This is a genomic window from Mycolicibacter longobardus (assembly GCF_002102265.1).
Taxonomy (GTDB): domain Bacteria; phylum Actinomycetota; class Actinomycetes; order Mycobacteriales; family Mycobacteriaceae; genus Mycobacterium; species Mycobacterium longobardum.
Genome location: NZ_LQPG01000030.1, coordinates 1 through 112,894, shown reverse-complemented (window position 1 = coordinate 112,894; position 112,894 = coordinate 1). Strand labels below are relative to the sequence as shown.

Genomic DNA, 112,894 nt, shown 5'->3' with positions numbered 1-112,894 from the left:
CGAAGAGACCATCGGCGCCCCCTACGGCCTGGTGCACAACGCCGGAATCTCCGCTGCGGGAATGGTGGAGGAGGCCGACACCGACCTGTGGCAGCGCATGTTCGCCACTCATGTGTTCGGCCCGGTCGCCCTCACCAAGGCGCTGCTTCCCGGCATGCGGGCAGCGGGCCGCGGCCGCATCGTGATGGTGTCCAGCGCCGGTGGCGTGCGCGGGCAGCCGGGAATCGCAGCCTATTCGGCGGCCAAGGGTGCTCTCGAGCGGTGGGGTGAGTCGATGGCCGGCGAGATCGGTCCGTTCGGTCTGGGGGTCAGTGTTCTGGTCACCGGCACCTACGACACCGATATCATCACCGATGCGGGCACCACGGACGGCCGCGATTTCGACGGGCCGTATGCGCGGTTGCACACCACGATGGACCGTCGTGGGCGATTCGCGGTGAGTTTTGCCCGGCCGCCGGAGAAGTTCACCGACGGATTGCTGGGGGCGCTGGCGGACCGGGGCGCGTTCCGCCGCCGCGGGGTCGGTCCGGATGCCTCGATGTTGTTGGCATCGAATCGCCTGCTTCCGGCAAGCGGAATGCATCACATGTCCCGGATCGTCATGGGCATACCGCGATACGGCGCCATGCGTGGCGGGGCGGTGCCGCTCACCGCTTCACAGCGGGCGATGACGGTGGCGGCCCGTGTGCTCCCACAACCGCTGCTGGCTCGTCTTGCCGCGATCGGCACCCGAACAAGGAAGTGAGCAGGATGGCTGAGGTATCGGTGGCCACGTTCGAGGCCAGGATGTTGATCGACGGCAAGCTGGTCGACGGCGAGTCCGGAACGTTCGCCAACATCAATCCGGCCAATGAAGAGGTCCTCGGCGAAGTCGCCGATGCCTCCAAGGCGGATATGAACCGGGCGATCGACGCGGCGCGCCGAACATTCGACGAGACCGATTGGTCGACGAATCGTCAACTGCGCAAACGGTGTTTGGAGCAGCTGCACGAGGCGATCGTGGGTGAGGTCGAAGATCTGCGTGATGAGCTGATCAGGGAGGCGGGCGCCCCGCGTGCGGTCACGCACGGTCCGCAGTTGGACGCCCCGCTCGCGGACGGGCTGAGATACCCGGCCCGGCTGATCGAGACCTTCCCGTGGGAGACCGATCTCGGCGACACCGTGGTATCGGTCACCGGCGTGAACACCACCCGCAAGGTGTGGCACGAACCCGTCGGTGTGGTGGGCGCGATCACCCCGTGGAACTTCCCGTTCGAAGTGACCATCAACAAGCTGGGTCAGGCGTTGGCGACCGGTAACACGGTGGTACTCAAACCGGCACCCGACACCCCGTTCAACGCCACTCGGCTGGGCCGTCTGATCGCCGAGAAGACCGATATCCCGCCGGGCGTCGTCAATGTCGTGACGGCGTCGGATCACCTGGTGGGCGAGGAGCTCACCCTGTCGCCGAAGGTGGACATGATCTCCTTCACCGGCTCGACGGTGGTGGGCAAACGGATCATGGAGAAGGGCGCCGCCACCATGAAGCGGCTTTTCCTCGAGCTCGGCGGCAAGTCGGCCACGATCGTGTTGGAAGATGCCGACTTCAACACGGCCTGCCTGATCGGCATCGGCCCACTGATGCACGCGGGACAGGGATGCGCCGCCCCGACCCGGATGCTGCTGCCGCGATCCCGCTATGACGAGGGCGTCGCCATCCTGCGGGCGATCTACGAGAACATCAAACCCGGCGACCCACAGGACCCGAGTACTCTCTGCGGGCCCGTCATCTCGGCGAAGCAGCGTGACCGCATCTTCGGCTACATCCGAAAGGGAGTCGATGAGGGGGCCACGATGCTGGTCGGAAGCACCGAGCCGCCAACCGAATTCGACAAGGGATTCTGGGTGAGCCCGACCCTTTTCACCGATGTCGACAATGCGATGACGATCGCACAGGAAGAGATCTTCGGGCCGGTGTTGGTTGTCATCCCCTACGAAGACGAGGACGACGCGGTGCGCATCGCCAATGACAGCGTGTACGGCCTTGCCGGAAACGTCATGTCGAGCTCGCTGGACCGGTCGCTTGCGGTAGCCCGCCGGCTGCGGGCAGGGTTCATCGGCCTCAACGGCACTGCCGGCTACGGCGCGGACACGCCGTTCGGCGGCTACAAGGACAGCGGCGTGGGCCGCCAGAACGGCTTGGTGGGATTCAGCCAGTACACCGAGGTCAAATCCGTCGCCTACCCGGCGCAGTAGACATGACTGCGCTGAACTTTGACGGCAGAGTCGTCATCGTCACGGGCGCGGGCCGCGGCCTCGGGCGCGCGCACGCGTTGCTGCTTGCCGCGAAGGGCGCGCAGGTCGTGGTCGCCGACAGCGGCGGCGGCATCGATGGAGGCGGAACCTCACACACGCCGGCCGACGCCGTGGCAGGCGAGATCACCGACGCCGGCGGGCGGGCCGTTGCGTGCCACGCGTCGGTCGCCGACGAGCGAGGGGCCGCTTCGATCGTGGAGGCCGCCCTCGACGCCTACGGCCGGGTGGACGCGGTGGTCAACAACGCAGGCATTCACGATCCGGGACTGTTCGAGGACCTGACCGCTGACCAGTTCCGCGCCATGCTCGACGTGCACTACCTGGGGACCGTGTTCGTGACGAAGGCGGCGTGGCCTCATCTGGTCGAGTCGGGGAGCGGGCGTGTGGTGAACACCATCTCGGAGGCCATGCTCGGCGGCATCCCCGAGCTGAGCAGCTACGGCGCTGCCAAGGGCGCGGTGTTCGGCCTCACGCGCAACCTCGCGACCGAAGGCCCGAAGTACGGCATCGGAGTCAATGCGATTGCACCGCGGGCTCTTACCCGTCTGTCCGCGGCGCACTCCGACAAGGTTGCGGCGGTCATGTCGATGACGTCAGAAGTGATGGATCAGATCAACGCCAGCATGCCGCCCGAGTTGTGCGCGCCGGCGGCTGCGTTCCTGGCGCACCCCTCGTGCCTGCTCAACGGCGAAGTGCTCCAGATCGGCATGGGCGCCGTGTCACGTATCGCCGTGGTGTGCAGCCGCGGCTTCTTCAAGGAGGGGATCACCGCTGAAGACATCGCGGGCAACCTCGACGCGATCATGGACACCCGTGACCCGACGCTGACCACCGTGACGGCGCCGACGATGTGACCACGGGGGGAGGCGCTTCATCAACCAAGACCACTGGATAACCAAATATTTGTCCCAAGCTATTGACTCGCAAAAGAAGAGGTCTTAGCTTCGACACAAGGTTCGCTACGGCATTCGCGGACAATGCTTTTAACTCTGGAGGGTTGTATGGCGGGAAGGCTGGACGGCAAGGTCGCCTTCATCACGGGTGCGGCGCGCGGGCAGGGCCGCGCTCATGCCGTCGCGATGGCCAAAGAGGGCGCCGACATCATCGCGGTCGACATCTGCCGGCAGATCGAATCCAACCCCTATCCACTTGCCACACCCGACGACCTCACCGAAACGGAGCGGGCGGTCAAGGAACTGGGCCGTCGAGTGGTCGCGCGAATAGCCGACGTCCGGGAACGCAACGAGTTGCGCGATGCGGTCGAAGCCGGGGTGGCCGACCTCGGCAAGATCGACATCGTCGTGGCCAACGCGGGCATCCTGCCGATGTCCATGGGCCGCCCGCACGACGCCATGGCCTTTGTCGATGCCAGCGACGTGGACCTGCTCGGCGTGATGAACACCCTGGCCGTCACCATTCCCCACCTGCCAGACGGCTCGTCGATCATCGTCACCGGCTCGACGGCGGGCATGATCCGCGGCACCACCGACAACCCGAACATGGGACCCGGAGGGCGCGGGTACGGATGGAGCAAGCGAACCATCATCGAATATGTCGAAGAGATGTGTATGCACCTGGCGCCGCGGATGATTCGGGTCAACGCCATTCACCCCACCAACTGCAACACCCACCTGCTTCAGAACGACGGGATGTACAGCATGTTCCGCCCGGACCTGACGCAACAGGGCAAACAGGCCACCCGCGAAGACGCCGAGCCGCTGTTCACCCTCTTCCAGGCCATGCCGATTCCCTACGTGGAGCCGGTGGACATCGCCAACCTCGGGGTGTTCCTCGCCAGCGACGAGAGTCGCTACATCACCGGACAGCAGATCCGCGTCGACGGTGGCTCGCTGCTCAAATGGCCCAATGGTCCGGGCGGTTAGACGGAACCGGCCGGCCTCGTGACCGGTACGTACGAGCGGCCGCCGTTCCGACTGGTCGCGCCGCCCGCACCGGGATCGGAAGCATTCTGGACCGGGGGCAGATCCGGCGAGCTACTGATCATGCGGTGCCACACGTGTGCCCGCTTCTTCCACCCGCCCGCCCCGGTGTGCTGGCGCTGCCGGAGCCGCGACGTGGCACCCGAGGCGGTCTCCGGCAAGGGCCGGATCGCGGCGTTCACCGTCAACCGGCAGGCGTGGATACCCGGCTTCGACCCGCCCTACATCGTCGTGATGGTCGAGCTGGCCGACGAACCGGATGTGCGGCTGATCTCCAATCTCGTCGGCGTTTCCATCGGAGACACAGGCGTGGCTGCGCAGATCGGCATGCCGGTCGAGGTGTGCTTCGAAGAGTGGACGCCGCTGGGGGGCGAGGAGACGGTGTGGGTGCCGCTGTTCCGTCCGGCGGAGGCGGCGCCGTGAGGGGTGGACCGTTCGACGGGAAGGCAGTGCTCACCGGAGCGGGCAAGTCGGCGGTGGGTCGCCGGCTGGGGCGCACCGGCCTCGATCTCACGCTTGAGGCAGTGGACCGCGCGGTGTCCCACGCCGGCTTGTCCTACGACGACATCGACGGAATCGCCAGTTACCCCGGTGCCGCAGGTGGCGCCATGGCCGGCTTCTCGGGTGCGGACGTCACCGATGTCCGCAATGCGTTGGGGCTTCGCTCCCGTTGGTTCATGTCCGGGCTCGAGACCGCCGGTCAGATCGGGCCCGTCATCGAGGCGTGCATGGCGGTGACCCTCGGGCTGGCCAACCACGTCATCGTGTTCCGGTCGGTGTGGGAGTCCACCGCCGCCCAGCAGGCCGGCGGCGGCAGGGCGTCGACTGTGCTCGGTGCCGGGGGCGCGCTGCCACCTCAGATCGCGGCGTTGGCTCCCTACGGCGCGGTGTCGGCGGTGAATTGGCTGGCGATGCCCGCGATGCGCTACATGCACGACTACGGAATGACCAGGACCCAGCTGGCGGCGATCGCACTCAACGCGCGTGCCAACGCCGGGCGCAATCCTGATGCGGTATACCGGGATCCGCTCTCGCTGGACGGCTACCTCACGGCACGAATGATCTCCGAGCCGCTGTGCCTCTACGACTGCGATGTGCCGTGTGACGGTGCGACGGCCGTGATCGTCTCGAACCGGGCGGCGGCCAAGGGATTGCCGCGCCACCCGCTGACCGTGGAATCCGTCGGGCCGGCCTGCTACGAGCGCGCGACCTGGGAGCAGCGCGGTTCCATCACCACCATGGCGGCGCACGACTCCGCGGCCAGCCTGTGGGACAACACGGCGCTCACCGTCGGCGACGTTGACATGGCGCAGCTCTACGACGGTTTCAGCTTCCTGACGATCATGTGGTTGGAAGCTCTCGGGTTCTGCGGGCCTGGAAAGGCCGGTCAGTTCATCGAAGGGGGAGCGGCGATCGCGCCGGACGGCCCGCTGCCGCTGAACACCAGCGGCGGGCAACTGTCCGGAGGACGGCTGCACGGCATGGGCTTTCTGCACGAGGCCTGCGTCCAGCTCTGGGAGGAAGGCGGTGATCGCCAGGTCCCGAAGACACCGGAGGTGGTCGCGGTCGGAGTCGGTGGCGGCCCAATCGCGGGTTCGCTGCTGTTGAGTTCGCGCTAGGTCGGCAGTTTGGCGGCCAGATCGAGCACCGTGATGGTGTCGGTGCCGGTCTTCTTCAGCCGCTCCGAGGACCGGTAGCCGAGATCGACGTCGGTGGCCTGCGCACGCAGCGCGCCCACCGTGAGCTGCTCACGCGGTATGTGCTTGAACATGTCGAAGTTGTACAGCCGCATGGCATTCAAGTGGGTGATCTTGTCGATCTCGGCATCCGGGACGCCGTCGAAGTAGATTGCGAGAGTCTCTGGAGACAGCGGCCAGGTGGAGTCGGAATGCGGGTAGTCGCACTCCCACATCACCATGTCGAGATTGAGCTTGTGCCGGTTCTCCACGCCGAACTCGTCGTCGATGAAACACAGTCCAATCCGGTCGAGGAACACCTCGCTGGGCAGTTTGTCGCCGAAATCCTGGTGCGTCCAGGCCCGGTGCATCTTGTAGGTGCGGTCGATGCGTTCCAGGAAGTAGGGCACCCACCCGATGCCGCCCTCGGACAGCGCGAACTTGAGATCGGGGAACTTGCGCAGCATGGGCGACCAGATGAGATCGGCGGCGGCCTGCACGATACTCATGGGCTGCAGGGTGATCATCGTGTCCACCGGCGCGTCGATCGAGGTGATGACCACGCTCGACGACGAGCCGATGTGCAGGTTGACGATGGTGCCTTCATCGCTGCATGCGGTCCAGAAGGGATCCCAATGGGGGTCGTGCAGCGACGGATAATTGAGCTTGGTCGGGTTCTCCGAGAATGAGATTGCGTGACAGCCCTTCTTGGCAACTCGGCGCACCTCGTCCGCCATCAGTTCGGGATCCCAGATAGGCGGCAGCGCCTGGGGAATCATGCGGCCCGGGTAGGTGCCGCACCACTCATCGATGCTCCAGTCGTTGTAGGCGCGCAGGACGGCCAGCCCCAGGTCTTTGTCTTTGGCGCGTGCGAAGTACTGGCCGCAGAACTGGGGATAGGACGGAAAACACAGTGCGGCGGCGACGCCGTTGGCGTTCATGTCGCGGATGCGCTCATGGATGTCGTAGCAGCCTTCGCGAATTTCGGAGAGCTTAGTGGGCTCCGCGCCGTACTCGTCCGGGGGACGGCCGGCGACCGCGTTGAGTCCGACATTGGTGGCTTCCTGCCCCTCGAAATCCCAGGCGTTCGTACCGTCCTCGCGCTCGATCAGCTTGGGGGTGAGGTCGCGATACTTCTCGGGAATGTGGTTGTCGTACATGTCCGGTGGCTCGACCATGTGGTCGTCCACCGACACCAGAACGAAGTCGTTCATGTCCATGCCGGGCTCCTCGTGACTCGACGTCATCGGTACGTCCCGCGTCCTCGTCGCCGGAGTGTCCAGCGGTGGGTGCACGCGCGGGCGGGCATCTCCGACAATAGACCGGAACAAGTATTTGGTGCAATAGTCGGGGTGAACCGATCGGCCAAGGTCAACTACCGACGTCAGAGACCCTTACTGCTGAGCCATCGGCGGATCCGCTCGGCCACGTCGCGCCAGCCCGGTTCCACCATCATGTTGTGCCCCATCCGGGCAAACAGCTCAGCCTCGGTGCCGTAGGCGCGTGCGGTCGCGCGGATCTCGCCGGCGCTGATCATGCCGTCATCTTCGGCGCCCAGGACCAGAAGTGGCGTCGTAATCCGTTTCGGATCAGGCAGATTGAACAGTTGATTGAGGAACACGGCGCGCATGCTGTCCGGCTCCACGCGGGCAGCGCACGATTCGACGATGTCGTCGGGGGTGTGCGGGCTGAACAGATGTTCACGGGCTAAGCGCGGGGTGTTGAACATCTCGTGCGACTGGCCGATCGTGTTGGCCCGCATCGCGGCCCACGGATGGCTCACCCATATCCGCATCGAGGCACGCAGGATTCCCCGCGGCGGCGTCGACGCCAGCAGCACCCCGGCGGGCGCGCTGCGTTGCTCGAGGTACTTCTGCACCAGAAAGCCGCCCGCGGAGTGTCCGATCAGCACCGGCCGTGGATCCAGGCGGTCGGCCACCGAACAGACATCTTCCAGATAGTCGCCCATGGAACACTTCGCCAGCGGCTTCGACAGGGAACTGCCGCCGTGGCCGCGCCAGCTCACGGCTACGGCCCGGAAGCCGTGCCCGGCAAAGTAATCGAGGAAGTGCACATCCCAACACCACGCCGCATGGCAGCCGCCGTGAACGAATAAGAGGGGAACTCCGTGCTCGGGTGTGCTCCGGCCCTTGTCGATAACCTCAAGCACCGGATCCCCGACCCAGCTACCAGATGACGGCGAGCCCCGCGGCGGTCAGGGCCAACGCCCCGGCGGCGTAGAACAGCGGTCGGGGCGCAGCCCCGGAACGGCGCTGCCTGGCCCGGCCGATCCCCAGCACGGCGCCCAGGGCGATCAGAAGAACCAGCTTGATTCCAATCTTGGGGTAGTTGAGCACCACCCCGGCCGGCCAGGGTGCCGCCAGTGCAAGGCCGGTCGCCAAGGACAGTGCCACGCCGTAGTCCATCAGCGGGGTGAGTTGAAAGCGCCGAGCCGCAGCTTCGGTGGTCAGGGCCCCAAACGTGACTGCGAACCCGACGATGTGCAGCAGAACTATTACGTGCCGTAGTACCTCCACGTCGCTCAGGCTAGCCCCTGGCGGTGGCAAATGGTATTCGATCCGGCGGACTGGCTGTCGGCACTTGCAAACCGGTGGGGGCGAGTCACTACTCTTGGCCGCCATGACCTCCTCGACAACCCGCCTGGCTGCCGTCGTCGCGGCCACCAGTGACCCGGCTGCCGCCGACCCGGCCGGCTCCCAAGTGGTCTTCCGGGCTTCGGCCGTCGCCCACGACGCGGTCGCCAGCACGATCACTCTGGGCCAGTACAGCGTCGAAGTCGACGAACCGCCAACGCTCGGCGGTGAGAACACCGCGCCCAACCCGGTCGAGTACTACCTGGGATCGCTGCTGTCCTGCCAGATCGTCACGTGGCGGTACTGGGCCGAGAAGCTCGGCATCGCGGTTGACGAGATCACCGGCCGCGCCGAGGGGGATCTGGACGTGCGCGGGTTCTTCGGCCTGGACGACTCGGTTCGCCCTGGCTTCAGTGAGGTGCGGGTGGTCGTCACGGTCACCGGCCCGGAGACCGAAGAACGGTACCGGGAATTGCATCAAGTGGTCGAAAAGCACTGCCCGGTACTGGATTTGACCACCAACGTCACACCGGTGCGCAGCACCCTGGAGATCGGGTAGCCGAGATCAGGCCAGGTCGATCCGCACGGTCAACAGATCGGTGCCGAACGTCCGGACCAGGCTGCTGTTGAAGCGCGGCAATGTCGCGAGTCGCGCCCGCGCGTCGTCGTCGGGCAGCAGGTGTGCGGTTCCGCTGTGCCAGCGGCCGCGGATACGAACCCGAACGGCGTTGTCGGCCTTGATATTACGGATATAGTTGGCCGTCTGGCCGTGCTCGGAGACCAGCCAGAACTGATCGCCGTCGCGTCGGCCGCCGATCGGGGTGCGGCGGGGCTGCCCGCTGACTCGGCCGGTGGTCTCCAACAGCACCTGGGTTGGCAGGCGCCGGGTGATCGGGTTGGCGATATGGCGCTGGAAGAAATCGATCACGTCTCGCTTGCGCAGTGGCGTCTTGGACATGTAGACCAATTCTGGTCGGCCCCGGGCGCGCTGTCAGCCGATCCTCGTTAGTCACAGTGCCAGCACATCAATAAGGAGCAGCGGTGATCTTCATCGTGGTCAAGTTCCAGACCAAACCGGAGTGGGCGGAGCGCTGGCCGCAGCTGGTGGCGGAGTTCACCGAGGCCACCCGTGCCGAACCGGGCAACCTGTGGTTCGAGTGGTCGCGCAGCCTGGACGACCCATGCGAGTACGTGCTGGTCGAAGCGTTCCGTGACGGCGAGGCCGGCAGTGCGCATGTCAACAGCGACCACTTCGGCAAGGCCATGGCCGAGATGCCGCAGGCGCTGGTGTCGACGCCGAAGATCATCAGCCAACAGCTCGACGCGACGGACTGGTCGCTGATGGGGGAGCTGACGGTCGACTGAGGCGATTTCGGCGCGATCCTGCCCGCTGGGCGGGCAGAACCGCGCCGAAATCGCAATCAGGACACCACGCTGATCTCCCGGCCCAGCTGATAGCCGGGGGCCAACGGCAGGATGTCGCCGCTCCAGAACTTGCCGGGGTCGAACCAGTTCGAATCCTTGTCCGTCGACAGCAAACCCATCTCCTCATAGGTGATGGCCACCGTCTCGGCGCAGTAGGCGGTCTGCAGTGCGACCCTGCTGTTGCGGGCTTTGCGGCGCTGGGTGACCTCGCGGGCCTTGCGGTCCAGAAACGGGATACCGCGGGTCCAATCGGCCAGGGTGGGCATCCGGCCTCGCAACCACCGGCCGGTGAGCCGCGCCGTGGTGGGAAACGCGGTGCCGTCCATCCGCGCGATCGCCTGCAACAGGTGGTTCTCCTGTCTGCGGGTGACGGTTCCACTGAGCTGGCGGAACCAGCAGCGCTGGTCGTAGCGGCCCATCCACTGCTCGACCGCGGCGCGGGCGTCGTTGAGCTGCACGCCGCGGTGGTTGGTGCCGGTCCAGAAGTCGAGCAGTTTGTCGCCGAGCTCGGCATGCCAGATCAACGGCGGCAGGTCGTCGAGGGCCACCGTCATCCCGACGTGGTTCACCGGGGCGTTGGACAGGGTCTGGATGGCGCGGTCCGGACCGGAACGGCCACGGAACAGCCAGATGTCGCCGGTGCGGGTTTCGGCCAGCGCACGTTCCAACGTAACGGTGTGTTCTTCCACGAACAGCACCATAAGGTGTGATCGTGCGCAGCATCTGGAAATGGATCGGCCTGGCGGGTGTGGTCGGGGTTGCCGCCGGGGGAGTGCTGGTGGCGCGGGACCAGCGACGGCGGCGTGCCTACACGCCCGAAGAAATCCGTGCCCGGCTGCATGAGCGGCTGGCCGAAGCCGGCGGCGAAGACTAGCCCGTCTGCACCGCGTAGAGGCGGTGCGTGCCGGCGAAGCCCTTGAGTTCGGCGTCACGCCCGGCGCCGACGGCGATGTCGTCGCAGTCCTTGACGGCGTCGCGCACCGGTCCGCTGATCAGGATCTGACCGCCCTCGGCCGCGGAGGCCACCCGTGCGGCCATCGCGACATTGCGTCCGAACAGATCGTCGCCGCGGCGCACGGAGCGGCCCATATGAATCCCGATCCGGACCCGGATCGGGTGCGCTGCCTTGCGGCCACGCCCCGACTGCAGCGAATGTTGGATGTCGATGGCGCAGCGCACCGCCTGCTCGGGTTCGGCGAACGCGATCATGAAACCGTCGCCCTGGCTCTTGACCACATGCCCGGAGTGCTCGGCGACCAGACGGTGCACCATGTCGTCGTGCCGGGCGATCAGCTTCACCCACGCGCGGTCGCCGATCCGCTCGTTGAGCGCGGTGGACTCCTCGATGTCGGTGAACAGCACCACCACATGGCCGTCCGGTGTCAGGCGGGCCAGGTCGGGCCGTTCCACCTCCGCCCAGTCCGCGAGGTCTTCGATGGAACTGCGTACCGCCGCGCCGAAGCCCTTCTTGCGCACCAGGTTTGCAGTCTGCCACACCGTCTTGACCGCCTCCCGCCCGCCGCTCAGCAGGAGATTGCGGGTGTCGACCTGGCTCCGCAGCGCCTCGACTTCGGCTCGCGCCACCCGCAACTGATGTGTCAACACCGCCAAGGCGACGGCTTCGGCGACCGCCAGCACCGCCAGCGCACCGGCGCCCAGCAGCGTCGGCGTCAGCCACTCGATCCCGAACATTCAGCCGGACACGAACTCGACGACGGCCGCGCTGAAGGCGTCGTTGTCGTCGCCGGCAGCGGTGTGCCCGGCGTCGGACAATTCGACCAGGCGCGCGCCCGGGACTTTGGACAGGAAGTCCGCGACGCCCTCGGCGCTGACCACATCGGACAGCTTGCCGCGGATCAGCAGGATCGGGATCTGCAGCCCGATGGCGGCCGCCTCGATCTTCTCGGTCCGCAGCGCCGGGTCGTCGCCGGGTTTGGTCATCAGGGCCGGATCCCAATGCCAGTACCAGCGGCCGTCGCGGAATCGGAGATTCTTCTTCAGGCCCTCGGGGCTGCGGGGCTTGGCCCGGTGCGGCAGGTATGCGGCCACCGCGTCGGCGGCCTGCTCCAGGGAGTCGAAGCCGTCGATATGGCTGAACATGAAGTCGCGGATTCGGGCGCTGCCGTCCTTTTCGTAACGCGGCACCACGTCGACCAGCACCAGCTTGGTCACCCGCTGCGGCCCCGCATGGTCGGCGACCAGAATGCCGGTCAGCCCGCCCATGCTCGCCCCGATCAGCGCCACCGGCCGGCCGATCGCGTCGATCACCGCCAGCGCGTCGGCGGCGAGGGTCTCGATCGCATAGTCGGCGTTCGGCGCGCGGTCGCTGTCCCCGTGGCCGCGGGTGTCGAGCGCGACGACGTGATAGCCCCGGTCGGCCAGGATCTGGCCGGTCTTGTGCCAGGAGTGACGATTCTGGCCGCCTCCGTGCAGCATCAGAATGGTCGGATGCTCCGCGGATGCCGCAGCACCCAGGTTCCACTCGTCGGCGACCAGCGTTACTCCGTCGACGCCGCCGTATTCGACGGTCTGGGCTGTGCGCATCATCAGATGGTAGATAGTTTGGACGACAGGGCGGACGGAAACGCCTGCCGGCCCGGTCTGAGGGGTATGGGATGAGTGAACCGCGGTGGATCGATGTGACGACGCCCGGGGTCGCGCTCAAGGCATTGAGTTGGGGAAAGCCGGGGGATCCGGTGGCGTTGTGCCTGCATGGTTTTCCCGACACCGCCTACGGGTGGCGCCGGGTGGCGCCCCGGCTGGTCGCGGCCGGTTGGCATGTGGTGGCGCCGTTCATGCGGGGCTACGCCCCGTCGTCGATCCCGGACGACGGGAGCTATCACATCGGCGCCCTGATGGACGACGCGCTGCGGGTGTACGACGCGGTCGGCGGGACCGGTCGCGACGTGGTGATCGGCCACGACTGGGGTGCGATGGCGGCCACCGGGTTGGCCGCGATGCCGGAGAGTCCGTTCACCAAGGCGGTGATCATGTCGGTGCCGCCGCCGGCGGCGCTGCGCGCGGTCGGGGGAGAGGTCGGGGGAAAGGGCCGGCTCGCTTTGGCCGGACAGCTGCCGGCGCAGATGTTGCGCAGCTGGTACATCGGCTATTTCCAACTGCCCTGGCTGCCGGATCGCTCGGCCGCCTGGGTGCTGCCGCGGCTGTGGCGGCGGTGGTCGCCCGGCTATCCCGCCGAAGAGGATCTGCGACACGTCGACGCGGCGATCGGAACGCCGGAGGGCTGGCGTGCGGCGCTGGGCCCCTACCGGGCATTGCTCAGCCGGCGGGTTCCAGATCGCTACGTCAACCTGCACCGGCACTGGCTGGAGCTGCCGCGGCTGCCCAGCCTGTACCTGCACGGGCGGAACGATGGCTGTATGTCGCCGGCGTTCGCACGGTGGGTCGGACCGGCGCTACCCGACGGCAGCGCGGTGGCCGTCGTCGAGAACGCCGGTCACTTTCTGCAACTCGAACAGCCCGACGAGGTCGCCGAGCGGGTGCTGCGATTCTTGACCTGATGGGCCGCTGATGCGCGGGCACCGGATGGCCGCGGTCGATGCGCAGTTCTACTGGATGTCGGCGAAGATCCCCAGCGATCAGTTCCTGCTGTACGCGTTCGCCGGGGTGCCGGACGATTTCGACGGCGCCATCGCCGAGGTGTTCGCCCGCGCCCGGGCGACCCCGGACCTCAGCATGCGGGTCGCCGATGCCGGTGCGCTGCGTTACCCGCGGTGGGTGCCGATGCGTGAGGACGCCCGCGCGATCAGGCACGGGGTTCCCGACGACAACTGGGCCGGTTGCCTGGACGCGGTGGCACGGCTCACCGACGACCAGCTCGACGTCCGGGTGGCGCCGTGGCGACTGCACGTGTTCGCGCCGGTGCACGGCATGCCCGGCCACCGCGGCGCGGGCACGGTGGCGGTACTGCAGGTGGCGCATGCTCTCGCCGACGGCAGGCGGGCTTCAGCGCTGGCCGCCTGGCTGTTCGGGCGGGCCGCCCCGGTAGGTGCGGTGGCTGCACCGGGTCACGCCTTCCTGCCCTGGCGCGCCGTCACCGCTGCCCGCGCCCATCGCAGCCGGGTCGCCGACACCCGGGCCGGGCTGCTGCCGCCCGCGGTCTCCGACCGACCGCCGCTGGCTATCAACAACCGGCCGGCCGGATCCCGGGCGGTGCGCACGCTGGTGCGGCACCGCGCCGAGCTCAACGGACCGACCGTCACCGTGGCGGTGCTGTCCGCAGTGTCCGCGGCGCTGTCGGAGTACCTCGACGAGCCGTGCGAAGAACTGGGCGCCGAGGTTCCGATGGCCAAAGCCGGTGCACGCCAGGCTCACAACCATTTCGGCAACGTTCGGGTCGGGCTGTATCCGTTCTTGGGCCACGCAGCCCGCTGCGAACGGATCGCCACCGACCTGGCCACCGGCCGGAGTCGGGGCCGTCATCCCGCGTCGCCCGCCGGCGACCGGGCGTTCGCGGCGACACCTGCGGCACTGCTGCGCTGGGGTGTCGACAATTTCGACCCGGACACCCGGCCGGCGCGGGTGTCGGGCAACACCGTGGTCTCCAGCGTGCACCGCGGCGCCGCGGACCTGCGATTCGGCGCCGCGCCGGTGCTGCTGACCGCGGGGTTTCCGGCGCTGTCCCCGGCGATGGGCCTGACGCACGGTGTGCACGGCATCGGCGGCACCGTCGCGATCAGCGTGCACGCGGCAGCGTCGGCGATCAGCGATATGGAGGTATATCTACGACTACTGGACGCCGCGTTGTAGTTTGGGCAGATGGCCACTGCTGCTGATTTCGCGTTGCTGCTCCTGCGCCTGGTCCTGGGGTTGACCATGGCTGCGCACGGTTTCAACAAATTCTTCGGCGGGGGCCGAATCCCCGGCACCGCGAAGTGGTTCGAAAGCATCGGGATGAAGTACGGCAGGTTCCAGGCGGTGACGGCCGCCACGGCCGAGATCGCCGCTGGGCTGGGTCTGGCAGTGGGGCTGCTCACCCCGATCACGGCCGCCGGGTTCGTGGCGCTGATGGCGGTCGCGGTGTGGACCGTGCACCGTTCCAACGGCTTCTTCGTGCTGTCCAACGGCTGGGAGTACAACCTGGTGCTGGCCACCGGCGCCGTCGCGGTGGCGATGATCGGGCCGGGCTACTACAGCCTGGACCACCAGATCTTCTGCCACTGCTGGCAAAACGGCTGGCCGGGGCTGTGGATCTCGGTCGGCCTCGGGCTGGCCGGCGCCATCGGCCAGCTCGCGCTGTTCTACCGCCCGCCGGCCAAATCTGCCGAGACCGGCGAGTAGGGCAACCCGCTTCCGGCGTTCTCGTCGACCACGACCCGCCGGCCCAGGTACGGGAAAGCCCGCTGCGGGCACGCCTCGCGATCGCAGATCTTGCAACCCGCTCCGATCGGCACCACGGTGGCAGCGTCGTTCAGGGCGACGCCGGTGGAATACACCAGCTTCTCGGCGTGCGCCAGGTCGCAGCCCAGTCCGACGGCGAAGGTCTTGTGCTGCCCCAGATAGCCGCGGCCCTCGGGCGGGGTGGTGGTGGCGATCCAGAAGTACTTGCGCCCGTCGGGCATCTGCGCGACCTGGGTGATGATTCGTCCCGGCTGGCTGAACGCGTCGTGCACCACCCACAGCGGACAGCTGCCCCCGACCCGGCTGAAGTGAAAGGCCGTGGCTGACTGTCGTTTCGAGATGTTCCCCGCCTTGTCGGTGCGAACGAAGATGAACGGAACTCCGCGCCGGCCCGGCTGTTGCAGCGTCGAGAGTCGATGACACACCGTCTCGAACCCCACCTCGAAGCGGCGGCCCAGCAGGTCGATGTCGTAGCGCAGATCAGTTGCAGACCGCTGAAACTGCCGGTACGGCAACAGAAATGCGCCGGCGAAATAATTGGCCAACCCCACCTTGGCCACACCGCGGGCGTCCTGGCTCAACGACTGATCTTGGGCCACGATGTCAGACAGCAACTCCTGTTGGGTCAGCAGCGCGAGTTGCGTGGCGATCTGGAAAGCTCGCTGGCCCGCCAGCAACCAGTGCGCGATGCGTAGTACCCGGGTCCCCGGATCGAAGATGCGCTTGGTCCCGGCGGGCAGGTCGTCGACGACGGCCACCGTGATACCGAAGCGTTCGGCCATAAACGCAGACAGCTGAATGTCCAAGCCGCCGAAGCGCATCCCGGTGTCGATGAACAGTTTCTCGGCGGCGTTGTCGAGCTCGCCGATGTAGTTGTTGCGGTCGTAGAAGAAATCTCGGACCTCCTCGAACGGCATCGGACCGGCCACGGTCTGCGCCGAGTCGCCCGATACCCGGGACCGATAGGACTCCAATTCCTCGGTGGCGCCGCGCAGCTGGCGATGCATGGTCAGCAGGCTGGTGCCGATATCGGGCATTCGGGCGACGAGTTCCTCGATCTGACTGTCGCTGGCCGCGTGTTCGCCGGCGGTGGCGGTGAACATATCGCGCAGGTCGGCGACAAGCCGGGCGTCGGCGTCGCCGGAGAAGTACTGGGCGGGCAGGCCGAACCTGTCGGTGAGCGCCAGCAGCACCGGCACGGTGATCGGCCGCTGGTCATTCTCGAGCTGATTGACGTAGCTGGTCGACAGGTTCAGCGCGCGTGCCAGCGCCACCTGGGTCAGGCCGCGCTCCTCCCGCAGGCGTCGCAGCCGGGCCCCGGCGAAGGTCCGGTTGGTCGAGGGTGCCATGTGAGGCAGCTTAGTCCTTCATCGCATTTGCAAGGTTTGCAAAAAGGGTGGAGAAAGGATGCATTAATACGCATTTACGGTGTATTTCGGCAGCTAGTTGACGTGCGTAGGGTGTGGAATATGCAGGTACACGACGTCAGAACCCACCGCAGCGCCGAAGACTTCCCCCGTTCCGAGCACCTCGCCGCCAAGATCGCGCAGGTGGCTGCCGACCCGGTGGCCGTCCCCGACGACACCGCGGCGATGGTGATCAACCGGATCATCGACAACGCCGCCGTCAGTGCGGCCTCGGTGCTGCGCCGGCCGGTGACCGTCGCGCGCCGACAGGCGCTGGCGCACCCCGCCCACCCGTCGAAGCCGGGCGCCCAGGTCTTCGGTGTTGCGGGCGCCTATTCAGCGGAGTGGGCGGCCTGGGCCAACGGCACCGCGGTACGCGAACTGGACTTCCACGACACGTTCCTGGCCGCCGAATACTCCCACCCGGGCGACAACATCCCGCCGCTGGTCGCGGTGGCCCAGCAGCTCGGGGTCTCGGGCGCTGACCTGATCCGCGGCCTGGCCACCGCCTACGAGATCCAGGTCGATCTGGTCAAGGGAATCTGCCTGCACGAGCACAAGATCGACCACGTCGCCCACCTGGGGCCGTCGGTGGCCGCCGGCATCGGCACCATGCTCCGGCTGGACCCCGAGGTGATCTATCAGGCCATCGGGCAGGCATTGCACCTGACCACCGCGACGCGGCAGTCCCGCAAGGGGCTGATCTCCAGCTGGAAGGCCTTCGCTCCCGCCTACGCAGGCAAGGTGGCCATCGAGGCGGTCGACCGGGCGATGCGCGGTGAGAGTGCTCCGGCCCCGATCTGGGAGGGCGAGGACGGGGTGATCGCCTGGATGCTGTCCGGGCCCGACCACACCTACCAGGTGCCGCTGCCCGCTCCGGGCGAGCCCAAGCTCGCCATCCTGGACACCTACACCAAGGAGTACTCCGCGGAATACCAGAGCCAGGCCGTCATCGACCTGGCCAAGCGGCTCCGGGAGCGGATCGGTGACCTGAGCCAGGTGGCCACGATCGTGCTGCACACCAGCCACCACACCCACTACGTGATCGGCACCGGTTCGGGTGACCCGCAGAAGTTCGACCCGGACGCCTCGCGGGAGACCCTGGACCACTCGGTGATGTACATCTTCGCCGTCGCCCTGCAGGACGGCAGCTGGCACCACGTGCGGTCCTACAGCCCCGAGCGGGCACACCGGCCCGACACCGTCGAACTGTGGCGCAAGATCTCTACCGTCGAAGACCCGGAGTGGACCCGGCGCTACCACTCGACCGACCCGAACCAGAAGGCCTTCGGTGCGCGCGCCGAGGTCACACTCCGCAGCGGCGAGGTGATCACCGACGAGTTGGCGATCGCCGACGCCCACCCCCTGGGGGCGCGGCCGTTCGAACGCAAGCAGTACATCGGCAAGTTCGCCGAGCTGGCCGAGGGCGTGGTGAGCGCGGCCGAGCAGGAGCGCTTCCTGGCCGCCGCAGAGGGCCTGGCCGACCTCGGCGGGGGCGAGCTGGGCGCGTTGAACATCCTGGTGGATCCGCAGTTGCTCGACACGGCACCGGACACCCCGGCGGGGATCTTCCGATGACTGGGCTGCTCGGGGCCGCATCGGCACCCTCGGACAAGCGGGCGGCGTTTCGGGCCGGCCTGCAATCCGGTCGGCTGCAACGCTTTCCGGGGGCGTTCTCGCCGCTGGTCGCCAAACTGGTGGCCGAGATCGGATTCGAGGGTGTCTATGTCTCGGGGGCGGTGCTCTCCGCCGATCTGGGCCTGCCGGACATCGGGTTGACCACGCTGACCGAGGTGGCCGGCCGGGGCGCGCAGATCGCCGCGGTCACCGACCTGCCCACCCTGATCGACGCCGACACCGGTTTCGGTGAACCCATGAGTGCTGCTCGCACCATCACGGTGCTCGAGGATGCCGGGCTGGCGGGCTGCCACCTCGAAGACCAGGTCAACCCGAAACGGTGCGGGCACCTCGACGGCAAGGCCGTGGTGCCGACAAGCGAGATGGTCAAGCGGCTGCGGGCCGCGGTCGCGGCCCGCCGGGACCCGAACTTCGTCATCTGCGCCCGCACCGACGCCGCCGGCATCGAGGGCCTGTCCGCCGCGATCGAGCGGGCCAAGGCCTACGCCGATGCCGGGGCGGACCTGATCTTCACCGAAGCGCTGTACAAGCCGGCCGATTTCGAACATTTCCGCGCCGCGGTCGATGTGCCGCTGCTGGCAAACATGACCGAGTTCGGCAAGTCGGAACTGCTCACCGCGGCGCAACTGTCCGACCTCGGCTACAACGCCGTCATCTACCCCGTCACCACCTTGCGGCTGGCGATGTTCGCCGTCGAAGCGGGCCTGCGGGAGATCGACACGGCCGGAACACAATCCGGGCTTCTGGAGCAGATGCAGCACCGCAGCAGGCTCTACGAACTGCTGCGCTACGCCGACTACAACCAGTTCGACTCCGACATCTTCAACTTCACGTTAGGAGCGTCCCAATGACGATCACGCCAGATGCAGCGGAGATCCGCAAGGGCCTTGCCGGCGTTGTCGTCGACACCACCGCCATCTCGAAGGTGGTGCCGGAGACCAACTCACTGACGTACCGCGGCTACCCCGTCCAGGATCTGGCCGCCCACTGCAGCTTCGAGCAGGTCGCCTACCTGCTGTGGCACGGTGAGCTGCCGACCGACGCAGAATTGGCGTTGTTCTGCCAGCGGGAGCGGGCCGCACGGCGGGCGGACCGGTCGCTGCTGGCGCTGGTGGACAAGCACCCGGAGAACTGCCACCCGATGGATGTGGTGCGTACCGCGATCAGCTACCTGGGCGCCGAGGACGCGGACGAGGACGACCCCGCCGAGTCGGCGAATTTCGCCAAGGCGCTGCGGATGTTCGCGGTCCTGCCGACGATCGTCGCTGTCGACATGCGCCGCCGGCGCGGTCTGGCGCCGATCGCACCGCACAGCCATCTCGGCTACGCGGAGAACTTCCTGCGGATGTGCTTCGGCGAGGTGCCCGACGCGGCGATCGTTGAGGCATTCGAGCAGTCGATGATCCTTTACGCCGAGCACAGTTTCAACGCATCCACCTTTGCCGCCCGGGTGGTCACCTCCACCCAGTCCGATATCTACAGCGCGGTCACGGCAGCCATCGGCGCGCTCAAGGGCTCGCTGCACGGCGGCGCCAACGAAGCGGTCATGCACGACATGATCGAGATCGACCAGCCGGAGAAAGCCGCGGAGTGGCTGCACGGCAAGTTGTCCCGCAAGGACAAGGTGATGGGCTTCGGTCACCGCGTGTACAAGCACGGCGACTCCCGGGTGCCGACGATGAAGGCCGCCCTGGAACGCGTCGCGGCGGCCCGCGACGGGCAGCGCTGGTTGGACATATACCGCGTCCTGGAGACCGAGATGTTCGCCGCCACCGGAATCAAGCCCAACCTGGATTTCCCGACCGGGCCGGCCTACTACCTGATGGGCTTCGACATCCCGATGTTCACCCCGTTGTTCGTGATGAGCCGAATCACCGGGTGGACCGCCCACATCATGGAGCAGACGGCGTCCAACGCGCTGATCCGTCCGCTGAGCGCCTACTCGGGAAGTCCGCAGCGCACGCTCGAGGTGGGCTGAGCCGGGCTCAGTCGCTTGTTGTGAGCGCGAGGTGCTCAAGACGTCGCACCAGCAGGCTGGGCAGCCAGCGGCCCGGCTCGGCGAGGCCGATATGTGAGGTGCGTTGCAGCAGTTGGCCGATCACGATTCTGGCCTCCAACCGGGCCAGCGCGGCTCCCACGCAGAAGTGCGCGCCCTTGCCGAAGGCGAGGTGGCTTTGCGGCGGACGGTCCAACCGGAATTCGTTCGGCTCGGCGTAGCGGGACGGATCCCGGTTGGCCGCGCCCCACAGCAGCAGTAGTCGCGATCCGGCCGCCAGCTCCACCCCGCCCAGCGTGGCGTCACGGCGCACATGCCGATAGTGGCCGCGGAACGGCGACTCGCACCGCAACACCTCTTCGAGGAACGGGCCGAGCAGCTCCGGTGACTCCCGGACCCGGCGCTGGACCTGTGGGCGCGCCGCCAAAGTCCATGCCGCCGAACCGATCAGCGAGGCGGTCGACTCGCCGCCGGCGCTGAACAACGTGATCATCATGACCTGGGCGGTGACGGTGTCGAGCGCACCGGAGGCGCACGCGACAGCCAGATCGCCGAGCAGGTTGTCCTGCGGATCGGTTGCTGCGCGCTGGAAATGATCGGTGATGTAGCCCGCGAGTTCCATCACGGCGACACCCGCTCCGGCCAGCTGGTCGGGGTCGACCAGTCCCTCGAGCAGCTGCGTGCCGGCATAGCCCCAACGCACCAGCTGGCCGACGTCGGCCTCGGGCACACCGATCAGCCGCGCGACTATCGTCATCGGCAGCCGGTTCGCCACCGCTTCCATCCACTCGATCTGGCCGTCATCAAGCCCGTCCTGCCACAGCCGGTCCATGGTCTCGGCGATGAACGGCTCCAGGGCGCGGATGCGTTTGGCCGCCAGCTGCGGCACCAGCATCTTGCGGTGCACCGCATGCGCCGGGTCGTCGGCGGTGGCCAGCACCTGGGTGGGCCCGTCGAGTCCGTCCATCTCGAAGGTGGCCACCGTGCCGTCCGGCCGGTAGAGCATGGTGCCGGTCAGGTTCGAGGAAAAGTCGTCCGCACGCCCGACGGCCTCGGTGACCGCGTCCCAGCCGCACACCACATAGAACCCGGAGTCGCCGACCGGGTGCACCGGTCCGTCGGCGAGCATCCGTTCATACAGCGGGTACGGGTCCTGGATGCACGCGTCGTCGAACATCTGCAGGCCGATCCGGTCTGTCCCCACCGTCATGGCTCCAGGTTGATCAGGCGCGCTACCTGCGTCAATGGGCTGGCGGGAAGTTGAAATCCGGCGGCGGTACCGACTGACGGTGGGCATCTCACGGCCGGCGGCCGACCAGCGCATACAGTGAGAATTGCTTCGATTTTTGTCTCACCATGAGATCCTGGTTCCAGGCGAGAGGGGGGCCGCGGTGGCCGGGCACGACTGGCTGGTGGGCGAGGACCGTCGTACCGCGGGCGCCGAACGCATCTACGCCGCCGCGACCGACCTCATCGTGCGCGACGGATTCGACGCCCTCGACATCGATGTGGTGGCCGCTCGGGTCCACTGCTCACGAGCCACCATCTACCGGCATGCCGGTGGCAAAGCCGAGATCCGCGAGGCCGTCCTGGCCCGTGCCGCGGCACGCATCATCGACACCGTCCGGCAGACCGTCGCCGGTCGCAGCGGGGCTGAGCGCGTGGTGGTCGCGATCGCGGCGGCGTTGCAGCGGATCCGTTCGGATCCGCTGGGGCAGCTGATGGTGGGTTCGGTGCGCGGCACCGAGGAGATGACCCGGCTGGCCGCGTCGCCGATGCTCGCCGGTTTCGCCCGCGATCTCAGCGGCCTGAGCGACGACGATCGGCAGGCCGCGCAGTGGGTTGTCCGGGTGGTGCTGTCGCTGTTGTGCTGGCCGGTCGAGGATGCCGGGACCGAACGGCAGATTCTGGAACGTTTCGTGGCGCCGGCCTTCGAGGGAGACCGGACCGGTTTTCCGGCAGAAGGCTAGAACACGTTCTAGTCTGACGGTCATGGGATTTCTCAAACCTGAACTGCCCGTTGTCGACTTCGCCGAATGGAGCAAGGGCAGCCGCAGCGAGAAGATCCGCCCGATGGCCCGGCACTGGGCCGAGGTGGGCTTCGGCACGCCGGTGGTGCTGCACCTGTTCTACGTGTTCAAGATCGGCCTCTACGTCCTGGGGGCGTGGCTGTTCGCGCTGAGCACCAACGGTATCGATGGCTTCACGCAAGTCTGGCAGTGGTGGAGCGAACCCATCGTCTTCGAGAAGGTCGTGCTCTACACGATGCTGTTCGAGGTGATCGGCCTGGGCTGCGGATTCGGCCCGCTCAACAACCGCTTCTTCCCGCCGATGGGATCGATCCTGTACTGGCTGCGGCCGGGCACCATCCGGCTGCCACCGTGGCCGGGGCGGATTCCGCTGACCGCCGGCACCGCACGCACCCCGGTGGACGCCGCCCTGTACGCGGCACTGCTGGTGATGCTGCTGGTCGCGCTGGTCTCCGACGGCACCGGCCCCATCCCGGCGCTGAACACCGACGTCGGGGTGTTGCCGCACTGGCAGATTCTGACCGTGCTGGCGATCCTGGCGGTGACCGGACTGCGGGACAAGGTGATCTTCCTGGCCGCCCGCGGCGAGGTCTACGCGCCGTTGGCGGCGGCGTTCCTGTTCACCGGAGTCGACATGATCATCGCGGCCAAGGCGATCTTCATGGTGATCTGGATGGGCGCCGCGACGTCAAAGCTCAACCGGCACTTCCCGTACGTGATCTCGACGATGATGAGCAACAATCCGCTGATCCGGCCGAAGGCGCTCAAGCGGGCATTCTTCAAGAACTTCCCCGAGGACCTGCGCCCCGGCGGGCCGTCGAAGGCGCTGGCGCACGTGAGCACGGCGATCGAGATGCTGGTGCCCCTGGCGCTGTTCTTCAGCCACGGCGGCCTGCCCACCGCGATCGCGGCCTTCGTGATGGTCTGCTTCCACCTGGGCATCCTGGTGGCGATCCCGATGGGGGTGCCGCTGGAGTGGAACGTGTTCATGATCTTCGGGGTGCTGTCACTGTTCGTCGCGCACGCCGACCTCGGATTGTCCGACCTGAACAACCCGCTGGGGGTGGCGCTGCTGTTCGCCGTCAGCGCGGGCACCGTGGTGCTGGGAAACCTGTTCCCGCGCAAGGTTTCGTTTCTGCCGGGGATGCGCTACTACGCCGGCAACTGGGACACCACGCTGTGGTGCCTCAAGGCGTCCGCCGAAGAGAAGATCGCGCGGGGGATCGTCGCGATCGCCAGCATGCCCGCCGCGCAGCTGGAACGTTTCTACGGCAGCCCCGAGGCCGCGCAGATCCCCATCTACATGGGATATGCGTTCCGCGGCTTCAACACTCACGGGCGGGCGTTGTTCAGCCTGGCGCACCGGGCGATGGCCGACGGCAACGAGGACGACTACTCGCTGACCGACGGGGAGCGGATCTGTTCGACGGCGGTCGGCTGGAACTTCGGCGACGGGCACATGACCAACGAGCAGCTCATCGCCGCGCTGCAGCAGCGCTGCGGATTCGAACCGGGGGAGGTGCGGGTGGTGATCCTCGATGCCCAGCCGATCCACCGGCAGACCCAGGCCTACCGGCTGGTGGACGCCGCCACCGGCGAGTTCGAACGCGGCTACGTCAAGGTGGCGGAGATGCTCGAGCGCCAGCCCTGGGACGACGACCTGCCGGTATACGTCCAGGGCGGCTCCGCGGTGTGACCCAGATAACTGGTCCAACCAGTTGACCAGTCGGGTGCGGGTGCCCGACCATGGAGCCCATGGATCTGGCTCCCATTCCCCGGACCGCGATCTCCGACACGATCTTTGTGCGCCTGGTCGAGGAGATCCTGACCGGACGCCTCCCGGCGGGCGATCCCCTGCCGTCGGAACGTGAACTGTCCCTGACGCTGCAGGTCAACCGGCACGCGGTGCGCGAAGCCCTCAAGCGGTTGCAGCAGGCCGGACTGGTCCGGGTCAGCCACGGCGGGAAGACCCGGGTGCTGGACTGGCGGGAAAGCGCCGGCCTGGATGCGCTGACCGGACTGGCCGTCGCCGGGGCGATTCCGGCGCGCCAGATCATCGGTGACGTCGCGGTGATGCGGCGCTCGATCGCCGCGGACGCGGCCCGGTTGTGCGCGCGACATGCCTCCCCGGAGCAGCGGGCCGCGATCACCGCGGCCGCCGCGGCATACCCGGTCGGCGGGGACCTCACCTCAGTCGCCGACGCCGACCTGACGTTCTGGACAACCGTCATCGACGGGTCGGGCAATATCGCCTACCGGCTGGCGCTCAACACACTGGTCGCCGCCTACGACGAGATCGGACGCGACGCCATCTATGCGCTGGGCGCCGCCGAATTCGCCGACCGTGCCGCACACGTCGGCCTCGCCGCCGCGATCGCCGCCGCCGACGAGGACACCGCGTACCGCCTCGCCGAAGCGTTGCTGACCCGGTTCGTCGTGGCCTGCCAGGCCGGCGGGGAAGAGGCTTAGCCGTCATGTTCGATCTCATCGCGCACGCAATTCCGGTGTTCGTGCTCTGCCTCGTCCTGGAAGCCGTGTCCTTCGTCGTGCTGCCCGACGACGACGAGCGCGGCTACGAATTACGGGACACCCGAACCAGTCTCGCGATGGGCATCGGCAACGTGGTCATCAATATCGGCTGGAAGCTGGTGGTGTTGGCGGTCTTCGGCGGTGTCTATCTGCTGGCGCCGGTTCACCTGCCGGCTGCCAACCCGCTGACCTGGATCGCCCTGTTTGTCGCCGACGACTTCGCCTACTACTGGTACCACCGCACCCACCACACCATCCGGGTGTTCTGGGCCAGTCACGTGGTGCACCACTCCAGCCAGCACTACAACCTGTCCACCGCCCTGCGCCAGACCTGGACCCCGTTCACCGCGGTGCCGTTCTGGATCCTGCTGGCGTTCGCCGGGTTCGCCCCGTGGATGATCCTGCTGCAGCAGTCGGTCAGCCTGCTCTACCAGTTCTTCATCCACACCGAGCGCGTGGGCAAGCTCTGGCGGCCAATCGAATTCGTCTTCAACACGCCGTCGCACCACCGCGTGCACCACGGATCGAACGCACAGTACCTGGACACCAACTACGGCGGCATCCTGATCATCTGGGACCGGCTGTTCGGTACCTTCCAGCCCGAGGGCGACCGGGTGGTCTACGGGTTGACCAAGAACATCGAGACGTTCAATCCGGTCCGGGTGGCCAGCCACGAATACGTCGCGATCTGGCGCGACGTCAAGGCCGCACGCAGCCTGCGCGCCGTGCTGGGTCACCTGTTTCGCGGCCCGGGATGGGCACCGGCCGGTTAGGAGCCGCCCACCCACTCGCGGTAGAACGGCGGCATCTGCGAGGCCTGCGCGGTGAACTGCGGGTCGCGCTTCTCCAGGAAGGCCCGCACGCCGTCGGCGCCGTCGCCGATGCTGGTGTAGAACATCGCCAGCGAGTCCACCCGGTGCGCCTCGACCGGGTCGGGCTGCGCGGAGTTGCGGTAGAGCATCTGGCGGATCAGCGCGAACGACACCGGCGAGCGGCCCTTGGTCCAGGCGTCGGCCAGCGCCCGAGCGTCGGCCAGCAGCGAGTCGGGTTCGTGGAGGGACTGGGCGATCCCGCAGCCGAGCGCGGCCTCGGCATCGAGAATGTCGGCGCGGTACAGCAGGTCCAAAGCTGTTGGCACCCCGACGATCCGAGGCAGGAACCATGTTGAGCAGGCCTCCGGGGTGATGCCCAGCTTCCCGAACACCAGACCGAACCGCGCCTTGGTCGAGAACAGCCGGGCGTCCATGGCCAGCATCATGGTCGCGCCGATCCCGACCGCGGGGCCGTTGACCGCGGCGATCACCGGTTTGCGGCAGCCGTAGATCGCCAGCGTCACCCGCCCGCCGGTGTCGCGCACCCGGGCCAGCTCCGGGTCGTCGAGATCGGCCATGGCGGCCAGCGTCGGGGACTTGGACTCATCTAGCCCGAACACGTTGCCAGAGCTGGACAGGTCCATACCGGCGCAGAACGCCCGGCCCGCCCCGGTGACGATCACCGCCCGCACGTCGTCGTTGTCGTTGACCTCGACGAAGGTGCGCTCCAGCTCCTCGGCCATTTCCACGGTGAATGCGTTGAGGTTGTCCGGCCGGTCGAGGTACACGGTGAGGACGCCGTCTGCGACCTCGTGACGGATCGTGGTGAATGGCATGGCTGCTCCTCCTGCGTACGCCGAACGTGCACCTAGTGCGAGATTTTCTCGATTCTTTCGCAGTGGACGCACGCTCGGCGCGCTGGCCCCGGCCTAGACGATTTCGATCAACAGTTGACTCTGCCCCTGGGGAAGCCTCCAGACTCGAGGTTGTGACGACACTGTTGCCCATCGGGGAGGAGCGCGGCCTGTTGACCCCGGTGCGGGTCGACCCGGATCTGGGCATGCCGCTCGACGAGCTCACCGAGGTGGTGCAAGCCGACCAGGTCGCCGACCCGCGAGCACTGCCTGGTGTCCGGCTACGACACCGACGACGAGGCGGCGCACCGTACCGAGGTGTGCTGGCCGATCTTTCGCACCAAATCCTGACCGACGACAAGGAGTCACCGATGGAGATCACGCTGCACACCGTCGCATTCGACTGCGCCGAACCGGAGCGGCTGGCTCGGTTCTGGTCGCAACTGCTGGCCCGCCCGCTCGATGACGGTGCCACCGCCGACGCCGCCACGATCGGCGTGTCGACCCAGTCGCCTCCGTACCTGGCATTTCTGCGGGTGCCGGAGCCCAAGCAGGTCAAGAACCGGGTGCACGTCGACCTGGTGGCGGTGGATCTGGCCGCCGCGGTCGATCGGGCTGTGGAACTGGGCGCTACCTGGCTGGCCGACCATGCCGAGGAGGGTTACCGCTGGAGCACGTTGACCGACCCCGAAGGCAACGAGTTCGACATTTTGGCGGCCTGAGGCGCGGCTTCTGAATGCTGAGCAGACGCAGAATCGCACTGCGGAAGCGATTTGCGTGCGATTCTGCGTCTGCTCGCGCTGGATAGCTACACGCCGGCGCGGGCTTGCTTCGCGGCGGCCACCAGGTTGGCCAGCGAGGCGGTCACCTCGTCGGGCTTACGGGTCTTCAGGCCGCAGTCCGGGTTGACCCAGAGGCGTTGTGCCGGGACGGCGTCCAGGGCCTCGCGCAGCGAGGCCGCCATCTCGTCGGTGCTGGGCACCCGCGGCGAATGGATGTCGTAGACACCCGGGCCGACGCCGTTGGAGAAACCGATCGCGTTGAGGTCGTCGAGCACCTCCATGTGCGAGCGCGCCGCCTCGATCGAGGTGACGTCGGCGTCCAGGTCGGCGATCGCACCGATCACCTCGCCGAACTCCGAGTAGCACAGGTGAGTGTGGATCTGCGTCGCGTCGGAGACCCCCGAGGTGGACATCCGGAACGCCCCGACCGCCCAATCCAGATAGGCCGCCTTGTCGGCGTCGCGCACCGGCAACAGCTCGCGCAGGGCGGGCTCGTCCACCTGGATCACCGCGATGCCGGCGGCCTCCAGATCCACCGTCTCCTCGCGGATCGCCAGCGCCACCTGGTAGGCGGTGTCGGCCAGCGGCTGGTCGTCGCGGACGAACGACCAGGCCAGGATGGTGACCGGACCGGTGAGCATGCCCTTGACCGGCTTGTCGGTCAGCGATTGGGCGTAGGTCGCCCAGGCAGTCGTCATCGGCTTGGGTCGCGTCACGTCGCCGAACAGCACCGGCGGGCGCACACAACGACTGCCGTAGGACTGCACCCAGCCGTTGCTGGTCGCGAAGAAGCCCTCCAGCTGCTCGGCGAAGTACTGCACCATGTCGTTGCGTTCCGGTTCGCCGTGCACCAGCACGTCCAGGCCGAGCTCCTCCTGCAGCTTGATGACGGCGGCGACTTCGGCCTTCATCCGGTTGGTGTACTCGGCCTCGTCGATCTCCCCGGCCACCAACGCCGCGCGCGCCTTGCGGATCTCCACGGTCTGCGGGAACGAGCCGATGGTGGTGGTCGGCAGCGGCGGCAGGTGCAGCCGCTCCTCCTGGGCGGCTCGGCGCGCCTCGGCCGAACCGCGCTGGACGCCGGACACCCTGATCTCAGCGATCTGTGCGCGCAGCGCGGCGTTGTTCAGCCGCGGGTCGGACTTGCGGGACGCGACCGCGGCGTTGGACGCTTCGATCTCCTCGGCCACGGCTTCCCGTCCCTCGCGCAGCGCACGTGCCAGGGTGACCACCTCGGTCACCTTCTCGGCGCCGAACGCCAGCCAGCTGCGCAGCGCGTCATCCAGGCCGGTCTCGGGCTCCAGAGAGTAGGGCACGTGCAGCGTCGAGCACGACGTAGACACAGCGACATTCGCCGCACTTCCCAACAGGGTCGCCAGCTTGGCCAGTGCGGCCTGCAGGTCGGTGCGCCAGATGTTGCGGCCGTCGACGACGCCCGCGACCAGGGTCTTGGACGCCAGCTCAGGAACAGTGGCGATGGCGGTGTCGGGGCCGTAGACCAGGTCGACTCCGATGGCCTCGACCGGCGTGCGAGCCAGGGCCGCCAGCCCAGCGCCGGGGTCACCGAAGTAGGTGGCCACGAAGATCGACGGCCGGTTGTGCAGCCCGCCGAGGCGGTTGTACACCTGCTCGGCCAGGGCGGGGGCGTCCGCGGAGATGTCGGTCACCAGCACCGGCTCGTCGATCTGCACCCACTCGGCGCCGGCATCGGCCAGCTTGCCGAGCAGCTCGGCGTAGACGTCGGTCAGCTCATCGAGGCGCGAGATCGGTGCCGCCGCACCGTCGACGGCCTTGCTGAGCAGCAGGAAGGTGACCGGACCGATGATCACCGGCCGGGCCACTTTTCCGCCGAAGCCCTGTTCCCTGGCTTCGGCGAGCTCGGAAAGCACCTTGGCCGGGTTCAGCGTGAACTTCGTGTCGGGACCGATCTCCGGAACGATGTAGTGGTAGTTGGTGTCGAACCACTTCGTCATCTCCAGCGGGGCGATCTCGGCGTTGCCGCGCGCCGCGGCAAAGTAGCGGTCCAACTCGTCGGCGACACCGGCCACCCGGGCCGGAAGAGCACCCAGCAGCACCGCGGTGTCGAGCATCTGGTCGTAATAGGAGAACGTGTTCACCGGCACCGAGTCCAGTCCGGCGGCGGCAAGTTGCGCCCAGGTGTCGCGGCGCAGGCCGGCGGCGACCTTCTTCAGTTCGTCCTGGTCGATGCGGCCGGCCCAGTAGCTTTCGGTGACGCGCTTGAGCTCGCGGCGCGGTCCGATACGAGGTGAGCCGAGGACGGTGGCGGAAAAGGGTTGAGCGGTCACGATTGATCCTTCAATTGGCGAGGGTGGGTCAACGCCAGCGGTCGCCCAGCTGATCCGGTCCCGTGCAATTTAAAGCACTATAACCCTCAAAACCAGACGCCCATTCCGCGAGGCGTTGATCCGCCGAGTGCGGCGCACCCGGCACAACAGGCAGGTATTCGGACTCGCAGGCGCGCACCGAGGTGCTCCTAGTGGCCGTCGCTTCCCAGTCGGTGGGCGAACCCGTGACCAGTGCTTTTGACGGCGGTCGTTCCTGCATACCGCTGCGGGACAGTCCCGGATTCTCACCGGGTTCCCTCTCGCGCGCCGCGGAAAACTACGTAGACCACGGTGCGCTCGATGCCGAGGCCACCTCGCGGCGACAACGGCAAACCAGTTGCGTGATCGACATTACCCCGGCTGAACGGCCGCCAGTGCCTCCGGGATGAGCGTCTCACCGTCGTTGAATTCGATGGTGCGGCCGATAGTCGAGTCGTCGGACAGGCAGGCCGCGATCACCTGTGCGACGTTGGCCCGGGAAACGGAGCCCTTGCGGGTCTCCGGACCCACGGCGATCCGGCCGGTCGCCGGTTCGGCGGTCAGCCGGCTCGGACCCAACACCGTCCAATCAAGGTCGGTGGCTCGGAGGTGCGCGTCGGCGGCAGCTTTGGCCTGCGCGTACGGAAAGAACGGATCATCTTCAGGGACACCGTGGTCGGGGCCGGCTCCGAAGTAGGACACCATCACGAACCGCCGGACGCCGGCCGTGGTTGCGGCGTCCACGGTGCGGATGGCCGCGTCGCGGTCGACGGCGTAGGTGCGTGCCGGGTTGCCGCCGCCGGCGCCGGCGGAGAACACCACCGCGTCGGTCTCGGTCAACAGTCGGGCCAGCCCGTCGGTGTCGAGCCGCTCGATGTCGGCGACCACGGGCACCGCCCCGGTCACCGCGACCTCCTCGGCATGGTCGGGGTTGCGGAACACCGACCTGATCTGTTCGCCGCGGGCGGCGAGGACGGGGGAGAGTAGCAGGGCGACCTTGCCGTGGCCACCGATGATCACGATGCGAGCCATGGATTCGACGCTACCCTGCCGCCGCCGCCTTGCGATCGGAGGAATGTGCCGCGCAGGAACAAATATTAGGTTATAATCGGGCGGATTCCCGAAGGAGCTGCCAGATGTTCACGCTGCGCTTCGACATGCGGGCGCCCGCGTCGGGGGCGCCCACCGGCGAGCTCTACGCCGCGGCGATCGAGATGTGCGCCTGGGCGCAGACGCGCGGTGCGGTCGCCGCCGTGCTGTCCGAGCACCATGGCGCCAAGGACGGGCACCTGCCGTCGCCGCTGCTGCTGGCCGCGGCGATCGCCGCCCGAACCGAGACGTTGATGATCATGCTCGCCGCAGTGGTCCTGCCGTTCTGGGATCCGGTGCGGCTGGCCGAAGAGATGTGCGTGCTCGACATCCTCAGCAACGGCCGTGTCGCCTACGCCTTCGGGCTCGGGCACCGCGGCGAAGAGTACGAACACTTCGGCATCGATATCCGTGAGCGCGGACGGCTGGCCGACGACAAGCTGTCCCTGCTGCTGCAGCTGTTGCGAGGCGAGCCGGTTGAGTATCAGGGCCGTCGTATCCACGTAACGCCCCCCTGCGTGACACCGGGCGGACCGCACATCATGGTTGCCGGCGGCAGCGCGGCAGCAGCCCGGCGGGCCGCCCGCCACGGGCTGGGATTCCTTGCCCAGGCGAACCCCCCTGGCCTGAAAGACCTTTACGAGTCGCAGTGCCGCGCCCACGGTCGGGAGCCCGGGCCGTGCCAGTTCCCCGACGCCGGTGCGCCGACGGCCGTGTTCGTCACCGACGACGTGGACAAGGCCTGGCATGAACTCGGGCCGTACCTGCTGCACGATGCGGTGACCGCCGCGGCGTACCGGCATGGTGATGCGACGGTGGCGAGTATCTCGCGAGCCGCCAGCGTGGCGGAACTGCGGAAAACCCCTGGCCCTTACCGCATCTTCACGCCTGCTGAGGCGGTGGTGCAGCTGCGATCCGGGCGCAGCCTGCCGCTGCTGCCGCTGTGCGGCGGGCTGCCCCCCGCGCTGGCCTGGCCGTATCTGGAACACGCCGCCGAAGCGGTCGTGCGAGGAAATGAAGGGAAAGCATGAGTCCGAAGACCCGGGTCGTCGTCTGGTCGACCGGCGGTGTCGGATCCATCGCGATAGACGCGATCCGGCGCCGGCCCGATATGGAACTCGTAGGCGTCTGGGTGCATTCGGCGGAGAAGGTGGGCCGTGACGCCGGTGAACTCGCCGGCGGATCCGCACTCGGGCTCGCGGCGACCGATGACGCCGACGCGCTGATCGGTCTGCGGCCGGACTGCGTCGTGTACGCCGCGAGCGGGCCCGAACGCGACGCCGGTGCCGTGCCCGACTATCTGCGGCTGCTGGAAGCCGGGATCAATGTCGTCTCGACGTCTTCGACCAGCCTGGTCCACCCGCCGAGCTACTTCCACCCGGAGTGGCGCCGGCAGCTGGAGTCGGCGGCCAAAGCAGGTGCCGCGTCGTTCTATGTGTCCGGAGTCTTCCCCGGGTTCGGCTCCGATCAGCTGGCGCTGCTGCTGGCCACCCAGTCCAAGACGATCAGGGCCGTGACGGTGACCGAGATCGCGCTCAATGACCACTACCCGGTGGCCGACGTGATGATGGATGGGATGGGGTTCGGCCGGCCGTTGGACTTCGAGCCGATGCTGAGCACCCCGGGCTTCATCGAGATGGCCTGGGGCGCACCGATTCAGCTGATGGCGCAGGGACTGGGAGCCCAGGTGCAGGAGATTCGGGGCTCGCTTGACCGGCGGGTGACCCACCGCGACATCGAGGTCGCCTTCGGAACCATCCCCGCCGGGACCTGTGGCGCGGTGTGCACCCGCGCGGCCGGCGTGGTCGACGGCCGGGAGGCCATCGTGGTCCAGCACATCATCCGGATGGCCCGTGACGTGGCACCGGACTGGATGACCTCCGACTGCGACGCCACCTACCGGGTGGACATCGACGGTGACCCGGACATCCACTGCGCGATGACGCTGGGTGACGCCGAAGGCCACGGCGCCGGCCGGGGCGCGATGACGGCGACCGCGATGCGCGTCGTCAACGCGGTGCCCTACGTGGTCGGTGCCGCGCCCGGTCTGCTGAGCTCGCTGGATCTGCCGATGACGTTGCCGCGGTGCGCGATCTGAGCGCTAACCCGTCGGATTGCGCACGACCGCCCCACGGACCAGGGTGTCGCGGGCCAGGAGCAGTGCGGCACGGGTTCCCTGGGCGCGCACGATGTTCTCCGGCATCCACAGCAGGCCCATCACGCATCGCGACAGCATGCCCATGGACGGAGCATCGGTCTGGATGTGACCCGACCTGACCCCTCCGGCCAGCAGCGCCTTGAGTTGACGCAGTCGCGTGGTGAACGCCAGGCCGGGGTTGGGCGTATCGGGCGGGGACTGACGCATCCAGGCGAGCTGGATCTTCCATTCGGCCGGGAACTGATCCAAGGCGTTGATGTTGATCCAACTCAGGGCATCGAGTTTCTCCACCGGTGTCGCGTTCGCACGCAGTACCGAGGCGAATCCGCCGCTGGCTTTGGTGCCGAACGAGGCCATGATCGAGGCCAGGAGTTCGTCTTTCGAACCGATCAACCGGTAGACCGTGCCGGTCCCCATGCCCGCGGCGGAGGCGATGTCGCGGATGGTGGTGACCTCGTAGCCTCTGCTTCCGAACTCGGTGCGGGCCACGGCGCGGATGTGGGCCGCCTTGTCGTCGGTCTCCACGGCGCGTTCGTCACCCCAGGTACTGATTGCGGCCTCGGCGGCCGCGAAGGCGGCAGAGCTGTCCAACTCCTCGTCGCGGTACGGACGAACCGCCAACCCTCGCAAGATGATGCGGCACAGTGTCGTCGCCGTCCGCTCTGCCGACCACTTATGCCGGATGACGTCCAGTCCGACGTGCATCATCGACTGGCACGTCCGGTCGGCCAGTGTCTGCAGGTCGATATCGGGCCGGATGTAGCCGCTCCACCGACCGGCCCGCAGCGTTTCGAGCATGGCGTGCTGCGCCTCGGTCGGCGGATTCTGCAGCAGCGTGACCAGTTCGGGGTTCGCGCTGGGCGCCTCGTAGAACGACATCTGCAAGGCGGCGCGGTGCGCCACGGCGCACCGCGCGATCGCCGACCCCAGTTCCTCGATCGCGTCGGAGATCGGTTGGGAACCCAAGCTGTCCAACCGGCCGTGCGCTTGGTCTCCGATGCGTTTCAGCTCGGCGTGGTAGCGCCGGAGAAGTTCGACGAGGATGGCTTCTTTCGAATCGAAATGGTGGTACAGGCTCCCGGGCAGGATTCCGACGGCGTCGGCGATCTCCTGCAGTGAGGTCCGCAAGCCCGATGAGGCGATCAATGTGGCCGCCGTCTGGAGAATCTCGGTGCGGCGTGTCCGATCTTCGTAGCCGCCGTCGCCGTTTGCGAAAGCTACCGTTCCGGCCGGCTTTGGACGCCCCACCGCACCTCCACTGCTTTCGCGATCAGTCGGAATGACATGCCACATTCACGGACCGAACATTTGGTTAGACGCTACCAGAAATGACCGCCGAACTGGGCGGTTGAGACAGCACGTGGATCTGGACAATCGAGGATCATTCTGTGATCGAAAGGAATTCGGGAACGATCTGCTCGCGCACCGCGGCCCATGGGACGGCTACGACGGTATGCCCGGGCCCGAACTGGAGTTCGGGAAAGTGCAACTGAACACCCTCGCGCGTGGGGATCCAGCTCTTGAAGTTGATATCGACCGGCGCGAACTTGCCTGCGCGCTTCCAGTCGCGCACCTGCGTGGGCGACGCCTGCGCGGCCAGGGTCGCCTCAAGCTGATCGCCGAGGCGCTGTAGGCCCGCGGTCTTGTCGTGGAAGAGGTTGTCCCAGGTGATGATCACCCCGCTGGCAGCGTCGCAGACGATGCTGCCGACCGTGTGCATGGGCATGTGCGGCTCGGCGGTGTTGTAGGTCCCGCGGAACACCTCGGACACCGTGGCGGCCCGGACATTGATGGTTCCGGTCGCGTCGAACGTCCATGGTCGCCGTGTCGATCCATCCCAGGTTGCCTGAGTGACTTCGCGCATCGCCGCGGCGTCGATCTGGTCGTTGATGACCTCTGCCGCCTGCGCCTGGCCGGGGTGGAGGCGCTGGTACTGCACGCTCCAGGTTCCCAGCCCGTCGGGGCTGGTGCCGGAGATCGCCGCTGGGGCGGGTTCGGCCCGGGCAACGCCCGTCACGACGGTGCTGCTCAGCAGGAGCAGCACCAGAACGGTCGCGGTTCGCCTTGGGGAGAACACTATTTCAGCTCGACACGACTGGCCAGCCACCGGCCGTCGACCAGTTCCATGTTCATGGCGACACGGCTGCGATCGAGTCGGGCCGCCGGGTTGACCGCGTTGGTGATCGACTGGTCGACGAAGAGCAGGACCTCGACCTTGTTCTTGGCCGCCGACTTGACCGCAGAGTCCACGACGATTCCTCGGCTCATCGCCTTGTTGTCGATCAGAACCTGACGCAGCTGGGTCGCGGACTGGCTGTACATGTCCTTGAACTCTCCGGTGGCGCCGTCGACGACCTTCGCGAAGTTGTCATCGACGCTGTTGGCGTCGATGCTCGTCAGCGTGGCGGCGTAGCTCTGTGCTGAGTCCAGAGCTGCCCTACCGGCCTTGGCGACGTCCACGTGCTGCTTGTATTGCCAGCCCAGGAAAACCAACCCCAGCAGTACCGCAACGGATATGCCGGCCGCGAGCGCGGTACGGCGTCGCCGGGGCCCGGTCTCCGGCGGTGCGCCGTTATCGGCCGCGGGTTCATCGTCGATGAGTTGAGTTGCCATGGGGCCTCTTTCGTCAGCTCGGTGGATCCGGCGGCAGCTGCACGTCCATCGGCACCCCGCCGAACGGGGTGAGCAGGGTGCGGGGGTCGGGTGGGACCGGGTCGGTCTGGGCTACCGGGTCATAGCCCGGCGGTGGGCCTGCCGTGTCGTCCCCGGGCGGCCGCGGTGCGTTGCGGGCACCGCGGATCAGTACGGCGGGGTCGGGGTTGTGGCAGTAGGTGTAGAGGTAGGGCTCGGGATAGTTCGGTATGGCCGGCGGCAGTGGCGGCAGCCCATAGTCGCAGCTGTACCGGGGATACAGATCCGCGATCACCCAGACGGCCCCGTCGCGCACTACGCTGCTCAACGCCTCCACCGCCGAGCCGCCGCGATCGGAGTTGACGATCTCGTTCAGGGCGGGAAGCCGCGCCGACGACAGTTGTGCGGTCGTGACGAGATTGCCCAGCAGCTGGACCATCGTGTCGGAGTTGTCTTCGATGATTTTGTCCAGCAGGGTGAATGGACGATCGCCGCGATCGGCCAGCAGGCGAAATCCACCATCCATGGCCCGGGCGCCGCGCATGATGCCGTTGAGGTTCTGTGACGTGCGAATCATTCCGGGATTGGTGTCGACGAGGGTGGTAAGGACGGTCCGGCTGGTGCGCAGGACGCTCACCGTTTCAGGAAGCACCGAGTCGAGGGTCGAGATGAGGAAGGCTCCGCCGTCGAGCAGGGCCGCGAGCTTGGCCGGCCCCTGATTCGATACCCGAAGCTCGTTGGTGATCGCGGACAGCTTCTGCGGATCCACTTGAGCCAGCAGTCCGTTGGCGTTGGCCAGCAGTTGCGCCAGCGACACCGGCACCGCGGTCTGGTCCTCGTGGATGACGGCGCCGTTGGTGAGGGCGGGTCCGCCGGGTTGATCGGGCTGGAAATCCAGGTACTGTTCGCCGGCCGCTGACAGCGCCGAAACCCGGACGCGGCTGTTCTGCGGCACCCGTTTCCGGCTGTCGATCTTGATCGAGGCGACTACACCGGTGTCACCGAGCTGTACCGCGTCGACTCTGCCGACCCGGACGCCGCGCAGCGTGACGTCCTGATTGGGCAGCAGGCCCCCGGACTCGCGCAGGTGTACCTGTACGGCGATGGTGGAGCGGAACGGGCTGATGCCCAGTGTTCCGCCGACGATATAGATCAGGACGGCGATCAGGGTGACGACTATGCCCGCCACCGAGACTGCGACGCGATTGCGCGCGCACGCCTTGGCCGAATCCACCAGCAGTCGCGCCGGCGTGTTCAGTAGGGGCAGGGTGCTGTTCATCATCGGGGCTGATGCTCGGGCCCGTATATGCGGCTCAACAACAGGTTCCACTCGTATCGGAGGCTGCCGATCATGGCATGCCAGTCGGTGCCGTCCGGACCGTGTATGCCGGGATCGCCGGGATAGTTCTTGTCGGGCAGCGCGCCGATCGCCAGCTGTGTGACGATTCCGACGGCGTGAATGTCGGGTCCGCTGGTGATATGGGTGATCCCGGTGATCATCCGATTCCAGATGTTCAGATTGAGGCCGGGATCCGTTGCGATCTGGTTGAAGACGTCCGACAGCCGGTTGAGATCGCTGATGGTGCTGCGTGTGTCGGTGCCCTGCATCGACGGAAAGCGGTTGATCTGGCCGGTGATCCGGCCCGCGGCGGAGACCATGTCGGCGACGTTGGTGGCATTGTCGGCCAGGGTCTGCGTTGCCGGCGCGGCCGCCGCGAGAACCGCGTTGAGGGTGTCGCGACGGGCCGACAGGGTGGCGGCGAGGTCGGAGGTGCTGCGCAGCGCGTTGTCGATCTGCGTCGAGCGGTCGTTCAGCCGCGACAGCAGCGTGTTGGAGTTGTGCAGCAGGGCGGCGACTTTCTCGCCTCGCCCGCCGATTGCAGTGCCGGCCCCGTTGACCGTTGAGACCAGGTGGCGGATCGCACCGCCGTTCACCAAGAGCGCGGCCGAGCTGAGCACGTCTTCGATGGTCGCGGCGGAAGTCGTGTGGTCCAATCCGATGGTGTCGCCATCGCGGAGCCGCGCGGCGTCGGCGGCCGCATCAGGTCCGCGCCGCACGGCGATGAAGATGTCGCCGAGCGGGGTCGCCGAGCGCAACTCGGCGATGGTGTCGGTGTACAGCGGCGCGGTGACGCTGACCTTCATCGTCACGTGTGCTGAGAAATCCTGGGTACGAATGGATTCGACTTCGCCGATGTCGGCGCCGTTGAGCTTGACCTTGGCCTTCAGCGGAAGGTTCAGCGCATTGGTGAACACGGCCGTCAGAGTGAGGTCCCCGTCGATGCGCCCCGGCGCGGGCAGTGGAACGCCTGCCAGACCGGCCGAGCAGCCGGCCAGGGTCAGGGCCACTCCGGCTGTGACCGCCGATCGGAGGGCGCGTCGAACCGCGGGGATTCCTCGAGGTCGCATCATTTTGCCGCTCCCGCCATGCGTTCCAGTAGCCCCGTCATGCCCTCCACGAAGAAGGTGGTGCCGAACTCGGGTGCGTTGTCGGCGACGGTCCCGGTAGCGCAGCCCAGGTCTTTGATCCCGGCGAGATTGCAGATCTCCTTGGCCATCTGGCCGTTGAGCATGAGTTTGTCGAGCGTGGGATGGATTCGCAGCGTGTGACCGCTGGGATCGACGGCGTTGTAGATGTTGGTGCCCACCAGCGGCAGAACGTCGAGGATCTCTTCGACCTGGCGGCGGTTCTCAGTGAGAGTTGTCGTGAGGCCACCGAAATCGCCGACGGTGCGCTTGAGCGTGTCGCGATTCTTCTCCAGCAACGCGGTCGCCTGGTCGAGGATCTGGTTGGCCTTGGCTCCGGTAGTGCCGGCGCCGAGGTTCTCGGCGGCAATGAGATCGCTCAGCGCGCGGATGTTCGACCCGAATTCCCTTATCGCGGTGTCGTTGTCCGCGGCCGCCTGGGTCAGGTCGGCGAGACCGGCAGCGATCGACGCAATGGTCTTTCCGGTGGCGGCGCCGTTGTCGGAGCTGAGGCGTAAAGCCTGGGAGAGTTGGTCGAGCGCGGACTTGATGTCGGGTCCGCTGCCGGATGAGATCCTGGCGCCGATTCCTATCAGGTTGGCGAGTGGGCCGCGGCCCTCGCCGTCTCCGCCCAGGGCGCGAGACAGCTTGTCGGCCATGGCCAGTGTCCGATCGAACTCGACCGGGGTCCTGGTGCGGGGCAGACCTATGACATCGCCGTCGCGCAGCTTGGGGCCGCCGCCGTACGGGGGGGTCAGTTCGACGTGCCGATCGGTCAGGATGGATGTGGCGACGGTGACCGCCTGAACATCGGCGGGGATGTCGATGTTCTTGTCGATGACGAGCTTCACCTGGACGTAGCTGTCCTTGGGCGTGATCTCGGTGACCTTCCCGACCGGCATCCCCAGCACCGATACCGCGTTGCCCTCGTAGAGCCCGACGGCTTCTTCGAACTGGGCCGTGACGGTCAGAGTCCGGTGCCGTTCGCCGGATACCAAGTACCAGAGCAGGCCACCGGCGAACGCGACGATGGCCAGCCCGACGGCGATCGACCTGGTGCGAGCGACTGGGCGGCTCATCCGGGTAGCCTCGCGGGATCCGGTGGTGGCCACCCCGGGAAGGGGTCCCCCGCGGGTTTGCAATTGGTGAAGTACTGCGCCAGCCCGAACTGCTTTCCGCGTCCACTGAGCGCACACATCCACGAATCGATGAGCACCCCGGCCGGCAGATTGATATCGAGGGCGGTGCTGCTGCCGCTGGCGTTGGCCAGATTGCGGAACGCCACCGGCATCACCTGCAGCGTGTTGCGGATCAGTGCGTCGTGCGTGGCGGCCATCTCCGCGAACTGCTGCATGTTGGCCAGCAGTTCGTTGATCGCGGGCTCGTCGTTGAAGATCGTCTTCAAGGTGTCGACCAGAGCCGTGGTGCCGACCAGCAGTCTGTGTACCGATGCTTGCCGGGCGTTGACGGTCTGGAGCAGGTCTCGGCCCTGGATGACCAGCGCGCCGAGGTCGGCCTTCTGATCCCGGATGACACCGGTGATGGTGTCCACGTTCTTCAGCAGTGACCCGATCTGATCGCGTCGCGTTGCGACTACCGCCGCCAGGGATTTGACGTTCGCCAAGGCCTCCGGCAGGGCCTCGGGCACGCCGGCGAGGCCGTTGCTCAACTCGGCCATCGATTCGGCGATGCGGTCGGCGTCTACCTGCTCGAAGGTGGTGGTGGCGTCGGCCAGCGTCGCCTGGAGGTTATAGGGGACCGACGTGTTGGCCAGAGTGATGGTGCGGGAACGAAGTTCACCGTCCCCGGCCGGGGACAACTCCAGGTAGCGCCGCCCCAACAGGGTGGTCAGCTTGATCGCTGCGCGTGACGCGTCGCCGACCCGCACCCCGTTACCGACGGTGAATCTCACCGTTACGTGGTCACCGGTGAGAGCGACGTCTCGCACGGTGCCGACTTCGATTCCCGCTACCGTGACCTGGTCGCCGGGACTGAGTTGGGCGGCTTGGGCGAACTCGGCCCGATACCCGACGCGCCCGAGGGACAGTTTGCCGATACCGACGATCGCAAGGATGACGACGGCCAGCACCGCTACCGAGACGGTTCCCACCCAGATCGTGTTGTATCCCTCGATCGGGCGCTTGGGCCGCAGTGACATCGCCTTCCTAACTGCAGATCGGTGAATGTTGGACGACATTTCCCGGTGAGGCGAGCTTGACGGTGCCGGGGATCACCCGGCCCAAGAACGCGAACACCGTGGAGTTGATATCGCAGATGTAGCCGTCGATGTAGCTTCCGCTTTGGGTGGCTCGGGCAAGGCCTTTGAGAACCAGCACCAGATTCGAGCCGTAGTGAGCGAACCGTTGCCGTCCCTCGCCGGTGAGATGCCCGACGAACCCGGGCTCACGCGTGAGGAATTCGTCAAGTTGGGGATAGACGGCGTCCAGCAGGACCGACAACCGATCCGTTGCCCGGGTGATCGAGCCCGTCGATGCCAGCAACTCGTCGCGGCGGGCCGCCAGTGTCGACAACGCGGTGCGGGAGTGGTCGATGACGGATTGCAGGTCGCGGTCCTGTCCGGCCAAGACGGCGGTGACCTCGTCGAGATTGGCGATGACCTCGCCGAGAACCTGGTCGGGCCCCGCCAGCGACTCGGCCAGCGCCGACGTCTGACTGATCAAGGTCACCACCGACGCCGAATCACCTTGCAATGCCGCGATTATGCCGCCGGTGAGGTTGTCCACTTGGCGCGGGCTCAACAAGGTGAACAGCGGCTCGAATCCATTGAGCAGATGCGAGATGTCGAACGACGGTTTGGTGCGCTCGACCGGGATGCTGCCGCGGTCGGGCAACACGGTGTGGAATTCGGATGTCCCGGGGAAGAGCCCGAGGTATCGCTGGCCGATGATGTTCTGATACGTCACCGATGCGGTGGTGTCGTTGTAGAGTGTATGGGTTTTCGGCACTCGGAAGGTGACCCTTGCGAGGGTGCCGTCCAACTCGACTCTGTCGACGCGTCCCACCCGAACGCCGGCGGTCCGCACGTCGTCGCCGCTGTGCAGACCGGACACATCGGTGAACATGGCGTGGTAGGTGTTCGTCGGGCCGCTGACTTCGCGGCGCAGGGTGACGAAGACCAGCCACGTGGCGGTGGTGGAGACCACCAGGAACAAGCTCAATCCGAGCAGGGCCTTGCGGTATCTCATCGGCCACCGCCGCGAACTGTCGACAACCGCACCGTTGTCCCGCGCAGCACCGGTGCCAACAGGACCTCGGCTGCGCTGCTGGCCTGATCGCCCATGATGATCTGCAGCTGTTGTTTCTCCCTGCGGCTGCCGACGGGGCCGACATTGCCGCCGATCACGGCCGACTGGGGCTGCGCCGGTGTCGGGGGGCCGGGCTCCGGTGCGGCCGGCTCCGGTGGCGCTGCGGGGGGACCGGCCTCGGGCGGCAGCACGGAGCCGCGCGGCGGGGCGAAGTTGGGGCGGTTCTCGTTGGCATCCGGAGGCAGTGGAAACCCACGAGATTCGAGCGACGGTGTCAGCGCCGGTGCCGTCGGGAACTCGGGAGCGGTGAAGCAACTGGGCCCGGCCATGTCGCCGTAGCGCGGGCAGTCTGCGCGCACATAGGACCGGGTCGGGTTCAAGGAGATGACGGCCTTGGCCTGCAGCTGATTGGTGTCGTAGTTCCATGCGACCTCCATGACCCGGCCGACCAGCGTCGTCAGCCGGGTTGAGATCGCGTGCAGCACTTCGGCGTGATCGCTCAGCACACCCAGCACGGGCGTCAGCTTCGTGGAGATGTCGATCATCCGTTCGGTGTTGTGATCGAAGGCATCGCCGAGCACTCCGGCGGTGCCGAGGCCGACGGACAGCAGATTGGTCAGTTCTGAACGCTTTTCGACGAGAGTGCGCATGGGTTGGACCGCGCCGTCGAGTGCGTCGAGAAGCTCCGGTGCGGCCTCGCCCAGCGCGGCGGTGGCTGCGGTGAGTGCGGACATCGTTGACGGGGCCATCTCGTCGCCGGTGACAATTGTGTTGAGCTGGTTGACGATCTCGTCCAGGTCGCGGCCGGCGGTCTGGAGCCGGTCGCCGCGGCCGCTGGTGGCGTCGCCCAACGCGGTGAGCCATCCGACGCTGTCGGGGGTGACGTCCCGACCGATGGCCGCGAGCACCTGGCGGAACTTGTTCAAAGTTGTCTGGAAGAGCACGGTCGGCAGGGTCTGGTCTTCGCTGATGACGGCTCCGGACCGTACCGGGGCCGAGTGTGCGCCGTTGTCGACCAGCTGTACCGACGACACCGCGAAGACGTTGGACGGCACCACGCGGGCGGTGACGGTGCCGGGAATGCCGGGAGCGTGTTCGGGGCGCAGGTCGAGACGCACGATGTTGGGGCGGCCGGCCGCCGCCGGGGTGACAGCTGACACGAACCCCACGAGGACACCCCGGAACTTGACGTCGGATTTCACCGGCAGGCCGTCGCCGACATTGGTGAGCAAGGCGCTGACCCGAACGGAATGTTGCAGGGCGCCTTGGGATTGCGCGATCATCAGTGCCGCCGACGCTGCCACGATCGCCAGCAGAACCAGCCCGTTGAGGAACAACCGCGGGTTGGAGGGGCCGCGGTCATTGGGTTCGAAGGAGTTCGGCATGGTCAGCCACCGAACCTCGCGCCGGCGTTGACGCCCCACATCGCCATGGTCAGCAGCGCGTTCAAGATGATCACCACCGTGATCGTGGCCCGCATCGCGTGGCCGGCGGCCACACCGACGCCCTGCGGACCGCCGGAGGCGAAGTATCCGTAGTAGCACTGAATTACGGCGGCGAAGAAGATGAAGATGACTCCCTTGATCGTCGCGTAGAAGACATCACGCCCGCTGCTGAACAGCGAAAAGTAGTGCCCATAGGTGCCCGCGGAGGTATCGGCGATGATGCCGACCACAACCTGCGCGGACAGATAGGCCGCGGCCAGGCACACCAGGAACAACGGAATGGCGGCCAGAACGGAGGCGGCGACCCGGGTTGTCACGAGGTACGGAATCGGTTTGATCGCCAGGGCGTCCATCGCGTCGATCTCTTCGGCAATGCGCATGGCGCCCAGTTGGGCGGTGAAACGGCAGCCGGCCTGGGTGGTGAACGCGATCGCGATCATGACGGGCACCAGCTCGCGGGTTGAGCCCCATGATGACAGCAGACCGGTGGCCGGGCCCAGACCCAACAGGTTCAGCGCGTTGTAGCCCTCGATCGCCAGCAGTGCTCCGGCGGTGATGCCCAGTACGACGGAGACTCCCATCGTTCCGCCCCCCACGACGAGCGCTCCGTTGCCCCAAGCGATGTCGGACAGGTTGCGGACGAACTCCCGTCGATAGCGAGCAAACATGACGGGGACCGCGAAGACCACCTGGCAGATGAAGTCCAGCATGTGGCCGGCCTTGGCGATGGGCAGCCAGCCGACCTCGATTCCCCGGAGGAACTGCTGGACCGCGCGCGGGCGGTAGACGGCTACGGTCATCGCGGTTACAGGCTCGCTTTGGGAAAGAGCAGCAGGTAGAGCTGGCTCATTCCGACGTTGACGATCATCAGCAGCAGGATCGATTCCACCACCGCGGCGTTGACCGAGTTGGCAACGCCGGCCGGTCCGCCGCGGGTGTCCAGCCCTTTGTGGCAGGCCACCACCGCGACGATCGCTCCGAACGCGATGGCCTTGGCCAGGGCCAGGACCAGGTCGTCGACGGTCGCGAACGACGCGAAGGTCGCGACGAAGGATCCGGGTGTTCCGCTCTGTACGTAGACGTTGAACAGATAGCCGACGAAGAAGCCGGCGCACGTCGCGAGCCCGGTCAGCGCGACGCCGACCAGAATGAGCGCGGCGAACCGTGGAACGACCAAGCGGCGCACCACCGAAACCCCCATCACCTCCATCGCATCGATTTCTTCGCGCATGGTTCGCGAGCCCAGGTCCGCGCTCACCGCCGAGCCGACTGCTGCCGCGAGCAGTATCGCGGCCACCAGGGGAGCGCCTTGCCGAATCACCACCAGTCCGTTCGCGGCGCCCGACAGGGACTCGGCGCCGACCTGCCCGGCCAGAACGGCGAACTGGATGGACAGGGTGACCCCGACCGGAATCGTGACCAGCAGTGTCGGCAACAGGGCGGTACCCGCCATGAATGCCGCCTGCTTGACGAACTCCGATATCGCGAAGCGTCCGGTGAACAGGTCGAGGAACAGATACTGAACGGTGCGTAGGCCCAGCGTCGTCTGACCGCCCACCGTTCCCAATGACTGCAGCGGATGCGAGCGGACGTAGGACCGAATCCACGTTGCGACTTCGGCAACCGGCGCACGGTCGTCGGCGTCCACTTCCCGCTCCGATGAGACAGTCAAGCGGACCCTCCCCGTTCTACTCGACGACGGCGACCCGAAAGTCACCATCGGACGCGAGGCCGGCGATCGACGTGCGGACCAAACCGGCGCCCAAACCGCGGCAGTTCTGCCGCCATCACCCGGCATCGCTGACCCAATGTTTGGTTTAGTGAGCGGAGCCTATCGCGCGATCTGGGAGCGGTCAACGGCTGTTTACGGCGCGGATCGTGCACAGATCGAGATCCGGAGCGGGTGAATCGCTCCCGGCGGTTGCGGAATGGGACAAGTATTTGGTTGGTCGGAGCGCCGGGCTGCTCGCGGGTCAGCGACCCACCAGCGGCTGGTTGGGTACGCCGGGGAACAGTGGTTCAGTGGGTCCCGCGGTCACCCAACCCCCGAGTTTGGTGGCGAGATGGGGAGCGAAGACCGCGCCGTAGAGCCCGTTGCCGATGGCGATGACCGCGACGATGGACAGGATCGACGATTGCAGCCGACTCGCCGAGCGTTTGTCGGCCCACATCTCGATGACGTTTCGTCCCTGCGAGTCCGTCCGGCCGAGCAGGTAGGTGAAGACCATCATCTGCACGCCCATGGCCAGCGAGTCGTAGATCGGATACTGGAACTTGGTGCCCTCCCGCAGTGCGAGGCCGGGAATCACATAGCCGTAGTGGAAGATTCCCAGCCGTGCGCCCAGGAACGCGTTGAACATCAGTGCCCAGCAGAAGCCGACGACAAGGCCCACGCTCAGGAGCGTGAGCGGCCTGCGCCAGCGGAATTTCGCGCACAGCCACCGCCCGAGCGCCGCGCCCAGGATCGCCGGCAACACGAAGTAGGCGATGTAGCCGATGGGCACCGACGAGGGCAGACCGCCCCACGTCATGTTCAACGGCCACCACGACGGCATGCGCGGCAAGGCCGGCGGGAACTGCGCATACATGGCCCAGTCGTAGGGAGCCTCGATCCACGAGAACGAGATGGCGGAGATGCAGAGCAGCAGCAGTGGGTGCAGCCGACGCCGGCGAACGCTCAGATATACCCCGACGGCGGTGAACCCGATGCCGCCGATGTAGGCGAAGGCGATACCGGCGGTCAGCAGGGGAGTCAGCCCGTTGTTCATGGCCGGCTCTCCTGGTTCCGGGTGCATCCGGCTTCGGGGTCGTAGCGCAGTACGAGACCGAACACCAGGGCGATCAATCCGAACAGCGTGCCCAGCATGATGACAGCGCCCACGTTCGCGCCTCCTTCGGCATCTCTTGTAGCTAGTGGATACTATCTAAACTAGATAGTGGACACTATCCTAAAAGCGTCAGCCGTCCAGGGTGATTTCCAGGAGTGAGATAACTTGTCCCAGCCAGTGCCCAACGCCGAACGGCCTGCGCCGGCGATCCGCCGGCCCCGTGGCGAGCCGCGTCGGCTCCTACTCGACGCGGCGCGAGACCTCTTCGCCCGCCAGGACTATCGCAGCACCACCACGCGTGAGATCGCCCAGGCGGCCGGGGTCACCGAGCCCCTGCTGTTCCGCCACTTCGGTTCGAAGGCAATGCTGTTCCGGGAGGCGCTCGTCGAGCCCTTCACCAGCTTCGTCGATGAGTTCGGCCAGACTTGGCAGTCGCTCGATCCGGAGCAGACCGGCGAGGAAGAACTGGCCCGGCATTTCGTCGGCCGGCTCTATGACGTGTTCGTCCGTCATCAGGGTCTGCTGGTGACGCTCATGGCGTCGGACGCCCTCAGCGAGGACGAGATGGTCGAGGCCGGCATCGCCGATGTCAGACGGGCGATCACGCTGCTCGGCCAGATCAGCGCGGAGGGCATGAACCTGCGGTCGATCGGGTCGGCGCACCCGAACCTGCCTGCGCACTCCACCGTGGCGATGATCGCCGGGATGGCGGCTCTGCGCTCGACCTACTTCGGTTCCAGGCCGCCGTCGCGAAAGGTGATCGTCGAGGAACTCACCCAGGCGAGCCTGCACGGCTTCCTGCACCGCAACCACTAGTTCACCCAGTTCATCTCCGCCGAAGGGACGTGACACATGACCGGCGCCAGCGCGATCGACTTGTACTACGACCCGTTCGACCGCGATATCGACGACGACCCGTATCCGGTGTGGAAGCGCATGCGCGAAGAATCGCCGTTGTACTACAACGAGAAGTACAACTTCTATGCACTGAGCCGGTACGAGGACGTGGCACGCGAACTGCCGAACTGGGACACCTACCGCTCCGGCCGCGGGACCACCGCGGACATCTTGTTCAACAACCTTGAGGTGCCGCCGGGAATCCTGCTGTTCGAGGACCCCCCACTGCACGATCTGCACCGCAGCCTGCTCTCGCGGGTCTTCACCCCGCGCCGAATGCTGGCCGTAGAACCTCTGGTCCGGGAGTTCTGCGTCAAGGAGTTGGATCCGCTCGTCGGTGCCGGTGGCTTCGATTTCATCGCCGACCTCGGGGCGGTGATGCCGATGCGGACGATCGGGTATCTGCTCGGCATCCCGGAGAAGGACCAAGAGGCGATCCGGGACCGCAACGGCTCGCTCATCGAGATGGCCGACGGGCGCGAACCCGGCGACATCAGTCAGAAGATATTCGCCGACACCATGGTCATGTTCGCCGAGTACATCGAGTGGCGGGCCGGCCATCCCTCGGACGACCTGATGACCGACCTGTTGCGGGCGGAGATCGACGAGCCCGACGGCACCCGACGTCCGTTGTCGCGCACCGAGGTTCTCGCATATACCGCAATGATCGCCGGCGCCGGGAATGAGACAACGGCCCGGCTGATCGGTTTCATGGCGCAACTGCTCTCGGATCATCCGGATCAACGTCGCGAGCTCGCCCGCGATGCTGCCCTGATCCCGAGTGCGGTTGAAGAGACGCTGCGCTACGAGCCCCCGTCGCCGGTGCAGGCCCGCTACGTCGCGCACGACGCCGAGCACTACGGCCGCCTGGTTCCGCAAGGGTCGTTCATGTTGCTGCTCAACGGTTCCGCCAACCGTGATCCCCGGCATTTCCGCGACCCGGACCGCTTCGACATTCACCGCGAGGGCGGCCACCTCAGCTTCGGCAAGGGGGTGCACTTCTGCCTCGGGTCGGCGCTGGCCCGGTTGGAAGCCCGGGTGGCCTTCGAGGAGGTCCTGAAGCGGTGGCCCGACTGGGAAGTCGACTACGCCGGCGCCCAACGCGCGCACACCGCCAGTGTGCGCGGGTGGGCGCGGTTACCCGTCGTCACCGGATGACGCATCAGATGGCGATGCCGACTCGTTCGCAGACGCCGAACACCTCGTCGAAGATGGAGGCGGGCACCGTGAACGGCTCGGCTGCGGAGACCGCTGCCAGGTGCGTGGCGATGTCGTCGGCAGTGGGAACCTCGTCGGATCCGGCGAGCCAACCCCGGCCCAGGCCGACGAAGACACGTGCGAACCGGCCGGCGCAGGCGGAGTAGTTCTGATGGGTGAGGTCGCAGGAACGGCTGGCGAGGTATACCACCATCGGCACCACCAACTCCGGCCGAATCGCCTTGAGGAAGCCCGTCTCCTGGAGGGCTCTCGGGTCGCCGACGGTCTCGGTCACCATGCGTGAAAATCCAAACGGCAGAACGGTATTGGAATGGATGCCGTGGGGTTGGCCCTCGATCGCGAGCACGTTCGACAGGCCGACGAGACCGGCCTTGGCCGCGGCGTAGTGGGCTTCCAGCGGCTGCCCGAACATCCCGCCCGACGACGAGATGAAGACGAACCGGCCATAGCCCTGACTTTTCATGATGCGGTACGCGGGCTGGCTCAGATAGAAGGCGCCGTCCAGGTGCACCCGCAGCATGTGTCGCCAGTCGTCGGCGGACAGCTCCTCAAAGGGAATGCTGTTGAAAATGCCGGCGTTGCTGACCACCGCATCGATCCGGCCGAAGCGCTCCAACGCAGCGTCGACAATGGCCTGGCCGCCGGCAGGGTTGTCGACCGAATCGTAGGATGCCACCGCCTTTCCGCCGCCGTCGGTGATCTCCTCGACGACCAGATCGGCGACCTTGGTGTCCGACCCTTCGCCGTGCATCGATCCGCCGAGGTCGTTGACGACCACCGAGGCGCCCCGCCGGGCGAGTTCGATCGCGTAGAGCCGGCCCAGGCCTCGGCCCGCTCCGGTGACAATGGCGACCTGTCCGGTGAAATCGATCATCTGCGACTGCCTCACGTCATCGGGCACGATGGTGGCGGACTCTACTTTGGAACAGATATCTGGTCAACGAATCGATGTTCGCCGCCTGTGCGGCCGCCCTGACTTGCAATGATGTATCCCTTGCGAGCCATGGCCGGTAGGCGATTGACGGTGTGACTCGCCACGCGCTATGATCTGAACAAATCTTAGGTTCCTGCGTAGAGGAATGATTGATGACCGCAGCAGAGGTCGAGCAGACCCACGCCACACTTGCCGCCGAATCGAAACGAGGATCGCCGTGGGTATGGGCATGGGTCGCCGTTGCGATCGGCGTGCTCGTCTTCTTTCTCGCCAATGCCCGCACGGGTCTGGGGTCTGACCGGGTCCGCAACGCCGCGGTCACGGGGTCGCCGCGACCGGTGCCGGTGTTGTTCGGCTATGAACACTGGCTGGGACTGCTGGAGGCATTCACCGTCGTGGTGATGGTTCTCATCACGGTCACCTACGTGGTGGTGTGGCGTCGGCATCCGTATCACCCGGTGTTGTTGATGGGGATTGTCACGACGTTGATCGTCTGGCAGGACCCGATCATGAACTGGGGGCCGTTCGCGGTTTACAACCCGGAGTTGCATCACCTGCCCGAGGACTGGCCGCTGGTCTCCCTCTCGCCGACCGTCGAGCCGTTTGTGGTGCTCGGCTACATCATGTTCTACCTGTTGCCCTACTTCCCGGGCATCTGGCTGCTGCGCCGGATTCAGGCCCGGCGACCCGTCGACTCATTCGTGTGGCGCCACCCGCTGATCAGCCTGGCGATCTGCATCCTCCCGTTCGGGATGTTGCTGGACGCGGCGTTGGAGATAACCCTGGTCCAGACCGGGATGTACATCTACTCCCAGGTGCCGATCGGGTCGCTCTTCGCCGGCCAGACGCACCAGTTCCCGTTGATCGTCGAGATTCTGGCGGTCAACTTCGTCATGGTTCCCGCCGGAGTGTTGTTGTACCGGGACGACACCGGCCGCACCGTGGCCGAGAAATTGGCGCAGCGGGCGAAGATCTTCGCCGGCCGGCCGACCCTGGGCATGTTCGCGGTGATGCTGGTGCTGATAAACCTCGGCTACTTCTGCTACGGCGGCACCTTCGCCCTGGTCAAGATGGCGCACCTGTCCCGGACGGTCGCCTGCCCCTGGCCATATCCGGAGGCGAAAATCTATGATCCACAAGGCTTCTACGAGATGGCGGGCCAGCCCGGACCGTACTCGGTGGGTAAGTGGGCGACCTGGCAGAGCGGCCAGCCGAACGGGCGGCCGGATGTGCAACCGCCGCCCGACGGCGGACGGTGCGGACCTGGCGATGGGTGAGCCGCGCTCAGGTGTCATCACCATTCCCGGCCAGCTGAAGGAGCACTCATGCAGTTGTTCGACGACTTAGAGGATTTCGGCGCGTTCGATGACGTGGTCTCCGGCGATGTCCGCGACCCCTACACCGAACTGGCCCGGCTGCGCCGAGAGGAGCCCGTTCAGCGCATCGACATCTCGGGGATGCCGCACGAGGAATCCAAACCGGTGTTCATGGTGTACCGCCACGAAGACGTGGTGAAGATGTTGCGCGACAACGAGACATTCTCGTCGGCGATCATCATCGACACCTTCGGCGATGTGCTCGGCAAGCAGGTGATGCTGGGGATGGACGAGCCCCAGCACGGCCGGCACCGGGCGCTGGTGTCCAAGGCCTTCTCCCCGAGGGCGGTGGCCGGCTGGGAACAGGAGTTGGTGATACCGGTTGCCAATCAGCTGATCGACCGGTTCGCCGGCCGTGGCCACGCGGATCTGGTGAAGGAGTTCAACTTCGAGTACCCGACCCGGATCATCGCCCGGATCCTGGGCCTGCCCGAGCGGGACTATGAGCAGTTTCAGCGCTGGTCGATCTCCCTGCTGTCCTTCACCATCAACCCCGAGCGCGGACGGGCCGCCTCCGAAGCCCTGCGCGACTACTTCACCCCGATCCTGGCTGCCCGCCGCGAAGATCCGCGCAACGACTTGATCAGCCGACTGGCCGATGCCGAGATCGACGGGCAGAAGCTGTCCGACGAGGAGATCTTCTCGTTTCTGCGGCTGCTGCTGCCGGCGGGTATCGAGACCACCTACCGCTCATTGGGCAACCTGTTGTTCGCGCTCCTCACGCACACCGACCAACTCGAGGCCGTCCGCGCCGACCGGTCGCTGCTGCCGCAGGCCATCGAAGAAGGGGTGCGCTGGGATGCGCCGCTGCTGACCATCACCAGGGTGGCCGCCTGCGACACCGAGTTGTCGGGTGTGCCGATCCCGGCGGGCTCGGCGGTGATGCCGATGCTGGGGGCCGCCAACCGCCAGGACGATCGCTACCGCGAACCGAACAGCTTCGATATCTTCCGCGAGTCGAAGGTGCACGTGTCGTGGGGCCACGGCGCCCATGTCTGCCTCGGCAGCCACCTGGCCCGGATGGAGATGCGCAACGCGCTGAACATCATGTTCGACCGGCTGCCGAACCTGCGGCTGGATCCCGATGGGGGCGACCCACACATCCGCGGCCAGGTATTCCGGTCGCCGACGTCGCTGCCGGTACTGTTCGAGGCCGCGTCATGACCGATTTCGAATCGGTTGACTTCTTCACCGACCCATCGTTGATCCCCGACCCCTACCCGTACTTCGACCAGATGCGTCGCCGGTGTCCGATCGTGCACGAACCCCACCAAGGGGTGCTCGCGGTCACCGGCCATGCCGAAGCCCTTGCCGTGTACAAAGATCCGGCGTTCTCCTCCTGCGTTTCGGTCGCGGGCCCGTTCTCCGGGCTGCCGTTCGACCCCGTCGGAGACGATGTCGGCGACCTCATCGAGCAACATCGCTCCGAGATCCCGATGAACGAGCACATCGTCACCCAGGACCCACCGGAGCACACCCGAACGCGGGGCCTGTTGAGCCGGCTGCTCACTCCGAAGCGGCTCAAGGAGAACGAGGAGTTCATGTGGCGGCTGGCCGAGCAGCAGCTCGATGAGTTCGTTGCCCGGGGCCGGTGTGAGTTCATCGAGGACTACGCCAAGCCGTTCTCGATGCTGGTGATCGCAGACCTGCTGGGGGTGCCCGAAGCCGATCACCGTGAGTTCCGCGCATTGCTGGCGAACGAGGTGGTGGGTGCGGTCGACGGCGAGAACGCGGTCCATCACAATCCGCTGCAGTGGCTCGACGACAAGTTCTACGCCTATATCGAAGACCGCCGTAAAGAGCCACGCGAGGACGTGCTGACCGAGCTGGCCCAGGCGAAATACGAAGACGGGTCAACGCCCGAGATCATCGACGTGACGCGGCTGTCCACCTTCCTGTTCGCCGCCGGCCAGGAGACCACTGTCAAGCTGCTCAGCGCCGGCCTGCGGGTGATCGCCGAGCGCGCCGACATTCAGAAGCTGCTACGCGAGGACCGCAGCCGCATCCCGGCTTTCCTGGAGGAGACGCTGCGGACCGAAAGCCCGGTCAAGTCCCACTTCCGGATGGCCCGCACCACGACGACGGTGGGGGAGACCACGGTGCCCGCCGGCGCCACGGTGATGCTGCTGCCCGGGGCCAGTAACCGCGACCCCCGCAAGTTCGAAGACCCCGAGCAGTTCCGGGTCGACCGGACCAATGTGCGCGAGCATGTGGCGTTCGGGCGGGGGCCGCACTCCTGTCCCGGCGCTCCGCTGGCCCGTGCCGAGGGGCGGATCTCACTGAACCGCATCCTGGACCGGATGGCCGACATCAGCATCAACGCGGAGAAGCACGGACCGCCCGAGGCGCGGCATTACAGCTACGAACCGACCTTCATCATGCGGGGGCTCCAGGAGTTGCACCTGGAGTTCAAACCGGTCGGCTGACCAGGGTCGGCCACCCCCCCGCGGGTGCCATCGGTGGGTTGGTTGACAATCGACGTCAACTACCCCTCGTTGACTAAGGAGCACCCATGGCTGAAGCCGTCATCGTAGAAGCGGTGCGCTCGCCGATCGGCAAGCGCAACGGCGGACTGTCCGGGGTGCACCCGGCCGAGCTGTCCGCCCAGGTGCTCAACGGGCTGGTCAACCGGGCCGGCGTGGACCCGGCCCTGGTCGACGACGTGATCTGGGGTTGCGTCATGCAGGCCGGTGAGCAGGCCCTGGACATCGGTCGCACCGCTCTGCTGAGCGCGGGCTGGCCGGAGACCGTGCCCGGGGTGACGGTGGACCGCCAGTGCGGGTCCAGCCAGCAGTCGGTGCACTTCGCGGCCGCCGGCGTGGTCGCCGGACACTACGACGTCGTCGTCGCCGGCGGCGTCGAGTCGATGTCGCGCACCCCGATGGGCTCGTCACTGGCCAACGGCGGCCGTCCGTACCCGGACTCCTTCAAGGAGCGCTACAGCCAGACCCCGAACCAGGGCGTCGGCGCGGAGATGATGGCGTCCCGGTGGGGTCTCACCCGCACCGCACTCGACGAATTCGCTCTGGCATCCCATGAAAAGGCCGCCGCCGCACAGGATTCCGGTGCGTTCAAGGACGAGATCGTCGGGATCAAGGACGCCGAGGGCAACGTCGTCAGCGAAGACGAGGGCATCCGCCGCGGTACCACCCTGGAGAAGATGGGCCAGCTCAAGCCCGCCTTCAAAGAGGACGGCGTCATCCACGCCGGCAACTCCAGCCAGATCTCCGACGGCTCGGCGGCGCTGCTGTTCATGTCGGCGGCCAAGGCACGCGAACTGGGGTTGACCCCGCTGGCGCGGGTGCACACCGCGACGCTGGCCGGCGCCGACCCGGTGATGATGCTCAGCGCTCCGATCCCCGCCACCCAGAAGGCGCTGCAGCGCTCGGGACTGGGCGTCGAGGACATCGGGGTGTTCGAGGTCAACGAGGCGTTCGCCCCGGTGCCGATGGCCTGGCTTGCCGACATCGGCGCCGACGCCAAGAAGCTCAACCCCAACGGCGGGGCGATCGCGCTCGGCCACCCGCTCGGCGGATCCGGCGCCCGGATCATGACCACCATGCTGTACCACATGCGCGCCAACGGAATTCGCTACGGACTGCAGACCATGTGTGAAGGCGGCGGCCAGGCCAACGCCACCATCCTGGAGCTGCTGTGAGCGACGCGGCCGTTCTGGTCGAACGGCGCGGAAACGTACTGCTGATCACCATCAACCGGCCCGAAGCCCGCAACGCGATCAACGGTGCCGTCAGTGCCGGCATCGGCGACGCCCTGGCGCAGGCCCAGGACGACGACGCCGTGCGTGCGGTGGTGCTCACCGGCGCCGGTGACAAATCGTTCAGTGCCGGTGCAGATCTCAAGGCGATCGCCAACCGGGAGAACATCTACCACCCCGAGCACCCGGAGTGGGGTTTCGCCGGCTACGTGCAGCACTTCATCGACAAGCCGACCATCGCGGCGGTCAACGGCACCGCGCTGGGCGGCGGCACCGAGCTGGCGCTGGCCAGCGACCTGGTGATCGCCGAGCAGCGCGCCCAGTTCGGGCTGCCCGAGGTCAAGCGCGGCCTGATCGCCGGTGCCGGAGGCGTGTTCCGCATCGTCGACCAATTGCCCCGCAAGGTCGCCCTGGAGCTGCTCTACACCGGGGAGCCGATCTCGGCCGCCGACGCCGCCCGCTGGGGATTGGTCAACCGGGTGGTCGAGGACGGCGGGGCACTCGAAGCCGCCCTGGAACTGGCCGAACGGATCACCGGAAACGCGCCGCTGTCGGTGCGGGCCAGCAAGCGGATCGCCTACGGGGTCGACGACGGCGCCATCCCCGGCGAGGCCGCCGGATGGGCCCGCACCGGCCGGGAGTTCTCCGCGCTGCTGCGGTCCGAGGACGCCAAGGAAGGACCGCGGGCCTTCGCCGAGAAGCGCGCACCGGTGTGGAAGGCGCGTTGAGCGGCGTGCCCGAGCCGCTTCTCATCTCTATTCGCGGGCGCGCCCCGCAGCTGCATCCCGAGTCGTGGGTGGCGCCCAACGCCAGCCTGATCGGCCAGGTCAGCCTGGCCGCCCGGGCCAGTGTCTGGTACTCGGCCACGTTGCGCGCCGAGGTCGAACCGATCGAGATCGGCATCGACACCAACATCCAAGACGGGGTGACGGTCCACGTCGACAAGGAGTTCCCTTGTCGAGTCGGGGCGCATGTCAGCGTCGGGCACAACGCGGTGCTGCACGGCTGCACCATTGAGGACGACTGCTTGATCGGGATGGGCGCGATCATCCTCAACGGCGCCATCGTGGGGGAGGGCTGCCTGGTCGCGGCGGGCGCGGTCATCCCGCAGGGCATGGTGGTGCCCCCGCGGTCACTGGTCTCCGGGGTGCCGGGCCGGGTGCGTCGGGAGCTCAGCGAGGCCGAAGTCCGCAACAACCGGCACAATGCCGCGGCCTACCGACGGCTGATCGAAGTCCACCGGGCGAACTAACGCATTCGGACCACCGGCAGCCGTTCGGCCGCTACGTTTTAGGGACGTTGCTCAACCCGCCCTGAGGGGACGTCCTGCATGACCCAGATCAGTCCGACCCGCCCCGGCCTGCTGCGCGAGTTCACCGACATCATCACCAACATCTCCCCACTGCATCACGAACCGCGGGCCGTGGTGCAGCGGCGCCGCGCTGTGGTCGGGGTGGTGGTGCTGATCGGCGCCGGGGTGCTGGGCGTCATGCACACCAAGCTCCCGGGTGACGCGTGGTTCTACTGGCTGTCTCTCGTCTTGGCCGCGGTCTGGTCGGTGGGAGCGCTGGTGTCCGGGCCGCTGCACCTGGGGGTGTTGCGGTTCCGGGGGCGCAACGAGCGGCCGGTGTTCACCGGCACCGGTGTCGGCCTGGTGCTCGGCGGGGTGTTCCTGCTGGCCGGCTTCGTCATCGCCAAGATCCCGCCGCTGGCCGGCCAGGTGACTGCGATCCTGGACTATGCGGGCGGTGTCTCCTGGCGATTGGTGGTGCTGATCGCCATCGTCAACGCGATCGCCGAAGAGATGTTCTTCCGCGGCGCGCTGTTCAGTGCGTTCGGTCGGCACTCCCCGTTGGTGTGGTCGACGCTGCTGTATGTCGCGGCGATGATGGCCGGCGGAAACCTGATGGTGGGGGTGGCCGCGCTGGTGCTCGGCACGGTCTGCGCCATCGAACGACGCGCCACCGGCGGTGTGCTGGCCCCGGTGCTGACCCATCTGGTGTGGAGCCTGGTGATGGTGCTCGCGCTACCCCCGATCTTCGGGATGTAGCTGGCCCTACTGGGCGCGAGCGTGCGCGTTTGTACGGCGACACGCCGCTACGCGCGGCATTCTGCGCACGCTCGCCGAGGCTACGCGTCAGTGAAATTGGCGGAGCGCCGCTCCTGGAACGCGCGGGTGCCCTCACGGAAGTCGTGGGCGTTCAACAGAATTGACTGCCCGACGTATTCGCGATCCAGCGCCGCGTCCAGCTCGGTCAGGGTCGCGGCGTTGACGGCGTGCTTGGTCTTGGCGAACGCTCCCGCGGGGCCGGCCAGCAGGGCGGCCAGCAGCTTGTCCACCTCGGCGTCGAACTCCTCGGCCGGGTACACCGCACTGATCAGCCCCCAATCCAGGGCGTCTGCGGCAGACAGCCGTTCGGCCAGCAGCGCCAGCCGCATGGCGCGGGTCCGGCCGACGGCCGCGGCAACCAGCGCCGAGGCGCCGCCGTCGGGCATCAGCCCGATCTTGGTGAACGCCAACAGGAAAAAGGCCTTGTCGGAGGCCACGACCAGGTCGCAGGCCAGGGCCAGAGACACCCCGACACCGGCGGCCGGACCCTGCACCACGGCCACCACCGGCCGCGGCAGCGCGACGATCGCCCGGATCGCGCGGTTGGCCTCGACGATGATCTCCGTCGGCACCCCGTCGGCGGCATCGTCGGCGCTGATCCCCGCGCCCGAGCTGAACCCGCGCCCGGAACCACCGAGCCGCACCACGCGCACCCGCGAGTCGCCGGCAGCGGCTTCCATGGCGTCGGCGATACCGGCCAGCACGCCGGTGGTCACCGAGTTGAGGCTGTCGGGACGGTCGATGATCACCGAGAGCACACCATCGGCCAGGGTCACGGACAGGCCCGCCACCGATGCGAGGGTGTCGATGCCGGAGTCAATTGCAGTCATGGGTGTAACCCTAGGATGCAGATCACACAGGCATACGACGAGGAGGCAGATATGGCGGGACCACTGGCGGGGCTGCGGGTCATCGAACTGGCCGGGATCGGACCGGGACCGCACGCGGCGATGATCCTCGGCGACCTGGGGGCCGACGTGGTTCGCGTGGAGCGGCCGCCGAAATTCGGTGGCGGGGCCAGCAAGGACACCATGCTGCGGAACCGGCGCTCGGTGACCGCCGACCTGAAGGCCCCGGAGGGCCGTGACCTGGTGCTCAAGCTGGTCGCCAAGGCCGACGTGCTGATCGAGGGATTCCGGCCGGGCGTCACCGAGCGGCTCGGCCTCGGCCCGGAGGACTGCGCCAAGGTCAACGAGCGGCTGATCTACGGCCGCATGACCGGCTGGGGGCAGACCGGTCCGCGCGCCCTGCAGGCCGGCCACGACATCAACTACATCTCGTTGAATGGACTGCTGCACTCCGTCGGCCGCAAGGGGGAGCGCCCAGTGCCGCCGCTGAACCTGACCGGTGACTTCGGCGGTGGATCGATGTTCCTGCTGGTCGGCATCCTCGCCGCACTGTGGGAGTTGCAGCGCTCCGGCAAGGGCCAGGTGATCGACGCCGCCATGGTCGATGGATCGAGCATGCTGTCGGCGATGATGTGGAGTTTTCGCGCGCAGGGTGTGTGGAGCGACGAGCGGGGCGTCAACATGCTGGACACCGGCGCGCCCTACTACGACACCTACGAATGCTCGGACGGACGATACGTGTCGGTGGGCTCGATCGAGCCGCAGTTCTACGCCGAACTGTTGGCCAAGCTGGAGCTGGATCCCGCCGAGCTGCCGGCCCAGAACGACGTCAGCGGCTGGCCGGAACTGCGCGCCAAGTTCACCGCGGCGTTCGCCGCCCACGACCGCGACCATTGGGCGAAGGTGTTCGCGGGCTCGGACGCCTGCGTGACACCGGTGCTGGCGTTCGGGGAGGTCCAGACCGACTCGCACATCGCCGAACGCGACACCTTCTACGACTTCAACGGCTACCTGCAGCCCATGCCGGCGCCACGGTTCTCCCGCAGCGTCCCCGAGATTCCGACGCCGCCGGCGGTTCTGGGAGCCGACAACGAGACCATCCTGAGCGACTGGGTATAGTCCCGACCAACCAGACGGTTGGGCTGAGAGGGGCTAGAGCGTGCAGATCAAGGATTCGGTAGCCGTCATCACCGGCGGCGCGTCGGGTTTGGGCTTGGCGACCGCCAAGCGCCTGCTGGACGCGGGCGGAAAGGTGGTGGTGATCGACCTGCGGGGCGAGGACGTCATCAAGGAGCTCGGTGACCGTGCCCGCTTCGCGCAGGCCGACGTAACCGACCCCGAGGCTGTCGGTGCCGCACTGGACGTCGCGGAATCGCTTGGCCCGCTGCGTATCAACGTCAACTGCGCCGGAATCGGCAACGCGATCAAGACGCTGAGCCGCGACGGCGCGTTCCCCCTGGACGCATTCACCAAGATCATTCAGGTGAACCTGATCGGCACGTTCAACGTGCTGCGGCTGGCGGCGGAGCGGATCGCCAAGACCGAGCCGATCGGCCCGGCGGACAGCCCCGAGCGCGGTGTCATCATCAACACCGCCTCGGTGGCGGCGTTCGAGGGCCAGATCGGTCAGGCCGCCTACTCGGCATCCAAGGGCGGGGTGGTCGGCATGACATTGCCGATCGCACGGGACCTGTCCCGCGAACTGATCCGGGTGTGCACCATCGCACCGGGCCTGTTCAAGACGCCGCTGCTGGGCTCGCTGCCGGAGGAGGCGCAGAAGTCGCTGGGTGCGCAGGTTCCCCACCCGGCCCGGCTCGGTGACCCCGACGAATACGGGGCGCTGGCCGAGCACATCATCAGCAACCCGATGCTCAACGGCGAGGTCATCCGCCTCGACGGAGCGATCCGGATGGCCCCGCGATGAGCGCTTGCGCGAAGAGCATTTGAGTACAGCTAAGGAGTCCATATGTCATTGACGACGAAATTCACCGAGGTCTTCGGGGTCGAGCACCCCGTCGCCCAAGGCGGCATGCAGTGGGTGGGCCGCGCGGAACTGGTGGCGGCGGTGGCCAACGCCGGTGCGCTGGGTTTCCTCACCGCGCTCACCCAGCCGACGCCGGCGGACCTGGCCAACGAGATCGCCAAGACCCGCGATCTCACCGACAAGCCGTTCGGGGTGAACCTGACCATCCTGCCGACGATCAACCCGCCGCCTTATGACGAGTACCGTCAGGTCATCGTCGACGCCGGCATCAAGATCGTCGAGACCGCCGGGTCCAACCCGGCGCCGCACCTGCCGATGTTTCACGACAACGGGATCAAGGTCCTGCACAAGTGCACCTCGGTACGGCACGCGGTCAAGGCGCAGAGCCTCGGTGTAGACGGCATCAGCATCGACGGGTTCGAATGTGCCGGGCATCCCGGCGAGGACGACATCCCGGGCCTGGTGCTGATCCCGGCCGCGGCATCCCAGATCGAGATCCCGATGATCGCCTCCGGTGGCTTCGCCGACGCCCGCGGCCTGGTCGCCGCGCTGGCGCTGGGTGCCGACGGCATCAACATGGGCTCACGGTTCATGTGCACGGTCGAGTCCTGCATCCACCAGAACGTCAAGGAAGCCATCGTCGCCGGCGACGAGCGCGGCACCGAGCTGATCTTCCGGCCGCTGCGCAACACCGCCCGGGTGGCGTCCAACACCGTCTCGCGCGAGGTCGTCGACATCCTCGACAAGGGTGGCCAGTTCCCCGACGTGCAGGAGCTGGTGGCCGGGGTTCGGGGCCGACGGGTGTTCGAAGACGGTGACGTCGAGGCCGGGATCTGGTCGGTGGGCACCGCGATGGGGCTGATCAACGACATCCCGACCGTCGGCGAGCTGGTGTCGCGGATCGTTACTGAGGCCGAGGAGATCATTCTCGGGCGCCTGGGCGGCATGGTCGAGGTCGACGACGAGGAAGACGTCGCCTGACGACGCACCGCGTGCCGGACGTTCCTGGCCATCAACGGGCAGTGGATCCGCGCGTCCGAGGATGAGCGCTTCGACTTCGTGATCGGCGTGGCCACCGGAGCATTGGCGGATCTGGAGGGAATCGCCGAATGCATGCGTGCCTGGAGCTATCCGGACGGCTGTTCAGATGCGCCCCGGGGCCCAACCTGAATACAAGAGAAATGGGATGACTCACAGATGGCGGCCTGCCCGGATGAGGACGGCCACCGTCGCGCAACGACGCGACATTGAAAGGCGCCGCTGCCGCGGCGCCGATCAATCAGCTGGCCAGCGGGTGCCAGTCGTCGAACTGCTCGGAGGTGTCGCCCTCGACCAGGAAATCGCCGTGGTACAGGGCCTCGAAGTCGACCTTGATGACGTCGGCACTTGAGTCGTCGATCCACATGACACTGAGCGTATGGGTCACTATTAAGGAATCTTTGAGTTACGTTTCGGGAAATGGTGGCAATACTACTGACGGGTAGCGTTTGCCGACCCCTTCCCCTGAGGTGTGGGCCGCTGACCGGTGGCCGATGGGATCAGGGTCACCGTCGCGGGCGTTAGGGTGGCTGCCATGACATCCTCCGCAAGCCTGGATAACCCGCTGTTCGCCCGGATCTGGACCTTCATGTCGAGCCACGAGACCGACTGGCTGCGCGACCGGCGCCGGGAGAACCTGGAAGGCCTGTCCGGGCGGGTGCTGGAGGTCGGAGCGGGCACCGGAAGCAACTTCGCCTTCTACCCGGACACCGTGACCGAGGTGGTGGCCGCCGAACCCGAGTCACGGCTGCGGGACGCCGCTGCGGCGGCGGCCGCGGAGGCGCCGGTGCCGGTCACCGTGGTGGCGAGCACCGTCGAGGCCCTGGACGCCGGGGAACCCTTTGACGCGATCGTCTGCTCGCTGGTCTTGTGTTCGGTCGACCATCCGGAGGAAGTGCTGCGCCAGCTCTTCTCATTGCTCAAGCCCGGGGGCGAGCTGCGCTACTTCGAGCACGTCGCCAGCGCCGGGGTGCGCGGCGGGCTGCAACGGCTGGCGGACGCCACCTTCTGGCCCCGGTTGTTCGGCAACTGCCATACCCACCGTGAGACCGAGCAGATGATCACCGCCGCCGGCTTTGCCGTCAGGACGTCGCGTCGCGGGCACCAGTTCCCGGCCTGGGCGCCGGTGCCGGTGTCGGAGTTCGCGCTGGGTTCGGCCAGCCGCCCGGCCTGAGGGGCGTTAGAAGCCCAGCCCCAGCAGGGTGGGCAGCCGGTCCAGCAGTCCCGGTAGCGCCACCGAGGCGGGGGCGCGCAGGCTCAACGTGGCTCTGGGCGTCAACGGGGTGGGCTGGAGATTGACTTCGACGACGGTCTTGCCCAGCTCCAGTGCCCGTTCAGGAAGGCTGGCTGCCGGATAGACCACGCCGGAAGTGCCCACCACGAACAGCACATCGGCGGTGTCGATGGCCTCCACCGCTGCGGTCCACGGCTCCTCGGGCAGCTGCTCGCCGAACCAGACGACGTCCGGGCGGATCAGGCCGCCACAGCCGCAAACCGGGGGGTCCATTTCGAGCACGGGTTCTGCCAGCTCCGGCAGCTCTACGTTGTGCGGCTGATCGCAGATCGTGCAACGGAACGTGAACATGCTGCCGTGCACATGGTGAACCGTAGAACTGCCGCCGCGCTCGTGAAGGTTGTCGACGTTCTGGGTGATGACGTGGACGTCGGCGTTGTGCTCCCAGTCCGCGAGCGCGCGATGGCCCGGGTTCGGGTCGAAGCGGCGGGCCAGCTGGTAGCGCCACACGTACCAGCCCCAGACCAGTTCTGGGTGCCGGTTCCAGCCGTCGATGCTGGACACCTCGTAGGGGTCGTATTGGGCCCACAGACCGTTCTCGTCGTCGCGGAAGGTCGGTATCCCGCTCTCCGCGGAGATCCCGGCACCGCTGAACACCGCCACTCGCACGCCACCAACATAGCGGGACATCGCGGGATACTGGGCGGATGGACTTCACGGAGCTGCTGAAGACCGACGCGCACCAGGACGGGCCACTGTTCGAGCAGGTCAGGGTTCGGATGATCGAGGCGGTGCGGGCCGGGGCCCTGCCGGCGGGAACCCGGCTGCCGACGGTGCGTGAGCTGGCCGGCCAGCTGGGGATGGCGGTCAACACCGTGGCTCGCGCCTACCGGGAGCTGGAGGCCGGCGGGATCGTCGAAACTCGGGGCCGCTTCGGCACTTTCGTGGCAAGCAGGGACCCGGCCGACGCGACCATGACGGTGGCCGCAGGTGCCTTTGCCGCGGCGGCGCGCGCGGTCGGCCTGGGCAAGGCCGACGCGTTGCGCTACCTCGAGGCGGCCTTCGACACGCTTTAGCCGAATTCCAGCAGGGTCAGGGACGGACGGACGGAATCCAGGAAGCTCAGCCGGTAAGCATTGGACAGCAGGGTGTTGAACAGCCATCCGCGCCCGGTCGGCAACGGGATGTCGCGCACCGCGCGGATACCGGGCACGGTGTTGACCAGGTCGGCGGCGGCGCTCACCGACAGGCCGAACGGCATCGGCGGGGCTTTGTAGCGCAGCGAGGTCCGCACCCCGCGGCGCACCAGCTTCGACAGCCAGGGCGGCGGCACGTCGAACAGCAGCCGCCCGCCGGGGAACCGGCGGGCGCACTCGGCGATCAGACCGAGCGACTGCTCGGGCTGCAGGTACATCAGCAGCCCCTCGGCGCTGATGAACACGCCGTTGTCCGGGTCGACCTGATCCATCCAGCTGTAGTCCAGTGCGGACTGCGCGCAGACCGAAACCTGCGGTGCTGCCGGCAGCAACCGGCTGCGGATCTCGATGATCGGCGGAAGATCGACGGTCAGCCAACGGAACGCCGGGTCGGGAACGCCGGCACTGACGCGCCAGAAGCTGGTCTGCAGGCCCTCGGCCAGAGCGACCACGGTGCCAGACGGGTGCTGGCGCAGAAACTGACGGGTCTGGTCGTCGAAAGCCAGTGCGCGCAGGGCGATGTCCTGACGGGTCGGCCCGAATTTCGAGAAGTCGTAGTCGATCGAGTCCGCGAGGGCGATCGCCATCGGGTCGTCGATGACCCCATCGGAACGGCGGGCTTCAGTCGCCCGACCGTTCAACGTCAGCAACGCGGTCTCGGAGACTCCGGTCAGGGTGACCTTCTGTGCCTGGCTCACCTGTCCGACCCTACCGGCGGGCGCTCAGCGCAGCATCTTGCTCACGGTGCGCAGGTTGCGGGTGGTGGTGGAGGACTTGTAGCGCTTATTGCCCATGGTTTTGCCCACGGTGCTGTTCAGGGTGTCGCCCTTGGGGATCTGCCAGTAGATCACCCCGGGGCCGAGGGCGATCTTCTCGTCGGCCGTGTCATCGGCGGCCTTTGCGGCCAGAGCGGACAGCTCGGTCAGCACCGCGTCGTCGGCGACGAAGGTGACATAGGAGTGATAACCGGGGACCTCCGACTCGAACGGGTAGGCCGCCACGATGTCGCGCACCGCGTCGATGTCGTAGACCAGCACCCAGGCCTGATAGCCGAAGCGCTCCCGCAACGCCGTCTCGGCGGTGGCGCGCACCGCCGCGGCATCGGCGGGCGACTCCAACAGCACGTTGCCGCTGGCGAGCAGGGTGCGAACCTCGGTGAATCCGGCGCCGGTCAGCGCGGCGGCGACGTCGGCCATCTTGAGGCTGACTCCGCCGACGTTGACACCGCGGAGAAACAGGGCATACCGGGCCATGAGGCGGGCTCCAATCCAGGCAGAACGATGGTATTAGGCGGACGCGTCGGTACGCTTCGAGCATGGGACGCCAGGCATTCGACGACAAGTTGCTGGCCTTGATCAGTGGGAACTCACTGGGCGTATTGGCCACCGTCAAACGAGACGGGCGTCCTCAACTGTCGAACGTGCAGTATCACTTCGACCCGCGTGCTCTCGCGGTCCAGGTGTCGGTCACCGAGCCGCGGGCCAAGACCCGCAACCTGCGCCGTGACCCCAGGGCGTCGCTGCTGGTCAGTTCCGACGACGGGTGGTCCTATGCCGTTGCCGAGGGGGATGCCCAGCTGACACCCCCGGCCACCGCTGCCGATGACGACACCGTCGAGGCTCTGGTGGCGTTGTACCGCAACATCGCCGGGGAGCACCCGGACTGGGACGAGTACCGGCAGGCCATGGTGACCGACCGTCGGGTGCTGCTGACGCTGCCCATCTCCCACCTGTATGGCATGCCTCCCGGCATGCGCTGAGCAACTCCCACCGGTACGCCATACGCTGAGCTAGGCTCCCGGCATGCCCGAATCAGATTCCGCCGCAGACGAGAACAAGCGCAAGTTCCGCGAGGCCCTGGAGCGCAAGAACGCGAAGTCGGCGGGCGGCTCCGACCACAAGGACGCCGGCGCCAAGCAGTCACGCTCGCATGGTCCGCTGGAGAGCCGCCGGGAGTTCCGCCGCAAGAGCGGGTAGTTACTGCACCGGGCAGGCGTACGTGCGTGCCACGTCCATGGCCCGCTGGTTCGCTCCGGGGCCGACGACCCCCTGCGCGGCGAGTTCCCAACCGATGTAGCCCGGGAGGCCGCCTTCGCACGCCTGGTGGGCGAGGCGCCATGCGGTGTCCGGATTCAAGTTGAACCCGTTGCGTTCCAGGCCCTGCATGTAGGTGTCGAATTCGGGGGTGCCCTGCTCGGGTATCGCGCCGGCCGTGGCGGCCAAGGCAACAGCGGCAACCGTCGCTGCGATCAGAGCTGTCACTGCACGTCTCATTGCCTTCTCCTGAACTACGTCCCCCGATTGTTGCCTACACGGTTTCACAATCCACCGACACAGACCACTGGACTGCTTTAGTTGGCTGGGGTGGACCACAAGCTTGTCTTATGCTGTCCAACGGTCTTGGTTGGTGGGGCCAGCAATATATGGATACGAGGAGACTTATGACGCAGCCGTCAGCCGGTTGGTTCCCAGATCCGTCAGATCCGAGCCGTCAGCGCTACTTCGACGGCACAACGTGGACTGAGGACTACGCACCATTGGGAGCCCCGGCGCCGGGCATAGGCCAAGCCGCTAAGCCGGGCATGTCCAACGGAGCAAAGATCGCCCTCGGCGTAGGAGCGGCGATCTTGCTGTTGATCGTCTTCAGCTCTATCGGCAACAGCGACAAGAAGGGCAAGGATGATGTTGCGTCATCCTCTACGCGGTCGAACTCGCTGAGCACCACCAGAACCACGCAAGCTAAGCCGTCCGGACCCGTAGTAGCCCCGGCCGGTAGCTCGGTGCGCGATGGCAAGTTTGAGTTCCAGGTGTTGGGCGTCGAACGGTCAGCTTCGAAAGAAGGAATCTTCAACCCGGATGAGGCTAAGGGCGAGTTCTTCATCGTCAAGCTCAGGGTCACAAACATCGGTGACGAAGCCCGGACCTTCTTTGCCAGCAACCAGAACCTGATTATCGGCGGCAACAAGTACGAGGCTTCCAGCGCGCTGAGCGACGATGGCTTTATGGAGGAAATCAACCCCGGTCTTGGTATCGAAGCCGAGGTGGCGTTTGACATCCCGCCTGGTGCGGTGCCCGATGAAATCGTGTGCCATGACTCGGCTTTCTCGGGCGGCGCTCACCTGGCTCTCTAAGGCGTAAGAACTCAAGCACCGGCTGGAACATCCAGCTGCGCTGCTTCGCCAACGGCGAGCGGAAGACCTGGACGCTGGAAGCGTCTTTCTGGGGCATCAACCAGCAGGGCAGGTCCACGTCCAGCCGCCGGGGGATGGTGCTGCTGTATTCGATCATGGTTACGCTCTCCTATGGTGGTGTAACGCGGACGTTGGACTGTCCGCGCTGGCGAGAGGTGGCTAGGTGACTCCGAAACTCTGCCTCGTTCAAGACTCCGAGGCCGACGAACTTCTCTCGACAGATCCGTTTGCCCTCCTCACGGGAATGTTGCTCGACCAGCAGATTCCGATGGAGGTCGCATTCGCCGGCCCGAAGAAGATCGCCGAGCGAATGGGCGGGCTGGACCCGCACGAGATCGCCGACCGCGATCCGGACGAGTTCGCGGCGCTGTGTGCGGAAAGGCCTGCGGTGCACCGGTTCCCGGGATCGATGGCCGGCCGGGTGCAGGCCCTGGCCCGAGCGGTGGTCGACCAGTACGGCGGCGACACGGCCGCACTGTGGACCGTCGGTGAGCCCGATGGCGCCGAGGTGTTGAAGCGCCTCAAGGCACTGCCCGGCTACGGGGAGCAGAAGGCACGGATCTTTCTGGCATTGCTCGGCAAGCAGTACGGCGTGACCCCCTCGGGGTGGCGCGAGGCCGCCGGAGCATACGGTGAGGCCGGTACCCGCCTGTCGATCGCCGACGTCGTCGATGCGGCGTCGCTGCAGGAGGTGCGGTCCACCAAGAAGGCCCAGAAACAGGCTGCAAAGCAGGCCCGGGAAAGCAAAGGAAAGGCGGCGACGTGAAAACTCACCTGAACTGTCCGTGTGGCGAGGCCATTGTCGGTCAGGATGAAGACAACCTGGTCGAGCTGACCCAGAAGCACCTCGCGGATGTGCACCCCGGCATGGAGTACGACCGGGACGCCATCCTGTTCATGGCCTACTGACGCCGCCGGGTCCTGCGGCGCAGGACCACGAAGACGCCTGCGATCACCGCGATCACCGGCAGCCAGGGCAGCAGGAAACCGGCGACCGCGATCAGACCCTGGGTGAACGACAGCAGTGCGTGCCATCCGTGGCGAACCGACGCGACGAATCCGGGGGAGGTCGACTCGAACTCGGAGGCCAGCGAAACGGTGAGCGTCGCGTAGCTGATCTGGTCGCCGAGCTGGGTGCGCTGCGCCCGAAGACTGTCGAGGTCGGCCTGCCGCGACGTCAGCTCCGTCTCGGCCTGCAGCAGATCGGCCGTGGTGGAGGCGGACTTCATCAGTGCGGTCAACCGGTCCACCGAGGCCTGCAACGCGGCGACTCGCGCGTCAAGGTCCACACGCTGGCCGGTGACGTCGTCGTGCTTCAACGCGATCGACGAGACGTCTCCCAGTTGCTTTGCATCGTCGAGGAATTCGTCGACTTTCGGTGACGGGATGCGCAAGGTCAGCTCGGCGGTGCGGCCATGACCGGATGTCGTCCGCTCGGTGCGGTCATCGACGCGGCCGCCGAACCCGGTGGTCAGGCCAACGAGTCGGTCCACCGCTACACCGACGTCGGCCACCGCGATATTGAGGCTGCCGGTGGTCACGATGTCCCTTTGCAGCCGTTCCTTCGGCGGGCTCATCGGAGCCGGCGCGGAGACAGCGGCATCGGACGGCGCCAGTTCCCGGGCACCGGACGGCGCCCGGTCCCCGGCGCAGCCGCTGATCGCCAGGAGCAGTACCGCAGCCAAACCGATCAACAACGCCCAAGGCGCCGACTTGCGGGGGACGGTCATGGCCACAACCTTAACGCCGCCGCGTTGTGGCCGACGCGGAAGAATCAGCCGGTCAGGGCACCACCGTCGAGCCGATGGTGGGCAGGAAGTTGCACTGGTGATCCTTGGTGCTGACCTGACCGAAGATCGTCGACATGATGCTGCCCGAGCCGGTATCGACGATCGCGGTCAGCGTCGTCGGCCCCTCGGGGTTGATGTCGGAGCGCGGCTGCAGGGTGGCGCTGCCGGACTTGCCGGTGGTCAGGTTCACCCACGTGACGTTCAGCGGCAGCTTCTGCGTCTCGGCCGGGCCGGGGGTGCCGACGGCGGTGAAGACGTAGGCGGTCTGGCCGGGCTTGGGCCCGGGGGTGGGAATGGTGGCCGGGCCTGCCACCGACAGCGCGGTGGCAATGACGTTGCCGCCGTCGGCCAGGCAGTTCTGGCCGATGGACGGGTACATGAAGTCCTGGGTCGGCGGGGCGTCCGGGCCGAAGCCCGGGGTGGCCGCCGGGGCCGCGTCGGGCGCCGTCGCCGCGGCCGCCGCTTCGGCCATTTCGGGGGCTACGGGGACGGCGTCGGCCGGCGTGGGGAGGGCTTCCGGTGCGCTCGGTGCGGCCTGCGGAACCGGACCCACCGACTTGGCCGGGTCGACGCCGCTCGGCAGGTGGGCCACCAGGCCCGGAGCCGAGCCGGCGGTCGGCACGTGCTGGCCCGGCAGCGCCTCGGGCGGCGACTGGACGAACTGCGCGACCGAATCGGCGACCTGCCGGGAACCAGCGGGTGCGGCGGAGTTTCCGGCGAACGCAGCGGCCGCGGCCATCAGCAACGACGACGCTCCGGCCGGGTCGGCGGCGGCCTGCTGGATCACCGGGCTCAACTGCTCGAGCGCCGGCAGGCCGGGCAACCCCGCGGTGGGCAGCGGCAGCGCAGGCACGGCCGGGTCGGCCACAGCGGCCCCGACACCACCGAAGACCAGCGCGGCCGACGATCCTGCGACGACGGCCGACTTGGCGGCGGTGCTACGGGTGGTGCTGAACAGTGTCCGGAGGCGCGACATGACTTCCCCAATCGTCGGCGGTGGCTTCCTGAAACCCGAAGCTAGCCTGTTGCTGGTGAGGCTCAAGTGACACGTGTGTCATTTATGCAACCGTTACGGACCCGAACCGCGACGGTGATCCGCCCGCTGTTCGCTAAAGTCGTTTCGGTAGACGCCACCCTCGACACCCCGGCCGCCCGTTCATGGGTCAATCGGCTGACCGCGTGGGCCCCGCTGTTGCTGACGGCCAGCGTCGTGGCGCGAATCGCCTGGACCTACCTGACCCGGCACGGCGCCAACTTCGTCGACCTGCACGTCTACATCAGCGGTGCGGCCGCACTGACTCGGCCCGGCGGGCTCTATGACTACGTCTACGCAGACCAGACGCCGGACTTCCCGCTGCCGTTCACCTATCCGCCCTTCGCCGCGGTGGTGTTCTACCCGCTGCATTTCCTGCCGTTCGGGCTGGTCGGCTTCCTCTGGCAGATCGGGACCATGGCCGCGCTGTACGGCGTGGTCCGGCTCAGCCAGCGACTCATCGGTCGAGCCTCGCTGAACCGCCGGGCAGCGATGCTGTGGACGGCGGCCGGGATCTGGACCGAGCCGTTGCGCAGCACCTTCGACTACGGCCAGATCAACGTGATCCTGGTGCTGGCGGTGCTGGCCGCGGTGTACAGCCGCCGATGGTGGGTCTCGGGTCTGCTGGTCGGGCTGGCCGCCGGGGTGAAGCTGACTCCGGCGATCGCCGGGGTCTACCTGGCCGGGGCGCGGCGCTGGGCCGCGGCGGCGTTCTCGGCGGTGGTCTTCGCCGGCACCATCGCGGTGTCGGTGTGGGCCACCGGAGACCAGGCCCGCCGCTACTTCACCGAGCTGCTCGGCGATGCGCACCGGGTGGGGCCGATCGGAACCTCCTTCAACCAGTCCTGGCGGGGCGGCATCTCCCGCATTCTCGGGCACGACGCGGGCTACAGCCCGCCGGTGCTGATCGCGATCGCCGTCACCGCGGTACTGGCCGTGCTGGCCTGGCGGGCGCTGAACAGCAGCGGACCCGACCCGCTGGGATCGTTGCTGGTGGTGGAGCTGTTCGGGCTGCTGGCCTCGCCCATCTCGTGGACCCATCACTGGGTGTGGCTGGTGCCGCTGATGATCTGGCTGCTGCACGGGCCGCGCTCGGATCGCCCGGGCGCTCGGGTGCTGGGCTGGGGCTGGCTGGCGCTCGCCCTCATCGGGGTGCCGTGGCTGCTCAGCTTCTTCCAGCCGACCATCTGGCAGGACGGCCGGCCCTGGTACCTGGCGTGGGCCGGCCTGGTCTACATCGTCGGGGCGCTGGCCACCCTGGCCTGGATGGCGACGTCGCGGGTCAGGGCGCCAGAATCCGGTTGATCTCGGCTGCCATCCCGACGTCCTTGTCGGTGATGCCGCCTTCGGAATGTGTCACCAGGGCGAACGTCACCGTGCGCCAGCGAATGTCGATGTCGGGGTGGTGATCGGCCTCCTCGGCGCGCTCAGCCACCCGCCGTACCGCGTCGATGCCGGCCAGGAATGAGCCGAACTTGATGGAGCGGCGCAACGCGCCGTCGGCCCGCTCCCAGCCGTCGAGACCGGTCAGTGCGGCGTCCACTTGGTCGTCAGTCAACAAAGCCATACCCGACGGTAGGACGGTATAGCCTCACACGCCATGCCTACCCAGATCGTCGTCGCCGGAGCTGTGATCGCCGAATCGGCGGCCGGGCGCACGGTGCTGATCGCGCAGCGGCGCCGTCCGCCGGAGCTGGCAGGCCGCTGGGAACTGCCCGGCGGCAAGGTCATGCCCGGTGAGAGTGAGCCTGCCGCACTGGCCCGCGAGCTCGCCGAGGAGCTGGGGCTGGACGCCGACGCGATCAGGGTGGGGGAGCGACTCGGTGCCGACGTGGTGCTCAACCCCGGCGGTTCAGCGAGGCTCGACGTAGGAGAGGCGAAGCTGGGACCGCCGCATGAACCCGCTATGACGCTGCGTGCGTACCTGGTGCGCCTGACTCGCGGTGAACCCCGCCCGCACGACCATCAGGCTCTTCGCTGGGTGACCGCTGTGCAACTGGCTGACATTGACTGGGTACCTGCCGACAGGACTTGGCTCGGTGAGCTGGCTCGCGCACTGTAGGTGAACAGTAGGTGAAACAGCTGTGTTAAATCTTGCCGATCGATTGGGTCGCGCAGCGATATACCTCGCTACGCTGGTAATTCGGGCCTGAAATGGTGTGCGGCGGCGGTTCCGGTCGGCACCTGAGCCGCACTGGAGCGCGGCGACCCGCTAAGGAGGACCCGGATGACACGAGCAGCGCGACCCCCCACCGCCGGTTTCCTACGGCGGTCCCGGCTTCCCCTCGCCTCCGCCGACCCGGGGGCCGACTCCGGCGAGCCCCGCCGAACCGCCGGAATAGGCGGCCCGCTCGAGGAGCTGCTGGAACGCAGCGGCCGGTTCTTCACCCCGGGTGAGATCTCACCGGATCTGCGCACGGTCACCCGCCGGGGCGGGCGCGAGGCCGACAGCTTCTACCGGGACCGCTGGAGCCACGACAAGGTGGTCCGGTCCACCCACGGGGTGAACTGCACCGGGTCGTGTTCCTGGAAGATCTTCGTCAAGGACGGCATCATCACCTGGGAGAACCAGGCGACCGACTACCCCTCGGTGGGGCCGGACCGCCCGGAGTATGAGCCGCGCGGCTGCCCCCGCGGCGCGTCGTTCTCCTGGTACTCCTACTCACCGACCCGGGTGCGCTACCCCTATGCCCGGGGACCGTTGGTCCAGATGTTCCGGGAGGCCAAGGCCCGGCTGGGCGACCCGGTGCTGGCCTGGGCGGATATCCAGGCCGATCCGGAGCGTCGCCGGCGCTACCAGCAGGCCCGGGGGATGGGCGGGCTGGTGCGGGTGAGCTGGGCCGAAGCCACCGAGATGATCGCGGCGGCGCACGTGCACACCATCAAGACCTACGGCCCGGACCGCATCGCCGGGTTCTCGCCCATTCCGGCGATGTCGATGGTGTCGTTCGCCGCCGGGGCACGGTTCATCCAGATGCTCGGCGGGGTGATGACGTCCTTCTACGACTGGTACGCCGACCTGCCGGTCGCTTCGCCACAGGTGTTCGGCGACCAGACCGATGTCCCGGAATCCGGGGACTGGTGGGATGCGGCCTATCTGATGATGTGGGGCTCCAATGTCCCGATCACCCGCACGCCCGACGCGCACTGGATGGCCGAGGTGCGCTATCGGGGCACCAAGGTGGTCAGCGTCAGCCCCGACTACGCCGACAACACCAAGTTCGCCGACGAGTGGATGCCGTGCGCGGCCGGCACCGACGGCGCGCTGGCGATGTCGATGGGACACGTCATCCTCACCGAGTGCTATGTCGAGCGGGAGGTGCCATTCTTCACCGACTACGTGCGTCGCTACACCGACCTGCCGTTTCTGATCAAGCTGGAGGAGCGCGACGGCCGGCTGGTTCCGGGTAAGAACCTGACCGCCGCCGACCTCGGCGGGGAGCTGGCGGATTCCGAGAACGCGTCATTCAAGCCGGCCCTGCTCGACGAGGTCACCGATCACGTCGTCGTGCCGCACGGCTCGTTGGGCTTCCGCTGGGGCGACGAGGGCATGGGCAAGTGGAACCTGGACCTGGGCGACGTGCGGCCGGCGTTGACCGTCAAGAACCCGGCCTTCCTCAACGGGGATCAGCCTGCCGCGCTGGTCTCGCTGCCCGGCTTCGACACCGTGACCGGCCACGGCACCGTCGTCGAGCGCGGGGTGCCGGTGCGCCAGGTCGGCGAGCACCTGGTCTGCACGGTCTTCGACCTGATGCTGGCCCACTACTCGGTGCGCCGGCCCTGGCTTCCCGGCGAATGGCCGACCGGCTACGACGACGATACCCAGGTCAACACCCCCGCGTGGCAGGAGTCGATCACCGGGGTTTCGGCGGCGCAGGCGATCCGGATCGCGCGCGAATTCGCCCGCAACGCCGAGGAATCCGGCGGCCGGTCGATGATCATCATGGGCAGCGGCATCTGCCAGTGGTTCCACGGCGACGCCACCTACCGGGCGGTGCTGGCGCTGCTGATGCTCACCGGCTCGATGGGGCGCAACGGCGGCGGCTGGGCGCACTACGTCGGGCAGGAGAAGGTGCGCCCGCTGACCGGGTGGCAGACGATGGCCGCGGGCAACGACTGGTCGCGGCCCCCGCGACAGGTGCCGGGCACCTCCTACTGGTACGCGCACACCGACCAGTGGCGCTATGACGCCTACGGGGCGGACAAGCTGACCACCCCGCTCGGGCGGGGTCGGTTCGACGGCCGCCACACCATGGACATCCTGGCATCGGCCACCGCGATGGGCTGGAGCCCGTTCTATCCGCAGTTCGACCGGTCCAGCCTCGACGTAGCCGACGAGGCGGACGCCGCCGGGCGCGACGCCGGTGAATACGTCGCCGAGCAACTCGCGGCCGGTGAGCTGAAGCTGTCGGTCACCGACCCGGACAACCCGGTGAACTGGCCGCGCGTGCTGACGGTGTGGCGGGCCAACCTGATCGGCGCCTCCGGCAAGGGCGGGGAGTATTTCCTCAAACATCTGCTGGGCACCGACGCCAGCGTGCTCGGCGAGCCGCCCGCCGGCGGGGTGAAGCCGTCGGATGTGCGCTGGGACAGCGACATTCCCGAGGGCAAGCTCGACCTGCTGATGTCGATCGACTTCCGGATGACTTCGACCACGCTGATGTCCGACATCGTGCTGCCGGCGGCCACCTGGTATGAGAAGGCCGACCTGTCGTCGACCGACATGCACCCCTACGTGCACTCGTTCAGCGCCGCGATCGACCCACCCTGGGAGACCCGCAGCGACTACGACGCGTTCGGCGCCATCGCCCGGACGTTCAGTGCCTTGGCGGCCAAGCATCTCGGCGTCCGCAGCGACGTCGTGCTCAGCGCGATGCAGCACGACACCGCCGACGCAATGGCCTACCCCGACGGCACGGAACGCGACTGGCTGCGCACCGGCGAAACACCGGTTCCGGGTAAGACGATGCCCAAAGTGACTGTGGTGGAACGCGATTACGCCGCCATCGGTGACAAGTGGCAGTCGCTTGGCCCGCTGGTGGACACGTTGGGGCTGACCACCAAGGGCTACACCGTGTTTCCGCACGAAGAGGTCGAGGACCTGGCCGGCAGATTCGGGGTGATGACGTCCGGTGCCGGGGCCGGGCGCCCGGCGCTCACCACGGCGACACGGATGGCCGACACCGTGCTGGCGTTGTCGGGCACCACCAACGGCCGGATCGCGACGGAGGGATTCCGGGCACTGGAGAAGCGCACCGGCCGCCGGTTGGCTCACCTCTCCGAGGGCAGCGAGGAGAAGCGGATCACCTACGCCGACACCCAGGCACGACCGGTGCCGGTGGTCACCAGCCCGGAGTGGTCCGGCAGTGAGACCGGTGGGCGGCGCTACGCCCCCTTCACGATCAACATCGAGTGCCTCAAGCCGTTTCACACCCTGACCGGGCGGATGCATTTCTACGTCGCCCACGACTGGATCGAGGAACTCGGCGAGCAGCTGCCGGTGTATCGCCCACCGCTGGACATGGCGCGGCTGTTCGACGCCCCCGAACTCGGTGCGACCGGCGACGGTATCGGCCTCACCGTGCGTTACCTGACCCCGCACTCGAAGTGGTCGTTCCACTCCACCTACCAGGACAACCTCTACATGCTGTCGCTGTCCCGTGGCGGGCCGACCATGTGGATGAGCCCGGGCGACGCCGCGAAGATCGGTGTGAGCGACAACGATTGGATCGAGGCGGTCAACGTCAACGGAATCTTCGTCGGCCGGGCGATCGTGAGCCAGCGGATGCCGGAAGGGGTGGTGTTCGTCTACCACGTGCAGGAGCGCACCGTCGACACCCCGCGGTCGGAGACCAACAACAAGCGTGGCGGCACCCACAATTCGCTGACCCGGATCCGGGTCAAACCCAGCCATCTCGCCGGCGGCTACGGCCAGCATGCGTTCGCGTTCAACTACCTGGGACCGACCGGTAACCAGCGGGATGAGGTGACGGTGGTGCGTCGCCGTCGCAACCAGGACGTGAGGTACTAGACGATGAAAGTAATGGCGCAGATGGCCATGGTGATGAACCTGGACAAATGCATCGGGTGCCACACCTGCTCGGTGACCTGCAAACAGACCTGGACCAACCGGGGCGGTACCGAGTACGTCTGGTTCAACAACGTCGAAACCCGTCCCGGCGGCGGGTATCCGCGCACCTACGAGGACCAGGATCGCTGGAAGGGCGGTTGGACGCTGGACCGGCGGGGCAGGCTGCGCCTGCTGGCCGGCGGACGACTCCACAAGCTGCTCAACATCTTCGCCAACCCCAACCTGCCCGGCTTGAAGGATTACTACGAGCCGTGGACCTACGACTACGAGAATCTCACCGCGGCGCCGCTGGGGGACACCATCCCCGTGGCCGAACCGCGCAGTTCGATCACCGGCGACCCGGTCAAGATCGAGTGGGGACCGAACTGGGACGACAACCTCGCCGGCTCGCCGGAGAACCTGGTCAACGACCCGATCCTGGCCAAGGTCAGTGACCGGGTCAAAAGCGAGCTCGAAGAAACCTTCATGTTCTACCTGCCGCGAATATGCGAGCACTGCCTGAACCCGTCGTGCGTGGCGTCGTGTCCGTCCGGGGCGATCTACAAGCGCGAGGAAGACGGCATCGTGCTGGTGGACCAGGACCGCTGTCGCGGCTGGCGGCTGTGCGTTTCGGGATGCCCGTACAAGAAGGTGTACTTCAACCACAAGACCGGCAAAGCCGAGAAGTGCCACTTCTGTTATCCGCGTATCGAAGTCGGCCTGCCGACGGTCTGCTCGGAGACCTGCGTCGGCCGGCTGCGCTACATCGGGTTGGTGCTCTACGACGCCGACAAGGTGCTCGAAGCCGCTGCGGTGGCCAACGACACCGACCTGTACGAGGCGCAGCGCGGAGCGTTTCTGGATCCGGCCGACCCGCAGGTGATCGCCGGTGCGCGCGCCGCAGGGATCTCCGACGCGTGGATCGAGTCCGCCCAACGTTCACCGATCTACGCCCTGATCAACACCTTTCAGGTCGCGTTGCCGCTGCACCCGGAGTACCGGACCATGCCGATGGTCTGGTACATCCCGCCGCTGTCACCGGTGGTCGACGCCGTCAGCCGGGACGGGCACGACGGCGAGGACCTGGGCAACCTGTTCGGTGCCCTTTCGGCGTTGCGTATCCCGATGGCCTACCTCGCCGAACTGTTCACCGCCGGAGACACCGGCGTCGTCGAAGGTGTGCTGCGACGCCTGGCGGCGATGCGCTCCTACATGCGCGATGTCAGCCTCGGCCGGGAGACCCAGCCGCACATCCCCGCCTCGGTCGGCATGACCGAGGAGGAGATATACCGCATGTACCGTCTGCTCGCGATCGCGAAATACGAAGAGCGCTATGTGATTCCCACCGCCTACAGCCAGCAGGCGCACGAGCTCGAACATCTGGGGTGCTCGATCACCGGGGGGCCAGACGAGTATGAGGGCGATCCGTTCGTCGGCACGGGCGGAGGTTCTGACGGGGTGGCGAAGTCGTCGTTCCACCTGGTCGAAAACGGGCACGCGCAGCGGCCACGGGGCCGGACCAACCTGCTCAACTGGGGCGGTGCCGATCAGGCAGTGCCCGAGATGTTCCCGGAGCACCGGTGAAGCGGTTCATCCACTCGCTGCGGCGCCAGGCCCCGGGCCCCGCCGATCGGGCCGTGTGGCAGGCGGCGTCGCTGTTGCTGGCCTACCCCGACGAGCAGCTGCACCAGCGGCTCGACGCCGCCACGGCACTGCTGGCCTACGCCGGGGCACCATCGGCGGATCTGTTGCGGCGTACGGTCGCAGCGCTACGCGACCGCGACCCGATGTCCGCTGCCGCGGACTACGTCGAAACCTTCGACATGCGGCGGCGATCGACGATGTTTCTGACCTACTGGACCGGCGGGGACACCCGCAACCGGGGGATGCAGATGCTGGCCTTCGCCACCGCCTACCGGGAGGCCGGCGTCGAGCCGCCTGCGGGCGAGGCGCCCGACCATCTGCCGGTGGTGCTGGAGTTCGCCGCGACGGTCGACCCGGAGGCGGGCCGCCGGTTGCTGCTGGCCCATCGGGCGCCGATCGACGTCCTGCACCGGGCGTTGACCGACGCGGGGTCGCCGTATGCCTACACCGTAGCCGCGGTGTGCGAGACGCTGCCGGCGGCAACCGATCAGGAGGTGCGGAACGTGAGTCAGCTGATGGCCTCTGGCCCGCCGGCGGAAGCTGTTGGGCTGCAACCGTTCACCGCAACGGTTTCGCTCGGGATGCCGAAGGTGCCGAGCTGATGCCCGGGACGAGCGGCGCGGAGCTGTGGTGGGACATCGGACCGTACTTCGTGCTGGCCATCGTCGGCGTGGCCACCTGGTGGCGGTACCACTACGACAAATTCGGCTGGACCACCCGCTCGTCGCAGCTGTATGAGTCCAAGCTGCTGCGGATCGGCAGCCCGATGTTCCATTTCGGCAGCTTCGCGGTGATCGCCGGGCACATCATGGGGCTGTTCGTCCCGGAGTCGTGGACCCGCGCGCTGGGAATGAGCGACCGCTTCTACCACCTGCAGGCGATGCTCCTCGGGATTCCCGCAGGCATTGCCACCCTGGTCGGTGTCGGACTGTTGATCTACCGGCGCCGCACCGAGCGGCCGGTGTTCAAGGCCACCAGCGTCAACGACAAGCTGATGTATGCGGTGCTGGTGTGCGCGTTGCTGGTCGGCATGTGTTGCACGCTGATGGGCACCACCGCCTACGGGCGGGAACACGACTACCGGGAGACGGTGTCGGTCTGGTTCCGGTCGATCTGGACGCTGAATCCGCGCGGTGATCTGATGCTGCAGGCTCCGTTCTACTTCCAGGTGCATGTGATGATCGCGCTGACCCTGTTCGCGCTCTGGCCGTTCACCCGGTTGGTGCACGCGTTCAGCGCCCCGATCGGATACTTGTTCCGGCCCTATATCGTGTATAGAAGCCGGGACCTCGCGAAGAACAGCCAGCCGACGGCCTCCCGGCCGCAAAGGAGGGGTTGGTGAGAGTCTGTGCGGCGCTGCTGGGCGCGCTTGCGACTGTCGTCCTCGTCGGGCCGGCGCATGCTGATCCCTCCGCAGACACCGACGCCGCCTTCCTCGCGTCTCTGCAGGCGGCCGGTATCACCTACAACCGCGTGGATCAGGTGATCGTCACCGCGAGGTTGGTGTGCCAATTCATCGCGGAGGGTCAGCCGAGCCCGGAGGTGTTGGAGAGCCTCAAGGCGCGCAACCCCGGGCTGTCGACCGAGCACGGGGCCCAGTTCGTGGGGATCGCGGCTCAGGCGTACTGCCCGGATCAGCTGGTTCAGAAGGGCGCCCCGGCCGCGCCCTAGCCCCCCTGTCGTCCCGGCGGTCGGAGTTTCTCCAACTCGTTGGTGACCAGCGACTCGAGCCGGGCGGGCGGGAACCTGGCGGGTTCGGTGACCGCGTGCAGCGCCAAGCCGTCGACCAGGGCGCACAGCACATCGCACTGCGCGGCGGGCTCGAAATCCGTCCGCAGCGACCCGTTGCGCTGGCCCTGCCGCAGCAGGGACTTGATGCCGTCGCGGATGGCTGCGTAGCGAGCCTGGAAGGCGGCCGCGAACGCCGGCTCGGCTTCCGCGCTGGCGAGTACCTGCGCATAAATGCGCGGCATGACCTGCTTGGCCTCGGTGGTGGGCAGCGGGACCACGCACATCCGGCGGAGCCCCTCGAAGGTGTCCGGCATCGCCAGGGCCTGTGCGAGCAGCTCCTCGAACGGGCCGAGGACGGTGTCGGCCACCGTCACCAGCAGCTCTTCCTTGCCGGCGAAATGGTGCATCACCACACCGGTGGTATAGCCGATCTCGCGGGCGATCGAGCGCAGCGAAGCGCCGGACAGTCCGTCTCGGGCGATCACGCGCACCGCGGCGTCGGTGACCTCGGCGCGCCGGGTCCCCGCGGCCGGCCCCGTCCGTCGGGACGGCGGGGCGGATTCATGGACGGTCATCGGCACGCTCCGGGGGCTTGACAAAGGCGGGAGACGTGGACGAGCATAACACTCGTTACGAACATCACAACTGTTATGAGGTGATCCCATGAAGGTAACCGAGCAGCTGAAACAGGATCTGGCCGGCGACGGCGCCGTGGTGGCCCGGGGCCTATTCGGCGCCCAGGAGCTCAGCCGGGTCCGGGAGACCTACGACTACGGGATCGCCCACCCGAGTCCGCGGGCCAAGCATGTCTACCCGGGTACGCCGGACGAACACTTCAACGAGTACGGCAACCCGGACAACATCGAGCAGTACCTCCTGCTGATCAAGGATCTGGGGCTAGCCGACCTCGCGGCGTCGCTGTGGGACTCCGAACACGTCTGGTTCCTGGGTGAGGAGCTCTTCATGAAGAAGGGCGGCAAAGCGGGTCGCTCGCCGTGGCACCAGGACACGGCCTACATGCCGGCCAATGGGCCGCATCTGCTCAACATCTGGATCAGCTTCGAAAAGCTGCCCAAACGCAATGCGCTCGAATTCGTCCGCGGCTCCCACCTCGGCACCCAGTACGACGGCACGTCCTACACCGATCCGACCGACCCCACCAAGCCGCTCTGGGGCGCTGCGGATTGGCCCCGGCTGCCCGACATCGAGGCCGAGCGGGCGCAGCATCCGGGGTCGTGGGACGTCATCTCCTGGGACCTGGAGCCCGGCGATGCGCTGGTATTTCACTCCGGCACCCTGCACGGCGGCGCCCCGGTGACGCCGGACTGCCCGGACCGTCACACCCTGGTCCTGCGGTTTTTTGGTGACAAGCTGTTCTACCGGCCGCTACCGTCGACCAAGCCAGACTTCGGACATGACATCAGCGGGCTCAACGACCCGACGCTGACGCCGGGCGATCAGTACCACCCCGAGTACTTCGCCCAGCTGCGCTGAGTTTGGACGAGCGGAACAGCGGAAAGGAGCCACCATGAAGGTCGTCATTCCGGAGTGGATGAAGCCGATCTACGACAACTATCACTACGCGCCGGCCGTCATCGACGGAGATCAGCTGCGCTGCTCGGGCATGATCGGCATCCGTCCCGACCTGAGCGTTCCGGAGGACCCGACGGAGCAGTTCACCCTGGCCTTCGAGAATCTGCGCGGACTGCTCGCCGAGGTGGGGCTCAGCTTCGCCGATGTCACGGAGATGACCACCTACCACGTCGGGCTCGCCGCGCAGATCGATCGGTTCGTCGCGGTCAAGGACGCCTTCGTGTCCCCGCCGTACCCCGCCTGGACCGCTGTCGGGATCTCCGAACTGGCGATCCCGGGGGCGGTGGTCGAAATCCAGATCGCCGCACGGCTGAGCTGATCTGCGCGCGCTGACCACGGTCAGCATAAAGTTACCGTCGTGGCCCTGCCCGACGACGTCTACACCCGGCTGCTCACATTCCGGACCCGACTGCGGCGCTTCGAGCGATGGAGCGCTGACCAGGCACAAGCCGCCGGGCTGACGCCGGCGCAACATCAGCTGCTGCTGGCGATTCGCGGCCACAGTGATTCGCGGGGGCCGACGGTCGGCGACGTCGCGGAGTACCTGCTGCTGCGGCACCACAGCGCCGGTGAGCTGATCCAGCGGGCCGAAGCGGCCGGCCTGGTCACCCGGGTGCGCGACACGGGAGACCAGCGGGTGATCCGGCTGAAGCTCACCGAGATCGCGGCGGAGTGTCTGCAATCGCTGACCGAACTGCACCTCGAGGAGCTGGAAAGGTTCAGCGCCGAGTCGCCCCCGGGACTCGGCCCGGCACTGTGACGTTGTCGATTCTGGCTGGCTCGTTTTCGCGATCGGTGGGTCGCGCTGGCAGAATCGCCCGGTGAACTTTCGTAACGTCGCCATCGTCGCGCACGTAGACCACGGCAAGACGACATTGGTCGACGCCATGCTCCGCCAGTCCGGCGCCCTCACGCACCGCGGTGATGACGACAAAGAGCGCATCATGGACTCAGGTGACCTGGAGCGCGAAAAGGGCATCACGATCCTGGCCAAGAACACCGCGGTGCACCGGCACAACGCGGATGGCACGGTCACCGTCATCAACGTGATCGACACCCCGGGCCACGCCGACTTCGGCGGCGAGGTGGAACGCGGGCTGTCCATGGTCGACGGGGTGCTGCTGCTGGTTGACGCGTCCGAGGGCCCGCTGCCGCAGACCAGGTTCGTGCTGCGCAAGGCGCTGGCCGCGCACCTGCCGGTGATCCTGGTGGTCAACAAGACCGACCGGCCCGACGCCCGCATCGCCGAAGTGGTCGACGCCAGCCACGACCTGCTGCTGGATGTGGCCAGCGACCTCGATGACGAGGCGCAGGCCGCCGCCGAGCACGCGCTGGGGCTGCCGACGCTGTACGCGTCCGGCCGCGCCGGGGTGGCCAGCACCACCGCGCCCGCCGACGGTCAGATCCCCGACGGGGAGAACCTCGACCCGCTGTTCGAGGTGCTGCTCGAGCACGTGCCGCCGCCCTCCGGTGACCCGGACGCGCCGCTGCAGGCGCTGGTCACCAACCTCGACGCCTCGGCGTTCCTGGGCCGGCTCGCACTGATCCGTGTCTACAACGGCCGCATCCGCAAGGGTCAGCAGGTCGCCTGGATGCGCGAGGTCGACGGGGAACCGGTGACCACTACCGCCAAGATCACCGAACTGCTGGTCACCGAGGGGGTTGAACGCACGCCGACCGAGGAGGCCTCCGCCGGTGACATCGTCGCCGTCGCCGGTATCAGCGACATCATGATCGGTGACACCCTGGCCGATTTGGCCGCTCCCACCGCGCTGCCGCGCATCACCGTCGACGAGCCCGCGATCTCGGTGACGATCGGCACCAACACCTCCCCGCTGGCGGGCAAGGTCTCCGGCCACAAGCTCACCGCGCGCATGGTGAAAACCCGCCTGGACACCGAGCTGATCGGCAACGTCTCGGTCCGGGTGGTCGACATCGGCCGGCCGGACGCCTGGGAGGTGCAGGGCCGTGGCGAGCTGGCGCTGGCCATCCTCGTCGAGCAGATGCGGCGGGAGGGCTTCGAGCTGACCGTCGGCAAACCGCAAGTGGTGACCAGGAAGGTCGACGGCAAGGTGCACGAGCCCTTCGAGCACCTCACCGTCGACTGCCCTGAGGAGTACGTCGGCGCGATCACCCAGTTGGCGGCGGCACGCAAGGGCCGGATGACCGAGATGGCCAACCACACCACCGGTTGGGTTCGGATGGAGTTCATCATCCCCAGCCGCGGCCTGATCGGTTGGCGCACAGACTTTCTCACCGAGACACGTGGTACCGGCATCGCCAACGCGGTGTTCGACGGCTACCAGCCGTGGGCCGGCGAGATCCGTGCCCGGCACACCGGCTCGCTGGTCTCCGACCGGGCCGGTTCCATCACGCCGTTCGCGCTGATCCAGTTGGCCGACCGCGGGCAGTTCTTCGTCGAGCCCGGCCAGGAGACCTATCAGGGCATGGTGGTCGGGATCAATCCGCGGGCCGAGGACCTCGACATCAACGTCACCAAAGAGAAGAAGCTGACCAACATGCGGTCCTCGACGGCTGATGTGATGGAGACGCTGGCCCGACCGATCGAGCTGGACCTGGAGCAGGCGATGGAGTTCTGCGCCGCCGACGAGTGCGTCGAGGTCACCCCGGAGGTGGTGCGGGTGCGCAAGGTCGAACTGGACTCGACGTTGCGGGCGCGCAGCCGCGCCCGGGCCAAGAATCTCTAGAGCCTTGGGCGCGGTTCTGCGCGCTGGGCGAGGGTTCTCACGCCGAAATCGCCCCCCGGATACCCTGGTTGCCGTGCCGAGACCAGCCCGCCGCGCCCGTATCACGGCGGCAGCACTGTCTTCGGCGATGCTGCTGGTGGCCACGCAGGCCATGTCGGGGTGCACGGTCAACCCGCCACCGGCGCCGCAGAGCACCGAGACCCCGAAAAGCGTCGCGCCCCCGCCGCAGCGGATCAGCCAGATCATCATGGGGATCGACTCGATCGGCGCCGGTTTCAACCCGCACCTGCGTTCCGACCTGTCGGCGGTCACCGCGGCGATCAGCTCGCTGGTACTGCCGAGCACATTCCGGCCGGTCCCGGACTCGAGTACGCCGACCGGGTCGCGGTGGGAGATGGACAAGACCCTGCTGATGTCGGCCAAGGTGACCGCGGAGGCGCCGTTCACCGTGACCTACCGGATTCGCCCCGAGGCGTCCTGGACCGACAACGCGCCGATCGCCGCCGACGACTTCTGGTACCTGTGGCAACAGATGGTCAGCCAGCCGGGCGTCGTCGACCCGGCCGGCTACGACCTGATCACCGGGGTGCATTCGGTCGAGGGCGGCAAGCAGGTGGTGGTGACCTTCGCCAAGCCGTATCCGGCCTGGCGGGAGCTGTTCAACAACATCCTGCCGGCGCACATCGTCAAAGACGTCCCCGGCGGCTTCCCGGCTGGACTGGCCCGGGCGCTGCCGGTCACCGGCGGCCAGTTCCGGGTGGAGAACATCGATCCCCAGCGGGACGCGATCCTGCTGGCCCGCAACGACCGCTACTGGGGCGCGCCGGCCAAACCGGACCTGGTCCTGTTTCGCCGGGCGGGATCGGCGGCCGCGCTGGCGGACTCCATCCGCAACGGCGACACCCAGGTGGCCCAGGTGCACGGCGGTTCGGCGGCGTTCGCCCAGCTGTCGGTGATCCCCGGCGTGCAGACCACCCGGGTGGTGACGCCCCGGGTGATGCAGCTGGCGTTGCGTGCCGTGGAACCCAAGCTGGCCGACGTGCGGGTCCGCCGGGCGATCCTGGGGTTGCTCGACGTGGGCCTGCTGGCCACCGTGGGGGCCGGCAGTGACAACACGGTCACCCTGGCCCAGGCCCAGATCCGCACCCCCAGCGACCCCGGCTACGTGCCGACCGCGCCGCCGGCCATGTCTGACTCGGCGGCGCTGGCGCTGCTGCAGGCGGCCGGCTACCGGGTCGAAAGGGATGCTCCGCCCTCCGCGCTGGTTCCGCCGGCCGGCGCGGAGCCCAGCCTGCCGCATCCGCCGGAGATCACTCGCGGGCGGATCAGCAAGGGCGGTGAACAGCTGTCGCTGGTGATCGGGGTGGCGGCCAACGATCCGACCTCGCTGGCGGTGGCCAACACCGCCGCCGACCAGCTGCGCACGGTCGGTATCGCCGCCACGGTGCTGGCCCTGGACCCGGTGAAGCTCTACCGGGAGGCGCTGGTCACCCACCAGGTCGACGCGATCGTCGGATGGCAGCAGGCCGGGGGTGATCTGGCGACGCTGCTGGCTTCGCGATACGGCTGTGGTGCGTTGACGGCCACGGCCGTGTCAACTTCGGGTGGTCCGGTTCCGGCTCCGGCACCTTCGTCCGCCCTGGCGCCTTCCTCAGCTCCGGCCCCGCAGTCGCCGTCGCCCGCGGTGGGACCGACGACGCCGACTTCGAAGGTTCCGCCGCGCCCCACCGGCCCCGGGGCGCTGGTTCAGGCGCCCTCGAACATCACCGGTGTCTGCGACCACGTCATCCAGGCGGAGATCGATGCGGCACTCGACGGCAGCAAGACCATCGGCGAAGTGATCGCGGCCGTCGAACCTCGCCTGTGGAATATGGCGACGGTGCTGCCGATCCTGCAGGACACCACGATCGTCGCCGTCGGCCCGAGCGTGACGAACGTGAGTCTGTCCGGGGCGGTGCCGGTGGGCATCGTCGGCGAGGCTGGAACCTGGGTGAAGCTGCCCTGACTCTGCCCCGGAACAAAGCTGAAATCGGGGTTAACAAAAGTCTTGCGCACAGATAGCTCTTGGGTATTATTAAGCAACCTGGGCGCTGACTCGTCGGAGGGGGCACTGTTGATGGAATATCTCGCTCACCGTTGCGCCGCTGTGGCGACTGCAGCCTTTGCTGTGGGCGGGGTGGTCGCGACATTGACTTCGACGGCTCCGTCCCTGCCCGACGTGCAGGTTCGCGACTTCGACCTGGCTGCGGCGAATGTCGACCCGCACCCGGTGGTCGATATCGTCGAGAACCACGTACGCCCGGACATGGTCGGCGGCGGCGCCGCCGCAGGGCATGAGATCAGCCTGGGTGACCTGCTGTTCGGTCCAGGGGAGGGGTCCCTCGGCGACGGCTCGACGTTCGACGTCGGCGAGTTGGACCAGACAGTGTTGAACGAGCTGTCCGGTGGGAACTTCGACCCGCAGATCCTGTCGGGCAGCGGCGGCGTGTCCTTCGACGCCGACCTCGGTGCCGTGGCGACCCCGACCGTCGGGTTGTTCGGCGGGGGGAGCGAGCAGGCGGCGGTAGCCGCCGCGACCAATGCCGTCACCGGCATGGCCCTGATCCTGGACGGCATCCCGGCGGCGCAGCAGGGGTTGAACGCCGCCATCGTCGCCATGCAGGCGGAGTTCAACAGCGCCCTGGTAGCCGCGCAACAGGCGGCTGCCGACCGCCTGTTCGGTGACAGCCCTGAGCTCAATGAGGTGGTGAACTGGATTTTCTACCTCAACAACACGGTGCTGGCGGACCAGCAGGCGATATTGAACAGCGCGCTCGGTATCACGTTCGATGCCCACGGCAGCCTGCTCGGCAGCTTCGCCCCGGAGATCGCCGACCTGGAATGGAGCACCCTGCTGGGATTCAGCCCGGAGGAGTTCGACCAGATCATCGACGCCATCCAGGCCGACAACCTCTGGTTGCTGCTGGGCACCATCGACTGGGAGGGCCTGTTCGCCGGCCTGTTCTGATCTCCGGTAGCCCGGCGGTGACTCCGCCGGTGCGGCGGTAGGGTTCTGGCGTGTCGGATCGGATTCCACGGCTTTTGTTCGTGCACGCCCATCCCGACGACGAGACACTGACGACCGGGGCGACGATCGCCCACTACTGCGCCCGTGGCGCCGACGTGCATGTCGTGACCTGCACGCTCGGCGAGGAGGGCGAGGTCATCGGGGACCGGTGGGCGCATCTGGCGGTCGACCGGGCCGACCAGCTGGGTGGCTACCGGATCGGGGAACTCGACGCCGCGCTGCGAGCACTGGGGGCCGGTCCGCCGCAGTTTCTCGGTGGCGCCGGACGCTGGCGCGATTCGGGGATGACCGGCACCCCGGCGCGGCGACACCAGCGGTTCATCGACGCCGACGACACCGAGACCGTCGCGGCGCTGGCCGCCGTGATCCGGCGGCTGCGGCCGCATGTGGTGATCAGCTATGACCCGCACGGCGGTTACGGCCATCCCGACCACGTGCATGCCCACCACGTCACCACCGCGGCGGTGGCGGCCGCGGCCGTCGATATCGGCGGCGCCGGCTGGGCCACGCCGAAGTTCTACTGGACGGTGACCGCCACCAGCGGGTGGCGGGGCGCCCTGCGTGAGCTTCGGGAGGCCGATCTATTGCCGCACTGGACACTGCCGGGCGACTTGCCGGGCGATGAGGCGGCGGTGGGCTTCCCCGACGACCGGATCGACGCGGTGATCGAGGCCCCCGAGGCGCGCCCCGCCAAGGTGGCGGCGATGGCAGCGCATGCCACCCAGGTCACCGTCGGCCCCACCGGCCGCGCATTCGCGTTGTCCAACAACGTGGCCCAGCCCATCCTCGACAGCGAGCACTACGTGCTGGCCGTCGGCAACGCCGGCCCCCGCGACGTGCGGGGATGGGAAACCGATCTCCTGGCCGGACTTGATCTCGGCGCCGCCGGACACGGGGTAAGCTCCTGCTGAGCAAGTCCCGAGATGCAGAGGCGAGGGTGTAGGCATGGATCCCGATCTGGACCCGAACTTGGAGCACTGGCAGTGGTGGCTCGACAGCTTCCAGTGGATGGTCGGTTCGATGGTCAGCCAGCTGGAGAGCATCCCCACTTGAGCCCTGTCGCGTCGCTCTCCGAGCCCGCGATGACTACCGATGCGCCGGCATTCAACTTCCTGGTGTTGGCGTTGCTGACCGTCGACGGTGTGCTCTGCGCGGTGACCACGGCCCTGCTGCTGCCCGCGCGCATCGGTGAGGCTCCGTTTCCGCTCAGCGCCCTGATCGGGGGCCTGGTCAACCTCGGCCTGGTGTGGGTCGCCCTGCAATGCACGTCGTCGCTGCGGTTGGCGGCGCTGCCCCTGTGGGCATGGTTGGTGGCGATCGCCCTGATGACCCTCGGTGGGCCGGGCGACGATCTGATCTTCACCGACCGCGGCGTGATGGCCTACGGCGTGCTGTTGATGATTCTGCTGGGCAGCGCACCACCCGGCTGGCTGCTGTGGCGGCGCCGGCAGGCGCTGGCGGCGCGGTCGCCCGCCGGGCACCCCTGACGAAGGCCGGGCGCGGTGTGCGCTCCGGGCTGCCTGGAAGGCCCGTTCGGCGCGGCGGCTACTGTGGCGCTTATGGCATGCGCGAGATTCCGGGTGACGCGCGGATGACGAACCCGTCGGCGCTGCGCCGCGTGTTGCGACGGGCCCGCGACGGCGTGCTCCTCAATGCCGAGGAAACCGCCATCGCGATGACGGCGCGCGGCAGCGACCTGGCCGACTTGTGCGCGAGCGCCGCCCGGGTACGGGACGCGGGCCTGGTGTCGGCCGGCCGGCGCGGGCCGGGTGGACGGCTGCCGGTCAGCTACTCGCGCAAGGTGTTCATCCCGGTCACCCACCTGTGCCGCGACACCTGCCACTACTGCACCTTCGTCACCGTGCCCGGTGTGCTGCGATCCCAGGGCAAGCAGATGTATCTGGGACCCGACGAGATCCTCGACATCGCCCGCCGCGGAGCGGAATTGGGTTGCAAGGAGGCGCTGTTCACCCTGGGCGACCGGCCCGAGGAGCGCTGGCCCGAAGCGCGGCAGTGGCTCGACGAGCGGGGCTATGACAGCACACTGGCCTACGTGCGGGCGATGGCCATCCGGGTGCTGGAGGAGACCGGTCTGCTGCCGCACCTGAACCCCGGGGTGATGAGCTGGTCGGAGATGTCGCGACTCAAGCCGGTGGCGCCGTCGATGGGCATGATGCTGGAGACCACCTCCCGTCGGCTGTTCGAGACCAAGGGCCTGGCGCACTACGGCAGCCCGGACAAAGACCCGGTGGTGCGGTTGCGCACGCTGGCCGACGCGGGCCGGCTCTCGATCCCGTTCACCACCGGCCTGCTGGTGGGCATCGGCGAGACGCTGGACGAGCGTGCCGACACCCTGCACGCGATCCGCAAGGTGCACAAGGAGTTCGGGCACATTCAGGAAGTCATCGTGCAGAACTTCCGGGCCAAGGCGCACACCGCGATGGCGGCGACACCCGACGCCGGGTTCGAAGAGTTCCTGGCCACGGTAGCGGCGACCCGGCTGGTGCTGGGCCCGAAGATGCGGGTGCAGGCGCCGCCCAACCTGGTCTCGGCGCAGGAATGTCTGGCGCTGATCGGCGCCGGGGTGGACGACTGGGGCGGCGTGTCGCCGCTGACCCCCGACCATGTCAACCCGGAGCGGCCTTGGCCGGCGCTGGACGATCTGGCCGCCGTCACCGAGCGGGCCGGCTACGACTTGGTGCAGCGTTTGACCGCCCAGCCGGACTACGTGCTGGCCGGTGCCGCGTGGATCGATCCGCGAGTACGCCCGCATGTCGCGGCGCTGGCCGACCCGGACACCGGCTGGGCACGCGATGTGAACCCGGTCGGGCTGGCCTGGCAGGAGCCCGACGAGGTGCAGTCCGCCGGCCGGGTGGATCTGAACACCGCGATCGACATCGACGGGCGGGCCACCGAGACCCGCAGTGACCTGGGCAGCGCCTTCGGGGACTGGGAGTCGATCCGCGAACAGATCCACCAGCTGGCGGCTCGCGCGCCCGAACGTGTCGACACCGACGTGCTGGCGGCGCTGCGCTCAGCCGAACGCGACCCCGCCGGCTGCACGGACGCCGAGTATCTGGCGCTGGCCACCGCAGACGGTCCGGGGATGGATGCCGTTGCCGCACTGGCGGACTCGTTGCGACGTGACGCAGTCGGCGATGATGTCACCTACGTGGTCAACCGCAATATCAACTTCACCAACATCTGCTACGTGGGCTGTCGGTTCTGTGCGTTCGCGCAGCGCAAGGGCGATGCCGACGCGTTTTCACTGTCCAACGCCGAGGTCGGAGAACGCGCCTACGAGGCGCATCGGGCCGGCGCCACCGAGGTTTGTATGCAGGGCGGAATCGACCCGGAGCTGCCGGTCACCGGTTACGCGGACCTGGTGCGCGCGGTCAAAGCGCGGGTCCCGTCGATGCACGTGCACGCATTCTCTCCGATGGAGATCACCAACGGGGTGTCCAAAAGCGGCTTGAGTATTCGGGAATGGCTGATCAGCCTGCGCGAGGCGGGCCTGGGCAGCATTCCGGGCACCGCCGCCGAAATTCTCGACGACGAGATCCGCTGGGTGCTGACCAAAGGCAAGCTTCCGACCTCGATGTGGGTGGAGGTGGTCAGCACCGCGCACGAGGTGGGGCTGCGGTCCAGCTCGACGATGATGTACGGCCACATCGATTCGCCGCGCCACTGGATCGGGCACCTGCGGGTGCTGCGCGACATCCAGGACCGCACAGGTGGTTTCACCGAGTTCGTGCCGTTGCCGTTCGTGCATCAGAGTTCGCCGCTGTACCTGGCCGGTGGGGCGAGGCCCGGCCCGAGCCACCGCGACAACCGGGCGGTGCACGCGCTGGCGCGGATCATGCTGCACGGTCGTATCCCGAACATCCAGACCAGTTGGGTCAAACTGGGAGTGGAGCGCACCCAGGTGATGCTCAACGGCGGGGCCAACGACCTGGGCGGCACCCTGATGGAGGAGACCATCTCCCGTATGGCCGGCTCGGAATACGGGTCGGCCAAGACCATCGCCGAGCTGACCGCGATCGCCGAGGGGATCGGCCGCCCGGCCCGGCAACGCACCACCGTTTACGCGCCGCTTCCGGCCTGATTCCTTTGCGATTTCGGCGCGATTTTTCCCGCTGAGCGGGCATTTTCGCGCCGAAATCGCGCTAGAGCCGCGCCGCCAGCTCGGTGCCCTGTTTGATGGCGCGCTTGGCGTCGAGCTCAGCCGCCAACGCCGCCCCGCCGATGATGTGCGGGGTCACACCGCGCATCCGCAACCCGTCTTCGAGGTCGCGCACCGACTCCTGCCCGGCGCAGATCACCACGTTGTCCACGGCCATCAGCTGCGGGCGCGACTTCTTCGGCCCGTAGCTGATGTGCAACCCGTCGTCGTCGATGCGGTCGTAGTTCACTCCGGAGAGCTGTTGGACGCCCTTGGCTTTCAACGACGCCCGGTGCACCCAACCGCTGGTCTTGCCCAGCTTGCGGCCTTGGGCCCCCTCGGTCCGGGCCAACAGGTAGACCTGCCGGGCCGGCGGCGCGGGGTCCGGCGGCATCAACGCGCCCCGAGCCTCCCACGGGTCGGCCGCGCCCCACTCGGCCTTCCACTCCTTGAGGTGCAGGGTCGGAGAGGAGTCCGGATTGTCCAGGACCAGGAACTCACTGACGTCGAAGCCGATCCCGCCGGCGCCGATCACCGCCACCGAGGCGCCCACCGGCCGGCCGGTGATCGCCTCGGCGTAGGACAGCACCATCGGATGGTCGATCCCGGGGATCTGCGGAATCCGAGGTCTGACGCCGGTGGCCAGGATCACCTCGTCGAATCCGGTCAACTCGTCGACGTGAGCGCGGCTGCCCAGTCGCACCGTCACCGCGTACTTGTCCAGCATCGCGGTGTAGTAGCGGATCGTGCCGGCGAACTCCTCTTTGCCCGGAATCCGCTTGGCCAGGTCGAATTGGCCGCCGATGAACTCGTTCGCCTCGAACAGCGTCACCTCGTGGCCGCGTTCGGCGGCCGACACCGCCGCCGACAGTCCGGCCGGCCCGGCGCCCACCACCGCGATGCGCTGCCGCCGTCGTACCGGGCCGAGGACCAGCGTGGTCTCGTGGCCGGCCCGGGGATTGACCAGGCACGACACCTTCTTGTGGACGAAGGCGTGGTCCAGGCAGGCCTGGTTGCAGGCGATGCAGGTGTTGATCTCGTCGGCTCGGTCGTCGGTCGCCTTGCGCACCCAGTCCGGGTCGGCCAGCATCGGGCGGGCCATCGAGATCAGGCGGACCGAGGTCTCGGCGAGCACCTGCTCGGCGGCCTGCGGCATGTTGATCCGGTTCGAGGCCACCACCGGGATGGTCACGTGGTCGGCGACGGCGCTGCTGATGTCGACGAACGCGTTGTTGGGAACCGACGTCACGATGGTCGGCACCCGGGCCTCGTGCCAGCCGAAGCCGGAGTTGATCATGGTGGCCCCGGCGGCCTCGACTTCGGTTGCCAGCGCCAGCATTTCGTCCCAGCTCTGGCCGTCCTCGACGTAGTCGGCCATCGACATCCGGTAGCAGATGATGAAGTCGTCGCCGACCGCCGCGCGGGTCTTCGCCACGATCTGCACCGGGAAGCGGCGCCGGTTCTCCGCGGTGCCGCCGTAGCGGTCGGTGCGCCTGTTGGTGCGCGGCGCCAGGAACTGGTTCAGCAGGTACCCCTCGCTGCCCATGATCTCCACGCCGTCATAGCCGGCCTCGCGCGCCAGTTCGGCGGCGCGGGCGAAGTCGGAGATCGTCTCCTGGACCCCGCGCGTTGACAACGCCCGCGGCCGGAAGGGGTTGATCGGCGCTTTGATGCTCGACGCGCTGACCGAAAACGGATGGTAGGCATAGCGTCCCGCGTGCAGAACCTGCAGCGCGATCTTGCCGCCCGCATCGTGCACCGCGTCGGTGATGCGCCGGTGACGACGCGCGTCGGCGCGGGTGGTCATCGCCGAGGCGAACGGCAGCAGCCAGCCCGTCCGGTTCGGGGCGTACCCGCCGGTGATGATCAGCCCGACGCCGCCGCGAGCACGCGCCGCGAAGTACTCGGCCAGCTTGCCAGTGTCGCCGGCGCGGTCTTCCAGGCCGGTGTGCATCGAACCCATCACCACCCGGTTGGCCAGGGTGGTGAACCCCAGATCCAACGGGGACAACAGAATCGGGTAGGGATTGGTGGATTCGCCTGTCACAGTGCCGCCTTCACCGCAGTGCTTCCTCAACTTCGTCGAGCCAGTCGATCGCGCCTTCCTCCGCCCGGATGCCGCCGCGCAACACCAGGTACTGGTGCAGCGCGGCGCCGGACAGCGAGCCTGGATTCGGGAACTGCCTCTTCGCCAGGGCGCGGTAGACGTCGAGCCGTTCGGCGCGCTCGGCGCGCAGCGCGGCGGCCTGCTCGCGCACCGCGGCGAGGTCGCCGTTTCCGGCGCCGCGGATCTTGACCGCCAGCTCACGCAGCCGGTTGTCCACCACCGAGCTCCCGCGGCCGGACAGCGGAGCCGCGATCCAGCGGGCCAACTCGGCCCGGCCGGCTTCGGCCACGGTGTAGACCTTCTTGTCCGGGCGGCCGTGCTGGGTGACCTCGGTGACGTGCACCCAGCCGTCGGCTTCCATGGTCCGCAGGGTGCGGTAGATCTGCTGGTGGGTAGCGCTCCAGAAGTAGCCGATCGAGCGGTCGAAGCGATGGGCGAGCTCGTAGCCGGAGCCGGACTGCTCGCGAAGCGACACCAGGATCGCGTGGGGAAGGGCCACGTGCGTGAGCATAGGCAGCACCGGGCTACCTATGCAACTTGTTGCACTGCAACTGGGCGCATAGTGCCGGTGACCGGAGCTGGCTGCCTTGAAACGGCGGCCTTTACTATCAGAAACCGATGAATCCACCGCGCCTCGACGCAGCCCCGTGAGTCCCGTACCCGGCGGCAGGTCGGCCGCGCTGCCCACCTTCCCGTGGGACACCCTGGCCGAGGCGACGGCGCTGGCCAGATCTCACCCCGACGGCATCGTGGACCTGTCCGTCGGCACCCCCGTCGATCCCGTCGCCTCCGTCATCCGCGACGCCCTGGCCGCAGCATCTTCAGCGCCGGGCTATCCCACCACCGCCGGGACCGCCGCCCTGCGTACCGCGGCGTCGGCGGCGCTGGAGCGCCGCTACGGAATCACCGGGGTAGCCGAGTCGGCGGTGCTGCCGGTGATCGGCACCAAGGAGCTCATCGCCTGGCTGCCCACCCTGCTCGGTCTGGGCCATGAGCAGGTGGTGGTCGTCCCCGAACTGGCCTACCCGACCTACGAGGTGGGCGCCCGGTTGGCCGGAGCCCGGTGGGTGCGCAGCGACGCGCCCCAACTGCTCGACGGTCCGCCGCCGGCCCTGGTGTATCTGAACTCACCGAGCAACCCGACCGGCGCCATCCTGACCGAGAGCGAGCTGCGTGCCGTCGTGGGCTGGGCCCGCGAGCACGACGTGCTGCTGGTCTCCGATGAGTGCTACCTGGGCCTGGGCTGGGACGCCGAGCCGCGGTCGGTGCTGCACCAGGCGGTGTGCGACGGCGACCACCGCGGACTGCTGGCGGTGCATTCGCTGTCCAAGACTTCGTCGCTGGCGGGTTATCGGGCCGGGTTCGTGGCCGGGGACGCCGCCGTGGTGGCTGAACTGCTGGCGGTGCGCAAACACGCCGGGATGATGGTGCCGACTCCGGTTCAGGCGGCGATGGTCGCGGCCTTGGACGACGACGCGCACGAGCGCGAACAACGCGACCGCTACGCGCGCCGCCGCGCGACGCTGCTGCCGGCTATGCAGGCGGCCGGATTCACCGTCGATTTCTCGCAGGGCGGGCTCTACCTGTGGGCCACCCGCGGCGAGGCGTGCCGCAGCAGCGTCGAGTGGCTGGCGCAGCGCGGCATTCTGGTGGCCCCCGGAGAGTTCTACGGGCCGGCCGGCGCGCAGCATGTCCGGGTCGCGCTCACCGCCACCGACGAGCGGATCGCCGCGGCCGCCGCCCGGCTGGGTTAGCCCTCGCCGCGCCGAGCGTCTACTCGCAGGCGACGCCGTCGCCGTCGCGGTCCAACCCGGGGCGATATCCCGGTTGGCCGGCCAGTATCGGGGCGGCGCCGGCGGCGCGGGCCGCCGCGCAGCTCGGAAAGTACACCGGAGGCCCGTCCACCGGAGCGGCGACGAACGGCACCGGCTCGGCCGGCGGCGGCTCGGCCGGCGGCGGTTCGGGTGGCGGCGCCTCGGGTGGCGGCGGCAGGTCCGGCGCACCGGAGCCGTCGCTCAGAATTCGGGCGATCGCGTCGTGTTCGGCCTGGGTGACCCACAGCCCGTAGGTGGCCTTGATGTCGACGATGCGCGATACGAAGGCGTAGCGGTAGGACTTGTTGGGCGGCAACCACGTTGCTGCGTCGCCGTCCCCCTTCTGGTGGTTGGTCGGGCCGCTGGTGGCCTGCAGGTTCAGCGGATCGTTGGCGAAGTTCCGGCGGGTCTGCTCATCCCACTGCTGGGCGCCCTTCTGCCAGGCGTCCGACAACGCCACGACGTGGTCGATCTGCACTTGCGGAGAGGTGCCGGGGCCGCGCTGGAACTCGATGGCGGTGCCGGTGTAAGGGTCGTTCAGTACACCCGACAGCACCACGCAGTCATTGGTGCCCGGCTTGATCTCGAGGTCGACCAGGTCGCGGCGCAGGATGTCGTTACGGGTGTCGCAGCCGTTACGTCCGCCGGGCACCGTCACGTCGTCGCTCCACGCGGGTCCGAACATGGCACGCGAATAGCCGGTCTTGGGTGCGCGGCCCTTGATCGGCAGGGCGTCGAGCTTGGCCAGCGCGGCGGAACCATCGGCGGCACCGACCACAACCGGGTCGGCGGGAACGGTGCCGGCCGGCGCGACCAACAGCAGAACCACCATGGCAGCGACGGCAGCGGCGTACCCCGCCAACCCGCATCGCTGGTCGAGCACCACACCTCCCTGTGTTCCCGGAGTTGGCGCGGACGCTACCAGCACATCCCGACAAGATCGGGTGCCAAGCCGGGAGCAACAGCGCCTTAGGGTGGTGTCGTGCGCGTCCATCCCGAAGTCGCCGATGCGCTGGCCGCCGGCCGAGCCGTGGTGGCGCTGGAGAGCACCATCATCAGCCACGGTCTGCCGCGCCCGGACAATCTGCGTATCGCGCGCGAGATCGAGAACGCCGTGCGCTCCGGCGGCGCCGTGCCCGCCACCATCGCGATCATCGGCGGCCAGCCCCACCTCGGTCTCGACGACGACGCGCTGCATCGCATCGCCACCGGCACCGGCGTGGTCAAAGTCAGTGTCCGCGAGATCGCCATGCTGGCTGCCGCGGGCGGCGACGGCGCGACCACGGTGGCCTCAACCGCACACCTGGCGGCGACGGCGGGCATCACGGTGTTCGCCACCGGCGGGCTGGGCGGTGTGCACCGCGGGGCACGCGAGAATTGGGACGAGTCGGCGGACCTCGCGGCGTTGTCGCGCACCCCGGTGCTGGTGGTGTGTTCGGGGGTCAAGTCGATCCTGGACATCGGTGCCACGCTGGAGCGGCTGGAGACCCTCGGCGTGGGGGTGATCGGTTACCGCACCGATCGCTTCCCGGCCTTCTATCTCGCCGACTCCGGTCACCGGATCGACTGGCAGGTTCAGAGTCCGGCGCAGGCCGCCGCGGTGCTGCGCGCCCGGACCCGGCTGGGCACCGACGGCTACGGGCTGGTGCTGGCCAATCCGATCTCCGCCGACGCCGAACTGGACCGCGCACTGCACGACCGGGTGCTGGCCGACGGGTTGGCCGCCGCCGAGGCGGCCGGGGTACGCGGCAAGGAGGTCACCCCGTTCCTGCTCGACCACTTCCACCGCGAGACCCGCGGCGGGTCGGTGGCCGCCAACGTCGCCTTGGTGCTGGCCAATGCGCGGCTGGCCGCGGAGATCGCCGTCGCCCACACAACCGGCTGAATCACGGGCGCGGCGGCGCATCCGGGCGCATCCTGGGTTATGGACGCCATCACCGAAGTACCAGTTCCGGTCAACGAGCCGGTGCACGACTACGCTCCGGATTCGGCCGAGTGCACCCGGCTGCGCACCGCCCTGGCCGCGCTCGCCGACCAACCGCGCGACCTGCCGCACGTCATCGCCGGCCGGCATCGGATGGGCGACGGCGTGCGCATCGACGTCGTCGCACCGCACCGGCACGCCGCGGTGCTGGGCACCCTGACCAACGCCACCCACGCCGACGCCACCACCGCGGTCGAAGCCGCCGCTGCCGCCAAGAACGACTGGGCGGCAACCCCGTTCGACGAGCGCGCGGCGATCTTCCTGCGGGCCGCCGACCTGCTGGCCGGGCCGTGGCGAGAGACCATCGCCGCCGCGAGCATGCTCGGGCAGTCCAAGACCGTCTATCAGGCCGAGATCGACGCACCGTGCGAGCTCATCGACTTCTGGCGGTTCAACGTCGCGTTCGCCCGCCACATCCTGGCGCAGCAACCGCTGAGCAGCCCGGGAGTGTGGAACCGCACCGATTACCGGCCGCTGGACGGGTTCGTCTACGCCATCACCCCGTTCAACTTCTCCTCGATCGCCGGAAACCTGCCGACGGCGCCGGCGCTGATGGGCAACACGGTGATCTGGAAGCCGTCCGTCACCCAGACCCTCGCCGCGTACCTGACCATGCAGCTGCTGGAAGAGGCCGGGCTGCCGCCGGGGGTGATCAACCTGCTCACCGGAGACGGGTACGCCGTCTCGGAAGTGGCGCTGGCGGATTCGCGGCTGGCCGGAATCCACTTCACCGGATCGACGGACACCTTCCGCGCGCTGTGGCGCCAGGTGGGTGTCAACATCGACCGGTACGGCAGCTATCCCCGGCTGGTGGGGGAGACCGGCGGCAAGGACTTCGTGGTGGCGCACGCTTCGGCGCAGCCGGATGTGCTGCGTACCGCGCTGATTCGCGGGGCCTTCGACTACCAGGGCCAGAAGTGCTCGGCCGCCTCGCGGGCATACATCCCCCGCTCGCTGTGGCGGCGGGTCGGCGACGACCTGCTGGCCGCCACCGCGGAGCTGCGCTACGGCGATGTCACCGACCTGACCAACTTCGGGGGTGCGCTCATCGACGGGCGGGCGTTCGCCAAGAACGTGCGCGCCATCGAGCGCGCCAAGTCCGCCGCCGGTGTCACGATCGCTGTCGGCGGTGACTACGACGACAGTGTGGGTTATTTCGTGCGGCCCACGGTGCTGCTCTCCGATGATCCGGCCGACGAGATGTTCAGCTGCGAATACTTCGGCCCGCTGCTGTCGGTGCACGTCTACCCCGACGAGCGTTACGAGGAGATCCTCGAGCTCGTCGACACCGGATCGCGCTATGCGCTGACCGGGGCGGTCATCGCCGAGGACCGGCACGCGGTGCGCGCGGCACTGCAACGGCTGCGGTTCGCCGCCGGCAACTTCTACGTCAACGACAAACCGACCGGGGCGGTGGTGGGGCAGCAGCCGTTCGGCGGCTCGCGCAACTCGGGCACCAACGACAAGGCCGGGTCGCCGTTGAACCTGCTGCGCTGGACGTCGGCGCGAACCATCAAAGAGACCTTCGTCCCGCCCACCGATCATCGTTACCCGCACATGGCGGCACCCTAGAATCTGATACCCTGGGGGGTATGAGTCACTACCAGGAAGTCCTCAACGAACTGAACCCGCAGCATCGCGACCTGCGACAGCAGATCCCCGGCGTCTACCAGGGATTCGGCGAAATGAGCAAGGCCACGTTCGAATCAGGGGCGTTGGAGCGCAAGGTCAAAGAGTTGATGGCGATGGCGATGGGTGTGGTGCAGGGCTGCGACGGCTGCATCGCCTCGCACGCACGTGCCGCGGCGCGCGCCGGGGCCACCAAACAGGAGGCTGCCGAGGCCATCGGCGTCAGCATTCTCATGCACGGCGGTCCGGCCACCATTTACGGGGCCCGTGCCTACACCGCGTTCTGCGAATTCGCCGACGCGACCACGGACTGACGCCCGCTATCGGCCGATCAGCCTGGCGACGCACATCTCCGGCTCCACAAACGGCTCCAGGGCGGCGCCGCCACCGGCAACGTTGTTGCCGGTGAGCAGCCCGCGCAACAGGCCCAGGTGCATGGCGCAGCTGACTTCCGGGTGTGACTGCGCCAACTCGCGAACCGGGCAGGCGTGCAGCCGGATGACGCACTCGCGCCGGCCGTCGGCGCTGTCGGGGCTCACGGTGAGCTCGGGGCCGAATCCCATGCGCTCGAAGATCCCGGCGATCTGGTCGGCGCAGTCATCGATGCCGGTCACCGGCGCCGTGCCGTTCGGCCTGGCGGGATCGGTCGGGGCGTTGGAGGCCAGGATCCGCTCGGCCCAGCGCCGACCCGCCCGCTCGGCGCGCTCCCGGCGTTCGGCGGCGGTGTCGCCGAGTTCCATGGCCAGGATCTCGGCGAGACCGCGGTAGTCCAGCCGCTCCCGAACGGCGATGTAGCCGGTGCGGGGACGGCCGACGCCGTCACGTTTGATCCGGGTGCGCGCGACCGCTCCGTCCTCGCACAACGCGTCCAGGTGGAACCGCACCGTGGTCACGTGCAGGTTCATCCGCTCGGCGAGCTCCGCGGCATCCACCGCACCCTCGGCGGCGCCCACCAGTCGCAGCACCCGGTCCCGCTGCTGATTGCGCGGCAACCGCTGGCTGCGATTGGCGCCGCGGGGCCGGCCGGACCGGTCGTGCATGGGTGTCCCTCTCCTTGAGGAGTTGCCCGGAGGATTTGCCGCAAATTTAGTGGAACAAACTCGTTGATACCACCGCAGCGGCGGCCGTGGTCCGGTCGATCGGCCGTGGTCGCTCCGGCTTGCCGATTCGGTAACGTCCCCCAGATGCTGCTGACCTCGCTGGCTCCCGATGACTCGAACGCGCCGGACATCGCCGATGCGGTCCGTATCGACAACACGGTGCTGAGCCGAGCCGAATTGAGCGCTGCTTCCGCTGCGGCACACCAAGACCTCGGTGGCGCGCAGCGGGTCGCGGTGCTGGCCACCCCGACGGCGCCAACCGTGCTGGCGGTCGCCGGCTGCCTGCTCGCGGGGGTGCCGATGGTGCCGGTGCCCGCCGACGTCGGCGTCGCCGAACGCGCGCACATCCTTCGCGACTCGGGCGCGCAGGCCTGGTTGGGGGAGCGGCCCGATGACCTCGCCGGCCTGCCGCACGTCCCGGTGCGCACCAGCGTCGCCTCTCCTTCGTCGAGCCTCGTTGAACCGCCGGGTTCATGCGGCGGTCCCAGCTTCGCCTCTCCTTCGTCGAGCCTCGCTGAACCGCCGGAAAACGACACCGCGCTGGTCATCTACACCTCCGGCACCACCGGGCCGCCCAAGGGCGTGCAGTTGAGCCGGCGGGCGCTGGCGGCCGACCTCGATGCGCTGGCCGAAGCCTGGCAGTGGACACCCGACGACGTCCTGGTGCACGGTCTGCCGCTGTATCACGTGCACGGTCTGGTATTGGGCCTGCTGGGATCCCTGCGAATGGGAAATCGCTTCGTGCACACCGGAAAACCGACCCCACAGGCCTACGCCGCCGCGCGCGGCACGCTGTATTTCGGGGTACCCACCGTCTGGTCCCGGGTGGTGGCCGACGGGAGTGCCGCCGAGGCGCTGCGGCCGGCCCGGTTGCTGGTGTCGGGCAGTGCGGCGCTGCCGGTTCCGGTGTTCGACCGGCTCGTCGCCCTCACCGGCCACGCTCCCGTCGAGCGGTACGGCAGCACCGAATCGCTGATCACGCTGAGCACCCGTGCTGACGGTGAGCGCCGCCCGGGGTGGGTGGGCCTGCCGTTGCGCGGGGTGCAGACCCGGCTCGTCGACGACGACGGCGGACCGGTGCCCCACGACGGAGAGACCATCGGACGGCTTCTGGTGCGCGGGCCGACCCTGTTCAACGGATACCTCAACCGGCCCGATGCCACCGCCGAAGCCGTTGACGCCGACGGGTGGTACCGCACCGGGGATGTCGCGGTGATCGACGCCGACGGTATGCACCGGATCGTCGGGCGCGAATCGGTCGATCTGATCAAGTCCGGCGGATTCAGGGTCGGCGCCGGCGAGATCGAGACCGCACTGCTGGGCCATCCCGCGGTGGCCGAGGTGGCCGTCGTCGGGCTGCCGGATGAGGACCTGGGCCAGCGGATCGTCGCGTTCGTGGTCGCTTCGCCGGACCGATCTGCGCAACCTGACGAGCTGATCGAATATGTGGCCCAACAACTTTCGGTGCACAAACGGCCGCGCGAGGTGCGGATGGTGGATGCCCTGCCGCGCAACGCGATGGGAAAGGTACTCAAGAAGGCACTGCTGACGTAGGCTCGCGCTTGCGTGAACCGAAACCAGAAGGGTGGCCACGTGATACCTCGGACGCGATTCAGTCTTGCCGCCGTCACCGTGCTCGCCTGCGCGACCTTCCTGCTCGGCGGGTGCTCGGAGGTGGAGAAGGTCATCAACAAGGGCGGCGACACCACCTGCGGCGAATTCAACAGCCACGACGACGAGAAGCAGCGCTCCGTGGTCGCCAAGATGCTCAAGGACAAGAACGGCGGCGAACCGTCCAATCTGGAGCTCACCGGGACGCGCGTGGCGGTCAGCGCCTACTGCAAGACGATCGGGAAAGACAGCGACAAGATCAGCAGGGCGATGCTGTAGGGCTTGCCGCGATCGCAAGCGCGGCGGAGCCGGGCGCAGCGGGTCGCCCGTGATGGGTCAGTTGGCGTGCAGGTCTTCGTTGAGCGCGATGCCCTGACCGTCGCGGGCCACCACCTCGACCGCACCGGTCTGTGAGTTGCGGCGGAACAACAGGTTGTTCCCGCCGGCCAGGTCGCGGGCCTTGGCCGTGGTGCCGTCGGGCAGGGTGACCTTGGTCCCGGCGGTGACATACAGCCCGGCCTCGACCACGCAGTCGTCGCCCAGCGGGATGCCCAGCCCGGCGTTCGCCCCCAGCAGGCAGCGCTTGCCGATCGAAATCACCTGTGTCCCACCCCCGGACAGCGTGCCCATGATGGACGCCCCGCCTCCGACGTCGGAGCCGTCGCCGACCACCACGCCCGCCGAGATACGGCCCTCGACCATCGAGGCGCCCAGTGTGCCGGCGTTGAAGTTGACGAATCCCTCGTGCATCACCGTGGTGCCGGTCGCCAGGTGCGCACCCAGCCGCACCCGGTCGGCGTCGGCGATGCGCACCCCGGACGGCAGCACGTAATCGACCATGCGCGGGAACTTGTCCACCCCGTAGACGGTCACCGGACCGCGGCGGCGCAGCCGGGCCCGCACGGATTCGAAGCCTTCGACCGCGCACGGTCCGTGGTTGGTCCACACCACGTTGGTCAGCACCCCGAACAGCCCGCCGGCGTTGAGTCCGTGCGGTACCACCAGCCGGTGCGACAGCAGGTGCAGTCGCAGGTAGGCGTCATAGGCGTCGACGGCGGCGTCGTCCAGCGAACCGATCACGGTGCGCACCGCCACCGTTTCGGTGCCGCGGTCCTCATCACGCCCGAGTAGCCCGGCGAGATCGGCGGGCACATCGTCCGTCGGGAGCCGGGTGGTACCGGGCTGACCCGACCCGCCCAACTCCGGTGCGGGAAACCAGGTGTCGAGTACCGATCCGTCTGCGGCCAGCGTCGCCACTCCGACGCCCCAAGCTCCAGTCACGCCGGTCAGGCTACCTGGGCGGCTAGTCTGAGTCCGTGCTGGACCTGCGCTCCGACCCGATTGCCCTGACCGCGGCGCTGGTGGACATCCCCAGCGAGTCGCGGCACGAAGCGCGGATCGCCGACGAGGTCGAAGCCGCGCTGCGGGTGCAGACCTCCGGCTTCGAGATCGTCCGCGACGGCGATGCGGTACTGGCCCGCACCCGACTGGGGCGCCCGACCCGGGTGCTGTTGGCCGGGCATCTGGACACCGTCCCGGTGGCCGGCAACCTGCCCAGCCGGCGCACCACCGGTGCCGAAGGCGATGTGCTGCACGGCTGCGGGACCGTCGACATGAAATCCGGTGTCGCCGTCTTCCTGCACCTGGCCGCCACCGTCGTCGAGCCCGCACATGACCTGACCTGCGTCTTCTATGACTGCGAGGAGATCGAGGCGGCCGCCAACGGGCTGGGCCGCATCGAGCGCAACCTGCCTGACTGGCTGGTGGCCGACGTCGCCGTTCTCGGTGAGCCCACCGGCGGCTACATCGAGGCCGGCTGCCAAGGCACGCTGCGGGTCGTCATCGGTGCCGCGGGCACCCGGGCGCATTCGGCGCGGTCCTGGCTGGGCGACAACGCCATCCACAAACTGGGAGCGGTGCTGGATCGGCTCGCCGCCTACCAGCCGCGCAGCGTCGACATCGACGGCTGCGTGTACCGCGAGGGCCTGTCGGCCGTGCGCATCGACGGCGGGGTGGCCGGCAACGTCATCCCGGACTCGGCCGCGGTCACGGTGAACTTCCGCTTCGCCCCCGACCGCACCCCCGACCAGGCGCTGACCCACGTGCGGGAGGTGTTCGACGGCCTGGACGTGACGATCGAGCAGACCGATTCCGCCGCCGGAGCCCTGCCGGGGCTCACCGCGCCCGCCGCGGCCGCCCTGGTGGCCGCCGCCGACGGCCGGGTGCGGGCCAAGTACGGCTGGACCGACGTATCCCGATTCGCCGCCCGCGGCATCCCCGCGGTGAACTACGGGCCGGGCGATCCGAATCTCGCCCATACCGTCGACGAGCGGGTGCCGGTCGAGCAGATCAGTGCGGTGGCCGAGCTGCTGCGGGGTTTCCTCTCCGGCTAAGGCCCGGAGATTCCCGCGAGCGGTAATTTCACGGCACACGCTCATGTCGCGTTGTCAGATGCCCACTCGGCACCAGCGGCCCGCCGCGCGGGTCGGTCCTAGCCTCCCAGGGCCCGGGCCGCGGCCAGCGCGGTCCGGCCGAAGGCGCAGTCGACTTCTTCGCAGAGCCGGGTCAACGGGTCGGCGGCGCGGGCATCGCCGAGCCGGACGGCCGTGTGCCAGGCCTGCAACGCGGCCGCCGACTGTCCGGTGCGTTCGGCCATCCGGGCGGCCTCGCGGGCCGCGGTGATGGCGCCGTGTTGGTCGCGCACGCCGGCTCGTTGCCAAGCGCGCGCCACACCCAGCTCCGGGGCGAACAGCGCCGATTTGGTTCCGTGCCGGGATTCGGCTCGACTCAACGTCTTTGCCGCGCCGGCGATATCGGACTGTCGGGCCAGTGCGGTGGCCAACAGCGTCAGCGACAGCGGCCCCCACGAGTAGCCGGTGCGCTCCAGGGTGGCCGCGGCCGGAATCAGCAGCTTGGTCGCCGCCTCGAATTCTTCGGCCGCGATCAGCACCTGCGCCACCAGCACCTCGCCGATCGCCCGGCCGGGTTGAGACAGCTCGGCGAAATCGGTGAACTGCCAGGCGAGTTCGCGTGCTTCGGCGAGCCGGTCCGTCATCAGCAGCACGGTGATCTGAGCCAACCCGATGGTGAACCGCAGCACCCCGGGGTGTTCGGCGTCCAGCGCGCGGCGTGCCAACGGCTCGACCTCGTCGAATCGGCCGGCCCGCGCCGCACACAGCGCCGCAGCGCTGCCCGCCCAGGCCAATGCCATGTCGTCGGCGGCCGGGTCGGCCAGCACCGCGGTGGCTGCTTCGGCGGCGCGGCCGATGTTGCCGGCGTTCATCGCGAAGGTGGCACCGAGGGCGTCCAGGGTGATGCGCGGGCCCGGGTTGGCGACCCGGCCGCGGGTGGCGGCCAGAAACGCCGTCGCCCGTTCGGGTTCGCCCAGCATGAAGAACTGGTTGGCGGCCCGCGGCAGCGCCCAGGCCATCAACTCCGGCTCGGCCAACCCGGCCGGGTCGACCGCAGACAACACGGCGTCGGCGTCTCGCCCCCGCCCCTGCCAGGCCAGCGCATGCGCCAGCGCCAGCCGGGCCGGCAGTCCCTCCGCGCGGTCCAGAGCATTGCGGGCCAGGCGCTCGCCGAGTGCCAGATCCCCCAGCCGCAGCGCCTGTTGCGCAGCGTCCACCACGGCCGCGGCGGGCTGGGGTGCGTCGCTGTCGGCGGCCAGCGCGGCCAGCCGTAACTGCTCGCCGACGTGCTCGCATGGCCGTTCGGCCAGCACGGTGACCACCTCGGCGCGCCGTGCGCGAGCGGCCTGCCCGTCGCGGCCGCCCAGCGCGTGGAGGGCCCGCTCGGCGAACAACGGGTGCGCGGTGTAGACCACCGGGTCCGGTCCGCGCCCGCCCCTGGCCCGGGTCTCCACGGCTCCGAGCTCCTCGGCCTGACGGACCGCGTCGTCACCGGCAAGCCGGGACAGGTCGGCCAGCGCCAGCGGCTCGAAGACGGCCAGGTAGTCCAGCACCGAGCGCGCGGAGGCCGGCAACCCGGCCACGAAGGCTTCGACATCGTCGACGGCGGTTGCCTGGTCGGGTGCGGCGATGTCGATGCGGGACAGCAGATCGTCGCCCCACAGCGCGGCGATGGGCGCCGGGGCCGCAGGTGCGGAATCGGCGCGTCCGGTCACGATCATCCGGGCGGCACCGGTCAGCGCCAGCTGGTAGACCAGCGTCGCCGACAGGATGTCGAGCTGATGGGCGTCATCGACCACCAGCAGCAGGTCGCCGCCGTCAGGATCCGCAGCGGCCAGCGAGGCCCGCGCCGCCCGCAGCAGCGCGGCGGGTTTGCCGATGTCGGCCACCTGAACCAGATGGCTGACGGCGCCGAACGGCACCGCGCGCTCGGCGGGGGTGCCGATCACCCACCGGACGTGGGTGCCCGGGTGGCGGCGAGCATGGTCTTCGGCGGCCAACCGGGCCAGGGTGGACTTGCCGCACCCGTCCGGGCCGAGCACCACCGCGCCCGCCCCGTCGGCGTCCAGCGCCGTGGTGAGCCGGTGCAGGGCCGCCGAATGTTCGGGGACGTTCCACCGGATGGGCATCGCGGAGATTTTACGGACTCCGGCCACCCGCCGGTTAACCTTTCGGTTGTGCGGTCGACTGAATGGGCGGTGTGTGTCTACTGCGCGTCCGGCCCGACTGATCCGGCCCTGCTGGCGCTGGCCGCCAAGGTCGGAGTGGCGATCGCCGAGCGCGGCTGGACGCTGGTGTGGGGTGGCGGCAACGTCTCGGCGATGGGTGCGCTGGCCGTGGCCGCCCGGGAGCGCGGCGGCCGCACCGTCGGGGTGATCCCGAAAGCTCTGCTGCACCGCGAGGTCGCCGATGTGGAGGCCGACGAGCTGATCGTCACCGACACCATGCGTGAGCGCAAACAGGTGATGGACGAACGCGCCGATGCCTTCCTGACCCTGCCGGGCGGGATCGGCACGCTGGAAGAGATGTTCGAAGCGTGGACCGCCGGGCATCTGGGCATGCATGACAAACCGGTGGTGCTGTTCGACCCGGACGGTCACTACGCGGGGCTGTGGAACTGGCTGTTCGGGCTGGTCGATACCGGCTACGTGTCCGGGCGTGCGATGAAGCGGCTGCTGGTGTTCGACGAGATGGAGGCGGCGCTGGACGCCTGTTCACCCGGTACCTCCGGTACCGATTAGGCTGAGCCTTCGCAGGCGACCCGCTGCGCCCGGCTCCGCCGGGCTGGCGATCGACTGGGTCCTCGGCCGAATCGTGGGAAAACGGGGGAACAGCGTGTCCGATCACAACTCCGGCACCGTCACTCGGGTGGGACTTATCGACGTGGTGACCCGGGTGCCCAGGCTGTTGCCCGACGCGCCGGGGATCCTGCGCGGGCTGCGGACCGGACTGCTGGCCCAACCCACCTCCAAGTCGTCGATCGGCAAAGTCTTCCAGGACCGGGCGGCGCGGTTCAGCGACCGGGTCTTCATCCGGTTCGGCTACCAGCAGCTGACCTATCGCGAGGCCAACGAGACCGTCAATCGCTATGCCGCTGTGCTGGCCGCTCGCGGCGTCGGCCATGGCGACGTGGTCGGGATCATGCTGCGCAACTCGCCCAACGCGGTGCTGATGATGCTGGCCGTCGCCAAATGCGGCGGGGTGGCCGGCATGCTCAACTATCACCAGCGTGGCGACGTGCTGGCCCACAGCCTCGGACTGCTGGACTCCAAGCTGTTGGTCGCGGAGTCCGATCTGGTCGAGGCCGTGAAAGACAGCGGTGCCCAGGCCTCGCCGATCACCATCGAGGATCTGGAACGGCTGGGGGCCGCGGCGCCCGCCGGCAACCCCGCGTCGGTCAACGCGGTGCTGGCCAAGGACACCGCGTTCTACATCTTCACCTCGGGCACCACCGGTTATCCCAAGGCCAGCGTGATGACCCACTACCGGTGGCTGCGTGCGTTGGCGACATTCGGCGGCATCGGGCTGCGACTGCGCGGCACCGACACGCTGTACTGCTGCCTGCCGCTCTACCACAACAATGCGCTGACGGTCGCGGTGTCCTCGGTGCTCAACGCCGGTGCGACGCTGGCGCTGGGGAAGTCGTTCTCCGCCTCGCGGTTCTGGGATGAGGTCATCGCCGCCGACGCGACGGCGTTCGTCTACATCGGCGAGCTCTGCCGCTACCTGCTCAATCAGCCGGCCAAGGCGACCGATCGTGCCCACAAGATAAGGGTGATCGCCGGCAACGGGCTCCGCCCGGAGATCTGGGACGAGTTCACCCACCGATTCGGCATCAAGCGGGTCTGCGAGTTCTACGCCGCCAGCGAGAGCAACAGTGCTTTCCTCAACGTGTTGAACGTGCCGCGCAGCACCGGCTTGTATCCGATGCCGCTGGCCTACGTGCAGTACGACCCCGACACCGGTCAGCCGGTGCGCGGCGAGGACGGCTGGGTGCGCCGGGTGCCGGCGGGGCAGCCCGGGCTGCTGCTGAGTCCGGTGAACCGATTCTCGCCGTTCGACGGCTACACCGACCCGGAGGCCAACGAGAAGAAGCTGGTGCGCAACGCCTTCCGGGACGGGGACTGCTGGTTCAACACCGGTGACCTGATGCGCCCGCAGGGCATGGGGCACGCCGCGTTCGTCGACCGGCTCGGTGACACCTTCCGGTGGAAGGGCGAGAACGTCGCCACCACGCAGGTCGAGGCCGCGCTGTCCGCCGACGAGTCGGTTGAGGAATGCGCCGTCTACGGCGTCGAGGTGCCGCACACCGGCGGCCGGGCCGGGATGGCCGCGGTCAAACTGCGTGAGGGCGCCAGCTTCGACGGGGCCGGGTTGGCCCGCACCGTCTACGAACAGCTGCCCTCTTACGCGGCGCCGCTGTTCGTGCGGCTGGTGGAGTCGATGGCGCACACCACGACGTTCAAGAGTCGCAAGGTGGAGCTGCGGGAGCAGGCCTACGGCGCCGACGTGACCGACCCGCTGTATGTGCTGGCCGGGCGCGAGGAGGGGTACGTGCCCTACTACGCCGACTACCCCGGCGAAGTGGCCGCCGGTAAGCGACCCCAGGGCTGAGGTCCGTACCCCTGCGCCCAGACCGACGTTTTGCAGGCCGTCACTCGAACTTTCTCTGCAAAACGTCGGTTTCGGCGGAACAGGGCTGAGCATTGCGGCGCCACACCCACCGGGCACCATAGATGGGTGCAGTCCACCCTTTGCGGTCGTCCGGTGGCGGTAGATCGCGCGCTGATCATGGCGATCGTCAACCGCACCCCGGACTCCTTCTACGACGCGGGCGCCACCTTCACCGACGAGGCGGCCAAGTCCGCGGTGCACCGGGCGGTGGCCGACGGCGCCGACGTCATCGATGTGGGCGGGGTCAAAGCCGGGCCGGGAGAGACGGTCGACGTCGACACCGAGACCGCCCGGGTGGTTCCGTTCATCGAGTGGCTGCGCAGCGCCTATCCGGACCAGCTGATCAGCGTCGACACCTGGCGCGCTGAGGTGGCCAAACGGGCCTGCGCGGCCGGCGCCGACCTGATCAACGACACCTGGGGCGGAGTCGACCCGGAGCTGCCCGCGGTCGCCGCGGAATTCGGCGCGGGCCTGGTCTGTTCGCACACCGGGGGTGCGCAGCCGCGCACCCGCCCGTTCCGGGTGAGCTACGGCACCAGCGTCGACGGGGTGGTGAAAGCGGTGATCAGCGAGGTCACCGCGGCCGCGGAACGCGCGGTCGCGGCCGGGGTGGCGCGCGACCGCGTGCTGATCGACCCGACCCATGATTTCGGCAAGAACACCTTCCACGGGCTAGCGTTGTTGCGACACACGGAGGACTTGGTCGGTACCGGATGGCCGGTGCTGATGGCGCTCTCCAACAAAGACTTCATCGGGGAGACTCTTGGTGTGGGTCTGACCGAACGGCTGGAGGGAACGTTGGCGGCCACCGCGTTGGCGGCGGCCGCCGGAGCCCGGATGTTTCGGGTTCACGAGGTCGGGCCGACCCGGCGCGTACTGGAGATGGTGGCATCGATCCAGGGCGTGCGGGCCCCGACCCGCACAGTAAGGGGATTGGCATGACCGACCTGGTGGCAGCACCGGGTGACACCCGGCTGGCCGGGCGCACCTGGAGCCGTCCGGACTGGACGGTCGCCGAGCTGTTGGCGGCCAAGGCCAAGACCGGCCGCACCATCTCGGTGGTGCTGCCCGCGTTGAACGAGCAGGCCACCATCGAATCGGTCATCGACAGCATCACCCCACTGGTCGACAACCTGGTCGACGAACTCATCGTGCTGGACTCCGGATCCACCGACGACACCGAGATCCGCTCCATCGCCGCAGGGGCCCGCGTCGTCAGCCGCGAGCAGGCGGTTCCCGAGGTCGCGCCGCAGCCCGGCAAGGGTGAGGCGCTGTGGCGGTCGCTGGCCGCGACCAGCGGCGACATCGTGGTGTTCGTGGACTCCGACCTCATCGACCCCGACCCGATGTTCGTGCCCAACCTGGTGGGGCCCCTGCTCACCGGTGACGGCATCCACCTGGTCAAGGGCTTCTACCGGCGGCCGCTGAAGGTCAACGGCACCGAGGACGCCACCGGTGGTGGCCGGGTCACCGAGCTGGTCGCCCGGCCGCTGCTGACCGCGCTGCGGCCGGATCTGGGCGCGGTGCTGCAGCCGCTGGGCGGTGAATACGCGGGCAGCCGCGAGCTCCTGGCGTCCGTACCGTTCGCGCCCGGCTACGGGGTGGAGATCGGGCTGCTGATCGACACCTACGACCGGTTGGGTCTGGAGGCCATCGCCCAGGTCAACCTGGGGGTGCGGGCTCACCGCAACCGCCCGCTGGCGGAGCTGGCCGTGATGAGCCGTCAAGTCGTGGCCACCCTGCTGTCGCGGTGCGGAGTCCCGGACTCGGGGGTGGGGCTCACCCAGTACGTAGCCGACGGTCCGGACGGGGTGGACTTTCTGCCACGCACCACGCCGCTGTCGCTGGTCGACCGGCCGCCGATGAACACGCTGCGCCAGCGCTGACCCATCGCGGTGGTGGTCGTGAACTCGCCGGATGAGGCACTATCGATGCCGTGACACTGGTGTTGCTGTATCTCGTTGTGCTCGTCCTCACCGCGCTGCTGCTGTTCGGGGTGGCCAGCGTGCTGTTCGGCCGGGGTGAGCAGCTGCCGCCGTTGCCGCGGGCGACCACGGCGACCATGCTGCCGGCTTCGGGCGTCACCGGCGCTGACGTCGATGCGGTCAAGTTCTCCCAGGTGCTGCGCGGTTACAACACCGGCGAGGTGGACTGGGTGCTGGAACGCCTCGGAGCCGAGCTCGACCAGCTGCGCGGGCAGCTCGCCGCGGCGCAGTCGACCGCCGGGAACTCGGCGGAGTCGAGTTGAGCCGCGCGCCCGACGACGGCCTGGTTCGGTGCGGCTGGGTCGACAGCGCTTCGGAGCTGTACCGCGACTACCACGACCAGGAGTGGGGCCGTCCGGTGCGCGACCCGGCCGCGCTGTTCGAGCGGGTCAGCCTGGAGGCCTTCCAGAGTGGGCTGTCGTGGCTGGTGATCCTGCGCAAGCGGGAGAATTTCCGGCGCGCGTTCGCCGACTTCGACGTCGAGGCCATCGCGCGCTACACCGACGCCGATGTCGCGCGGCTGTTGGGCGACGCGGGCATCGTGCGCAACCGGGCCAAGATCGAGGCGACGATCGCCAACGCCCGGGCGACCATCGATCTGGGATCCACCGATTTGGCGGAGCTTTTGTGGTCATTCGCCCCGCCGCCCCGCCCTCGTCCGGCGGCCCTGTCGGAAATTCCGGCCGTCACGCCGGAATCGACGGCGATGGCCCGCGAATTGAAGCGCCGCGGGTTTCGATTCGTCGGCCCCACCACTGCGTATGCGTTGATGCAGGCCACCGGCATGGTCGACGACCATGTCCAGACATGTTGGGTGCCGTCGGCAACTGCCTAGATGGACTAAAATGCGATCCGGAAACGGGTCTTGTGCACGCAGCGTCGCCGATAGGGGAGAATGGCGGAGTGAATTTGCGGTTCGAAGCCGGACGCTGCGACTGCGGTGCACACCCGGCGCAGATTAAGGGCACGGCCCGCGGGCTGGTACCTGGAGGGAGCACTCGATGGCGGCGATGAAGCCCCGGACCGGTGACGGTCCACTGGAAGCGACCAAAGAGGGGCGTGGCATCGTGATGCGGGTACCGCTCGAGGGTGGCGGACGGCTGGTCGTCGAGTTGACTCCCGACGAGGCCGCTGCGCTGGGCGACGAACTCAAAGCCGTCACCAGCTAGACCGGGGTGTGGCTAGCGGCCCGCCTGCCGATAGACGGCCAGGGTCTGCTCGGCCACCCGCGCCCAGGAAAAGACCTCCTCGCAGCGGCGCCTGCCGGCGTCGCCGTAACGTCGCTCCAGGTCCGGGTCGGTGATCAACTCGTTGACCGCCTCGGCCAGGCCGGCGTGATAGCCGTCCGGGTCGGCGGCGTCGTAGTGGACCAGGGTGCCGGTCACGCCGTCGGTGACCACCTCCGGTATGCCGCCGACGTCGGACGCCACCACCGCGGTGCCGCTGGCCATCGCCTCCAGATTTACGATCCCCAACGGCTCGTAGACCGACGGACAGACGAACACCGTTGCCGCCGAAAGCAATTCCCGGATCTGTCGGGCCGGTAGGGTCTCCTGGACCCAGAACACCCCGCTACGCGTCGCGGCCAGGTCGGCGACCGCGGCCCTGACCTCGTCGGCAAGCTCAGGTGTGTCGGGGGCGCCGGCGCACAGCACCAGTTGCGCGTCGGGGTGGAACCCGTGCGCGGCGGCCACCAGATGGGCCACGCCCTTCTGCCGGGTGATCCGTCCGACGAAGGCCACCATGGGCCGGTCCGGGTCGACACCGAGCTCGGCGGGCATCGAGTCCGGCCCGACCGGCTGCGGGTGCCACACGTCGGTGTCGATACCGCTGTAGATGACGTGCACGCGGTCGGGTCGCAGGTCCGGATAGACCCGCAGCAGGTCGTCGCGCATAGCCGAGCTGACCGCGATGACGGCGTCGGCGGCCGTGGTGGCCTCCCGCTCGGCCCAGGACGACACCCGGTAGCCGCCCCCCAACTGCTCGGCCTTCCAGGGCCGCAGCGGTTCCAGCGAATGTGCGGTCAGCACATGCGGGACGTCGTGCAGCAGCGCCGCCAGCCGGCCGGCCATGGCCGTGTACCAGGTGTGGGAGTGCACGACGTCGGCCCCGGCGACGGCGTCGACCATGGTCAGGTCGGCCGACAGGGTTCCCAGCGCCGGATTCGCGTCCCGCAGCGCAGGATCGGGCTGATGCGCCTGCGCGCCCGGCCGGGGGGCGCCCATGCAGTGCACATCGACGTGGCACAACCGTCGCAGGGCTTCCACCAGGTTGGTGACATGGACACCTGCACCGCCGTAGATCTCCGGGGGATATTCCCGAGTCAGCATCGCTACCCGCATAACCCGCACGGTAGCGGTCGCCGGCCGTCCTCCGCGCAGCGGATCGACCGGCAATCTGTTACGAACCGTCGACAATCGCGCGGTCGGCTGGCAGCGCTCCGACGCGGCCGATAGGTTTGTGCCCATGAGGGAAGTGCCGCACGTACTGGGCATCGTCCTGGCCGGTGGTGAGGGCAAGCGGTTGCACCCACTGACCGTGGACCGGGCCAAGCCGGCGGTCCCCTTCGGGGGGGCCTACCGGCTGATCGACTTCGTGCTGTCGAACCTGGTCAACGCGCGCTACCTGCGGATCTGCGTTCTGACGCAGTACAAGTCGCATTCGCTGGACCGGCACATCTCGCAGAATTGGCGGTTGAGCGGTCTGGCGGGTGAGTACATCACCCCGGTGCCGGCCCAACAGCGGCTCGGGCCGCGCTGGTACACCGGGTCGGCCGACGCGATCTATCAGTCGCTGAACCTGATCTTCGACGAAGACCCGGACTACATCGTGGTCTTCGGCGCCGACCACGTGTACCGGATGGACCCCGAGCAGATGGTGCACTTCCACATCGACAGCGGAGCCGGGGCGACGGTCGCCGGTGTTCGGGTGCCGCGCGCCGAGGCATCGTCGTTCGGCTGCATCGACGCCGACGACTCCGGCCGGATCCGCGGCTTCATGGAGAAGCCGGTGAACCCGCCCGGAACGCCCGATGATCCCGACAGCACGTATGTGTCGATGGGCAACTACGTGTTCACCACCAAGGTGCTGATCGACGCAATCCGTGCCGACGCCGACGACGATCACTCCGATCACGACATGGGCGGCGACATCATGCCGCGCCTGGTGACCGACGGGCTGGCCGCCGTCTACGACTTCTCCGACAACGAGGTGCCCGGCGCAACCGAGCGTGACCGCGGCTACTGGCGCGACGTCGGAACCCTGGACGCGTTCTACGACGCGCACATGGACCTGGTGTCAGCGCACCCGATCTTCAACCTGTACAACACGCGCTGGCCCATTCACGGCGCCACCGAGAACCTGGCGCCGGCGAAGTTCGTCAACGGCGGCTCGGCGCAGGAGTCGGTGGTGGGCGCGGGCAGCGTCATCTCGGCGGGCTCGGTGCGCAACTCGGTGTTGTCGTCGAACGTGGTGATCGACGACGGCGCGATCGTGGAGGACAGCGTCATTATGCCCGGTACGCGGGTGGGACGCGGCGCGGTTGTCCGGCACGCGATCCTGGACAAGAACGTCGTGGTCGGACCCGGCGAGATGATCGGTGTCGACCTGGAGAAGGACCGGGAGCGGTTCTCCATCAGTGCCGGCGGCGTGGTCGCCGTCGGTAAAGGTGTGTGGATTTAGAACGGTTCCTCGGCGCCGCCGGGGTTGCAGCCGTTGGCGAGCATGTCCAGGGTGCTCACCACCGGACGCCACGGCTCCAGGTTCCAGCTGGTCTTACCGGGCTGAATGAACTCGGCGAACTGCCAGTGGCACAGGAACTGCGCGCGCATGCCGGGTGTGTTGGCGTTCGGGTCGCGCTTCACCACCTCCGACCAGGCCTGCTCGCCCTCCCGCAGCGTGCCGGGTTCACCGGCCTCGGACCGGGCGGTGTCGGTCGGGTAGACCCGCAGGCTGGTCCCGTCTTCGTAGGACACCCACTGGGTCTGCTCGACGTACGGCGCCGCGCTGATGCCCGCGGCGCCCAGGAAACCAGCCGCGCCACCGAAGCCGCCCGCACCGCTGTCGGCCGAACCGCCTACGCCGCCCGCGCCGCCCGCGCCGCCATAGCCACCGTCGCCGCCTCGGCCCAACAGTAGGCCGCCCGCGCCACCGGTACCACCGGCGCCCCCGTCGCCGCCCCACATGCCGCCCAGACCGGCGCCGCCGTCCCCGCCCGACCCGCCGTCACCGCCGCGGCCCATCCACCAGTTTCCGGCCCCACCAACACCACCCGCGCCGCCAACACTGCCGGCGCCGCCGTCTGCACCACCGATCTCGCCGTCGCCGCCGGCACCGCCGGTACCTCCGGTGCCGAGCAGCATGCCGACTCCCACACCCCCGGTACCGCCGACCGCACCTGCACCGCCCGCGCCGCCGACACCGCCCAGACCCATGAACCAGCCACCGGCTCCGCCGTCACCGCCGCCGGCTCCGGCACCGCCCACCCCGCCGGCCCCGCC

115 protein-coding genes, 2 pseudogenes and 1 riboswitch (1 of these 118 cut by a window edge) are annotated in these 112,894 nt (G+C 68.0%); of the genes and pseudogenes, 74 read left to right on the top strand and 43 right to left on the bottom strand.

Annotation, left to right across the window (positions count from 1 at the left end):
• The 7 genes and pseudogenes from AWC16_RS16610 to AWC16_RS16585 form a co-directional block, all read left to right on the top strand.
• Positions 1-745 carry the 3' portion of an SDR family oxidoreductase gene (locus AWC16_RS16610; protein WP_085265844.1) on the top strand. The gene continues 254 nt to the left of window position 1, outside the view, so 745 of the gene's 999 nt are visible here — the last part of the coding sequence; its start codon lies beyond the left edge, outside the window; it ends in the stop codon at positions 743-745.
• A gap of 5 nt (positions 746-750) precedes the next feature.
• A complete protein-coding gene (locus tag AWC16_RS16605; protein ID WP_085265843.1) occupies positions 751-2,235 on the top strand; it encodes an aldehyde dehydrogenase family protein in 1,485 nt (494 codons plus the stop codon).
• Between the two features lie 2 nt (positions 2,236-2,237).
• The gene (locus tag AWC16_RS16600) at positions 2,238-3,149 is read left to right on the top strand and encodes an SDR family NAD(P)-dependent oxidoreductase (protein WP_085265842.1); all 912 of its coding nucleotides are present in this window, start codon (positions 2,238-2,240) and stop codon (positions 3,147-3,149) included.
• A 147-nt stretch (positions 3,150-3,296) separates the two neighbouring features.
• Positions 3,297-4,178: a mycofactocin-coupled SDR family oxidoreductase gene (locus tag AWC16_RS16595; protein ID WP_085265841.1), complete on the top strand. Its 882-nt coding sequence runs from the start codon at positions 3,297-3,299 to the stop codon at positions 4,176-4,178.
• Between the two features lie 18 nt (positions 4,179-4,196).
• Positions 4,197-4,361: pseudogene (locus AWC16_RS25735) on the top strand (zinc ribbon domain-containing protein); the annotation flags it as partial.
• Positions 4,362-4,370: 9 nt separating this feature from the next.
• Positions 4,371-4,658, top strand: coding sequence for a Zn-ribbon domain-containing OB-fold protein (locus AWC16_RS25730; protein ID WP_308213309.1), 288 nt, complete (start codon positions 4,371-4,373; stop codon positions 4,656-4,658).
• Complete coding sequence (locus AWC16_RS16585) at positions 4,655-5,854, top strand: thiolase family protein (RefSeq protein ID WP_085265895.1); 1,200 nt, start codon at positions 4,655-4,657, stop codon at positions 5,852-5,854. Before AWC16_RS25730 ends, AWC16_RS16585 begins: the two co-directional genes overlap by 4 nt.
• Here the strand turns inward: AWC16_RS16585 and AWC16_RS16580 are convergent.
• From AWC16_RS16580 to AWC16_RS16570, 3 genes are all read right to left on the bottom strand, one after another.
• Positions 5,851-7,131 (bottom strand): amidohydrolase family protein, encoded by a 1,281-nt coding sequence (locus AWC16_RS16580; RefSeq protein WP_085265839.1) that lies wholly within the window; start codon positions 7,129-7,131, stop codon positions 5,851-5,853. The two genes, AWC16_RS16585 and AWC16_RS16580, sit on opposite strands and share 4 nt — an antisense overlap.
• A gap of 164 nt (positions 7,132-7,295) precedes the next feature.
• Positions 7,296-8,081: an alpha/beta hydrolase gene (locus tag AWC16_RS16575; RefSeq protein ID WP_085265838.1), complete on the bottom strand. Its 786-nt coding sequence runs from the start codon at positions 8,079-8,081 to the stop codon at positions 7,296-7,298.
• Positions 8,082-8,097: 16 nt separating this feature from the next.
• Positions 8,098-8,448 (bottom strand): Fe-S protein, encoded by a 351-nt coding sequence (locus tag AWC16_RS16570; protein ID WP_085265837.1) that lies wholly within the window; start codon positions 8,446-8,448, stop codon positions 8,098-8,100.
• A gap of 103 nt (positions 8,449-8,551) precedes the next feature.
• On the opposite strand from AWC16_RS16570, the gene AWC16_RS16565 reads away from it, so the two are divergent.
• Positions 8,552-9,064 (top strand): OsmC family protein, encoded by a 513-nt coding sequence (locus AWC16_RS16565; RefSeq protein WP_085265836.1) that lies wholly within the window; start codon positions 8,552-8,554, stop codon positions 9,062-9,064.
• Positions 9,065-9,070: 6 nt separating this feature from the next.
• On the opposite strand, the gene AWC16_RS16560 is transcribed toward AWC16_RS16565, so the two are convergent.
• Positions 9,071-9,463 (bottom strand): nitroreductase/quinone reductase family protein, encoded by a 393-nt coding sequence (locus tag AWC16_RS16560; protein WP_085265894.1) that lies wholly within the window; start codon positions 9,461-9,463, stop codon positions 9,071-9,073.
• Positions 9,464-9,546: 83 nt separating this feature from the next.
• Between AWC16_RS16560 and AWC16_RS16555 the strand changes: the two genes are divergently transcribed.
• Positions 9,547-9,870 carry a putative quinol monooxygenase gene (locus AWC16_RS16555; protein WP_085265835.1) on the top strand — a complete coding sequence of 108 codons (324 nt, stop codon included), beginning with the start codon at positions 9,547-9,549 and terminating at the stop codon, positions 9,868-9,870.
• Positions 9,871-9,926: 56 nt separating this feature from the next.
• On the opposite strand, the gene AWC16_RS16550 is transcribed toward AWC16_RS16555, so the two are convergent.
• On the bottom strand, positions 9,927-10,631 hold the full coding sequence (locus tag AWC16_RS16550) for a guanylate cyclase (RefSeq protein WP_085265834.1): 705 nt from the start codon (positions 10,629-10,631) through the stop codon (positions 9,927-9,929).
• Between the two features lie 11 nt (positions 10,632-10,642).
• Here AWC16_RS16550 and AWC16_RS23570 point away from each other — a divergent pair, with 11 nt between their 5' ends.
• On the top strand, positions 10,643-10,804 hold the full coding sequence (locus tag AWC16_RS23570) for a hypothetical protein (RefSeq protein ID WP_109558982.1): 162 nt from the start codon (positions 10,643-10,645) through the stop codon (positions 10,802-10,804).
• Here the strand turns inward: AWC16_RS23570 and AWC16_RS16545 are convergent.
• Complete coding sequence (locus AWC16_RS16545) at positions 10,801-11,622, bottom strand: adenylate/guanylate cyclase domain-containing protein (RefSeq protein ID WP_085265833.1); 822 nt, start codon at positions 11,620-11,622, stop codon at positions 10,801-10,803. The two genes, AWC16_RS23570 and AWC16_RS16545, sit on opposite strands and share 4 nt — an antisense overlap.
• Positions 11,623-12,474 (bottom strand): alpha/beta fold hydrolase, encoded by an 852-nt coding sequence (locus AWC16_RS16540; protein ID WP_085265893.1) that lies wholly within the window; start codon positions 12,472-12,474, stop codon positions 11,623-11,625. It abuts the gene before it with no gap.
• Positions 12,475-12,545: 71 nt separating this feature from the next.
• Between AWC16_RS16540 and AWC16_RS16535 the strand changes: the two genes are divergently transcribed.
• Genes AWC16_RS16535 through AWC16_RS16525 form a run of 3 tightly spaced genes read left to right on the top strand, consistent with a single transcriptional unit; the run spans position 12,546 to position 15,228 of the window.
• Positions 12,546-13,448, top strand: coding sequence for an alpha/beta fold hydrolase (locus tag AWC16_RS16535; protein ID WP_085265832.1), 903 nt, complete (start codon positions 12,546-12,548; stop codon positions 13,446-13,448).
• Between the two features lie 10 nt (positions 13,449-13,458).
• Positions 13,459-14,697 carry a WS/DGAT/MGAT family O-acyltransferase gene (locus AWC16_RS16530; RefSeq protein ID WP_085265831.1) on the top strand — a complete coding sequence of 413 codons (1,239 nt, stop codon included), beginning with the start codon at positions 13,459-13,461 and terminating at the stop codon, positions 14,695-14,697.
• A gap of 9 nt (positions 14,698-14,706) precedes the next feature.
• Positions 14,707-15,228 (top strand): DoxX family protein, encoded by a 522-nt coding sequence (locus AWC16_RS16525; protein WP_085265830.1) that lies wholly within the window; start codon positions 14,707-14,709, stop codon positions 15,226-15,228.
• On the opposite strand, the gene AWC16_RS16520 is transcribed toward AWC16_RS16525, so the two are convergent.
• A complete protein-coding gene (locus tag AWC16_RS16520; RefSeq protein WP_085265829.1) occupies positions 15,189-16,637 on the bottom strand; it encodes a short-chain fatty acyl-CoA regulator family protein in 1,449 nt (482 codons plus the stop codon). The two genes, AWC16_RS16525 and AWC16_RS16520, sit on opposite strands and share 40 nt — an antisense overlap.
• Before the next feature lie 120 nt (positions 16,638-16,757).
• Between AWC16_RS16520 and prpD the strand changes: the two genes are divergently transcribed.
• The 3 genes from prpD to AWC16_RS16505 are packed head-to-tail and all read left to right on the top strand — an operon-like array spanning position 16,758 to position 20,310.
• Positions 16,758-18,272 carry a 2-methylcitrate dehydratase PrpD gene (prpD, locus tag AWC16_RS16515; protein ID WP_085265828.1) on the top strand — a complete coding sequence of 505 codons (1,515 nt, stop codon included), beginning with the start codon at positions 16,758-16,760 and terminating at the stop codon, positions 18,270-18,272.
• The gene (gene prpB, locus AWC16_RS16510; protein ID WP_085265827.1) at positions 18,269-19,183 is read left to right on the top strand and encodes a methylisocitrate lyase; all 915 of its coding nucleotides are present in this window, start codon (positions 18,269-18,271) and stop codon (positions 19,181-19,183) included. Before prpD ends, prpB begins: the two co-directional genes overlap by 4 nt.
• Positions 19,180-20,310, top strand: a complete 1,131-nt coding sequence (locus AWC16_RS16505) for a bifunctional 2-methylcitrate synthase/citrate synthase (RefSeq protein WP_085265826.1) — start codon at positions 19,180-19,182, stop codon at positions 20,308-20,310. Before prpB ends, AWC16_RS16505 begins: the two co-directional genes overlap by 4 nt.
• Positions 20,311-20,317: 7 nt before the next feature.
• Here AWC16_RS16505 and AWC16_RS16500 read toward each other — a convergent pair whose 3' ends face one another.
• Positions 20,318-21,538, bottom strand: a complete 1,221-nt coding sequence (locus tag AWC16_RS16500) for a cytochrome P450 (protein WP_085265825.1) — start codon at positions 21,536-21,538, stop codon at positions 20,318-20,320.
• A 181-nt stretch (positions 21,539-21,719) separates the two neighbouring features.
• Between AWC16_RS16500 and AWC16_RS16495 the strand changes: the two genes are divergently transcribed.
• The 4 genes from AWC16_RS16495 to AWC16_RS16480 are packed head-to-tail and all read left to right on the top strand — an operon-like array spanning position 21,720 to position 25,660.
• Positions 21,720-22,298 (top strand): TetR/AcrR family transcriptional regulator, encoded by a 579-nt coding sequence (locus AWC16_RS16495; RefSeq protein WP_085265824.1) that lies wholly within the window; start codon positions 21,720-21,722, stop codon positions 22,296-22,298.
• A 22-nt stretch (positions 22,299-22,320) separates the two neighbouring features.
• Positions 22,321-24,054 (top strand): DUF3556 domain-containing protein, encoded by a 1,734-nt coding sequence (locus tag AWC16_RS16490; RefSeq protein ID WP_085265823.1) that lies wholly within the window; start codon positions 22,321-22,323, stop codon positions 24,052-24,054.
• A 59-nt stretch (positions 24,055-24,113) separates the two neighbouring features.
• Positions 24,114-24,827, top strand: a complete 714-nt coding sequence (locus tag AWC16_RS16485) for a FadR/GntR family transcriptional regulator (protein ID WP_085265892.1) — start codon at positions 24,114-24,116, stop codon at positions 24,825-24,827.
• 5 nt (positions 24,828-24,832) lie between these two features.
• Entirely contained in the window at positions 24,833-25,660 is an 828-nt protein-coding gene (locus AWC16_RS16480; protein ID WP_085265822.1) for a sterol desaturase family protein, read from the top strand.
• Here the strand turns inward: AWC16_RS16480 and AWC16_RS16475 are convergent.
• Complete coding sequence (locus AWC16_RS16475; RefSeq protein WP_085265821.1) at positions 25,657-26,535, bottom strand: crotonase/enoyl-CoA hydratase family protein; 879 nt, start codon at positions 26,533-26,535, stop codon at positions 25,657-25,659. The two genes, AWC16_RS16480 and AWC16_RS16475, sit on opposite strands and share 4 nt — an antisense overlap.
• Before the next feature lie 152 nt (positions 26,536-26,687).
• On the opposite strand from AWC16_RS16475, the gene AWC16_RS24700 reads away from it, so the two are divergent.
• Positions 26,688-27,275 (top strand): VOC family protein, encoded by a 588-nt coding sequence (locus tag AWC16_RS24700; protein ID WP_207572341.1) that lies wholly within the window; start codon positions 26,688-26,690, stop codon positions 27,273-27,275.
• Between the two features lie 86 nt (positions 27,276-27,361).
• Here AWC16_RS24700 and metE read toward each other — a convergent pair whose 3' ends face one another.
• Complete coding sequence (metE, locus tag AWC16_RS16465) at positions 27,362-29,641, bottom strand: 5-methyltetrahydropteroyltriglutamate--homocysteine S-methyltransferase (RefSeq protein ID WP_085265820.1); 2,280 nt, start codon at positions 29,639-29,641, stop codon at positions 27,362-27,364.
• Positions 29,642-29,773: 132 nt separating this feature from the next.
• A riboswitch (cobalamin riboswitch) is annotated at positions 29,774-29,987 on the bottom strand.
• 44 nt (positions 29,988-30,031) lie between these two features.
• Complete coding sequence (locus AWC16_RS16460; protein WP_085265819.1) at positions 30,032-30,691, bottom strand: SDR family oxidoreductase; 660 nt, start codon at positions 30,689-30,691, stop codon at positions 30,032-30,034.
• A 104-nt stretch (positions 30,692-30,795) separates the two neighbouring features.
• Here AWC16_RS16460 and AWC16_RS16455 point away from each other — a divergent pair, with 104 nt between their 5' ends.
• Both AWC16_RS16455 and AWC16_RS16450 read left to right on the top strand, forming a co-directional pair.
• On the top strand, positions 30,796-31,779 hold the full coding sequence (locus AWC16_RS16455) for an LLM class flavin-dependent oxidoreductase (protein WP_085265818.1): 984 nt from the start codon (positions 30,796-30,798) through the stop codon (positions 31,777-31,779).
• Positions 31,776-32,846, top strand: a complete 1,071-nt coding sequence (locus AWC16_RS16450; protein WP_085265817.1) for an NAD(P)H-dependent amine dehydrogenase family protein — start codon at positions 31,776-31,778, stop codon at positions 32,844-32,846. The genes AWC16_RS16455 and AWC16_RS16450 overlap by 4 nt, the downstream gene beginning before the upstream one ends.
• 3 nt (positions 32,847-32,849) lie before the next feature.
• On the opposite strand, the gene AWC16_RS16445 is transcribed toward AWC16_RS16450, so the two are convergent.
• The 12 genes from AWC16_RS16445 to AWC16_RS16390 all read right to left on the bottom strand — a co-directional run bounded on the left by AWC16_RS16445 (position 32,850) and on the right by AWC16_RS16390 (position 45,482).
• On the bottom strand, positions 32,850-34,154 hold the full coding sequence (locus AWC16_RS16445; RefSeq protein WP_409370629.1) for a TetR/AcrR family transcriptional regulator: 1,305 nt from the start codon (positions 34,152-34,154) through the stop codon (positions 32,850-32,852).
• Between the two features lie 133 nt (positions 34,155-34,287).
• Complete coding sequence (locus AWC16_RS16440; RefSeq protein ID WP_133055956.1) at positions 34,288-34,950, bottom strand: RsiV family protein; 663 nt, start codon at positions 34,948-34,950, stop codon at positions 34,288-34,290.
• A 32-nt stretch (positions 34,951-34,982) separates the two neighbouring features.
• On the bottom strand, positions 34,983-35,519 hold the full coding sequence (locus AWC16_RS16435) for a hypothetical protein (RefSeq protein ID WP_085265814.1): 537 nt from the start codon (positions 35,517-35,519) through the stop codon (positions 34,983-34,985).
• Positions 35,520-35,532: 13 nt separating this feature from the next.
• Positions 35,533-36,819 (bottom strand): MlaD family protein, encoded by a 1,287-nt coding sequence (locus AWC16_RS16430; RefSeq protein ID WP_085265813.1) that lies wholly within the window; start codon positions 36,817-36,819, stop codon positions 35,533-35,535.
• Positions 36,816-37,886, bottom strand: coding sequence for an MCE family protein (locus AWC16_RS16425; protein WP_234812308.1), 1,071 nt, complete (start codon positions 37,884-37,886; stop codon positions 36,816-36,818). The genes AWC16_RS16430 and AWC16_RS16425 overlap by 4 nt, the downstream gene beginning before the upstream one ends.
• A 59-nt stretch (positions 37,887-37,945) precedes the next feature.
• Complete coding sequence (locus tag AWC16_RS16420; protein ID WP_085265890.1) at positions 37,946-39,082, bottom strand: MlaD family protein; 1,137 nt, start codon at positions 39,080-39,082, stop codon at positions 37,946-37,948.
• Entirely contained in the window at positions 39,079-40,161 is a 1,083-nt protein-coding gene (locus AWC16_RS16415) for an MCE family protein (RefSeq protein ID WP_085265811.1), read from the bottom strand. The genes AWC16_RS16420 and AWC16_RS16415 overlap by 4 nt, the downstream gene beginning before the upstream one ends.
• 7 nt (positions 40,162-40,168) lie before the next feature.
• Positions 40,169-41,209 carry an MCE family protein gene (locus AWC16_RS16410; protein ID WP_085265810.1) on the bottom strand — a complete coding sequence of 347 codons (1,041 nt, stop codon included), beginning with the start codon at positions 41,207-41,209 and terminating at the stop codon, positions 40,169-40,171.
• Positions 41,206-42,654: an MlaD family protein gene (locus AWC16_RS16405; RefSeq protein WP_085265809.1), complete on the bottom strand. Its 1,449-nt coding sequence runs from the start codon at positions 42,652-42,654 to the stop codon at positions 41,206-41,208. Before AWC16_RS16405 ends, AWC16_RS16410 begins: the two co-directional genes overlap by 4 nt.
• Positions 42,655-42,656: 2 nt before the next feature.
• Entirely contained in the window at positions 42,657-43,514 is an 858-nt protein-coding gene (locus tag AWC16_RS16400; protein WP_085265808.1) for an ABC transporter permease, read from the bottom strand.
• A gap of 5 nt (positions 43,515-43,519) precedes the next feature.
• The gene (locus tag AWC16_RS16395; RefSeq protein WP_276062005.1) at positions 43,520-44,386 is read right to left on the bottom strand and encodes an MlaE family ABC transporter permease; all 867 of its coding nucleotides are present in this window, start codon (positions 44,384-44,386) and stop codon (positions 43,520-43,522) included.
• Positions 44,387-44,687: 301 nt separating this feature from the next.
• Entirely contained in the window at positions 44,688-45,482 is a 795-nt protein-coding gene (locus AWC16_RS16390; RefSeq protein ID WP_085265806.1) for a spirocyclase AveC family protein, read from the bottom strand.
• Between the two features lie 225 nt (positions 45,483-45,707).
• Here AWC16_RS16390 and AWC16_RS16385 point away from each other — a divergent pair, with 225 nt between their 5' ends.
• Both AWC16_RS16385 and AWC16_RS16380 read left to right on the top strand, forming a co-directional pair.
• Positions 45,708-46,358, top strand: a complete 651-nt coding sequence (locus AWC16_RS16385) for a TetR/AcrR family transcriptional regulator (protein ID WP_085265805.1) — start codon at positions 45,708-45,710, stop codon at positions 46,356-46,358.
• Positions 46,359-46,394: 36 nt separating this feature from the next.
• Positions 46,395-47,597 (top strand): cytochrome P450, encoded by a 1,203-nt coding sequence (locus AWC16_RS16380; protein WP_085265804.1) that lies wholly within the window; start codon positions 46,395-46,397, stop codon positions 47,595-47,597.
• 4 nt (positions 47,598-47,601) lie between these two features.
• On the opposite strand, the gene AWC16_RS16375 is transcribed toward AWC16_RS16380, so the two are convergent.
• Positions 47,602-48,531 (bottom strand): SDR family NAD(P)-dependent oxidoreductase, encoded by a 930-nt coding sequence (locus AWC16_RS16375; protein WP_085265803.1) that lies wholly within the window; start codon positions 48,529-48,531, stop codon positions 47,602-47,604.
• A gap of 212 nt (positions 48,532-48,743) precedes the next feature.
• Between AWC16_RS16375 and AWC16_RS16370 the strand changes: the two genes are divergently transcribed.
• From AWC16_RS16370 to AWC16_RS16340, 7 genes are all read left to right on the top strand, one after another.
• Positions 48,744-49,868 carry a spirocyclase AveC family protein gene (locus AWC16_RS16370; protein WP_085265802.1) on the top strand — a complete coding sequence of 375 codons (1,125 nt, stop codon included), beginning with the start codon at positions 48,744-48,746 and terminating at the stop codon, positions 49,866-49,868.
• A 48-nt stretch (positions 49,869-49,916) separates the two neighbouring features.
• Positions 49,917-51,131 carry a cytochrome P450 gene (locus AWC16_RS16365; RefSeq protein WP_085265801.1) on the top strand — a complete coding sequence of 405 codons (1,215 nt, stop codon included), beginning with the start codon at positions 49,917-49,919 and terminating at the stop codon, positions 51,129-51,131.
• Positions 51,128-52,393, top strand: coding sequence for a cytochrome P450 (locus AWC16_RS16360; RefSeq protein WP_085265800.1), 1,266 nt, complete (start codon positions 51,128-51,130; stop codon positions 52,391-52,393). Before AWC16_RS16365 ends, AWC16_RS16360 begins: the two co-directional genes overlap by 4 nt.
• An 86-nt stretch (positions 52,394-52,479) precedes the next feature.
• Complete coding sequence (locus AWC16_RS16355) at positions 52,480-53,625, top strand: thiolase family protein (RefSeq protein ID WP_085265799.1); 1,146 nt, start codon at positions 52,480-52,482, stop codon at positions 53,623-53,625.
• Positions 53,622-54,410: a crotonase/enoyl-CoA hydratase family protein gene (locus tag AWC16_RS16350; RefSeq protein WP_085265798.1), complete on the top strand. Its 789-nt coding sequence runs from the start codon at positions 53,622-53,624 to the stop codon at positions 54,408-54,410. The genes AWC16_RS16355 and AWC16_RS16350 overlap by 4 nt, the downstream gene beginning before the upstream one ends.
• Before the next feature lie 5 nt (positions 54,411-54,415).
• Positions 54,416-54,934 carry a gamma carbonic anhydrase family protein gene (locus tag AWC16_RS16345; RefSeq protein ID WP_085265889.1) on the top strand — a complete coding sequence of 173 codons (519 nt, stop codon included), beginning with the start codon at positions 54,416-54,418 and terminating at the stop codon, positions 54,932-54,934.
• A 78-nt stretch (positions 54,935-55,012) separates the two neighbouring features.
• Positions 55,013-55,732 (top strand): CPBP family intramembrane glutamic endopeptidase, encoded by a 720-nt coding sequence (locus AWC16_RS16340; protein WP_085265797.1) that lies wholly within the window; start codon positions 55,013-55,015, stop codon positions 55,730-55,732.
• Positions 55,733-55,812: 80 nt separating this feature from the next.
• Here AWC16_RS16340 and AWC16_RS16335 read toward each other — a convergent pair whose 3' ends face one another.
• A complete protein-coding gene (locus tag AWC16_RS16335; RefSeq protein WP_085265796.1) occupies positions 55,813-56,622 on the bottom strand; it encodes an enoyl-CoA hydratase in 810 nt (269 codons plus the stop codon).
• A gap of 51 nt (positions 56,623-56,673) precedes the next feature.
• On the opposite strand from AWC16_RS16335, the gene AWC16_RS16330 reads away from it, so the two are divergent.
• The 4 genes and pseudogenes from AWC16_RS16330 to AWC16_RS25205 all read left to right on the top strand — a co-directional run.
• Positions 56,674-57,759, top strand: a complete 1,086-nt coding sequence (locus tag AWC16_RS16330; RefSeq protein WP_085265888.1) for a CaiB/BaiF CoA transferase family protein — start codon at positions 56,674-56,676, stop codon at positions 57,757-57,759.
• Between the two features lie 40 nt (positions 57,760-57,799).
• A complete protein-coding gene (locus tag AWC16_RS16325; RefSeq protein ID WP_085265795.1) occupies positions 57,800-58,564 on the top strand; it encodes a 3-hydroxyacyl-CoA dehydrogenase in 765 nt (254 codons plus the stop codon).
• Between the two features lie 42 nt (positions 58,565-58,606).
• Positions 58,607-59,605: an NAD(P)H-dependent flavin oxidoreductase gene (locus AWC16_RS16320; protein WP_085265794.1), complete on the top strand. Its 999-nt coding sequence runs from the start codon at positions 58,607-58,609 to the stop codon at positions 59,603-59,605.
• A gap of 6 nt (positions 59,606-59,611) precedes the next feature.
• Positions 59,612-59,794 (top strand): annotated as a pseudogene (locus tag AWC16_RS25205) (hypothetical protein); the annotation flags it as partial.
• Between the two features lie 109 nt (positions 59,795-59,903).
• Here the strand turns inward: AWC16_RS25205 and AWC16_RS25610 are convergent.
• Positions 59,904-60,029, bottom strand: coding sequence for a hypothetical protein (locus tag AWC16_RS25610; protein WP_264016710.1), 126 nt, complete (start codon positions 60,027-60,029; stop codon positions 59,904-59,906).
• A gap of 168 nt (positions 60,030-60,197) precedes the next feature.
• Here AWC16_RS25610 and AWC16_RS16310 point away from each other — a divergent pair, with 168 nt between their 5' ends.
• Positions 60,198-60,836, top strand: a complete 639-nt coding sequence (locus AWC16_RS16310; RefSeq protein WP_085265793.1) for a class I SAM-dependent methyltransferase — start codon at positions 60,198-60,200, stop codon at positions 60,834-60,836.
• A 6-nt stretch (positions 60,837-60,842) separates the two neighbouring features.
• Here AWC16_RS16310 and AWC16_RS16305 read toward each other — a convergent pair whose 3' ends face one another.
• Positions 60,843-61,565, bottom strand: a complete 723-nt coding sequence (locus AWC16_RS16305) for an NAD-dependent deacylase (protein ID WP_085265792.1) — start codon at positions 61,563-61,565, stop codon at positions 60,843-60,845.
• 38 nt (positions 61,566-61,603) lie between these two features.
• Between AWC16_RS16305 and AWC16_RS16300 the strand changes: the two genes are divergently transcribed.
• Complete coding sequence (locus AWC16_RS16300; RefSeq protein ID WP_085265791.1) at positions 61,604-61,972, top strand: Rv1152 family transcriptional regulator; 369 nt, start codon at positions 61,604-61,606, stop codon at positions 61,970-61,972.
• Here the strand turns inward: AWC16_RS16300 and AWC16_RS16295 are convergent.
• The gene (locus tag AWC16_RS16295; protein WP_085265790.1) at positions 61,969-62,790 is read right to left on the bottom strand and encodes a class I SAM-dependent methyltransferase; all 822 of its coding nucleotides are present in this window, start codon (positions 62,788-62,790) and stop codon (positions 61,969-61,971) included. The genes AWC16_RS16300 and AWC16_RS16295 overlap by 4 nt on opposite strands.
• 24 nt (positions 62,791-62,814) lie before the next feature.
• Positions 62,815-63,345, bottom strand: coding sequence for a DUF1697 domain-containing protein (locus AWC16_RS16290; RefSeq protein WP_085265789.1), 531 nt, complete (start codon positions 63,343-63,345; stop codon positions 62,815-62,817).
• 62 nt (positions 63,346-63,407) lie between these two features.
• On the opposite strand from AWC16_RS16290, the gene AWC16_RS16285 reads away from it, so the two are divergent.
• Together AWC16_RS16285 and AWC16_RS23565 are read left to right on the top strand one after the other, a co-directional pair.
• Positions 63,408-63,851 (top strand): PPOX class F420-dependent oxidoreductase, encoded by a 444-nt coding sequence (locus tag AWC16_RS16285; protein ID WP_085265788.1) that lies wholly within the window; start codon positions 63,408-63,410, stop codon positions 63,849-63,851.
• A 43-nt stretch (positions 63,852-63,894) separates the two neighbouring features.
• A complete protein-coding gene (locus AWC16_RS23565) occupies positions 63,895-64,068 on the top strand; it encodes a DUF5302 domain-containing protein (RefSeq protein WP_109561457.1) in 174 nt (57 codons plus the stop codon).
• Here AWC16_RS23565 and AWC16_RS16280 read toward each other — a convergent pair whose 3' ends face one another.
• A complete protein-coding gene (locus tag AWC16_RS16280) occupies positions 64,069-64,365 on the bottom strand; it encodes a DUF732 domain-containing protein (protein ID WP_085265787.1) in 297 nt (98 codons plus the stop codon). It lies immediately after the preceding gene.
• A gap of 110 nt (positions 64,366-64,475) precedes the next feature.
• Here AWC16_RS16280 and AWC16_RS16275 point away from each other — a divergent pair, with 110 nt between their 5' ends.
• The 3 genes from AWC16_RS16275 to AWC16_RS16265 all read left to right on the top strand — a co-directional run bounded on the left by AWC16_RS16275 (position 64,476) and on the right by AWC16_RS16265 (position 66,191).
• Entirely contained in the window at positions 64,476-65,222 is a 747-nt protein-coding gene (locus AWC16_RS16275; protein WP_234812307.1) for a DUF4352 domain-containing protein, read from the top strand.
• Positions 65,223-65,445: 223 nt separating this feature from the next.
• The gene (locus AWC16_RS16270) at positions 65,446-66,048 is read left to right on the top strand and encodes an HhH-GPD-type base excision DNA repair protein (protein ID WP_085265786.1); all 603 of its coding nucleotides are present in this window, start codon (positions 65,446-65,448) and stop codon (positions 66,046-66,048) included.
• The gene (locus AWC16_RS16265) at positions 66,045-66,191 is read left to right on the top strand and encodes a DUF1059 domain-containing protein (protein ID WP_085265785.1); all 147 of its coding nucleotides are present in this window, start codon (positions 66,045-66,047) and stop codon (positions 66,189-66,191) included. Before AWC16_RS16270 ends, AWC16_RS16265 begins: the two co-directional genes overlap by 4 nt.
• Here the strand turns inward: AWC16_RS16265 and AWC16_RS16260 are convergent.
• Positions 66,185-67,012: a DUF4349 domain-containing protein gene (locus AWC16_RS16260; protein WP_085265784.1), complete on the bottom strand. Its 828-nt coding sequence runs from the start codon at positions 67,010-67,012 to the stop codon at positions 66,185-66,187. The two genes, AWC16_RS16265 and AWC16_RS16260, sit on opposite strands and share 7 nt — an antisense overlap.
• A 52-nt stretch (positions 67,013-67,064) precedes the next feature.
• Positions 67,065-68,048, bottom strand: coding sequence for an Rv1157c family protein (locus AWC16_RS16255; protein WP_085265783.1), 984 nt, complete (start codon positions 68,046-68,048; stop codon positions 67,065-67,067).
• An 84-nt stretch (positions 68,049-68,132) separates the two neighbouring features.
• Here AWC16_RS16255 and AWC16_RS16250 point away from each other — a divergent pair, with 84 nt between their 5' ends.
• Positions 68,133-69,410: a mannosyltransferase gene (locus AWC16_RS16250; protein ID WP_085265782.1), complete on the top strand. Its 1,278-nt coding sequence runs from the start codon at positions 68,133-68,135 to the stop codon at positions 69,408-69,410.
• Here AWC16_RS16250 and AWC16_RS16245 read toward each other — a convergent pair.
• The gene (locus AWC16_RS16245) at positions 69,388-69,672 is read right to left on the bottom strand and encodes a 4a-hydroxytetrahydrobiopterin dehydratase (protein WP_085265781.1); all 285 of its coding nucleotides are present in this window, start codon (positions 69,670-69,672) and stop codon (positions 69,388-69,390) included. The two genes, AWC16_RS16250 and AWC16_RS16245, sit on opposite strands and share 23 nt — an antisense overlap.
• A gap of 33 nt (positions 69,673-69,705) precedes the next feature.
• On the opposite strand from AWC16_RS16245, the gene AWC16_RS16240 reads away from it, so the two are divergent.
• The 6 genes from AWC16_RS16240 (at position 69,706) to AWC16_RS16215 (ending at position 77,490) form a co-directional block, all read left to right on the top strand.
• Positions 69,706-70,167 carry a (deoxy)nucleoside triphosphate pyrophosphohydrolase gene (locus AWC16_RS16240; protein ID WP_085265780.1) on the top strand — a complete coding sequence of 154 codons (462 nt, stop codon included), beginning with the start codon at positions 69,706-69,708 and terminating at the stop codon, positions 70,165-70,167.
• A 165-nt stretch (positions 70,168-70,332) separates the two neighbouring features.
• Positions 70,333-74,136: a nitrate reductase subunit alpha gene (locus AWC16_RS16235; RefSeq protein WP_234812306.1), complete on the top strand. Its 3,804-nt coding sequence runs from the start codon at positions 70,333-70,335 to the stop codon at positions 74,134-74,136.
• Between the two features lie 3 nt (positions 74,137-74,139).
• On the top strand, positions 74,140-75,759 hold the full coding sequence (gene narH / locus AWC16_RS16230; RefSeq protein ID WP_085265779.1) for a nitrate reductase subunit beta: 1,620 nt from the start codon (positions 74,140-74,142) through the stop codon (positions 75,757-75,759).
• A complete protein-coding gene (narJ, locus tag AWC16_RS16225) occupies positions 75,756-76,421 on the top strand; it encodes a nitrate reductase molybdenum cofactor assembly chaperone (protein ID WP_085265778.1) in 666 nt (221 codons plus the stop codon). The genes narH and narJ overlap by 4 nt, the downstream gene beginning before the upstream one ends.
• Positions 76,421-77,161 carry a respiratory nitrate reductase subunit gamma gene (narI, locus tag AWC16_RS16220; RefSeq protein WP_085265777.1) on the top strand — a complete coding sequence of 247 codons (741 nt, stop codon included), beginning with the start codon at positions 76,421-76,423 and terminating at the stop codon, positions 77,159-77,161. The genes narJ and narI overlap by 1 nt, the downstream gene beginning before the upstream one ends.
• A complete protein-coding gene (locus AWC16_RS16215; protein ID WP_085265776.1) occupies positions 77,158-77,490 on the top strand; it encodes a DUF732 domain-containing protein in 333 nt (110 codons plus the stop codon). The genes narI and AWC16_RS16215 overlap by 4 nt, the downstream gene beginning before the upstream one ends.
• On the opposite strand, the gene AWC16_RS16210 is transcribed toward AWC16_RS16215, so the two are convergent.
• Positions 77,487-78,125 (bottom strand): TetR/AcrR family transcriptional regulator, encoded by a 639-nt coding sequence (locus AWC16_RS16210; protein WP_165759246.1) that lies wholly within the window; start codon positions 78,123-78,125, stop codon positions 77,487-77,489. The two genes, AWC16_RS16215 and AWC16_RS16210, sit on opposite strands and share 4 nt — an antisense overlap.
• Before the next feature lie 88 nt (positions 78,126-78,213).
• Here AWC16_RS16210 and AWC16_RS16205 point away from each other — a divergent pair, with 88 nt between their 5' ends.
• The 9 genes from AWC16_RS16205 to AWC16_RS16165 all read left to right on the top strand — a co-directional run bounded on the left by AWC16_RS16205 (position 78,214) and on the right by AWC16_RS16165 (position 89,023).
• Complete coding sequence (locus AWC16_RS16205) at positions 78,214-79,044, top strand: phytanoyl-CoA dioxygenase family protein (RefSeq protein ID WP_085265774.1); 831 nt, start codon at positions 78,214-78,216, stop codon at positions 79,042-79,044.
• Positions 79,045-79,078: 34 nt separating this feature from the next.
• The gene (locus AWC16_RS16200; protein ID WP_085265773.1) at positions 79,079-79,462 is read left to right on the top strand and encodes a RidA family protein; all 384 of its coding nucleotides are present in this window, start codon (positions 79,079-79,081) and stop codon (positions 79,460-79,462) included.
• A gap of 39 nt (positions 79,463-79,501) precedes the next feature.
• Positions 79,502-79,903, top strand: coding sequence for a MarR family winged helix-turn-helix transcriptional regulator (locus AWC16_RS16195; RefSeq protein WP_085265772.1), 402 nt, complete (start codon positions 79,502-79,504; stop codon positions 79,901-79,903).
• A gap of 61 nt (positions 79,904-79,964) precedes the next feature.
• A complete protein-coding gene (gene typA / locus AWC16_RS16190) occupies positions 79,965-81,851 on the top strand; it encodes a translational GTPase TypA (RefSeq protein WP_085265771.1) in 1,887 nt (628 codons plus the stop codon).
• 127 nt (positions 81,852-81,978) lie between these two features.
• Positions 81,979-83,856 (top strand): ABC transporter family substrate-binding protein, encoded by a 1,878-nt coding sequence (locus AWC16_RS16185; RefSeq protein WP_207572345.1) that lies wholly within the window; start codon positions 81,979-81,981, stop codon positions 83,854-83,856.
• A 141-nt stretch (positions 83,857-83,997) separates the two neighbouring features.
• Complete coding sequence (locus tag AWC16_RS16180; RefSeq protein WP_234812305.1) at positions 83,998-84,858, top strand: hypothetical protein; 861 nt, start codon at positions 83,998-84,000, stop codon at positions 84,856-84,858.
• Positions 84,859-84,908: 50 nt separating this feature from the next.
• The gene (mshB, locus tag AWC16_RS16175; protein ID WP_085265769.1) at positions 84,909-85,829 is read left to right on the top strand and encodes an N-acetyl-1-D-myo-inositol-2-amino-2-deoxy-alpha-D-glucopyranoside deacetylase; all 921 of its coding nucleotides are present in this window, start codon (positions 84,909-84,911) and stop codon (positions 85,827-85,829) included.
• Between the two features lie 171 nt (positions 85,830-86,000).
• Positions 86,001-86,405, top strand: a complete 405-nt coding sequence (locus AWC16_RS16170; protein ID WP_109561456.1) for a hypothetical protein — start codon at positions 86,001-86,003, stop codon at positions 86,403-86,405.
• A 77-nt stretch (positions 86,406-86,482) separates the two neighbouring features.
• Positions 86,483-89,023, top strand: a complete 2,541-nt coding sequence (locus tag AWC16_RS16165) for a bifunctional FO biosynthesis protein CofGH (protein ID WP_109561455.1) — start codon at positions 86,483-86,485, stop codon at positions 89,021-89,023.
• A 61-nt stretch (positions 89,024-89,084) separates the two neighbouring features.
• Here AWC16_RS16165 and AWC16_RS16160 read toward each other — a convergent pair whose 3' ends face one another.
• Positions 89,085-91,127: an NADPH-dependent 2,4-dienoyl-CoA reductase gene (locus tag AWC16_RS16160; protein ID WP_085265767.1), complete on the bottom strand. Its 2,043-nt coding sequence runs from the start codon at positions 91,125-91,127 to the stop codon at positions 89,085-89,087.
• Positions 91,128-91,137: 10 nt separating this feature from the next.
• Complete coding sequence (locus AWC16_RS16155) at positions 91,138-91,686, bottom strand: PadR family transcriptional regulator (RefSeq protein WP_085265883.1); 549 nt, start codon at positions 91,684-91,686, stop codon at positions 91,138-91,140.
• Between the two features lie 148 nt (positions 91,687-91,834).
• Here AWC16_RS16155 and dapC point away from each other — a divergent pair, with 148 nt between their 5' ends.
• Positions 91,835-92,941 (top strand): succinyldiaminopimelate transaminase, encoded by a 1,107-nt coding sequence (dapC, locus tag AWC16_RS16150; protein ID WP_085265766.1) that lies wholly within the window; start codon positions 91,835-91,837, stop codon positions 92,939-92,941.
• Positions 92,942-92,960: 19 nt separating this feature from the next.
• Here dapC and AWC16_RS16145 read toward each other — a convergent pair whose 3' ends face one another.
• Complete coding sequence (locus AWC16_RS16145) at positions 92,961-93,833, bottom strand: GmrSD restriction endonuclease domain-containing protein (protein WP_109561454.1); 873 nt, start codon at positions 93,831-93,833, stop codon at positions 92,961-92,963.
• Positions 93,834-93,983: 150 nt separating this feature from the next.
• Between AWC16_RS16145 and AWC16_RS16140 the strand changes: the two genes are divergently transcribed.
• From AWC16_RS16140 to AWC16_RS16130, 3 genes are read left to right on the top strand one after another with little or no spacing between them, the layout of a single operon-like run.
• Positions 93,984-94,886, top strand: a complete 903-nt coding sequence (locus AWC16_RS16140) for a pseudouridine-5'-phosphate glycosidase (RefSeq protein WP_085265765.1) — start codon at positions 93,984-93,986, stop codon at positions 94,884-94,886.
• Between the two features lie 39 nt (positions 94,887-94,925).
• Positions 94,926-96,557, top strand: coding sequence for an L-glutamate gamma-semialdehyde dehydrogenase (gene pruA / locus AWC16_RS16135; RefSeq protein ID WP_085265764.1), 1,632 nt, complete (start codon positions 94,926-94,928; stop codon positions 96,555-96,557).
• Between the two features lie 20 nt (positions 96,558-96,577).
• Positions 96,578-96,928 (top strand): carboxymuconolactone decarboxylase family protein, encoded by a 351-nt coding sequence (locus AWC16_RS16130; RefSeq protein ID WP_085265763.1) that lies wholly within the window; start codon positions 96,578-96,580, stop codon positions 96,926-96,928.
• A 6-nt stretch (positions 96,929-96,934) separates the two neighbouring features.
• On the opposite strand, the gene AWC16_RS16125 is transcribed toward AWC16_RS16130, so the two are convergent.
• Positions 96,935-97,654: a helix-turn-helix transcriptional regulator gene (locus AWC16_RS16125; protein ID WP_085265762.1), complete on the bottom strand. Its 720-nt coding sequence runs from the start codon at positions 97,652-97,654 to the stop codon at positions 96,935-96,937.
• Between the two features lie 144 nt (positions 97,655-97,798).
• Here AWC16_RS16125 and AWC16_RS16120 point away from each other — a divergent pair, with 144 nt between their 5' ends.
• Positions 97,799-99,268, top strand: coding sequence for an acyl-CoA synthetase (locus tag AWC16_RS16120; protein WP_085265761.1), 1,470 nt, complete (start codon positions 97,799-97,801; stop codon positions 99,266-99,268).
• 12 nt (positions 99,269-99,280) lie between these two features.
• Complete coding sequence (locus AWC16_RS16115) at positions 99,281-99,604, top strand: hypothetical protein (protein WP_409370630.1); 324 nt, start codon at positions 99,281-99,283, stop codon at positions 99,602-99,604.
• 57 nt (positions 99,605-99,661) lie between these two features.
• Here the strand turns inward: AWC16_RS16115 and dapD are convergent, their stop codons facing one another.
• Positions 99,662-100,615, bottom strand: coding sequence for a 2,3,4,5-tetrahydropyridine-2,6-dicarboxylate N-succinyltransferase (dapD, locus tag AWC16_RS16110; protein WP_109561460.1), 954 nt, complete (start codon positions 100,613-100,615; stop codon positions 99,662-99,664).
• A 26-nt stretch (positions 100,616-100,641) separates the two neighbouring features.
• Between dapD and dapE the strand changes: the two genes are divergently transcribed.
• Positions 100,642-101,718 (top strand): succinyl-diaminopimelate desuccinylase, encoded by a 1,077-nt coding sequence (dapE, locus tag AWC16_RS16105; RefSeq protein WP_085265759.1) that lies wholly within the window; start codon positions 100,642-100,644, stop codon positions 101,716-101,718.
• A 98-nt stretch (positions 101,719-101,816) separates the two neighbouring features.
• Here dapE and AWC16_RS16100 read toward each other — a convergent pair whose 3' ends face one another.
• Positions 101,817-103,865 carry an AAA family ATPase gene (locus AWC16_RS16100; protein ID WP_085265880.1) on the bottom strand — a complete coding sequence of 683 codons (2,049 nt, stop codon included), beginning with the start codon at positions 103,863-103,865 and terminating at the stop codon, positions 101,817-101,819.
• Between the two features lie 48 nt (positions 103,866-103,913).
• On the opposite strand from AWC16_RS16100, the gene AWC16_RS16095 reads away from it, so the two are divergent.
• The 7 genes from AWC16_RS16095 (at position 103,914) to AWC16_RS16065 (ending at position 109,564) form a co-directional block, all read left to right on the top strand.
• Positions 103,914-104,477, top strand: coding sequence for an LOG family protein (locus AWC16_RS16095; protein ID WP_234812303.1), 564 nt, complete (start codon positions 103,914-103,916; stop codon positions 104,475-104,477).
• A gap of 94 nt (positions 104,478-104,571) precedes the next feature.
• A complete protein-coding gene (gene fadD6 / locus AWC16_RS16090) occupies positions 104,572-106,350 on the top strand; it encodes a long-chain-acyl-CoA synthetase FadD6 (RefSeq protein ID WP_085265878.1) in 1,779 nt (592 codons plus the stop codon).
• 177 nt (positions 106,351-106,527) lie between these two features.
• Positions 106,528-107,352 carry a dihydropteroate synthase gene (gene folP / locus AWC16_RS16085; RefSeq protein ID WP_234812311.1) on the top strand — a complete coding sequence of 275 codons (825 nt, stop codon included), beginning with the start codon at positions 106,528-106,530 and terminating at the stop codon, positions 107,350-107,352.
• Positions 107,349-108,296, top strand: a complete 948-nt coding sequence (locus tag AWC16_RS16080; protein WP_085265757.1) for a glucosyl-3-phosphoglycerate synthase — start codon at positions 107,349-107,351, stop codon at positions 108,294-108,296. Before folP ends, AWC16_RS16080 begins: the two co-directional genes overlap by 4 nt.
• Positions 108,297-108,346: 50 nt before the next feature.
• Positions 108,347-108,658 carry a DivIVA domain-containing protein gene (locus AWC16_RS16075; protein ID WP_085265756.1) on the top strand — a complete coding sequence of 104 codons (312 nt, stop codon included), beginning with the start codon at positions 108,347-108,349 and terminating at the stop codon, positions 108,656-108,658.
• Positions 108,655-109,230, top strand: a complete 576-nt coding sequence (locus AWC16_RS16070; protein WP_085265755.1) for a DNA-3-methyladenine glycosylase I — start codon at positions 108,655-108,657, stop codon at positions 109,228-109,230. Before AWC16_RS16075 ends, AWC16_RS16070 begins: the two co-directional genes overlap by 4 nt.
• Positions 109,231-109,396: 166 nt before the next feature.
• The gene (locus AWC16_RS16065) at positions 109,397-109,564 is read left to right on the top strand and encodes a DUF3117 domain-containing protein (RefSeq protein WP_003885506.1); all 168 of its coding nucleotides are present in this window, start codon (positions 109,397-109,399) and stop codon (positions 109,562-109,564) included.
• A 12-nt stretch (positions 109,565-109,576) separates the two neighbouring features.
• Here AWC16_RS16065 and glgA read toward each other — a convergent pair whose 3' ends face one another.
• Entirely contained in the window at positions 109,577-110,737 is a 1,161-nt protein-coding gene (glgA, locus tag AWC16_RS16060) for a glycogen synthase (RefSeq protein ID WP_085265754.1), read from the bottom strand.
• 124 nt (positions 110,738-110,861) lie between these two features.
• Here glgA and glgC point away from each other — a divergent pair, with 124 nt between their 5' ends.
• Positions 110,862-112,076: a glucose-1-phosphate adenylyltransferase gene (gene glgC, locus AWC16_RS16055; protein WP_085265753.1), complete on the top strand. Its 1,215-nt coding sequence runs from the start codon at positions 110,862-110,864 to the stop codon at positions 112,074-112,076.
• On the opposite strand, the gene AWC16_RS25200 is transcribed toward glgC, so the two are convergent.
• The coding region (locus tag AWC16_RS25200; protein ID WP_085265752.1) for a DUF2599 domain-containing protein at positions 112,073-112,894 on the bottom strand (822 nt) is incomplete at its 5' end. The two genes, glgC and AWC16_RS25200, sit on opposite strands and share 4 nt — an antisense overlap.

Coding starts and splice junctions, on each gene's coding strand:
- AWC16_RS16605 (WP_085265843.1), top strand. CDS start 751: ATGGCTGAGGTATCGGTGGCCACGTTCGAGGCCAGGATGTTGATCGAC.
- AWC16_RS16600 (WP_085265842.1), top strand. CDS start 2,238: ATGACTGCGCTGAACTTTGACGGCAGAGTCGTCATCGTCACGGGCGCG.
- AWC16_RS16595 (WP_085265841.1), top strand. CDS start 3,297: ATGGCGGGAAGGCTGGACGGCAAGGTCGCCTTCATCACGGGTGCGGCG.
- AWC16_RS16580 (WP_085265839.1), bottom strand. CDS start 7,131: ATGGACATGAACGACTTCGTTCTGGTGTCGGTGGACGACCACATGGTC.
- AWC16_RS16565 (WP_085265836.1), top strand. CDS start 8,552: ATGACCTCCTCGACAACCCGCCTGGCTGCCGTCGTCGCGGCCACCAGT.
- AWC16_RS16560 (WP_085265894.1), bottom strand. CDS start 9,463: ATGTCCAAGACGCCACTGCGCAAGCGAGACGTGATCGATTTCTTCCAG.
- AWC16_RS16550 (WP_085265834.1), bottom strand. CDS start 10,631: ATGGTGCTGTTCGTGGAAGAACACACCGTTACGTTGGAACGTGCGCTG.
- AWC16_RS16545 (WP_085265833.1), bottom strand. CDS start 11,622: ATGTTCGGGATCGAGTGGCTGACGCCGACGCTGCTGGGCGCCGGTGCG.
- AWC16_RS16540 (WP_085265893.1), bottom strand. CDS start 12,474: ATGCGCACAGCCCAGACCGTCGAATACGGCGGCGTCGACGGAGTAACG.
- AWC16_RS16535 (WP_085265832.1), top strand. CDS start 12,546: ATGAGTGAACCGCGGTGGATCGATGTGACGACGCCCGGGGTCGCGCTC.
- AWC16_RS16530 (WP_085265831.1), top strand. CDS start 13,459: ATGCGCGGGCACCGGATGGCCGCGGTCGATGCGCAGTTCTACTGGATG.
- AWC16_RS16525 (WP_085265830.1), top strand. CDS start 14,707: ATGGCCACTGCTGCTGATTTCGCGTTGCTGCTCCTGCGCCTGGTCCTG.
- AWC16_RS16520 (WP_085265829.1), bottom strand. CDS start 16,637: ATGGCACCCTCGACCAACCGGACCTTCGCCGGGGCCCGGCTGCGACGC.
- prpD (WP_085265828.1), top strand. CDS start 16,758: ATGCAGGTACACGACGTCAGAACCCACCGCAGCGCCGAAGACTTCCCC.
- prpB (WP_085265827.1), top strand. CDS start 18,269: ATGACTGGGCTGCTCGGGGCCGCATCGGCACCCTCGGACAAGCGGGCG.
- AWC16_RS16505 (WP_085265826.1), top strand. CDS start 19,180: ATGACGATCACGCCAGATGCAGCGGAGATCCGCAAGGGCCTTGCCGGC.
- AWC16_RS16500 (WP_085265825.1), bottom strand. CDS start 21,538: ATGACGGTGGGGACAGACCGGATCGGCCTGCAGATGTTCGACGACGCG.
- AWC16_RS16490 (WP_085265823.1), top strand. CDS start 22,321: ATGGGATTTCTCAAACCTGAACTGCCCGTTGTCGACTTCGCCGAATGG.
- AWC16_RS16485 (WP_085265892.1), top strand. CDS start 24,114: ATGGATCTGGCTCCCATTCCCCGGACCGCGATCTCCGACACGATCTTT.
- AWC16_RS16480 (WP_085265822.1), top strand. CDS start 24,833: ATGTTCGATCTCATCGCGCACGCAATTCCGGTGTTCGTGCTCTGCCTC.
- AWC16_RS16475 (WP_085265821.1), bottom strand. CDS start 26,535: ATGCCATTCACCACGATCCGTCACGAGGTCGCAGACGGCGTCCTCACC.
- AWC16_RS16460 (WP_085265819.1), bottom strand. CDS start 30,691: ATGGCTCGCATCGTGATCATCGGTGGCCACGGCAAGGTCGCCCTGCTA.
- AWC16_RS16455 (WP_085265818.1), top strand. CDS start 30,796: ATGTTCACGCTGCGCTTCGACATGCGGGCGCCCGCGTCGGGGGCGCCC.
- AWC16_RS16450 (WP_085265817.1), top strand. CDS start 31,776: ATGAGTCCGAAGACCCGGGTCGTCGTCTGGTCGACCGGCGGTGTCGGA.
- AWC16_RS16435 (WP_085265814.1), bottom strand. CDS start 35,519: ATGGCAACTCAACTCATCGACGATGAACCCGCGGCCGATAACGGCGCA.
- AWC16_RS16430 (WP_085265813.1), bottom strand. CDS start 36,819: ATGATGAACAGCACCCTGCCCCTACTGAACACGCCGGCGCGACTGCTG.
- AWC16_RS16420 (WP_085265890.1), bottom strand. CDS start 39,082: ATGAGCCGCCCAGTCGCTCGCACCAGGTCGATCGCCGTCGGGCTGGCC.
- AWC16_RS16415 (WP_085265811.1), bottom strand. CDS start 40,161: ATGTCACTGCGGCCCAAGCGCCCGATCGAGGGATACAACACGATCTGG.
- AWC16_RS16410 (WP_085265810.1), bottom strand. CDS start 41,209: ATGAGATACCGCAAGGCCCTGCTCGGATTGAGCTTGTTCCTGGTGGTC.
- AWC16_RS16405 (WP_085265809.1), bottom strand. CDS start 42,654: ATGCCGAACTCCTTCGAACCCAATGACCGCGGCCCCTCCAACCCGCGG.
- AWC16_RS16400 (WP_085265808.1), bottom strand. CDS start 43,514: ATGACCGTAGCCGTCTACCGCCCGCGCGCGGTCCAGCAGTTCCTCCGG.
- AWC16_RS16390 (WP_085265806.1), bottom strand. CDS start 45,482: ATGAACAACGGGCTGACTCCCCTGCTGACCGCCGGTATCGCCTTCGCC.
- AWC16_RS16380 (WP_085265804.1), top strand. CDS start 46,395: ATGACCGGCGCCAGCGCGATCGACTTGTACTACGACCCGTTCGACCGC.
- AWC16_RS16375 (WP_085265803.1), bottom strand. CDS start 48,531: ATGATCGATTTCACCGGACAGGTCGCCATTGTCACCGGAGCGGGCCGA.
- AWC16_RS16370 (WP_085265802.1), top strand. CDS start 48,744: ATGACCGCAGCAGAGGTCGAGCAGACCCACGCCACACTTGCCGCCGAA.
- AWC16_RS16365 (WP_085265801.1), top strand. CDS start 49,917: ATGCAGTTGTTCGACGACTTAGAGGATTTCGGCGCGTTCGATGACGTG.
- AWC16_RS16360 (WP_085265800.1), top strand. CDS start 51,128: ATGACCGATTTCGAATCGGTTGACTTCTTCACCGACCCATCGTTGATC.
- AWC16_RS16355 (WP_085265799.1), top strand. CDS start 52,480: ATGGCTGAAGCCGTCATCGTAGAAGCGGTGCGCTCGCCGATCGGCAAG.
- AWC16_RS16340 (WP_085265797.1), top strand. CDS start 55,013: ATGACCCAGATCAGTCCGACCCGCCCCGGCCTGCTGCGCGAGTTCACC.
- AWC16_RS16335 (WP_085265796.1), bottom strand. CDS start 56,622: ATGACTGCAATTGACTCCGGCATCGACACCCTCGCATCGGTGGCGGGC.
- AWC16_RS16330 (WP_085265888.1), top strand. CDS start 56,674: ATGGCGGGACCACTGGCGGGGCTGCGGGTCATCGAACTGGCCGGGATC.
- AWC16_RS16320 (WP_085265794.1), top strand. CDS start 58,607: ATGTCATTGACGACGAAATTCACCGAGGTCTTCGGGGTCGAGCACCCC.
- AWC16_RS25610 (WP_264016710.1), bottom strand. CDS start 60,029: ATGTGGATCGACGACTCAAGTGCCGACGTCATCAAGGTCGACTTCGAG.
- AWC16_RS16310 (WP_085265793.1), top strand. CDS start 60,198: ATGACATCCTCCGCAAGCCTGGATAACCCGCTGTTCGCCCGGATCTGG.
- AWC16_RS16300 (WP_085265791.1), top strand. CDS start 61,604: ATGGACTTCACGGAGCTGCTGAAGACCGACGCGCACCAGGACGGGCCA.
- AWC16_RS16290 (WP_085265789.1), bottom strand. CDS start 63,345: ATGGCCCGGTATGCCCTGTTTCTCCGCGGTGTCAACGTCGGCGGAGTC.
- AWC16_RS16285 (WP_085265788.1), top strand. CDS start 63,408: ATGGGACGCCAGGCATTCGACGACAAGTTGCTGGCCTTGATCAGTGGG.
- AWC16_RS23565 (WP_109561457.1), top strand. CDS start 63,895: ATGCCCGAATCAGATTCCGCCGCAGACGAGAACAAGCGCAAGTTCCGC.
- AWC16_RS16280 (WP_085265787.1), bottom strand. CDS start 64,365: ATGAGACGTGCAGTGACAGCTCTGATCGCAGCGACGGTTGCCGCTGTT.
- AWC16_RS16275 (WP_234812307.1), top strand. CDS start 64,476: ATGCTGTCCAACGGTCTTGGTTGGTGGGGCCAGCAATATATGGATACG.
- AWC16_RS16260 (WP_085265784.1), bottom strand. CDS start 67,012: ATGACCGTCCCCCGCAAGTCGGCGCCTTGGGCGTTGTTGATCGGTTTG.
- AWC16_RS16255 (WP_085265783.1), bottom strand. CDS start 68,048: ATGTCGCGCCTCCGGACACTGTTCAGCACCACCCGTAGCACCGCCGCC.
- AWC16_RS16250 (WP_085265782.1), top strand. CDS start 68,133: ATGCAACCGTTACGGACCCGAACCGCGACGGTGATCCGCCCGCTGTTC.
- AWC16_RS16245 (WP_085265781.1), bottom strand. CDS start 69,672: ATGGCTTTGTTGACTGACGACCAAGTGGACGCCGCACTGACCGGTCTC.
- AWC16_RS16240 (WP_085265780.1), top strand. CDS start 69,706: ATGCCTACCCAGATCGTCGTCGCCGGAGCTGTGATCGCCGAATCGGCG.
- AWC16_RS16235 (WP_234812306.1), top strand. CDS start 70,333: ATGACACGAGCAGCGCGACCCCCCACCGCCGGTTTCCTACGGCGGTCC.
- narH (WP_085265779.1), top strand. CDS start 74,140: ATGAAAGTAATGGCGCAGATGGCCATGGTGATGAACCTGGACAAATGC.
- narI (WP_085265777.1), top strand. CDS start 76,421: ATGCCCGGGACGAGCGGCGCGGAGCTGTGGTGGGACATCGGACCGTAC.
- AWC16_RS16210 (WP_165759246.1), bottom strand. CDS start 78,125: ATGACCGTCCATGAATCCGCCCCGCCGTCCCGACGGACGGGGCCGGCC.
- AWC16_RS16205 (WP_085265774.1), top strand. CDS start 78,214: ATGAAGGTAACCGAGCAGCTGAAACAGGATCTGGCCGGCGACGGCGCC.
- AWC16_RS16200 (WP_085265773.1), top strand. CDS start 79,079: ATGAAGGTCGTCATTCCGGAGTGGATGAAGCCGATCTACGACAACTAT.
- AWC16_RS16185 (WP_207572345.1), top strand. CDS start 81,979: ATGCTGCTGGTGGCCACGCAGGCCATGTCGGGGTGCACGGTCAACCCG.
- AWC16_RS16170 (WP_109561456.1), top strand. CDS start 86,001: ATGACTACCGATGCGCCGGCATTCAACTTCCTGGTGTTGGCGTTGCTG.
- AWC16_RS16165 (WP_109561455.1), top strand. CDS start 86,483: ATGCGCGAGATTCCGGGTGACGCGCGGATGACGAACCCGTCGGCGCTG.
- AWC16_RS16145 (WP_109561454.1), bottom strand. CDS start 93,833: ATGGTGGTTCTGCTGTTGGTCGCGCCGGCCGGCACCGTTCCCGCCGAC.
- pruA (WP_085265764.1), top strand. CDS start 94,926: ATGGACGCCATCACCGAAGTACCAGTTCCGGTCAACGAGCCGGTGCAC.
- AWC16_RS16130 (WP_085265763.1), top strand. CDS start 96,578: ATGAGTCACTACCAGGAAGTCCTCAACGAACTGAACCCGCAGCATCGC.
- AWC16_RS16125 (WP_085265762.1), bottom strand. CDS start 97,654: ATGCACGACCGGTCCGGCCGGCCCCGCGGCGCCAATCGCAGCCAGCGG.
- AWC16_RS16120 (WP_085265761.1), top strand. CDS start 97,799: ATGCTGCTGACCTCGCTGGCTCCCGATGACTCGAACGCGCCGGACATC.
- AWC16_RS16100 (WP_085265880.1), bottom strand. CDS start 103,865: ATGCCCATCCGGTGGAACGTCCCCGAACATTCGGCGGCCCTGCACCGG.
- folP (WP_234812311.1), top strand. CDS start 106,528: ATGGCGATCGTCAACCGCACCCCGGACTCCTTCTACGACGCGGGCGCC.
- AWC16_RS16080 (WP_085265757.1), top strand. CDS start 107,349: ATGACCGACCTGGTGGCAGCACCGGGTGACACCCGGCTGGCCGGGCGC.
- AWC16_RS16065 (WP_003885506.1), top strand. CDS start 109,397: ATGGCGGCGATGAAGCCCCGGACCGGTGACGGTCCACTGGAAGCGACC.
- glgA (WP_085265754.1), bottom strand. CDS start 110,737: ATGCGGGTAGCGATGCTGACTCGGGAATATCCCCCGGAGATCTACGGC.
- glgC (WP_085265753.1), top strand. CDS start 110,862: ATGAGGGAAGTGCCGCACGTACTGGGCATCGTCCTGGCCGGTGGTGAG.